Below are 86,997 nucleotides of genomic sequence, written 5' to 3'. Positions count from 1 at the left end.
CGGATCGACAGCGTTGGCGCAGCCAGTCGGCCCGCTCGCCGGACAAGGTCCGCTGCTTGCGCCCGCCGACGCGGCCTGGAGTGAGAGCGCCGGTCTCTGCAAGGCGCTTCTTCCACTTCGAAACACACGAGGGAGCGATCGCAAGTGCTGCTGCGATCGATCGTATCGTTTCTCCGGCATTCAAGCGCGCCATCGCCCGTTCGCGAAGATCTTCGGAATATGGTTGGGTCATCCCTGCCGACCGTCCTTTCCCGGTAGGAACAGAGAATCATATCTCAGCTGATTTGCGAACCTGCGATTCTGAGAAATCGAAGCGTGCTCTAGAGCAATTCCAGGTAAAGTGCGCAGCGGTTTTCCGTCAGGAATTGCGAGAAAACAAAGAGATAGAGCGGCTCTGCGATTCCGTGAAAAGCTGAACCGCTCTAGCCCGCAATGATCTCTTCGAGCGCCTTCGCTACCCCCAGCAGCCGTTCATCCCGGTTCTTCGGGGCCGACAGCAGGAAGCCAACGGGCATGCCGGCATCGCCCGTGCCGCAAGGCAGGGATACGCCGCACCAATCAAGGAAGTTGCCGATCAAGGTATTGCGCAGCGTCCTGCCATTGACCTTCGCGAACAGCTCGTCATCGGCTTCCAGCGGCGCGAGCGCGGGCGCAACATGGGCGACCGTCGGATAGGCGATGAATTCGTTCGGCCCAAGCGACGCGTCGGCCTCCCTGATCAACTGCTCGCGTACCTTGAGCGTGTCCAGGTAACCGACCAAAGTGATGTTCTCGCCCAGGCGCGTGCGCGCCACGACACGCCGATCCATCATTTCCGCCTCCGGTCCCGCCAGCCGGCAGTGATGCAAGGCGAAAGCCTCGGCTGTTGCCAGCGGCCCATTCTTAGCCATCAGGTCAAACAGCTTTTCGAAGGCAGGAAAAGCCGCCCGCCGTATCCTGACGCCGGCGGCACTCAAGCGCGCAAGCGCCGCCTCGAAAGCCGCAACGACACCATCCTCGGCATTGTCCATGACGACGTTCGTCGGCACGACGATGGAAAGCCCGGCGGGATAGGCAGGCTCGACCTCGGGCACGAAACGGCCGCGCATCGCGGCATCGACCCAGATGGCATCCTGAACGCTGCGGCACAAAGGCCCAAGCGAGTCGAGGCTGCTTGCCAGCGGAAAGACGCCGGCCATGCTGTAACGGCCGCGGCTTGCCTTGTAGCCGACAAGACCGTTGAAGGCTGAGGGTATGCGCACCGAGCCACCGGTATCGGTGCCGATCGAGACCGGCGCGAGACCCGCCGCGACGGCGACGGCGGAACCGGAAGACGAACCGCCCGGAATGCGCTCGACGTCAGAAGCCAGCGGATTGAGCGGCGTGCCGTAATGCGGATTGAGGCCGAGGCCGGAAAAGGCGAATTCGCTCATATTGACCCGGCCGACGGCAATCATGCCCGCCGCCTTCAACGCCTTGACGACATCGGCATCGTCCTGCGAAGGCTCGGCATCCCTAAGTACGACCGATCCGGCCGTCGTCGGCAGGCCAGCGATGGCGAAGAGATCCTTCCAGGCGACCGGAATGCCCTCCAGCAACCCGCGCGAACGCCCCTCGCGCAACCGTCTCGACGAAGCAGCCGCCTCCTCTTTCGCACGCCCCTCCAGCAGCCGCGTGAAGATCGCCTGATCCTTATGGGTCCGGATCGCATCAAGGCTTTCCTCGATCAGCGCGACCGGATCGAGGCTGCCGGACTGGATCAGCACCGACAATTGCGCGATCGACTTGCCGAGATGTGTCTGTGTCATTGACCCTGCTCTCCCCTGCCGCCGACAAGCTGCATCCAGCGGCGCACCAGATAATTGTGCTCATCCATTGTCGTATTCCAGACGGCAATGCAATTGGCGCGCTGCCAATAGGAGCCGCCGCTACGCGCCGAGCCGTTTCTGATCCGTGTCTGCCCATCCGGGCCGGGCAGGTCCTCGGTCGCGGCGGCGCCCTCGTACCAATAATCCCATTCCGCCTGCGTCATGAACTGACGCGAGCGTTGCGGCGTCGAAATGTAATAGCCCTGCCGCGCGACGACGGCGCCCGGCCATCCTGATATCCACCAGTTCAGATAGTCATAGGCGACATCAAGGAGGCGGCCACTTAGATGTTTCGAAAGACACAAGCCGCCATGCCAGGCTCGGTAGCCTTCCGCGGGGACGGCCTGCTCGACCGGCACACCCCTGGAATTCAGGATACCGATGCCGGGTGACCACATGCTCTGAACGCTAGTCTCGCCGGCGATCATCAGCCGCGCTGCATCCTCGGCGGTTTTCCAGAAATCTCTGAAGAAGCCGGCCTTCTTGCGTTCCTCCAGGAGATCGATCAGCTGATCGATCTCCTGAATGGACATGTTGCCGATATCGTCGAACGACATGAGACCGGCAGCCTGTGCGCCCAGCGCAGCATCGAAGATGCCGATCGCAGGCTCGTCCACCAGCGCCACTCTGCCCGCCCAGCGTTCATCGAAAAGCGCGCCCCAGGAATGCATGCCGACGCCATTCGGTGCCAGATCGGTGCGATAGGCGAAGCTGTCGAAATTATGTGTGGTCGGCAGCATGGAGATGAAGCGCGATGGCGTGTCGCCGAGGGCGAGGTTGGGCTGAACGAAGAGCTTGCGCGCCGGCACGTCGCCAAGCCCCATTCTGGGGTTGGGGCCGATATGGCCGGTCTTCGTCAGATCGTTGACCTCGTCCCAAAGCACTATGCGCTGGGTGTCCACCGGTTGGATCGCGCGCCAATGCCAGACGATATCGAGATTATGAAAGCATTGATCGTAGATATCGTAGGTTTCCGGCTCGCGCGCCGCCTTGTACTGCGTCGTCAGGAAGTCGTTGTTGTCGAATGTCACATCGATGCCGAGATCTTCCTGCGCGCGCAGGCGCAGCTCCTCCAGCAGCGAGATCGCGGTGCCGAGAACACGCAAGCGCGGACGTCCCGCCAGATGCAATGCGGGAGCGGATAGGTTTCTTGCAACGGATTGGTGCTTGTTCATATACGGACCGGTTGTCTCATTGCGCCGCGGCTGTCAAAGAGGGTGCAGCGGACGGCATGCACGCCAGTGTGAAGGCTTCGAAAGACCGTTTCAATAGAGCGCCATCGAGCCCATCCAGAATAAAGACCAGACGCGACGTACGATCTTTCGAAGGCCACCTGTCCATATGCACCGGTGTGTGAACCAGATGCTGGACGCCATGGACGGCGACCGGACGCTCTTCGCCGCTGAGATTGAGTATGCCTTTCACGCGCAGCACGCGATCGCCATGCCGATTGAGCAGCATGGTTAGCCAGAGCCCGAAAGCCGTCCAGTCGACGGGCTGGTCGACGCGGAACGAAATCGAGGAAATGGCGGCCTGATGCGGCGTGCCATCCGATAAGACGAGCTGCATCGGCTCTTCGCAGTAGAAGCCGCTGTGCGACAGACTGCCGCTTGACGAGAAACCGTCTCGGACGGCGACGAGCGGGGAGAGATCGAGATCCGGGTCGGCCGCTGTCAGGATCGGGGCGTCAGGATTGAGCGTTCGAAGGCGAGCCCGAAGGGCCTGTCCCTCGCAGCCTGCTTCAAGATCGGTCTTGGTCACAATCAAACGGTCCGCGACCGCGGCCTGCCTGTTCGATTCGATATAGGTGTCGAGCTGATGCAGCCCGTTTACCGCATCGACCGTCGTGATCACGTTGCCGGCGCAGAAGTGATGCCGGAGCACGGGATCGGCCTTGATGGTCGACAGTACCGGGAAAGGATCGGCAAGACCCGTGCTTTCTATGATGACGCGCCGGAACGGCGGCACCAGCCCACGCTCGCGACGGGAATAGAGTTCCTTGAGCGCGGCGGCAAGTTCGCCGCGCACCGTACAGCAAACGCATCCGGAGCGCAGCAACACCATCTCGCCGTCGACGCTTTCGACGAGATCGTGGTCAAGCCCGATCTCGCCGAATTCATTGATGAGCACCGCCGTATCGGCAAAGGCGGGATCCGCCAGGATGCGCTTGAGCAGCGTCGTCTTGCCGGAGCCGAGAAAGCCCGTCAAAAGGTTGATCGGCAGAAAGCCGCTCGCTTCAATCGACATGCCGTGCCTCCATCCTGGCGATGAAAGTAACGTCGAGCGGATCGCAGGACCGGCCGACGAGCCTTTCGGCCGCCGGCCAGAGATGACCGAGATCCTCGATGATCTCGCTCCTGCCCGTTCGCGTCGACAGCACGAAGGATGCACCCTGCCAGTCGGACAGGACAAGGCCGAAGCCCGAGAGCATCGCGTTGGCTGCACGCACCCGCTCGGCACGCTCGCGCCGCCGGTCGGGGCTGGCGTGGTTGCGTGTGAAGACGCCCGGTCGTGCCGCGGCATCCGTCCAGTGCTCATTGCCGCCGAGCACGCCGCACAGTGAACACATGGCAATCATCTCCTTCCGAATTGATGCTCCTCGTGCCCCAGCCTAGCCGGCTATTTCTTGCGCGGAAAGCGCGCGGCGAAATCGTCGGCGATCTCGTTCATCGTCACGAACTTCACGCCGGGATGCCTGATCATGTGCGCATAGAGCCGCTCGAGCATCATCAGCACCTGCGGGCGGCCGGCGACATCGGGATGGATGGTGATCGGGAAGACGGCATAATCCATCTCGCGATAGACCCAGTCGAACTGATCACGCCACATCTGCTCGATGTGATGCGGATTGACGAAGCCATGGCTGTTCGGGGATTTCTTGATGAACATCATCGGCGGCAGATCGTCGAGATACCAGGATGCCGGAATTTCGATCAGATCGGTCTCCTGGCCGCGCTTCAGCGGCACCATCCAGTCCGACGGCTTGCGCGAATAGTCGATCTTCGTCCAGCTGTCGCCGACACGCACATAATAGGGCGTGAAGTCATTATGCATCAGCGAGTGATCGTACTTGATGCCGCGCTCCAAAAGCAGCTCGTTGGTCACATTGGAGAATTCCCACCACGGCGCGACATAGCCGGTCGGACGCTTGCCTGAGAGCTTGGTCACCAGCTCGATGCACTTGTCGAGGATCTCGGTCTCCTGCTCGCGCGTCATGGCGATCGGATTTTCGTGGCTGTAACCGTGGATGCCGATTTCATGGCCCGCATCGGCCACGGCCTGCATCTGCTCCGGGAAGGTCTCGATCGAGTGGCCGGGAATGAACCATGTCGTCTTGATGCCGAAACGCTCGAACAGCTTCACCAGCCGCAAGCTGCCGACTTCGCCGGCAAAGAGCCCTCTCGAGATATCATCGGGCGAATCCTCGCCGCCGTAAGAGCCGAGCCAGCCGGCCACGGCATCGACGTCGACACCAAAACTGCACAAGATTTCCTTTGCCATGGAATGACCTCCTTCAATTTAAGTTTTCTGTAATCAGTGAGCCGGGATGACGGTCGCGTCGGCCGGATCCCAGCTAAGCATGACCTCGGCGCCTATCGGAAAGGCGCCGGGCCGGTATTTGTCGACATGCGCTTCAAGGGCCAGGCCTCGGCCGTCGGGCAGGCTGATGCCGATCTGCGAGATGTGGCCGACCACGTCGAAACGCTCGACACGTGCGCCGACCACATTGCCGCCAAAGGCTCCGGCGAGATTCTCGCGCACCGGTCCGCCTGCAGCGTGAACTTCGATCGCCTCCGAAGGGATGACGATATTGACCTTGCTGGAAAGGCCGCCATTGGCACGGCCCGACAACATGCCAAACGCGGTCGAGACGAATATGCTCTCGGCCTCAGTGCCGGCGACCTCGCCCTCGAAGAGGGTATTGCGGCCGATGAACTGCGCCACGAAAGGCGTATTGGGGCGCGTATAGAGCTGATGCGGCGGGCTGATCTGCTCCACCCTGCCCTGGTTCATGACGACGATGCGGTCGGACAGCGCCAGCGCCTCGGACTGGGCATGCGTAACGAACACGAAGGTCACGCCGAGCTTCTTCTGCAGCAATTTGAGCTCGTTCTGGATCGCCTTGCGCAGATTGGCGTCGAGCGCGCCCAGCGGCTCGTCCAGAAGCAGCACATCCGGCTCGACCACCAGCCCGCGGGCAAGCGCTATGCGCTGACGCTGGCCACCGGAAAGCTTGTCCGGCTTGCGCTCGGCAATGTCCTCCAGCCCAAGTGTCGCGAGGATACGATCGACCCGCGCATCCCGCTCGGCCTTCGCCATGCCCTTGACCTCAAGACCATATCCGACATTCCGCCGGACGGTCATATGTGGAAACAGCGCATAGTTCTGGAAGATCATCGATGTCGGCCGCTTCTGCGGCCGCACGTCGTTCATGCGCTCGCCCTTGATCATCATGTCGCCGGAGGAAATGCTTTCGAAGCCGGCGATCATGCGAAGCGTCGTCGTTTTACCGCAGCCCGATGGGCCAAGGAAGGCGATGAACTCGCCCTTCCTGATCGAAAGATTGAAGTCGATGACGGCGGGCGTGCCATTGTCATAGACCTTGCCGACATCGATAAGTTCCAAATCATATATCATGAGAGATCTCCGGGCGTGGACGAGGAGGCGGACATCGCCTCCCCGCGCGGCATAGGATGGCCGGCAGCAGCCATCGGATCAGGCATTGAGGAATTCATCCCATTTCTGAACGAGATGGTCGTATTCATCCGGCCACTGGTGCCAGTAGGCAACGTTCTTGGCGCGCTCCGCCAGCGAGCCGCCATCGCGCAGGTCCCCTTCCTTGATGCCGCGCTCAGAGGCGCCGACCCATGGCTTGCCCTCGTACCAGAAGGCATATTTGTCCGGCGCCATGACCTTCTGGATATTTGTCGACGGCGAATAATAGCCCTGCTCGGAAACCGTGATGCCGGGCTCGCCGGAGAGCCAGTAATCGGCATAGGCGATCACGGCTTCCTTGTTCGGCGTGCCGGCGATCATCGACGGGCCGATCGCCCAGCCGCGATAACCTTCCTTCGGCACGGCATATTTGCACGCCTTGCCCTGGGCCTTGACCGCCATGACGGCCGGCTGCCAGGCATCGCAAACGACCATTTCGCCCGATGCCATCAAGTTGACCAGTTCGCCGAAATCGCCCCACAGCGCGCGGAACTGCCCATCCTTCTTCTTGGAAACCAGGAACTTGGCCGCTTCGTCGATTTCGGCCGTGCTCGGATTGCCGGGATTCTTGACGTTCGACAGCCCCAGCGTGTTCATCGCCATGATCGCCTGGCCGAAAGCGATCAGAGGGTCGGTGTTGAGGCCGGACTTGCCCTTGAACTTGGGATCGAAAATCGCCGACCACGTATTGGCTTCCTCGGCCGACAGCACGTCCGGATTGTAGCCAATGGAATCGTAGTTATAGACGGCCGGCACCATGTTCAGCGTGGTCTTGGCATCATCGGCCCAGATCTGGCCGACGATCTGCTGCTTAGGCCCCCATTTGTCGGAGGGCGTGGTAAAGGTATCGCGGATATTGGCCCAGTTCTTCAGGGAAGCGGCCGGAACCGGCTCGACATTGTTGGTCATGACGATCGACGGCAGGCGCTCGCCGATGATCTCCCAGCAATCGTAATCCTTGGAACCGGAAAGGATCTTGGTCTGCGCGTCCGGAAAGGTCGCCGCCGTGCCGGAGGTTTGCCCGACGCCGCTCACCTTGCGGAATTCGTCGAGGATACGTTCCTGGACGGTGACCGATAGGCCGATGGTGCGCAGTTGCTCCTTGGCGAGATTGGCAGCCTGAGCGTAGACCGCCCGCGACGACAGGAAGGGCGTGCCGCCGCCGATCGCCAGCGCCATGACGCCGGCCGAACGCTTCAACAAAGAGCGTCTGTTCAATTCCATTTTGGACATCTTATGTTCTCCAGTGCTGATTGCTGTTCCCTGAGCCCTTGGTTGGGCCTGCTTCATTGCTTTATCGCCCTGTGCCCGGCCATTGCCGGCCGATGACGATCAGTACCGCCCCACAAGGAGGCCACCATCCACGACCAGAACCTGGCCGGTCATGTATCTCGCGCCGTTTGACGCGAGGAATGCGATCACGTCGGCGATGTCTTCCGGCTCACCCAGCCGGCCCATCGGAATGAATTCGGCGGCCTTTTCCGCGCCTGCGGGGCCGAGCGAATTCTCTTCCGAAAGAAGTTGGGCCGTGCGGATATAGCCCGGCGCAATGCCGTTGACCCTGATGCCATCCTTCGCCAGTTCGACGGCGAGCCCGCGCACCAGTCCGACGACACCGGATTTCGCCGCCGAATAATGGACATGCTCGTCCCAACCATAGGCGACGCCCATGATCGAGGAGAGCGCAACAATGCTTCCGGATCTGCGGGCGCGCATCCCGGGTACGGTAGCACGCACCAGCTTGAAGATGCCCTTCAGATCGACATCCATGGTCAGGTCCCACTTGTCATCGGTGAGCTTGTCGAGGGGCGTGCGATGGGCGATACCGGCATTGGCGACGATGACGTCGATCTTGCCGAAGCGCGCTTCGACATCGGCGACGAGCTGGTTCGCGGCCTCCGTCGAGCGCACGTCGTAACGGTGAAACTCTGCCGAGCCGCCGGCGGCGAGAATGTCGCGAACCGTCTGCTCGCCTTCCCTTTCGAGAATGTCGGTGACGACGACATGATCGCCGAGCGCGGCAAAAGCTTCCGCGGCCGCCTGGCCGATGCCGATGCCCGCGCCTGTGACGATGACCACCCGCTTTTCTAAACTGTCCATCTGCTTGTCTCCCTCAGAGCATCACATCGCCGGAATTCGGCCCGAGCGTCTGGCCGACGAAAAGGCTCGCGGCCGGCGACGCCAGGAACGCCACGGTCGCGGCCACCTCTTCCGGTTCGCCAAAGCGGCCAAGCGGCAATTCGCGCTTCTTGCGTTCGCGCCATTCCTCGGAAAGACCGAGCACCAGCGGCGTATTGATCGGTCCCGGCGCCACGGCATTGACGCGCACGCCGCGACTTGAGACCTCGCGGGCAAGCGCCTTGGTCATGCCGATGATCGCGGCCTTGGCGCCGGAATAATGAACCAGCTCGATGCCGCCGATCTGGCCGAGCTGGGAGGCGACGTTGACGACGACGCCCTCGCCGCGTTGAAGCATTGCCGGCATGACAGCCTTGGTCATCAGGAAGGTGCCGCGCACGTGCACGGCGAACATCCGGTCGAAATCCTCAAGCTCGAGGTTTTCGAATGCTGCCTGATGCGCAATGCCGGCATTGTTGACGAGAAGGGCGACGTCGCCGTGCGAGGCCTTGGCAGCCGCATGGATCGCCGCCACATCCTCCGGCCGCGCCACATCACCGGCGACCGCGGCCGCCGCTCGGCCCGCGTTGATAATTTCCGAGGCAACAGACTTGGCGCGCTCACCCGAGAGGTCATTGACCAGAACCGCATAGCCGTCGGCGGCAAGGCGCAGCGCAATGGCACGGCCGATACCGGAGCCGGCGCCGGTGACAATGGCGGAGATCGGGGCAGAAGTCTTCTCAGCCATCATGCGTCCTCCTGAATGCGGACGCGCTTAGCGCGCCTGACCGACAGGCCCATCAGGATCGCGTAGGTGCCGAGAAGCGCGAAGGAGAAGAGCGTGGTCAGCACCCCGAAGGCAAAGACGTTCGGATGCACCTCGACGGAGAAGGTGCCATAGATGGCCAGAGGCAGTGTCAGTTCTCGGCCGGAAGCAAACAGGGTGCGTGAGAACTCGTCATAGGAGAGCGTGAAAGCGAAGAGCATGGCCGAAAGCACGCCCGGAAAGATCAGCGGGAACGTGACCTTGCGGAAGGTACGCGCCGGCGTGACGCCGAGCGACCAGGAGGCCTCCTCCATGCTCGGATCGAACCTGTTGAAGATGGCAAGCATGACGAGGAAGGCGAAGGGGAAGGTGTAGACGACATGCAGGACGAAGGCGGTGCTCCACCAGTGCCGGTCGATGCCGAAGGCGTTGGCGACAAGCGCCATGCCGAGACCGACGAGCACGCCCGGCACCATCATGCCGAGAACGATCAGATAGAAGGCCACGCCCGAACCGCGGAACTTGCGGCGAAAGGCCTGAGCGGACATGACGCCGAGCACAGTCGAGACGATCATGGTCATCAGCGCCAGAAAGAGCGAGCGGATCAGCGCCTGGTCGATCGGCAGCGGCGCGATGCGCGACGGCGGCGTCAGGCCAAAGAGATGCCGATACCAATAGGTCGACCATTCGATGATCGGGAATTGCGGACCACCCTCCGGACCGGTCTGGAACGACAGGATCGCCAGGACCGCGAGCGGGCCGTAGAGGAAGATCAGAAAGAGGGTCGTGTACACACCCAGGCCGAGCTTGATGCCACCAGCATTCATGATCAGAGCTCCTTTCTGAGGTCGACGACCTTGAGCAGGGCTGCGACAACAGCACCCATGATGATCGTGAGCACAACGCCGGCGACCGCGGCAAAGGCCCATTTCAGCGAGCCGACCTGGGTGACGATGATATTGCCGAGCAGATTGACCTTGCGGCCGGACAGGGCAGCAGACGTTGCGAATTCACCAAGAACCATGACGGAGACGAAGATTGCGCCGACCACCACGCCCGGCATGGAAAGCGGCAGGATGATCGTGCGGAAGATGCGCCAGAAGCCCGCGCCGAGATCCTGGGCCGCCTCGATGACCGAAGCGTCGATGCGGCCCATCATGAAGGCGATCGGCCCGACCATGAAGACGCAGTAGATCTGCGTCATGCCGATGATGACGGACAGCTCGGAAAACAGCAGTACCTCGATCGGCTGCCGAATAACGCCCAGATTCATCAGGATCATGTTGATAGCGCCCTCGGTGCCGAGCATCGGCCGCCAGGCAAGCACGCGGATCAGGAAGGAGGTCCAGAACGGGATGACGCAGAGTACGAGCAACACGGTCTGCAGCGTCTTGTTCTTGATGAGCAGCCCGACGAAGAGTGCTGCCGGATAGCCGACGACAAGCGTCGATACCAGCACCAGCAACCAGATGCGGATCGTCGTCCAGAGCGCACCGAGATAGGTGGCGCTCGTCAGGAAGGTGATCCAACTCTGCAACGTCAGCGTCGGTTCGATCTTGAAGGTCGTCTGCGTCCAGAAGGAAACATAGACCATCATCAGCATCGGCAGGACGAGGAAGGCGACCATCCAGATCATGCCCGGCGCCAGAAGCCAGAATGTCTTGGCCGATCTCCGGCGCACGGCCGCGTCTTCCTGGACGGCTTCCTCGCTTGTCGCAACCATGGTCATTTCTCGCTCTCCTTGGAGGGGCCGGGGAAAGGTTTCGAAGGGCTCACATCAGCCGAATACCCCACATCAACCGAAGACAAGGGCATCCTCCTTCTTCCAGACGAGCGCATAGCGATCCTTTTCGACAAAGGCCGGCGGGCGGGCATGGCTCAGATGGGACTCGACTTCGAAGACGTGGCCGTCATCGAGCGCAAAGAAGGAATTGACTGCCGCTCCGGAATATTCGCTGGCGATGAAATCACCCTCGATGCGGACCTCGTCATTCGAGAGCGCCGCATCGCGGGTGCGGATCGAAATACGGTCGTAGCGGATCGCGTAAGCCGGCTGCGGCGCCTTCCTGCGCGACCCATTCAGGGGAAAGCGGCCTGCCTGTCCGACGAACGTATCCTCGACGACATTGCCGGCAAAGAGATTGTAGCAATTGAGAAAGCGGGCGACAGCCGCGGTGGCGGGACGATTATAGATGACATCCGAGGCGGCGGCCTGCGCGATGCGGCCGTGATCGAGCACGAGCACCAGATCTCCCATTGCCAGGGCTTCGCTCTCGCTGCCAGTGACGTGCAGGAAGGTCACGCCGCAGCGCTCGCGGATGATCTTGAGTTCGCTTCGCATGCGACCACGCAGATTGGCATCGAGCGCGCCGAGCGGCTCGTCCAGCAGCACCATCTTCGGCTCCGTCACCAGAGTGCGCGCCAGGGCGACGCGCTGCCGCTGGCCGCCCGAGATCTGCGTGACGGCACGATCGTCAAACCCCTTGAGGCCGACCAGCGACAGCATGTCCTGAACCCTCTTTGCCAAGGCACGGGCATCCGTTACGGGATCGACCTTGCGGTTGCGCAGGCCGAAGGCGACGTTTTCGGCGACGGAAAGATGTGGGAACAGAGCGAAATTCTGAAAGACGAAACCGATGCCGCGATCATGCGGCTCGACGCCGTCAAGACGCTTGCCATGAAAGAGGATCGAGCCGGTATCCGGCTCCTCGAAGCCGGCAATGACGCGCAGCAGCGTCGTCTTGCCGGAGCCGCTCGGCCCGAGCAGCGAGATATAGGCATTGTCGGGCAGAGAGAAATCTATCCTGTCCAGCGCCGCTGACGCATAGGACTTGGTGACTTGGCTGAGCTGAAGAACGGTCGACACCGATTTCCCACCAGTTTCAAGGCAAGGACCATCCTTCAGGCAAAGCGCCGCTACAGCCGAGATCGCATCGATCCGGACACCAGACGTCGGTCTGCGTTCGCGCATGATTACATGCGCGTCAAAGAGATGTTCCTTGGCGTTTCAAAGAGTTCCACCTACGGCGCTTCTGACGAGCGCCTTCATGATGAGAGCATTGCATAAATGATTTTTGTATTCAATAGGCTTTTTTTGAGAAGTCGATTTGAAAATGACAAATGATCGTGAGGCGCTTAACGATAAGATTGAGAGGGTTGGCGTGATTTCAACTCATGTGCAAATTTGACGACAGAAACCTTACCACAAGCGCACCTTCGCGGCACTCACGTTCGAAAAGCATTCCACAAAAATACGTCTCGCGGCTCTACTCGCTCGCGCACCTCGCCGTAACGACCATCAAAATCGCAGATAGAAAATATATTTTGTATTCAATAATCATTTATTTTTGCGCTATGTTGGTGCGACAAAACGCGTAAGAGTGAGGCATCGGAACGACGTGAGTCCTTTGGATCAGATGACCGAAAACCGTGCGCGCCCCAATGCGCAAAAGCGCTACGAGATCGCCGAGGATGTTCTGCGCGGCAACATCGAAGACAGCACGCTGCCGCCGGGCGTGGTGCTGCTCGAAGGTCCGATCGCGGATATCCTGCAGATTTCGCGCGCCCCGGTGCAGAGGGCGCTGCTGACGCTGGAAAGCGAAGGGCTGGTGCATCGCTTCAACGGGCGCGGCTACCTCGTCGGGCCTGCCGGACACGGCATCGAGCCGAACCGCATCGACATCAAGACGCTTGGGCTGACTATACCACGCCATGCGGACGAGGCTTTGCAGAGCCGCTCCTCCTGGGAGCGCATCTACAATACCGTCGAGGCGGATGTCGCCGGCTGTGTCGTCTTCGGCCAGTACCGTATCATCGAGATCGAGCTTGCCGACCACTTCAATGTCAGCCGCACCGTCGTGCGCGATGTGTTGACCCGCCTGCGCGAACGCGGGCTTGTGCGCAAGAACCAGTCGTCCCACTGGATTGCCGGCCCGCTGACGGCGCAGATGATCAAGGATCATTACGGCCTGCGCGGAATGCTGGAACCGCAGGCGCTGGTTGCCGGAGCAAGCCGGGTTGACCGCGAACGGTTGAACGACCTGTTTCTGCGCCTTACCAATCTCGAGCGGCACGAACCGGCCGATCACCTCGCGGCCCTGGAATCCATCCAGGCGGATTTCATCGAGATCTGCATCCTTGCGACGCCGAACGAGCGGCTGAAGGAATCCATCCGCAACAACCTGCTGCCGGTGACGGCGACGGAACGATTGCTGCGGCGCCTCGGCCTGCCCGGCGATCCCGCCATCATCACAGAGCTCCGCCTGATCGCGGAGCTGCTGCTGCGGGGTGCGGTCAAGGCGGCGGCGGCGATGATGGAGAACCATCTCGAAGCCTCCGTCGACCGAACGATCGCGCAAATGAAGATCGTCGCGATCATCCCCGGTCCCGGCGTGACGGCCGCCTACCTGACCCGCGTTCTCGAGTGAGATCCAGGCGGTTTTCGCCGTATGCCATCTCTTCCGGAAGCGAGAGAGCGAGAAGGCGACCATCCGTTTGGCCCTTTACGCCAGAGCCGCACGGAGGCGCGCAAGCAAGGCCTGCCGGTCCGCGCGCGCCGCCAGCGCCTGATCCATGCTAACCTCCACGAACTGCGTCGGCGTATGCGGCTGCAATTGCGCGATCAGATCCATGTCGGCCGAGATCACTGTTCCCAGCATGAAGTAACCGCCGCCGGAGACGGCGTCGCGATGCAGGATAATCGGCTCGGTCCCACCCGGCACCTGGATCGAACCATAGGGATAGCAGCTGTCGACGATATTGGAGGGGTCCGAGCCCGCGCCGAAAGGCTGCTTGCGCTCGACGAATTCGAGCTTTCGGCCGCCGCGGAAGCGATACCCCATGCGATCGGCCTCCCGCGCTACTTTCCACTGGTCGGCAAAGAAATTGCTCTTCGTCTCCTCGGTCAACCGATCCCAATAGAGCCCTGGCAAGACCCTGAGCTCCGCCGGCGTGCCGGGCTTGCGGCGAAGCTCTTCGGCAACGGATCGGCCCACGCTATTCAGGGAGCCGGAACCGACGGGAAGTTCGTCCCCGGCGGCGATCGGTCTGCCGTTGAAACCGCCGAGCGCACCGATCGCATAGGTCGACCGGCTGCCGAGCGCTTGCGGAACATCGATGCCCCCCGACACGGCGATGCAGATCCGCGCCCCGGATTTCAGGAAGTCGAAGCTTGCGGTCTGCCCCGCCTTGACCTTGAGGGCCGTCCAGCCCGGCTGCAGCTCACCGTCGATCCTGACGGACATGTCGGCGCCGGCAACCGCAATCAGCGCATCATCGAGAAATTCGAGCTTCGGCCCCATGAAGACGGCCTCGAGCCCGGCGGCCGCCTCATCATTGCCGACAAGAAGATTTGCCGCCCGCATGGCATAGCGATCCATGGCGCCGCCAACCGGAATGCCGAGATGGAAATAGCCGGGTCGTCCGAGGTCCTGAATTGTGGTCGAAAGGCCGTGATGAAGAACCTTAATGGCCATATAGCGCGCCCTCCAGCCTGGTGTTGTAACCGTCAATATCGGCCTGGTATTGCCTAAGATCGAATTTGACCTCGCGGATCGGCGGAGCAAAGCGTCCCTTGTCGACATCCTCGACCGCCTGGTCGTAGCCGTCGCGATCGATAGGCCGGAATTTCACGATGTCGCCGGGACGGAAGAACACCATGAAATCACGGAGATAGCTCGTCGTTTGCGTGGGGTCGAAGATCGGCATCGGCGTGATGCCGAACATCTGATAGCCGCCCGCCCCGCGCACCGAATAGATGCATCCGAAGCAGCCGCCGTGTCCCACAGTCAGCCGCGGCGTATCGGTTCGCGGGCGCAGATATTTCGGCACCTCGATCTGCCGTTGCCGCTCCACCATCTGATACATGAACGGCAGTCCGGCGACGAAGCCGACCATGGAGACGAACCATGGCGATCCGGCATGGGCCGATATGAAATCCTTCACCGCCCCGTAGCCGTTGATCCTGGCGGCATAATCGAGATCGGTGCCCGACGGCTCCTGATGCCGTTCGCGGAAGCGCATCAGCGTCTCATGGGTCCACGGGTCGTTGTAGAAGACCGGGATTTCGACGATACGGGTCGTAATGACGGGCTCTGCCCTTTCAGCCGCTCCCTCGATTGCCCTGACCTCGCGCAGGAGATCGTCCGGCTTGATCAGATCCGGATTGAACTTGATCTGGAAGGAAGCATTGGCGGGGCAGATTTCGGTGACGCCCCTGATGGCGCTCTCACGCACGCCCTTAGCCATCGACAGGCTCTTGAAGAAGGCTTCGAGGGACATCTCGTCGCTGCATTCGACAAAGAGATGCTCGTCACCTCCAAACGTAAAGCGAGCGGGCATCAGGCAACCTCCACTGATATGCCGTCAACCGCCGCAAAATCGGTCTCCAGCCAGGATTCGAGAAAACGCGTATGGAATGCGCCCTTTCGCACCGACGGGTCCCGGACGAGCGCCAGATGCAGGGGGATCGTCGTCGGCAATCCCTCGATCGTCAGATTGGAAAGGGCGCTGGCCAGCCTGTCGAGACAGGTGTTGCGATCCTCGGCCCAGACGATCAGCTTGCCTAGCAGGGAGTCATAGAAGGGCGGTACGGTGTAACCGGCACAAAGCATCGTATCGAAACGGATGCCGTCGCCTTCCGGAATGGACAGTCTCGTCACGGTGCCTGGCGCCGGCAGAAAGCCCTTGACCGGGTCCTCGGCATTGATCCGGCACTCAATGGCATGACCACGTACCCGAATATCGGACTGCGACAGCGACAGGGGAGCGCCACCCGCGACCTTGAACATCTCCTGCACCAGATCGATGCCGGTAATCATCTCGGTGACCGGATGTTCGACCTGGATGCGGGTATTCACCTCGATGAAATAGAACCGCCTGTTATCCTCATCGTAAAGATATTCGACCGTGCCCGCGCCGCGATAACCGACCTCGGCGGCAAGTGCCACGGCGCTGGCGCAGAGGCGCTGCCTGACGTCATCGGGCAGCAGGAAGGCTTGCGCTTCCTCCCACACCTTCTGGCGGCGGCGCTGCAAAGAGCATTCACGCTCGAAGCAATGCACGAAATTCTGTCCGTCACCAAAGATCTGCACCTCGATATGTCGGGCGCGGGTAATGACCTTCTCCATGTAAAGGCCGCCATCTCCAAAAGCGGCGGTCGCCTCCGCCGAGGCGAGCGGAAATTGCTCCCTAAGCTCGGCCAGCGACTGAACGATGCGAATGCCACGTCCACCGCCGCCCGCTGCTGCCTTGATCATGACAGGAAAACCAGTGCGCTCCGCGATCACCTCGGCAGCTCCGATATCGGCCACGCGGCCATCGCTTCCAGGCACCGTCGGTACGCCAGCGCGTGCCGCAATCGCCCGCGCCGCCACCTTGTCGCCCAGCAATCGGATAGCCTTGCCACTCGGTCCGATGAAGATCATGCCCGCGGCCTCGACGGCATCGGCAAAATCGCCATTTTCAGACAGAAACCCATATCCCGGATGAACCGCATCCACGCCGGCCGAACGCGCCGCCGAGACGATGGCTTCAATATTCAGGTAGGATTTCTTCGGAGCCGGCGAGCCGATATTGATCGCCTCATCGGCCAGTTTCACCGCAAGCATCTCGGAATCCGCCGCGCTATGGACCTGCACCGTGCGAATGCCAAGCGCCTTGGCAGCCTTTATGATCCTGACGGCGATCTCGCCGCGATTGGCAACCAGAACCGAACGGATGGTCATGGCTCCACCTCCGCGATGATCTGGCCGGCCATGACGGGCTCTTCATTGTCGACGAGGAAGGTGATGTTCTTGCCGTCGAGCCCGGCCGGGATCTGCTGGAAGGTCTTCATGACCTCGATGAGGCCGATCGTATCACTTGCGGCGACGGCATCGCCATCAGCCTTGAAGGGCGGCGTGTCCGGAGAGGAGGCCCTGTAGAAGGTTCCCGGAAGGGGTGATCTGATCTCAAGCTTGCTCATGGGACCTCCGCGCTGCGTCGCTGTTCAAAATCTGCGAAACGGGTGCAATTTTTATGCCCTCGGCAACCAGGGCCTCGCGCATATGGCGCACGATATCGAGCGCACCCAAAGTATCGGAATGAAAACAGATGGAATCGAAGGCGATCGGAATATCGGCGCCATTGACGGTGCGCACGACACCGTCCGTGCAGGCCCTGATCACCTTGCGCGCAATTGCCTTGGGATCGGGACGACCCGCATCCCTGGTAAAGACGATCCAGCCCGTATCGCCATAGTCGCGATCGGCGTAGAATTCGCGGACGACAGGCTGGCCGGCCTCCTCAGCGGCAAGGCAGGTCGCCGAGCCGTCCATGCAGAAGACAAACATGTTCGGCGCCGCCGTGCGCATATATTGAATGAATATCTGCGAAAGATCCGTGTTCGCTGCGAGTTCCATATAGAGGGCGCCGTGCGGCTTCACGTGCTGGACGGGCACGCCATGACGTCTGGCGAACTCCCGCAGCGCACCGACCTGATAGATCAGATCGTTGACGATCTCGCGGCTGGTGCCATTGATCTTGCGCCGCCCGAAGCCCTGGAGATCGTTGTAGCCGGGATGAGCCCCGACGCCGACCCCGTGAGCCGCCGCCATCCGCACGGTCTCATCCATCAGATTGGGATCGCCGGCGTGAAAGCCGGTGGCGATATTGGCCGAACTGACGAGCGAAATGAGCTCTTCGTCTTGCGCATCGCCGATCCGCCATCGGCCGAAGGCCTCCCCCATGTCGCAGTTGATGTCGACAGCTTCCTTCATGCATTCCCTCAGATATGTGCGCTCAATCAGGAGCGATATGAAGACGCTAGAGAGAAAGGCGTCGTTTGAAAAATACAATTTTCAAAGCATCATTATCTGATAAATTGATATTAGCGCTCAAAATGGCGTCACTAATTATATATAATTATCAATAAGATAGATATCATGCGCAAAGTTAAGTCAAAAACTCGCTCGTTTTAGATCCGCAAAATCTGATTCCATGGAGCAGTTTTCAGATAAACAGATGGGAGGCATCATGAGCCTGAGCCTGCGGCAGCTTCGCTATTTCGTTGCAACGGCCGAATACGGGCAGATCTCGCAGGCGGCCGTCAACCTGTCGATCTCACAATCCGCCGTCACCGCGGCGATCAAGGATCTCGAATTGACGGTCGGCGTATCGCTGTTCAATCGCACGCCTCAAGGGATGGAACTGACCACGGCCGGCCGGCAATTCCTGTCTCACGCCTATGAAATTCTGGCCAAGGTCGACGAGGCGACCCATCTCAATCTCGTCAGCAGCGATATCGAGGGAGAGCTTGTCGTCGCCGCGACCTATACCGTCATCGGCTATTTCCTGCCGCTTCACATCGAGCGTATCCGCCGCCTTTATCCGAAGCTGAAAATCCAGCTCTACGAGGTCAATCGCGAATCGATCGAGGAAGGCCTGCTCAGCAATCGCTACGACATTTCGGTGCTGCTGACCTCGAACATCCTCAATCCGATGCTGGCGACCGAAACGCTTTTGAGCTCGGTCAGACGCCTCTGGCTTCCAGCGGGTCACGACCTGCAGCGCCGCGACGGCATCGGCCTGCGCGAGATCGCCGAAGAGCCCTACATCATGCTGACGGTCGATGAGGCAGCCCATTCCTCCTTGCGATACTGGAGCCGAAGCTCCTATCAGCCGAAGGTTCTCTTGAGGACCAGTTCGATTGAGGCCGTCAGATCGATGGTGGCGAACGGCCTCGGCGTCGCCATCCTCTCGGATATGGTCCACCGTCCCTGGTCGCTCGAGGGGCGGCGCATCGAGACCGCGAACATCCAGGATCCGGTTCCGCCCATGGATGTCGGACTGGCCTGGCGCGCCAACGTCGAATTCAGCCCGCCGATGGTTGCCTTCCGCCGTTATTTCCAACAGGCCTACAGCCTGCCGGGTACCAATTCCTGATCATAGTGCGCTTTGGCGGCATTGGCCGGCTAGGGCTGACGCATTTCCATGCTTCTGCCGACAGAAGGCGGTCCAGCCCATAAATCGACTGCGCCGGCCGTTATTGGACGAGCACGGGCTGCATGCAGCGCGCATCCGTCACCCTTATGTCGGCCTGACCGACACCGACGCCAAGAACCCCGAGCAGATTGTAGAGGAGCTGGTCGACAGGAGCAGTGACGCCGGACAGCGTATCTGCGACGGCTCCAAGCACCGCGCTCGGCGTACCAAGGGTCAGGATGAGCACCTGAATGCTGATGTTGGCATTTTTCATGAGTGATTGGACGGCCGAGGTTAGGATAGTACTGGTTGAAACAGTCTTGACGGTGCCAGCGGAAATTTCCGAGGGCTGAAAGGTCACGCGTGTCGGGCTCATGTTGGCAATGTCGACCTGCGCGCTTGCGATTACCTTCAGAAGCAGGGAATCGATGATCGTCGCCTTAGTCACCCGTGGCTTGGAACCGAAATTCACGAAGGCCGAGGTATCGACGTCTCCAAGCGCGATCTCCGCAACGCCAGGCACGGCGTCGATCCCGACGACGGCGTTCGGCATACTGCCGCCAACGCAGCTTATCGAGGCAAGCTTGGCCTCGGCCGGAGCAATTTCGATATAGAGCGGCACCCTGATCTTCAATCCCGCAATCAGGGACAGGCCGGTGACTGAAACTTCGATTGCCGCACGGACCTGCGGCGTGCGGACGATGGTGCCCGGCGCGCCCACGGCAGCAGCCGGTGTTTGTTGCGCGATCTCTCCGATCGCCAGCGTCATCTTCGCCGTTGCAAGACCAGGCACCGTGGCCCCGAGATCGAGAGCAATCTGCTTTTGCTGGTTGGCCGCCATTGCGGTTGCGGAGATCAGGTCCATCACGCTGATCGTGGAGGTCAGGTTGGGCGCGGTTCCGACGACATCCGTGCCCAGAGGGCCGAGATTCACAATATCCTGCAGCTTGACGGTCAGCTTCGTGGTCCCGAGCGTCTTGCCCAGATTGTTGATGATGGTGACGACCGTTGGTGAAAGATTGGACGATTTGCCGAGCGCGCCGAGGATCTTGTCATAGGTGACATCGGTCGCCAGAAGCTGATTGTAGCTTACCCCCGTCAGCTTGAGATCCGTCGCCAACAGATTGAGGAAACTCAGGAGGTTTACGTTCGCACTGATGAGCGACTGATAGTCGACGAGATTGAGAGAGACCTGCGTTCCGAGAAGAGAGCCCAGGAGCTGGTTTAAAATGCCGCCATTGAGGCTCGCCAGCCGGGACCCGACGGAAAACGCCGCCAGGCGCTCGCTGGAGGCGGTACCCGTGGCGCTCAAGGTCGGCGGGTCGGCAAAAGCGGAGGCAAAGGGCATCACGGCCTTCTGCGTGAGCGTGACCCTTACGGAATCGGAGGGGGACGTCCCCGAGGTAAAGCGGTTTTCAGGTGCTACGGACGTGTCCGCCTTGTAGGACCCTAGAGCCATATTGCCCAAGGTCTCATATTGGCCTGAAGTAGCTGCCGCCGCGGTGATCTGCCCGTTGGTGGTCATATAGCTGCTGCCTGACGCCACCGCCGCCGTCGTGCCGTTGCCCTGAAGATTGGTCAGGAGCGCGCTCTGGGCATTTGCAATATCGGCGGCAGCCGTGATCGCGCTAATATCGCTCAGCTGCTGCAAGCGCCGCTGCTGCAGCGTCATCATGCCGTAATCGATACCGAGGCCAAGACAATAGAGGATCAAGGGGGAGACAAGCGCGGTCGTCACTGCGACGTTTCCCCGCCTGTCCGCTAAGGAGGCGATCCGTTCGAAAGGCCCCTTCATCAAAGGCCTCCCAGCCGGATGGTCGAATAGCGACGGATAGTGGAATCCGGCATCGCAAAAGTATAGAGGTTCCAGATCGGAAGATCGGATGCGTCGTAGGCGGCGCTCACGGTGAACTGGTTGGCATTGGCCGGGTCTGTCGCGACGGTAACCGTCAACTTGTCCTTGTTGATGAAGGCGTCGTTGACCGTCGAGCGGGTGACGAAGTCCTGAACGAGCTGGCTTCGCTCGGTGGCCGACAATCCTGCGATCGCGGTGCGTGCCGCATCGGCGGTCAGCTGCTGCAGGGAATGGGCTGCAGTGAGATAGATGCCGAAGGCAACCAATGTGAGAAGCAGTAGGAAAAAAAGCGGCGCGATTAAAGCGAATTCGACCGCTGCTGCTCCATCCCTGCCCCTGCCGAAATGAGAAACACGATACATGGTCCTGTCTCCTTCAATCGGCCGTCATCTATGCGATGACGGTCCAGGAGACCTTAGACTTTGGGTATTAATTTTATATTTCTAAATAAGATATTTTCTAATATTATTACATTTTAAAGATACGGGATACTTGATAAAATTCTCATTACTTTCTTTATAGTCGCCACAAGCCGTTCGCGAAGAATAGAGCCACCGCCATATCGCAGTTCCACAATGCTGGTCGCGTCATCCGCCGCAATTGCGATGACGGATGGACGTCATTTCTGCCGGCCTGATCGCGTCGCGAGGCCGGCGCTCCGACCGGTAAGGCGACGATCTACTTTTTCTTCGGTGCCAGTTCCCATCCGCCTTGCAAGTTTCTTACAAAGCGGCGGTTTCCTTTATAATAGGTGACGGCACCTGTGCGATCCACCTTGATCGACGTCGGCAGCGATTGCGTGACCGCCTTCAATCGCTCGACCATGTCAAACGCTTCCTGTCTTTTTCCAGCGCGGATCAGCGCCATCAGCTTGGACTCTTGTTTCATCCTCTATACTCCCGTTCATGGAGGATCAGGGGGCGGCGGAGTGTGTCGTCCGTCAGTTGCTTTTTCATATCGATCAACCCGCTCGGCGTTGCATGAGCAGCGAACGCAGTGCCACGACCACCACGCAAACGCTGGAGACAAGAAAGATTGCGCCGGACATGGCGTAAATCGTCGGCGAAGCGCCGGCATTCATCTTGCCGAACAGCACCACGGGCAACGTGTTTTGGCGACCGGCCAGATAGAAGGCGCGCGTAAACTCGTTGAGGGACAGCAGGAACGAAAAGATGAAGGCGCTGACGAGACCCGGGCGGATCAGCGGCAGGGTAATATCCAGGAATTGCCTGAAGCGGCTCGCACCAAGATCGTCCGCCGCCATCAGATAGGTCCGTTTGACGGCGGCAAAGCTTGTCAGGATGACGATGAAGGCAAACGGCATCGCCCACAGCAAATGGCCGGCAATGACAGTCAGGGCCGAAGCCTTGACGCCGGCGCGGCTGATAACGGTCGACAGCGCCAGTCCCTGGATGACCCCCGGCACGAACATCGGCAGCAGCACCGTCAGGAACCACAGGCTGCGGCCGCGGTGCAGCTCACGATATGCAAGTGCCGCGCCGAGCGACAGCAAGGTCGCGATAACAGCCGTTGCAAGCGCTATCATGATCGATTGGCCGAGCGCGGCAATGAGGGCACTTTCCGCCCCGAGCGCGAGATACCATTTCAGCGTAATGTCGGAAAAATGCGGCAAGCCCGGCTGCAGCGCCGGATTGAACGAGACGCCGAGCAGATAGAGCGGCGGCGCATAAATCACGGCCAGCCCGATAACGGTCAGCGTCCAGATGACGATACGCGGCGTCGTTCCCTCGCTGACGATCATTGGCCACGCTCCTCGAACAGCGAGGAGAGGCCGAATATGGCGTCTCCGATCAGCACCAGTCCGAAGACGATGACGAGCATGAGCGTCGAGATCGCAAAGGCGAGCGGGAAATTGGCGACGCGCATGACGTCGTTGATCATCACGGACACGATCGATGCACCGGCACCGCCGAGCATCTGCACCTCGGTCGACGAGCCTGCGACCATGACAAAGACGAACAGGAACCCGGCGAAAACGCCGGAATAGGTCAGCGGCAGCAGCACGGTGCGCGCCATCGTCCAGAAGCCGGCGCCGAGATCGCGCGATGCCGCCAGCGCGATCGGATCGACACGGCGCATCGAGAGCAGCACGGGGAAGGTGGCGAAGGGCAGATAGGAGGCGACAAGCCCGACGATGACGGCAAAATCGCTGAACAGCAGCCAGTCGAGCGGCGCGTCGATAATGCCGGCCTGTTGAAGCAGTGTATTGATGACGCCGGTGCGGCCAAGCAGCAGCCGCCAGGAAAAGGAGCGAATGAGATAGGACGTGAAAAATGGGATGGTAAGGAGAGCCGCGAGCAGAACCGATAACCTGCGCCCGGCCAGGAAATACATCGCGTAGGCGGTGGGATAGGCAATGACGAGGCAAATGCTGGCGGTCAGAAACGCCTTGCCGAGGGTCGACAGAAATACGCTCCAGCGACCCGCCTCCAGCACAGCGCTATAGGCGGCGACGCTGAACTCCGGCTTGATCCAATAGGTCGCCGAGTCCCAGGCGCAGAAGCTCCAGACCACCACCAAGACGAGCGGCGCAAGGCCGAGCGCAAGGATCGCCGCAAGCGGAGCAGCCAGCAATAGAACTGATGTCTTCATAGTCTAGTTCCGCTTCTGTCGGCGTTGATCCCGTCGGATCGGGGCCGGCCTGTCCTTGGACAGATGAGCCAGCCCCGGTCCATGGCGTTACGTCAGGCGTTGCGCAGCTTCTGCCACCACTCCTCGTAGAGTTGGAAATTGTCCGGGCGGCAATTCTGCCAGTAGACCTTTCCGGAGAACTTGGCCTTCACATGGTCGGCAAGCTTGGCGACGTCGTCGGCCTTGTATTCGTCGGGATGGGCCTTGGCATAGGCGAGATTGTTGTCGGTCGGCACGAGATAGCCGCGCGCCTTGCCCAGTTCGCAGCCATAGAGGCCGGCAAGCAATGCATCGACGAATTTGTGGGCGGCCCCCGCCTTGCCGCGCTCGGCGGCACCCTTGAGCAGCACCGTATTGTTGCCCCAGCCCTCGTAGCCTTCGACGGGAGCGGCATATTCCACCTGAAGCCCGCGTTTGCGGCCTTCATAGACGATCGGTTCCCAGCCGGTCATGGCGTCGACTTCTTCGTTCGCGACCAGCTGAACGCCCTGCTCCCAACCGTTCCAGAAGGTCCGGAACTGCCCGTCCTTCTTGTGCTTGATCAGGAATTCCATGACGAGGCCGAGCTCGGATTCGGTCAGGTTGCCCGGCTCCTTGATCGGCTTGTTTTCGGCTTCCTTGAGATAGATGGCGGTGAAGATAGCGCTGTTGATCCAGGCGTCCTCCATCGCGACACGGCCCTTGAGCTTCGGATCGAAGATGACGCCGTAGCTGTCGACCTTGCCGAGCTTGTCGGGGCGGTAGATGATGGAGTCGGCGTTGACGACGGTCGGGATGCCGTATTGCTTGCCTTCATGGGTCAAGGTCGGGATATCCTTGGCCCATTGCCAGATGCCGGCGAAATTCGGGATCTTGGAAACGTCCCAGGGCGCGATCAGCCCCTGCTTGGCAAGCTCCTTTTCGGCGCCGCCCTGAAAGCCGCCGACATCGAAAAGATCGTTGGCATTGCCGGCGGCAAGGCGTGCAACGACCGGGCCGACATCGTTGCCGTTGTCGGTGAATTCGGGTGAAACGCCGTTCTGGCGCGCAAATTCCTGCCATTTGTCGCCGATATCGAGCGTTGCCGTAGCCCAGAACGCCACCGTCGCGTCATCGGCCATGGCCCGCGTCGCTGCCAATCCACCAAAGGAGAGCGCGGCGGCACCCGCGCCCATCAGTTTGAGCATGTCACGGCGCTGCATGTTGCTCCTCAAGGCGGAGGAGGCGAAATCTCTATCTTTGTTCATCGTATCATTCCCTTCCCTCATTTTTCGCTTGTTTCAGCTATTCGGGTTCTACTCATCGCCTCCAGCCAGGGCCGGTATTCCGGAACGATCAATCAGGAGTGCAGCACCCGGCTTCAAACGCACGCGCACGCTTTCGCCCGGCAACGGTGGGGTCGCGTCCGCGCCGGTCGTCAACACCACGCGCTGGCTGTCGGCGAAAGCGAGCGTAACGTCATGGCTGAGTCCACGATAGATGCTTTCGACAACCTTAAGTTCAATTGTTTCGGCCGCTATCGCGGCAGTCAGGACAAGCTCAATCCGGTCGGGGCGGATTGCGACCAGGGCATCGGGCGGCGGCGTAGCTCCGGAAAAAGTCGCGCTCACCCGCTGGCCGGCGATCGTAGCAACGGCCTTTTCGCCGGAAATCGCAATGCTTTCAGGCTTAAGAAGCGTATCGATCCCGACAAAGCGCGCAACGAAGGCATTGGCCGGCGCCTCGAAGAAGCGGGATGGCATATCGGTTTGCTCGATGCGTCCCTTGTGCATGACTGCCATGCGATCGGAAAGGCTGAGCGCCTCGTCCTGATTGTGGGTAACGAGAATGAAAGTCGCGCCGGTACGCTTGTGGAGCCGCCCGAATTCGTCGCGCATCTGCTGGCGCAGCCGCTCGTCAAGTCCGGTCAAAGGTTCATCGAGCAGGAGGATGCCCGGCTCCATGACAAGCGCGCGGGCAAGCGCCACGCGCTGGCGCTGGCCACCCGAAAGAAGATCGACGTCGCGATCCGCAAAGCCGGAAAGCTCGACGAGGTCCAAAGCATTCTCGACCTTGGCCTTCAGCCCGGCACCGGTGAGCCCGCGCAACTTCAGCCCGTAGCCGACATTCTGCGCGACATTCATATGCGGAAAAAGCCCGAGCGACTGGAAAACCGTATTGACCGGCCGGCGATTGGCCGGAACGCCGGCCATATCCTTCCCGTCGAAAAGCACGCGGCCCGAAGTGGGCTTGTCGAAACCGCCTATCAGCTTCAAAAGCGAACTCTTGCCGCAGCCGGACGAGCCGAGCAGCGTAAAGAACTCCCCTGCCCGGATGTCGAGCGTCACGTCGTCGACGGCGCGCATCGGCCCGAAACTTCTGACGATATGGTCGAGACTGATCGCAATCGCCATATCAGACGCTTCTCCCATCGCTTTCGCGGATGAGCAGTAGCCCCTCCCTGCTCACTTCAAGATCCTGCCCGGCAACCACCAGCGACGTCGCGGTCGCCTCCTCGACGAGAAGCGGGCCGGAGATCTTCTGGGAAGCGGGCAGTTTCGTGCGTTCGTAGACGGGGCAGGACACCCAACCGACCGCGCCGCCGAAATAGACCTTGCGATGTCCCTTGAGGGCCGCGTCCAGCGAACGGCCGACAGGATCGAGCTTCGGGATGGCGATGACCGGACCGTGAAGCACCGCCTCCAGATGGATCATGGTGATCTCGACCGGCGAACCGGGCAGGCGGAAAGTATAGGCCCGCTCATGCGCTGCATGGAAACGTTCGGCAAAGCTTTCGGCGTCGTCGTCCATTTCAAACAGGGCGAAGACGCCGTGCTCCTGGCCGCGATACCGAGCCTCGACGCGGCAGACGTAGCGTATCTCGGCCGCGTCGCCCTTGGAGAAATACTTGACCGCATCCCGTTTCAGTTCGTCGAACCGGCGCTTGAGATTGCTGACGGCCTCCGAGGCGAGAGGCGCAAACCAGGTGCTGCGGAAATCGGCGCGCGGCTCGGCTGCCAGCATTCCCCAGGCCGAAAAGATGCCGGGATGCGGCGGCACTACCGTCACCTTCACCCCAAGATCGCGCCCGAGGCCGGCGGCAAGCGCAGGACCGGCACCGCCGGAAATGACGAAAGCGGCGTCGCGCGGATCGTGCCCGCGCTGAACCGTCACGAGCTTCAGCGCATTGATCATCGACGCATGGGCGATCTCGACGATGGCACGAGCCGCATCCTCGACCGACAGCCCCATCGGCTTGGCAACCGTCGCGATCGCGGCGGCCGCCTTGGATTTATCGAGCTGCATCTGCCCGCCGGCAAAGCTCGCCGGGTCGAAAATGCCGAGTGTCAGCAAGGCGTCGGAAAGGGTCGGTTTGTCCCCGCCTCTGCCATAGCAGGCAGGACCCGGCGTCGAGCCGGCGCTTTCCGGTCCGACGCAGAGCGCGCCGCGCTCGTCGATGCGGGCGATGGAGCCGCCGCCGGCGCCGATCTCGATGATGTCGACCACCGGCACCTGCACCGGATAGCCGGGCGCGATACGGGTATGCTCGAGCTTGTATTCACTGTCGAGCGTCGGCCGGCTGTCGTGAATCAGGGAGCATTTCGCCGTCGTGCCGCCGACATCGAGCGACAGCACTTCCGATTCAGCCATTACGGCACCAATGCGCGCCGCACCCGCAACGCCACCGGCCGGACCGGATTCGACCAGCGTCAGCGGGCTCATCTGCGCCTGATCGAAAGTGGAGATGCCGCCATTGGACTGCATCGCATAATAGGGGCAGGTGAGGTCGCGTTCCATCAGCGCGCTTTCGAGCCGGGCGAAATACCGCTTGATGATCGGCTGCACATAGGCGTTGAGCACGGCCGTGTTGGAGCGCTCATATTCCCGCCATTGACGCGACACCTCGTGACTGGCGCAAACAGTCACATCCGGCAGCGCCTCGGCAATCGCCTTCGCGCAGGCGATTTCGTGCTCGGGATTGACGTAGCTGTGGAGGAAGATCACGGCCACCGCCTCGACATTGCGGGCGCGGCACTCGCGGATGATCGCCTCGATATCGCCAAGCTCGATGGGCGTCAGCACCCGGCCCTTGGCATCCATACGCTCGCGCACCTCGAAGCGCAGGCTGCGTGGCACGAAGGCTTCCGGGCTTTTGAACTGGAGATTATAGAGATCGGGGCGGTTGCCGCGGCCGATTTCCAATACGTCACGAAAACCGGCGGTGGTCACCAGCGCCGTCCTGACGCCCTTGCGCTCGGTGATCGCGTTGATGACGGTCGTTCCGCCATGGGCGAAGAAGATCACGTCGCGCGTCGAAAGCCCGTCCTTCTTCTCGGCAAGTTCGATTGCCGCAAGAACGCCTTCCGATTGATCGTGAACGGTCGTCAGGCTCTTGGCGGTGAAGATCTCGCCCGTGCGTTCATCATAACCGACGAGGTCGGTAAACGTACCGCCTACATCCGTCGCCAGTCTGATCATCCCGCCATCCTCTCTACATATCCGTACTGGCTGCGTGCCTCCTCGCTGGTGATGTAGCCGTTCTCGACGTCGCGGCGGACATGCTCCGGCTCGCGGGCGTGCGGCTCGCCCCAGCCGCCTCCGCCGCCGGTGATGATGCGCAAGAGATCGCCGCGGTGCAGCTCGATATGCGGTTCGCGGCCGAAATTATGGACCTCGCCACCATCCTCTTCCACCTGCAGAAGATTGATGCTGCCGGGCTTGCCGCCCTCGATGCCCCAGGGCGGCGTGTCCGTGCGCCCGAAGCTGCAATAGGCCGACGCGCCGTCTCCAAGAATCTCATAATCGCGGATGACGCCGAAACCACCGCGACGGCGCCCGGCGCCCGATCCCCCCTCGACGTTGAGCGCATAGCGGCGCACGAGCAACGGAAAGCGCGCTTCGATGACCTCAACGGAATAATTGTAGGTATCGCCATCGGTCAGGGCGATCAGCGCATTGGCACCGTCGCCGTCCTTGCTCGCCCCCCAGCCGCCGTGTTGCGGCTCGATATGGATGAACGGCTGCCCCATCGCATCCTTGCCGGCGATATAGACGACGCAGAGGCTCGTATAGGAACCGGCGGAGAAGCGCTCGGGCATCAGCTTGGCGAGCGCCTTCCAGACGAGTTCGGAGGCATGCACCGAGCCTTCGTAATACCAGCCCGTCGGAGAAGGCTTCTCCGCGGTGAAAACCGAGCCTTTCGGCGCGATGACGGTGAGCGGCCGGAACCAGCCCTCGTTGGAAGGCGCCTCCGGCGCCACCAGCGCCTTGAAGATGGTGCGGACGGCCGACTGCAGCGCACCCGCGGCGCAATTGATCGGCCCCGCGACCGCAGGCGGGCAGCCAGTGAAATCCGCCGTTAGGCGATCACCGGCGATCGTGACCGCCACCTTGACCTTGATGGGGTCGGTGGTGACACCGTCGCCATCGACAATGTCAGTCGCTTCATAGATCCCGTCGGGCAACGCGGCGATGGCGGCGCGCGCCTGCTTCTCGCTCACGGTCAGGAGGTGATCGAAGGCGGCCCTTACGACGTCGGCCCCGTATTTACGGGCCAATTCGGCCATGCGGCGGGCGGCAACGCGAACGGTCGCCACCTGTGCGGTAAGATCGCCGATCGCGACGTCAGGCAAACGGACATTCTCGCGGATGATGCGCAGCACTTCTCCAGAGAAGCGATCACTGCGCACCACTTTCACGCCCGGCAACCGCAACCCTTCCTGAAAGACGGACGTGGCATTGGGCGCAAGGGAGCCAGGAACCGAGCCGCCGACATCGAGATAATGGGCAACATTGATGGCATAGGCCAGAATCCGTCCTTCGAAGAAGATCGGCTTGACGATGGCAAAATCGCAGGCATGCGTGCCGCCGGAATAAGGATCGTTCGTCAGCAGAATGTCGCCGTCTTCCAGATCGTCGCCATAGAGCGCGATCAATGACTTGACTTGTGTCCCAAAGGTGCCGGTGAACAGCGTGATGCCGTTCATCTGCGCCACGAGCTCGCCTTCAGGCGTCAGGAGACCGCAGGCAAAATCAAGCACCTCATAGATGACCGGGCTCATCGAGGTTCTGGCCATGACCACGCCCATCTCATCGACTGTGGCCGCCAGCTTGCCCTCGATAATCTCCTGCGTCACCGGATCGACGACGATCACGAATCTACCCCGCATTATAATATTCGCACGCGTGCAGATTAGGTGTTTTTTCGCCCATCGAAAGCCTTCCCGATGGGTGGGCGCATATGCCGAAACCTACCCGTTCGGGTGGGCTACTGATTGAGCATACCCTTTTGACGCGCTGCCGTGACGGCCGCCGTCCGCGTCGAGACGTTGAGCTTGGCGAAGATATTGCGCAGATGGAATTTGATCGTGTTGTCGGAAAGCGCCAGCATTCGGCCGATTTCCTTGTTGGAAAGCCCCGAGCTCAGCAACTCCAGCACCATGCGTTCACGGCCGGTGAAGGCGGATCCGCCGTCGGCGATGGTCGGCTCCTGCGCCGTCTCGGCCACCACGAGCAGAGACTGAAGACGTTTGCGGGTCACGTTTGCCACCGTCGGGTGATCGGCAAGCGCGCGAAGCTCTCCAAGTCCGGCCGCATGGTCGAGATGCAGCAAGGCCCGGTAATCGTCGAGCGGCATCGTCAGCACGAGATCGGAAAGGCGGTCGGCGGCGAGATCGGCACGGTCCTCGGCGACCAGAATCCCTATCTCGATGAGAGCAAGCTCGATCGCGCGTGGGACATGCAGGCGCTGGGACTGGCGCGTTCTGAACTGGTCGAAGACCTCGCGCGCCTTGGAAACTTCGCCGAGCGCCAGATAAGCGCGCGTCCAGAAAATTGCCGGCGTCGCCCCGCGCAGATGGATGGAAAGTAAATTGGCGCGATCAGCAATGATGGCCTGCATGCCGAACCCATTGGCCTCGGCGTGCCGGATCGCCTGGTCAAGATCACCCGATGCCATGAGAAGCATGGCGCGCTCGCCGTCGATCAGGCGGGTGAGCCGATCGAAGCCGCGCCGCCGCGCCGCCGCGCGAATGCGATCCATGGCGGCGTGGGCTGCCAGGAAATCCTCACGCATGCGCAAGACCCGTTGTTCGGCCATGAAGCCGGCGGCGAGAAGATCAAACCAGGTATCGTGGCGTTCGAGATGCGGCAGCGCCCATCCGAGCATGTCGGCTGCGGCATCCACCTCGCCCCGCATCGACAAAACTTCCGCTTTCAGCACCTGGCCGACCGCGTCGAGATCGCTTCCGGGTCCGATATTGGCCTGAGCTTCGCAGATCAACTCGTCGTAAGCGGCAAGCGCGCTCGCGCAATCGCCCGACAGAAAGAAGGCCTGGCCGATATGCGTGTAGAGGTGCATGGCACCGAAATCGGCACCGCCGTCGCGAAAAGCGCGAATGGCGAGATGACCGTAATGTAGCGCCCGGTCAAGCTCGCCGCGAATGAGGAAATTATAGGACAGCATGTTGAGCGCCAGTGCCCGATGGATAAGCTCCATGCCGTCCGGCTGCTGCAAATCGTCTTCCAATGCCGAAAGATCGGCCGTGCTCGCCCAATGATCCGTATAAAGCGCAAGGAGGATGCGCACGACGCGCAGATCTTTTGCGAGGATCGGGTCGCCGGCGGCGGCACGCTCGGCCGTGGCGAGGTAGTGATTGGCCGCGGCAAGCTGCGCCGCTTTGGCATGAAAAATCGAAAGCCCCAGCGTCGCGAGCGGAAAGCGGACCAGGTCGATCTCCGAGGCACGCCCACTCAAGGCCTGGAAAAGCGTGGCGCCGCCGCGCGTAGTGGCATAGACGCGCCGCCAGCCGCCAGCGGTTTCGACAATGCGCGCCGCAAGATTGGCATCGCCCGCCAAAAGCGCATGGTGGACCGCGCGGTCTATGTCGCCTCGGGCCTCGAACCAGTGTGCCGCGCGGTTCAGGGCACGGTTGGCATCGACACCCCTGCGGCTGGCGGTTCTTTTGAGAAACTCGTTGAAGACCGGATGGAACCGCATCCAGTTGCCCGGTCCGGCAAGCAACGTCACCGGAAGAGCGTACTCATTCAGCCGCTCGATCAACCCCGCGCGCCCACCACTTTCCAACACGGCATCGAGAAGCGGTTGATTGAAAGCCGGCAAGGCCGCAGTCTCAACCAGAAACAAGCGGATGTCCTCGGGCAGATGTTCAAATACCTGCTCCGAGAGATAGGCGCCCATATCCGCACCGCCGCCATCGAAGGAGGCGAGAATGGTGTCGCTTTCCTCGGATTCCGCGACCAGCAGGCTCACCATCTGCAACGCGACGGCCCAACCCTCCGTGCGGCGATTGAAAGAGCCGACCTGCTCTTCGGTCAGATGCGCGCCTTTACCCTCGAACAACTCCCGCGCTTCGGCGTCGGAAAAGCCGAGTTCGGCAACACCGAACTGCTTGAATTCGCCGCGCAGCCGCAGTGCCGACAGAGGAAAGCGCGGCGGACTGCGGCTGACCAGCACCAGTTTGACGTGCTCGAGCGAAAGATCGGCAAGGATCTTTGCCATCAGGGCTTCGGTGGCATCCGTCTGAGCGAAGTGATAGTCATCGAGGAAGATGACGAGCGGCTCTTCGATCTTGCGCAGACGCGTGCCAAGGACGGAAAGAAGCGCCGCGGCCGGCAGGTTGCCGGCGTCCGCACCGTCCTCGTTCAAAAGTGTCTGCAGGGCATCGATCAGGGCGAGCAGGAAAGCTTCCTGGCCCGTATGCTCGGCATCCAGCGACACCCAGCACAGCTTGACCCCGTCTTCCTTCAGCAGCTCGTACCACTGGACAGCGAGCGAAGTCTTGCCGTAGCCGGCGGGCGCGACAATGGTCGTTAGGCGTCGCAGCCCGGCGCGCCGGAGCTGCCGCAACAGGTCACTACGTCTGATGGTTTGCTGCCCGCTGGAGGGCGGAGCAAATCGATTCTGTCCACTCATGGGGCCGGATGATGCTGTCTTGGCAAGCAGTTTGCAACCCGCGCGAAAACGTTTGCAAAGCCGGTTGATCTCTATCGTTCAGAAGACTACGCCCACATGCAATAGTTGATTTTTCTCGCCATTGCAACGAAAAGCGCGAGATCTTCGAAGCGGGGATCGATTGAGACGAAAGCCGGCCGAAACCCTCTATCGACAAGCTTAAGAGAACAAAATTTTGACGTTTCCGCCTATAAACGGTCCGTTAGGGATTTATTGACCATAATTGGAGGCATAACGATGCCGCGGATGCGGCGCCTCTGAGTTCTGTTTCCATTAGCAAGGGCGAAAGTCGTATCCGTGCATCACGTGATCTTTTCCATCCCCGCGACAATTCTCGCCATGGCCTCCTCCTTCGTCGCCTGCCGCGTGGCGCTGATCGCGGTGCTGATGCTTGGTGCTTTTGCCGGCTCGGCTGCGGCCGAAGACCGGGCACTCAAGCTCTTCTTCACGCATACCGGGGAAAGGGCGACCATCACCTTCAAGCGCGGTGGCAAATATGATCCGAGGGGCCTTGCCCAGATCAACCGCTTTCTGCGCGACTGGCGAAAGAACGAGCCGACCCGGATCGATCCGGAACTGCTCGATCTCGTCTGGGAAGTCTATCAACGCAGCGGTGCCAGGGAAACCATACACGTCGTCTCCGCCTACCGCTCTCCCTCGACCAACGGTATGCTGCGCAACCGCTCGCGCAGCTCCGGCGTCGCAAAACACAGCCAGCACACGCTCGGCAAGGCGATGGATTTCTATATTCCCGGCGTCAAGCTCGCGAGCCTGCGCGCGATTGCCATGCAGATGCAGATCGGCGGCGTGGGCTTCTATCCCAACTCCGGCTCGCCCTTCGTGCATCTGGATGTCGGCAGGGTTCGCGCCTGGCCGAGAATGTCGCGCCAGGAACTGGCACGGCTTTTCCCGAATGGACGAACGCTGCATGTGCCGACGGATGGCAGACCGCTGCCGGGCTATGACGTAGCGGTCGCGCAATCCCGAAAGCGCCCGTCCCAGGTGAGCAGCAGGATCGCAGCCGTCGTGGACGAGGATGATGACGCCGGATCGTCGGCTGCCTCTCGTAGCGGTGCCCCCGACAGCAGCCTTATGACCAGCATGCTGCCGACGCCCAGGAGCCGAGCCGTGAACGGGCTGGAGGCTCAGCTTGGCAAGCGCGTGGCCGAAGAAAGCAAGGAGCAGCCCTTTGCCGATCTGGCCGCCTATGCCGTTCCACTGCCGGCATGGCGGCCGACCAGCAGTATTGTCGTCATCCCGACGGCCGCGCCTGAAAGACCAGCCCCTCCTGTTGTGCTGGCAAGTCTGGTGGTGGGACGCAACGACGCCGGAAAACTCGTAGTGTCAGACAACACGAAGAATACGACCGATAGCGCCATGGCAAAGATGCAGCCAATGGCGCAGTTGCCGAGCTCGGCCACGCAGGACGTATCGGCAGGCGTCGGGACCATGTCGACGGGGGCCATCGTCGCCTGGGCGCTGCAGCCGCCGGGCATGGCAGTCAACATGACGCTCCCGAGCCTCGTCGGCGCGCCAATACCGATGCATGAGGATATGACCGATATTCAGGACGGCGCCGCCTATGACGGTGACGACTTCGATGTCGAGCGGTTCGGCTTCGAAGGCTGAAGCAACCTTATAATGCGTAGTTTGTAAAGGTCAGTTCTCCCGATCCGGTGATCTCGCCGCCTGTTCCGATGCGGAAAGCGCGGCAAGTCCGCCAAGCGTAAAGCGAACCAGCCGGTCCGCCAGTTCCTCATCCTTAGTCGTATTCCGCCCAAGCGCCGGAATGATCTCCGAGACGCGTTTCTCGGCCACCAGAAGCATGAAACAGGGCGCCATCGTCGAAAGCGCAGCCTGAGCGACGAGCGGATGGTCCGGCGCGACGCCGATGATCTCGGCGATGACGCCAAACAGCAAAGCCTTCTTGGGCTCGATCTCCTGGCGGCGAAGCTTGTCGATATGAGGTGTGGGCGCGATCAGTTCGCGGACGATCACCTTGGCCGGCCATGAATCCTCATTCGCTGTCCTGACGACCCTGACCAGCAGACCGATAAACCGGCGCAGCTTCTCCTTCGGATCGATGTCCGCGGTTATCATGCGGGCAAGCACGTCGTAACTCATCAGGCGATGATGCGCCTCGGCGAGAACGTCTTCGTACAAAGCCTCGATACCGCCGAAGTGATAGTTCACCGCGGCCGCATTCGTCCCCGCGCGCAAGGCGATTTCCTTTGCGGTCGCGCGGTCGAAGCCGAATTCGGCGAAGACGGCGCCGCCGGCTTCGAGCAGACTCAAGCGCGTGGCCGCTCCGTCCTGCCGATCTCGTGATCGCGCGACTCGTCTTCTACTGCCTCTGGCCATTTCTCTGCCTTCCATTAATTCGAATATTAATTTGAAATTTGAATTTGACAAGTGTTATAATCTGCCCCGGATCGATCTCGGTCATCATTCGTTTCACTGGAGCCGACCGCTCGTTTGGAGTCCAACCAAAGCATGCAACGCGTCATCGTCATCCTGGTCCTTTTGATCGCCGGTGCGGGCGGTGCCTGGTGGTATCTCCATCGGGACGACGGCTCGAACGACCTCGTTCTCTATGGAAATATCGACTTTAGGCAACTCACCCTCGCCTTCAATGGCAGCGAACGTGTGGCCGAAGTCCTTGTCGAAGAGGGCGCGCAAGTCAAGAAAGGCCAGATCGTCGCCCGGCTGGACACGAGCCGGCTCGGACCGCAGGTCGCCCAGGCGGAAGCGCAGGCTGCCAGCCAACGCGCCAATCTCACCCGCCTCAAAAACGGCAGCCGCCCCGAGGAGATCGCCCAGTCCCGCGCCAATGTCGAATCCGCCAAGGCGGAGGCCGTCAATGCCCGCGCCCAGTTCGAACGTCAGAACGCGCTTGCTCCCAAGGCCGCGGTCAGCCAGCAGGCTCTGGACGAAGCCCGTTCGGCCGCCGCCGTCGCCGACGCCAAGCTCATCGCAAACCAGAAGGCGTTGGATCTGCTCATCGCCGGCTCGCGCATCGAGGATATCGAGGAGGCGGAAGCACAGCTGCATGCGGCGGAGGCCAACGTCGCGCTTCTCCACCAGCAGCTTGCCGACGCCGAATTGAGAGCACCCGTCGACGCGATCGTGCAATCGAGGCTGATCGAGCCCGGTGAAATGGCATCCCCCACACGAGCCGCCTTCTCGCTTGCGACCATCAGCCCGAAATGGGTACGCGCCTATGTTTCGGAAACACAGCTTGGAATGCTCCGTCCCGGCATGAAAGCCTCCGTCACCGTGGATTCGCTGCCGGGGCGGACGATCGGGGGGTGGATCGGTTTCATTTCCTCCGTTGCCGAGTTCACGCCGAAATCGGTGCAGACGGAGGAATTGCGCACAAGCCTCGTCTACGAGGTCAGGGTCTTTGTCGACGATCCGGACAACATGCTGCGGCTGGGCATGCCGGCAACCGTCCGGCCGCTTGCCGGCGAACAGGCGGTTCCGCCAACCGCGCAGCAGCAATAGAACGAGGATGCCATGAGCGCCGGCGATCTCTCGGTGATAGCAAAAAATATCCGCAAGACGTTTCGCCGGGACACCGGAGAAGCGGTGGAGGCGCTCGCCGATGTCTCGCTGGACGTGCGGAAAGGCGCGCTGACGGCGCTCGTCGGCCCGGATGGTGCCGGCAAGACAACGTTGCTGCGCCTGGCATGTGGCCTCGTCGCGCCGGATAGCGGCAGTTTGCAAGTGAACGGCTTTGATATCGCCACGGAGCCGCAGCATGTTCAGGACCGGATCGGCTATATGCCGCAGAAATTCGGCCTCTATGAAGATCTGAGCGTTCAGGAGAACCTCGATCTTTACGCCGATCTGCACGGCGTGACGCAATCGAAGCGCGACGAAACCTATCCGCGCCTCTTCGAGATGACGCAGCTCGGGCGCTTCAAGGAACGGCCGGCAGGAAAATTGTCGGGTGGTATGAAGCAGAAGCTCGGCCTTGCCTGCACGCTGGTGCGGGCGCCGGAACTGCTGCTGCTCGACGAGCCCACCGTCGGTGTCGACCCGCTGTCCCGGCGCGAACTCTGGGAAATCGTCTTCAAGCTCGTCAAGGAGGACGGGCTCTCGGTGATCGTCGCAACCTCCTACCTCGACGAGGCCGAGCGCTGCGAGCACGCCGTTCTCATGCACGCGGGAAAGATCCTCGATCAGGGACCGCCTGCCGACATAACTAGGAAGGCTGACGGCTGCTGCTTCATGGTTCCCACACCGGAAGACATGCCGGCAAGGTCCCTGCAGGCCCGTCTTTTCGCCCTGCCTGGTATCGTCGACGCCGTGCCGGAGGCCGGCCGGGTCAGGATCGTGCGCAAGGCGGATCAAAAGGACGCGCCGCTGCAAATGGACGATACCGAGCTCGACGCCGAAAGCGTGGCGCCGCGGTTCGAAGATGCCTTCATGATGCTGTTCGATGCCGTTGCCGGCGATGCCGAGCGCAAAACACAGATCAGCCAGCCATCGAACAATCACAATGGCGCCGAAACGGTTGTTGAGGTTCACGACCTCGTTCGCAAGTTCGGGGATTTCACCGCCGTCGATCATGTCAGCTTCAGCGTCCGCAAGGGCGAGGTCTATGGTTTGCTCGGCCCGAACGGAGCTGGAAAAAGCACGACATTCCGGATGCTTTGCGGTCTGCTTCCCGCAAGCGGCGGCACATTGATGGTCGCCGGCTCGGACCTGTTGAGAGCAGGCGCTAAAGCACGGCAGCGGCTGGGCTATGTCGCGCAGAAGTTTTCGCTCTACGGCCAGCTGAGTGTCGATGAGAATCTGGAATTCTTCGCAAGCGCCTATGGGCTGCGCCGCAAACACCGGAAAGACAGGATCGCCGCTTTGAAGAACCAGTTCGAGCTGGACCAGTTTTCAAAGCTGCCTAGCGGCCAGCTTCCCGGCGGCTTCAAGCAGCGGCTGGCGCTCGCCGCCGCCCTGTTGCATGAGCCGGATATTCTCTTCCTCGATGAAGCCACAAGTGGCGCCGATCCCCTGGCGCGACGGCAATTCTGGGGCCGGATCACCGCCCTGTCCGAGCAGGGCGTAACCGTCATCGTGACGACGCATTTCATGGAAGAGGCCGAATATTGCGACCGGATCATCATCCTGGATGCCGGCAAGAACCTGGCCGAGGGAACGCCGGTCGAAATCCGCGCCCATGCCGGGACACGCGGCGAAGCGGCGGCAACGATGGAGGAGGCCTTCATCGCGATCGTCGAGCAGGAACGTCATAAACAGGCGGAGAAAGCGGCATGAACGACCCCGTCGACAAACCCAGCAACGGATTGCGCGCAGCCCTGCGCCGCATCCGCGCGCTCATCCGCAAGGAGACCTGGCAGCTCCTGCGTGATCCGAGCAGCATCGCGATCGGCATCGTCATGCCGGTGGCACTGCTGATCCTGTTCGGATACGGCATCAATCTGGACGTCAACAACGTCCCCGTTGCGATCGTCATGGAAGAGAATTCGGTCGAGGCGCGCGGCCTCGCCTCGGCCTTCGAGCTCTCCAGCTATTTTTCGCCGAAGCCCGTCAAGACGATGGCCGAAGCCGAAAAGATGCTCCTGTCATCCGAGGCGCGAGCAATCCTGCGCATTCCCTCCGATTTCGCGCGCAAAATGGCCTCGGGCAATGGTGAGGTGCAGGTCGTCGTCAATGGCAGCGATGCCAACACCGCTCGCATCTCGCTGAGCTATGCCGAGGCGGCGGTCGGCGTCTGGGCCGCCAAGGAAGCGTCCCGCAAAGGCGCGACATCCGGCAGCGGCGTGACGATCCAGTCCCGGCTTTGGTTCAACGAAGCCAATGACAGCAGCTATTTCCTCGTCCCGGGCCTCCTCGTCCTCGTCATGACGTTGATCGGGGCGCTCCTGACCGCGCTCGTCATGGCGCGGGAATGGGAACGCGGGACTTTCGAGGCACTGTTCGTGACGCCGGTCCGCTCGAGCGAAATCCTGCTCGGCAAGACCGTCCCCTATTTTCTGCTGGGGCTTGCCGGGCTTGCGCTCTGCGTCGTCGGCAGCCGACTGCTCTTCGGCGTGCCGCTTCGAGGATCGCTGCTGATCCTCACGATCGTATCCATGCTCTATCTCCTGGTGGCGCTCGGCCTTGGCCTTGCCATCTCCTCCGTTACGAAGAGCCAGTTCATCGCAAGCCAGATTACCGTTCTCGCCACCTTCCTGCCGGCAATGATGCTCTCGGGCTTCATGTTCGATCCGCGGAGCATGCCCTGGGCGGTACAGATCATCACCTACATCTTTCCGGGCCGGTACTTCGTCACCCTGCTGCAAACCCTGTTTCTCGCCGGCAATATCTGGAGCGTCATCCTGCCCAATGCCGCCGTGCTGGCCGGCATGGCAACGGCGCTTCTGGCGCTTGCCGTGCGCATGACCCGCAAGAGGATCGCATAGCCATGTTGATCGCATCGCTTCTGCGCATCGCAACCCTGATCCGCAAGGAACTCCTCGTTATCCTGAAGGATCCGAGAAGCCGGGCAAGCATCGTCGTCCCGCCCATCCTCCAGTGCCTGATCTTCGGCTATGCCGCCACCTACGACCTCAATACGGTCCCCTATGCACTCGTCGACCAGGACAGGACGACGGCATCGAGAAACCTGGTCGCAAAGATCGAGGGATCCGGCATCTTCGAAAGGGTGGCGACGCTGGCGCAGACAGGTCAGGCCGTCAGGTTGCTCGATACCAAGCAGTCCGTCCTGATCATCGTCATCGAGCACGATTTCGAAAGACAATTGGAAGCCGGCTCGACCGGCACGGTGCAGGTCATCGCGGACGGCAGGAATTCCAACACGAGCGGCATTGCGCAGGGCTATGCCAACACGATCGTCCGCGACTTCACCGCCGACTGGTTGGCACAGAAGGGCAGCTCCGGCAATGCAGTGCGGGTGACGACGCGCGCCTGGTACAATCCGCAGCTGGAAACGCGCTGGAGCATGGTCCCATCGCTCATTGGCACGATCACCATGCTGATGACGATGATGCTAACGGCCATGTCCGTCGCCCGCGAGCGCGAGGAAGGAACCTTCGACCAGTTGCTCGTGGCGCCCTTCACGCCGACCGAGATCATGATCGGCAAGGCCGTCCCCTCGATGATCGTCGGCATCACCCAGGCATCGACGATCCTGCTGGTGGCCTTGGTCTGGTTCCGCATCCCGTTTGCCGGCTCGTTTCTGACGCTTTATCTCGGGCTGAGCCTTTTCCTTGCTGCGGCCATCGGCTTCGGGCTGTTCCTGTCCTCGATTGCCGCCAACATGCAGCAGGCGATGATCCTCTGCTTCGTCTTCCTGATGCCGTTCATGCTGCTGTCCGGGCTGATGTCGCCGACCGACAACATGCCGAAGGTTCTGCAATATGCGACGATGATCAACCCGCTGAAATATGCGATCAGCATCACCCGCGGCGTCTATCTCGAAGGTGCCGGGCTCGACGCGCTTCTTCCCGACATGCTGGCCCTGGTCGTGATCGCCGCCGCAACGATGCCGGTTGCCGCCTGGATGTTCCGTCACCGGTTGAACTAGCGTAATTCCGGGAAGGCCCGCCGTGTAGCGCCGATCACGTCGTGGACGAGGTCGGCCGTCATTCGACGCGCAGCCCCGCCTTCTTCAGGAGCGGCATGACCCGGTCGCAGAAGAAGGGCAATTCATAGGTGTAGTTGACGAAGGACATGGCAATCCCGCAATAGCCCTGTTCGGCGATGGCGATCATATCTTCGACGATCTTTTCCGGCGTACCGACCAGCGGATAGCCACCCGCGCCGCCTGCAAACCGCTTGCGGTAGCGATCATAGGCTTGCGCGTCGTGCGACTGGGAGAATTCTTTCTTGCCGGCCATATGCGCATCGACCGCCTCATGGTCGGCAAGCGTCACGGCATAACGTTCGTAATAGTCCTCCGCCTCCTGCTGGCTTTCGCGGCAGACGACGTGGCAGACGGTATAGGCGCCGACATCGCGGCCAAGCTTTTCCGCCCGCCCCCTGATATCCTCGACATGCTTGCCGGCCTCGGAAATCTCGGTGAAGGTGGTAAAGAGATATTCGCAATTCTTCGCCGCGAAATCCCGGCCCGGCCCGCCGAAAGCCGCGTTCATGGTGACCGGCCGCGGCGATTGCAGGCTGGCCGGCCGGCTCACCACATCCTTCAGCTTGTAATAGGTTCCGTCATAGTCGAACGGCGCGTCCGACGTATAGGCCCGCTCCATGATATCAAGCCATTCGTCCGCCTGGTCATAACCTTTCTCGACCAGCGGCACCCCGAACATGCCGAACTCCTTCGGGTTCCAGCCGCAGACGATATTGAGGCCTGCGCGGCCGCCGCTGATATGATCGACGGTCGCGAGCGCCTTGGCCGCATAGAGCGGATGCACGAGCGGCACGTGAACGGTCATGAAAAGGCCGATCCGTTCCGTGACGGAGGCAAGGCCCGCCGCCCAGGTGAAGGTCTCGAAGGACCATTCACGCACCCGATTTTTGCCGCCGAAACCCTTCCAGCGGGCGATCGGAAGGAAGAAATCCAGCCCGCCGCGATCGGCGATCTGCACGGCGTTCAGATTGTCTTTCCAGCGAGCCTGCCAGCGCTCCGGCACGTCGGTGATGGCAAGGCCCCCATCGGCATTGGCGGAAAAGACACCGAGTTTCAGCTTGCTGGGACCTTTCAGCGGATGCGGCTTGATCATGCTGTTCCTCTTTTATGGGTCTTCTGCGGGCGGAACGTATCGCCTCCACCCGTTCCCCTTGGGCCGCTACTGTCGATCCATCGATCGGAAAAAACAAGTTTAAACCTAAACTATTTTTGCGCACGGATCGAAACGGCTCGACGCGAGCGAAAGATCAATGGTTCCGCTTAAACGAGGTCAACCCGTCATATATTGGATGTTGCAGCGGCCATGGACCAGGGATTTCTGGACATGCGCGCGCACGCCGAAAACCCGTTCGATCAATTCCGGCGTCAGCACCTCATCCGGTGCACCGGCTGCGACGACCTCGCCATTTTGGAGTACCGCCAGACTGTCGCAGAACATGGCCGCCAGATTGAGATCATGCAGCGCGACGATCGACGTCACATCAAGCCTGGAGACGAGGCCGAGAATGTCGAGCTGATGCTGGATATCAAGGTGATTTGTGGGCTCGTCGAGCAGCAGTTCGCTCGGGGTCTGCGCAAGGGCTCTCGCGATATGGACACGCTGACGTTCGCCGCCGGAGAGTGTCTGCCATAGTTGCCCGGCGCGGCCTTGCATGCCGACGCGGACGAGCGCATCGGAAACCGCCGCATCGTCGTGAGCGCTCCAGGATGACAGGGGCCCCCGATGCGGCGTACGGCCGAGGCGAACGACGTCCATCACGGTGACCTGGGTATCGGTCGTCGCCTGCTGTTCGACGAGCGCGATACGGCGGGCGATGTCGCCGCGCGAAATCGAGGCGATATCGCTACCGCCGAGCCGGATGACCCCGCTCTTGACCTTCCTCAACCGGCAGATCAGCCGCAGGAGACTGGATTTGCCCGAGCCGTTCGGCCCGAGAAGGCCGAGAACCTTGCCCTTTTCCACCGCCAGGCTGATGCCGTTGACGATCAAGGTATTGCCGGCCGCGAAGGTCACCGTGTCCACAGCGATGCTCATGCCGTCCTCCGGGCGCGATAGAGAATGATGGCGAAGGCGGGAGCCCCGAACAGGGCGGTGACCACGCCGATCGGCAGGATCTGCTGGGGAATGATGACCCTGGAGATGATATCGGCGCCGACCATGAAAATGGCGCCGGCAAGGGCTGCCGCCGGCAGCAGCCGGTCATGGCTTGGCCCTACGACGAAACGGGCGGCATGCGGGATGACGAGCCCGACGAAGCCGATCGAGCCGACGATGCTGACGACGGCGGCCGTCATGAAGGCCGTAACGCCAAGCAGGACGATCTGCGCGCGTCGCACCGCGATCCCCAAAGAGGCGGCCGCATCCGTGCCGAAGATGAAGGCATCGAGCACGCGGACATGCGCCATGCAGACGGCAAAGCCGAGAATGGCGACCGGCCCCGAAAGATAGACGTCCGGCCAGCGCACGCCGCTCAGCGAACCGAGCAGCCAGAACATCACGCCCCTCGCCTGCTCGGCATTGGCCGACGTGGTGACGATATAGGAGGTCAGCGCGTTGAAAAGCTGCGAGCCGGCAACACCGCACAGGATGATCCGCTCGCTCGTGCCGCCGACACCCGTCGCGAGCAGGCCGACGAACAGGAAAGCAACGATCGCACCCAGGAACGCTCCGCCGGAAAGCCCGAGAACGCCGTAGCCGAGCCCGAGGATCATGATACAGACCGCACCGGTCGAGGCACCCGCCGAAATGCCGAGCACATAGGGTTCGGCAAGCGGATTGCGCAACAGGGCCTGCAGGATCACGCCGCTCAATGCCAGGGAGGCGCCAGCGCTGGCGGCGACGAGCGCCCGGCTCAGGCGATAGTCCCAGACGATGCCCTGGTGAATCCGGCTCAGTTCGAAGCTCGTTCCGAACAGCCGGTTCGATACCGCCTTTGCGGTTGTCGACAACGGGATGGAAATCTCGCCGATCGACACCGCAAGGCTGATCATGAAGGCCAGAATCACGATGGCAGCCAGGGCAAGCGCCGGCAGCATCCACCATGGCCGTCGTTCTGCAGCAAGACGCATCTTCACCGCGCCAGGCCGAAGGACTTAATGCCCTTGGCCAGGATTTCGATGCCGTCGATGGTCCGAACGGTCGGGTTCATCGACTGGGCATCCATCAGAACGAAATGCTTGTTCTTGACGGCATCGAGCTGGCTGGTGACCGGATCCTTCTCGAGGAAATCGACCTTGACCTTCGGATCGTCGGCGGCATAGCGGCGGCGATCCATGGTGGCGATGACGATCACGGCCGGATTGGCCTGCATAATCGTCTCCCATCCGACCAGCGGCCATTCTTCCTCGGTCGTCACGACATTCCTGGCGCCGAGCGTCTTCAGGATATAGGCCGGCGCGCTGTTCTTGCCCGCGATGAAGGCGTCGCCATTGACTTCCTTGCTGGAGAACCAGAACACGATGGGAAGATCCTTGGTCCCTGCGCCTGAAATCGAGGCGACCGCATCCACTTCGCGCTTCTTCAGGTCTGCGATCAAGGCATCGCCGCGATCCTTAACGTCGAAGATGTCCGCGAGTTCATCGATCTCCTGATAGATCAGGTCCATCGTGAACAGTTCCTTGCGCACGCCGTCGCCGCCATCGGCATTGACCTTGGCGACGCAATCGGTCGGCGCGATATAGGTATTGATGCTCAGTTCGGAAAACTGCTCGCGCTTGCCGACGGAGCCCTGCGGACCGAAATGCCACTCGAATTCGGCCATGACCAGATCCGGCTCCTTGCCGACGACCGACTCAAAGCTCGGATCATTATCGGCAAGCCGCGGGATCTTGCCGTTGGCTTCGGCATATTGCGGCAGAACAGGGCCGACCCAGACGGCCGTTCCGGCGATCTTGTCGGCAAGGCCGAGCGAGAAGAGGATCTCGGTCATGCCCTGCCCGATCGAGACGATCCTGGCCGGGGCCTTCTGGAAGGTGACCTTCTGGCCACAATTATCGATGGTGAGGGGATATTGTGTCGCGGCAAAACCGGAAGCGGCAAACCCGCTCAGGCCGAGTGCAAATGTAATGGTCGTCAAAAAATGGCGCATGAACGATCTCGATAGGAGGGAAACTGGGCGGTATCAGCGCGATCGCGCTCAAAAAGACCGCCGCCGGTTGCGAGGATCCCAATCAAGACCGATAGATGTCTGAAAGTGTCGAAGGCTCAGGTCAATCATTCTCTCTGTCCCTTCCGGGCATCCCCGCCCGGCTGATTGGATCGTGATCGACGGCAGGTCTCCTGGCTCGCGGATATCTGACGATCATCTGCCTTCCCGCAAGCATGCTTGCAGTGGCATGGCTCAATGCCCTCGGAGGGAACCAGCAGGTTGGTCACTCCGGGATGATCGGCAATCCGCTTACAGTTGCGGGGGCAGCCACGGTCTAGGTCCCTTTTGGGTCGTCCTCACCGTGTTCCCTATTAATCCCCTCGGAGTCTTCCTTGGGGAACCGTCGCGTCCAGTTATGCTGGATGGCCCCTTCCCGTCAAGGACGCATGGATGCGATAAAGTAAGTGAGCGCAATCCCACAGCCCGCATCCATATAGCTGGCTAAGCGGCCTCGGCCAATTCCACGCGATTTCGCCCGCCGGCCTTGGCGCGATAAAGCGCCTTGTCTGCAGCCTCCAGCACATGCTTGAAGTCGGCCGTCGGCTCGTGGGAGCAGGCAATACCGATGCTGACCGTGACGCGGATGCTCTCCTGCTCGAACATCAGGATTGTCGCCTCGATATCCTTGCGGATTTTCTCCGCAACGGCGGTGGCGGCCTTAACATCGGTGTTCGGCAGCAGAACGACGATCTCTTCGCCGCCATAGCGCGCAGCAATGTCGGTCCTTCGGACAGTCTGCCGGATCACGTCCGCGACCCGCGCCAGGACCGTATCGCCGAAGGAATGACCCCAGCTGTCGTTGATCTTCTTGAAGTGATCGATATCGAGCATGATGATCGAAAACGGGACGCGCCTGATGCCGGCCTCCTTGCTGCAACGGTCGCCTTCCCGCTGCAGGACACGGCGATTGGGCAGCTTCGTCAGCGGATCGAGGCTTGCCTCGCTCTCGAGCGCGCGCTGGATGCCGATGCGATATTGCTCCCGCTCCAGCAGGTCCGAGAGAAGAAAGACACCGACTATATTGACGATCGTGACCGGAAGCGTTGCCGAGAGGAGAAGCTCGCGCGCGACCGCCCACGGCAGAAAGACGAGAACCACGAGCGATGTGCAGGTCGCCAGACCGAACAGCGCCGATCGCCTCCACCCCGTGCCGATCCACTGCCGCGGCAGGAGGCTGAGGACATAGCCCGCAAGCGCGACGATCAGGATCCCGGCAACGCCGCCGACGGCACCCATGCCGCCGACCAAGAAACGGAACAGGCCCATCATAACAGCCGCGACAATGGTCCCCAGGGGGCCGCCATAGACCGGCGTCAGGACGAGCAGGATCGAGCGGCCGTCCTGGATGACGCCCGGCATCCACTGGATCGGATCAGCCATCGACAGGATGCCGACCACGCCGAACAGCAATCCGACCGCAACCGATTTCAAAACGCCGCGATCGACGATCCGGATGACCCAGGAATAGGCGTAGACGATGATGGCCACCTGCCCCAGGACGCGTACCAGCGAAGGCAAATGCATTTCAATTCCCATGGCTATCCCCAATCTGCCCGAGGAGCCCCATCAATGGTACGCACCGGCCATAGTCTAAGTCAGCGCAGGATACCACGCGATCTCTATAAAATGGTTTACCGAGTCTCTCGCTCCCTGAGCGCGACGGGACGTCGCTGGAGGCGGGACAGGGGATCGAGTGCGGACCGGGGATGATGATCATTATCGTAATTGAACTTCGAAATTGATGCGTAGCGATGCCGTGGTGTCGGATACCGCAATCCGAGGAATTGCGCACTCAGGATCTTCGGGAGGTTATAAAATATCGAGGGAGCCTGTGGATCGCTCCTGCACGGAGCATGAATAATGGGCGCTATCTGGCGCGCCGTGCGGAGTGGTCAAGTGCGGTCGGGCAATTTCCCGCTTTGCGCCGTGACGATCGATGCAAAGACAGTGGTTTCAGGCTCGACCTTCCGCACACGACCCTTGAGCAGTTCAGCTCTTCCTGGGCTTGCTCGAATGCCGATCACCCGTCATGCCAATGGTCTTTTCGGGAAGGGCCAGGCCGGAGCCATCTGTCGCAGTGACCCATGATAGTTTGCGCGAACGCTTCGATCGCAGATCGCATATCCCCAATTCACCAGCTTCTCCGATACGTCGTCGCCGAGAGCGCTCAGCCGGGTCGGTGCGCTGGAGAGAGCCGCAACCTTCTTCGGTGAGCATGGCAGTGCCCCTTCCGGCGCGAGTTTGGAGGGGTCGGTGTCGATACCCCAATAGGAGCCGAAACGGCCGTATCCTTGGGCGACGACCAGCGATGCTTCATCGCTCAGTGCCCCGGCCGCCTTGAAGCGGCCGATGAGATCGCGGCGGCGCAGCGCTCTTACCTGGTTGTCGGTGACATCCAGAATCCGGCGCAGCTGACTGACCCAATTGCGGCAAAGGCCGGAATTTCGAGCAAAGGGCGCGCCGCCATCGCTGACGAAAAGAGTTGCGAAGCGCTTTACCAGCGGCTCGATCCCATGATTGTCGTAGACGCCTCCGTCGGTGAGAATGACAGCCTTGCGAAAATCGCGGATTGCCGGGATCGGTTTGGACGGCGCCGTCGGCCAATCCTGAAAGCTGCCGTCCGAAAACTTGAGCACCAGCGGCGACAGAATGGGAGGAAAGGCCGAAGAGGCGGCCACCGCCTGCGCCAACGGAAAATCCGGACGGTCGATCCGCCCGACGATGTAGTCACCGGCATAGGCCTTGCCAAAGCGCCAGAGTACGCCGGTCTGCAGGTTCGTCGCGCAGAATATGAACTGCGGCTGCTCGGGCAGATTCTGAAGGCTGCGACCCTGAAACAGATACTTGTCGTAGGATTTCGCGACCTGGCGTACGGCGGACGTTCCGGGCAGGAGCCCGATTACCGCGTCCATGATGTCGATCCTTGCCCGGGCAAAAGCGAGCATCGGACTGACGAAGACATCGTTCATATTGGCAAAATCAGCCTTGACGAGATCGGGCCAGACGCTCGCGAGCCAGCCGGTGGTGATCGAACCGCCGGAAACGCTGGAAATGCGCTTTGCCTGTTGCAGAAGCCCAAGCTCGGCCAAGCGGATGAAGGCGCCGACATGAAAGAGCATGGCCCGAAATCCGCCGCCGGACGCGGCGATACCGATACCCGCCTCGAAGCCGTTGCCGTCCCACCGGAAATCGGAGGCCGCCACGACCTCGCTTTCGGCGGAAAGAGGTATCGCATCGATCTCATTCATGGGCATGCCTCATTGCCAGCAGCGGAGATCTCCATGCCATGGCGCGCTCCTCCTCAGTGCGAGAACAGGAGACGGTCCTTTGCCGCCTGCGAACCCGTCGCGTAGAAGCGCTGAAACCAGGCGTCCTGCCCGGCGGCTGGAGGCCGAGCGAGCGTCAGGCTGTTGGGGGCACCCGCACCCTGCATCGCCGAACGGAAATGAAGATGATCGAATATCCGGAGCGCTTCGAGGGCATAGGATGTCGCCACCCGCTGGTCTTCGATCATGACGAGATTGTCGCCATTGCCCGTTTCGCCGCTGGGCGACAGGTTGGAGGATCCGGTGAATACCTTGGCCGTCGGCAGGTTGAAATCGGTCACGACGAACTTGTCATGCTGATGAATGCCGCTGCCGCCGCTCCACTCGGTCTTGAAAGGTTCCGGCGCGTGGCTCGCAAGATAGCTGAAATCCACCAGGCCGATCGTGCCATCGGGCTTGTGGATTTCTAGGCCTCCTTCCTTATCGGAAATGCCGTAGCTGAACACATCCTTGCCCATCAGCCGATCGACCGCCTGGCGCACCGGGCCTGAGCGAATCTGATTGAGGAAGGCGATAGCATAGAAGACCGAAGACGAGGCCTGATCGATCGCCGCGCCCACGGGGCTGAGCGACAGATTACTCGATTGGTGCGGCGAGAAGCAGAAATGCGTCGCCGGTATGCCGGGCGCCTGCACCAGGCTCCATTTGCTGCTGAGGCCGTCCTGCTTGAAGGCATCCAGCCCCTGGAAGGCCAGATCGAAGGCACGGCCGAACAATCCCGCCGCATCGCTTGAATGGAACACGAGCGCATTGTTGGCCTGTATGTAAAGGCCGCGATAGCTGAAGTTGGTCGAGCCGAACAGCACCTTGAGGGGCTGGCCGCCGCGCCGGACGATGAAGACCTTGTTATGCTGCAGGGTCTTGAAATGCATGCGCTTCACGGCACCCGACCCAGCCGAGGCCGCAAGACGGGCGGCTGCCTGTGATTCCGCGCTACCAGCAGGTTTGTGCGATCCCGAATTGTCGATGATGGCGCGGACACGATTGCCGCAGCTTTCGAGCTTGCCGACGATATCGCGCTCGTTGAAATCATAGGCGAAGACATCGATGGTGAGACCGGGATCGTTCACCACCTCGTCCAAGAGGCCGAAGATGAGGTCATAGGCTTCGAAACCGAGCCACTGGTAGACATCGCCCGGCAGTTTCGTGAAGGTCAGGCCTTGGTCCGCATCGCTCGGGATGACGTCCGGATTGTTGCCGAACTTGTCGGCATAGGCCTGCGAGGAAGCAAAGTTGCGGGTAAAGCCGATATCGAGATAATCGCTGTAGGTCATGCGGCCGAGCGAGATCGGCAGGTCGGCAACCTGATCGCCGCTGCGCAAGGCGCCGGCGGCATTCACGTGCATCTTCGTCACCCGATAGAGATAGGTTCCGTCCGTCGGGTCATAGGGAAAATGCATCCAGCGAAACTTCTGGAAGGGAGCCTCGGTCGACAGGAAATTACGGAAACCGTCCACGCCCTTGCTGCCGCTGCTGTAGTCGAAATTCAAGCGGTTCCTCAATGGAACATAATCGGCCGAACTCGGGCTCTTCACCTCGATCGCGAAGCCTACGAAATCCTCCTCGGGATCGGTGACATCCATCCCGATGAGGCACATGCGTTCGCCGCGCCACAGTTTCACTGCAAGGCTGCCGGCGCTACCTGTATTGGCAAAAGTCATCTCGATCCCCTCGTTGCGTTGGATGAAGGCGATGCTTGTCTTTCATGCGGGAATGCGGAAGGCCGCGGGGGGCCATTCAAGATCGGACTAGAATGGCTCGAACACCTGCGAGACCTTCGGTCCGTCACTGAGAAAATCTGTAGCCAGAACCAGATTGAACACGGCCGGTGCCCATGGCTCGGGATAGCTTTCTTCAGGCGCGCCGAGCGCCCGCATCGGTCCGGGAATATTGCGGTGATGCCAGCAGACCAGGATCGCCTTGCCTTCGAATTCGGGCTCGGAGAGCAGCGCAACGGCCAAGGCGCTGTAGTCTTCGTCGGCATATGACGTATGCAACGCGATGCCCAATGCGTCCGCCAAAGGCTGAACGGTCTGGACAGGCCTTTCGCTGTGGTTTGACGGAGCAGCGACAAATATGAAATCCGGCGGTCCGAAGGTTTCAGGATACCAGGCGGCCAATGCTTTCGCGCGCGCTCGCCCCGCGGCGGACAGGTTGGGATCTCCCGGATCAACGGGCTTTTCAGCATGACGCATGACCAATGTCCTGACTGGCGCCATTCGTCCCTCCCTTGGCTGCCGTCTTGATCCATCACTACCTGAAATTGGATCCACGATAATCCTTCCACAACCGAGCGCAATGGCCATTTTTCGGCGTTAGAAAAATTTCATAAAGCGTCATGGCGGCTTGGTTGCCGGCGTGCCGGGAGCCGGGGGCGCGTTTTGGGGAATGACGGTCGCAGGTCCATTGGTAGCGGCGGAACCCAGCTGCGGCGACCTGGATACCGGAGAGGTTTGCGACGACCCCTGCTGGCCGGCTGCCCCGCTATTGGCCGGCGGAACTTTCGCGGTTGCCGCCGTATAGAACTGGTAACCGGCGAAGATGATGAGGACGACGACGAGCGCGCCATAGACATTGCGAACGGTCTTCCGGACGCGACCGTAGTCGGACACGCTGTTGCGGATTGGCGTTTCGCTGAACTCCTCGATCTCGGCGGCGCTCAGCACCTGGTTCAATCGCAAGGCCCATATGGCGCGGGCGCGGTCCTGACCGGCAAAATAACCGGCATTGATGAATGTCTGGACGCGAAAAGACAGGATCAGAAACACCGCCGCGCCGATGGCGAACAGCCCGGCGATCCATGTATTGGGTGTCTTTGCGGCGTCGGAGAGAATTTTGATCACGAAGGGCGTCGCGGCGACAGCCAGATCCTTCCACAACGCGCCCGTCATATCCTGGGCTCGCTGGGTCGCCTTCTGCGCCTCGTCCACAACCGTCTTGCGCAAGTCGGCAAGGGCCTTCAGCGTCTCCTTGCTGCCGGCCTTGACATAGGCCGCATAGGCGGCCTTCGCGGATTCGAGGCTGCCGTCTCCGAATTCTGCGAGGTTCCCCTGGCGATAGCTGCGCGCCCATTCCGCCGCCAGCAGGACATGACGGGTCTCCGCGTCGCGTTCGCCGCCTGCAAACACCCAAAACACACCATCATTGAGCCGCTGGAACATGACAACCAGTTCGGGAAGGGAAATACCGACCTTGCGGCTTGGCGGGCCGGAGAGCTGATAGACGATGTTCGGCGCTGCCCCGTAGACCTGATCGGAAAGTGCCGCCATCAGCCTGGGAGCCGCCAGTAAGCGCCAAGCTTCGAATGTCTGCGAAGACTGTCGCGGGTGATCCTGAAGCAGCCATGGCCGTATGTCTGCCGGCACGAGCCCTGCATTGCTGGCGTCATGGCATATGCTTCTTGGGTTGGGAAGTTCCGGCACCCGATCGAATGGAGCGGGAGGTTGCTCCGTCCAAGGCTGGAACCTGGCGCCGTAGGATGTGAATGCCTGATCCGTGGTCAGCTCGGCGACGCAGACAACAAGGCTGCCATCCAAGGCTCTTGCAAGACCGGTCAGGGATTTTCCATGGAAGAGCCGAAGAACGGCCCTCTGCGAGACCTTGTTGAGCGTAATGGCAAAAACCGTGCTCGATGGCGGCACGTCGCCGTCGTCGAGGGCGATGTCCGTGCCGTCGCGCCTGATCGTGACGGACTCGAGAAAGGCTGGAACATCGGCGCGCAATGCCAGCCATTCCGTTCGAAGGGCTGCATCATCAAGTTTTGCCCTGACGATGACCAGTTCCGCATGCTCCTCGACCGGCTTCGTCGGCTGCGTTCGTGCAATAAGATCGAGGATCTCAGTTGGGGTCATCGGTCTCAACCGCCAGCTTGTCGTGGATGATGATCATGCCGTCTTCGGTCTTTTCGATCAGCGCGCGGAATTCATTCGGCACGCGGATCTCGATGCCATTTTCGGTCTTGAAATGGAGGGTCTTCGGTCCCTTCACCTGATCGGGAACGAGCGTCATCGGCACTCCGGAGATCCGCTCTGTCGTGAGGCTGCGATTGAACTTGCTCAGCAGAACGCTGTCGTCCGCAAGCTTGTGCCCGATGACGGTCTCGAGAAAGGAGCGATGGTCCTCGCTGTCGATTTCACCGCCTCCGGACGCAGCGTCGTAAGTCCGCTTGGTGAGTTCGCGCACCACTTCGCCGTCGACGAGGTCCGGATTGTCGCCGATCACCTTGCGCGTGACATCGACCAATTTCTTCGTCAATTCGGCATCGCTCAGGGTCTGCCGCGCGCCCAGAAAAGCCTCGAAATATTGCGCGACCTTTTGCTGGTTGCGTCTGTCGAGCACCGTCAGCTCGCCGCCCTTTTCGGTCAGTTTGATAAGGGCTGCCTTTTGCAGCGCCGCCTTGTTCTGAACGAAGGTCTTCTGAAGCGCTTCGAGGCTGACCTTTTTTCGGCCACCGCCGTCATCCTTCAGGTCGTAGGCGATGACCGTTTCGTCATCATATTTCAGAAGGGCGAACGATCGCATTGCCTTCGCCTTCAGGACGAACAGCAGGATCGCCCCTTCGGCCGCGGTTCCGCCGTGATAGGCCTGGAAATCCTCGGCCAGCTTTTCGCTTTCCTCCTGGAAAACGCCGGCATTCGAGGCGATGCGGCCAAGACGCTCGCGCGTTGAAGACGCATCGGAAAAAGCATAGGGCAAGCCGCCATTCACCGACCGGATGCGATCGACGAAGAAGCTCTCGAATTCCCCAGGATCGACCTCCTCCAGCTTGATCAGACCGTTTTTCGGTCCGACAAGATGGAAGATCATCCTTTCGATCTTGAGCTCGCTCAATTCGCTGTCATCGAAAAATGCCAAGTGCCCCTCCCAACGTGCCAGTGAACACTCAGAACAAGATAGGGTTGAAATGATACAAGGCGATCTTCAAGCCTGGATGACGTTGCTGGTGCAGCCGTGTTTTGTGGTGCGCGCCGGCGCCCGAAAGCGCATCGCGATCTCTCAGTTTCGCGCCCTGTGCTTCGGATTCTTGATTTCGCGCATGATTTTATCGCAAAACCGCGCAGTTTACGCGACAGGCTTTAGATCCTGCGGCAGGAATTGCCCGGCACGAATTTCGGCGTCAGCACAAAATCCTGCGGCGGTTCGACGGCGCCTTGCGGATTGGTGATGCGGTGCATGAGACGCCTGGCAATGATGCCGCCGAGCGCGTGCGTATCCTGAACCACCATCGTGATGCGCGGCGTGATGACCGAGCTCCATTGGACGTTGTCGATCATGGCGAGCGAGATGTCTTCGGGACAGCGGAAGCCCAGTTCCTGCATGGCCTGCAGTGCCGAAAGCGCCACCGTGTTGTTGGCGCCGAGGATCGCCGTGGGACGCTCGGGTTGGATCAGCAGCCGCATCGCCGCCTCGTAGCCGGCGGTGCGGGTGAACTGCCCATCGACGACGAAATTCGGGCTCACCTCGACGCCGGCATTGGCCATGGTATCGGCAAAGCCGCGATATCGCTCCGTCGCGGTATGCATATGGCTCGGGCCGGTAATGACGGCGATGCGCCTGTGGCCGAGCTGCAGGAGATGTTCGGTCAGCATTGCGCCGGCAAGATAATTGTCGGAACCGACGAAATCGCGCTCGATGCCGACAACCTTCTGGTCGAAGCAGACGACGGGCACGTTGAGCCCGGCAATGAAGTCGAGATAATCCTGATCATAACCTGACGGCGCAAGCGCGAGGCCAGCGGTCTTGAGGCCGATTAGATGCTCGACCAGCGCCCTCTCGCGATCTGTCTTGCCGGAGGAATCGGTGACGACGACGAAGTGCTGATGATCGAGCGCATAATTTTCCAGCTCGCGCCGGATATCCCCGAAAAATGGGTTGCCGACATTGCCGACGACGAAGCCGATCATGCGGCTGCGTCCGCGCGCCAGGCTTTGCGCAAGCGGGTCGGCAACGAAGCCGACAGCGGCAATTGCCTGACGAATTTTCTCCAGCGTTTTCTGGCTGACACGCGCCGGGTTGCTGAGCGCCAGCGACACGGTCGAGACAGATACGTCAGCGAGCTTGGCGACGTCGCGAATTGTAGCCATGAATTTTTCGAACCGTTTCTATCGCCCTCTGCTTTCCGATTGAAAGTACGTCCTTCAATGAATCGCTGTCACAAATCTACCATTTGTCGGCTATGAAGCAATATGCGGAAAGAGATTTCAACAGTGCGCTTGACAGGCAGCGCGTATCGATCAATGATTAAATCGAACCGGTTCGATTAAGCTAAGTCACCTGGGAGGATGATATGAGCGACGCAGCGATCAGTAGCGGCCGTGATGTGGCCGATGGCAAGACATGGTTTGGACACGACCGTTTTGGCATGTTCATCCACTTCGGACTATATGCGCTGGGCGCGCGCCACGAATGGCTGAAGAACCGTGAGGAATTCACCACCGAAGCCTATCAGAAGTATTTCGACAACTTCGATCCCGACCTCTACGACGCCCGCGAATGGGCACGTCGCGCCCGCCAGGCCGGCATGAAATATGTCGTTCTCACCGCCAAGCATCACGAAGGCTTCTGCCTGTGGGACAGCAGGGTGACCGACTACAAGGTCACCAACACGCCCTATGGCAAGGACCTAATCAGGCCTTATGTCGAAGCGCTTCACGCCGAAGGTCTCAAGGTCGGCTTCTATTATTCGCTGCTCGACTGGCATCATCCGGATTTCCCCATCGACGGACATCATCCGCAGCGCAACCATCCCGACGCCGCCAAGCTCAACGAGGGCCGCGACGTCAAGCGCTACGCGAAATATATGCGCGACCAGGTGACAGAACTTCTAACCGATTTCGGCAAGATCGACGTGATCTGGTTCGATTTCAGCTATCCCCGCCGCGTGTATAAGGGCCTGCCCGGCAAGGGCCGCGGCGATTGGGAAAGCGAAGACCTCATCAAGCTGGTACGCCAGCTGCAGCCCGACATCATCGTCGGCGACCGCCTCGACCTGCCGCGCGATGCGGACCATATGCCCGATCTGGTTACGCCGGAACAATACACGCCGCGCGTCGCTCCGACCGTTGCCGGATTGCCGGTGCGTTGGGAAGCCTGCCATACCTTCAGCGGCTCCTGGGGCTACTATCGCGACGAGATGAGCTGGAAGGATGCCGGCCAGCTCATCAACATGCTGGTCGATACGGTGTCGCTCGGCGGCAATCTTCTGATGAATGTCGGCCCGACCGGCCGCGGCACCTTCGACGCCCGCGCCATCAAGGCACTCGACACCTATGGCGAATGGCTGCGGCTGAACGGCCGGGCGATCTACGGCGCCGGACCGTCCACCCACAAGGCGCCGAGCGGTTGCCGCTTCACTCAGAAGGGAAACCGGCTCTACCTTCATATCCAGACCTGGCCATTCCGCCACATCCACATCGAGGGGCTGGGACGCAAGGTCAAGTATGCGCAGTTTCTGCATGATGCCAGCGAGCTGCATTGGCTCGACCCGGATGCCGAGGTCGATTCCAATATCGGCGTTGCCGTCGGCGAGGGTATTCTGACGCTGGAATTGCCGGTTCTGAAGCCGGACGTCGTCACGCCGGTCATCGAACTGATCCTTAAGGATTAAAGAGAGAACGAAGCCCAATCGCCCGGTGCCATCATGAGCCGCGAAGCCGAACTCATTGCCGCGATGACCCCCTTGATTGCCGATCTGGCCGAAGACGGCAATGGCGCCGTCGCGCTCGCCGGATCGCGCGGCAAGGGCCGGTCGGATGCGCAATCGGATTTCGATTTCCGGGTCTACGCCGATGCCTATCGCGGACCGGAGGTTCGACAAACCGCGGCGTGGCGGCGTTTCGAGGCCGCTCTGCAGAGTTGGCAGGCCGAAGACATCCGCATGGATGGCGTTTGGATGCGCCGTTACGCCGGCGTACAGCGCGATCTGGACTCGTGGCTTTCCGGCATCGTCGTACCGAAGAGCTTCGAATGGACGATCTGGGGCTATCACCTGCCGACGGACCTTGCCAATCAGCAGATCATCGCCGATCCGCGGGGCCTGCTGGCCGGCTGGAAGCAGCAGCTGGCGCACTATCCGGAAGCGCTTAGGGCCTCGGTCCTCAGCCAGTACATGGATATTCTGCACTACTGGGCCAGGGATTATCACTATGAGAGCAAGGTCGTTCGCCGCGACCTCGTCTTTCTCGTCGGGCTGACGGGCAAGCTTGCCAATGCCATCCTGCAGATCGTCTTCGCCTTCAACCGGGTCTATTTTCCGGGCGATGGCTGGAACCTGCCCATGGCAGCCGAACTCGAGCGGCTGCCGCCAGATTTCCACCAGCGGATGACCGCCATTCTGCAGCCGGGACAGGATCCCGACACATGGCGGCGCCAGCGAACCGAGCTGATCGGCCTGATCGCCGATCTGGAGGCCATGATCGCGGTCTGAACGAGCCGCAGGACCAAGCCGGAGGGGAGCGTCCGGAGCGTGACGAATGTCACTGCAAACAAAGTCATTCAGGAGGAGGAACCATCATGAAATATTCATTGATCTTTGCCGCCGCCCTTGCGGCGAGTTCGCTGACCGGTATCGGCGCTCAGGCGCAGGATGCCGCCGTGACCCTGACCTGGCAGATGTGGGGCGAACCGAACGACGCGCAGCTCTGGCAGCAGCTGGCCGATCTCGTTAACAAGCAATATCCCGACATCAAGGTCAAGCTGCAGCTTTCGGGCTGGACTGACTATTGGACACGCATGCCGGTTCTGGCGGCGTCGGGACAGGTCGCCGACATCGTCTCGATGCAATCGATGCGCATGCCGAATTTCTATTCGATCCTGACGCCGCTCGATGATTACGTGAAAAAGAGCGACGTGAAGGTGGGGGATTTCGAGACATCGATCATGTCCGGGCTCTCCCAAGACGGCAAGCTCTATGCGCTGCCATACGACGTCGGCCCGTGGATGGTCTTCTACAATCGCGACAAGTTCGCCGCCGCCGGATTGAAGGAGCCCGCCAAGGATTGGACATTCGACGACTTCAAGGCCGACGCCAAGGCGCTGACGAAGGACGGAACCTACGGCTACGGCACCCAAGCCTTCGATTTCATTGCCGGCCCGGTCGCGCTGGGCGCGGAATACTTCAACTCCAATAACGAGTTCGACCTCACCAATGCCGGCTTTGTCGATGCCTTCAGCAAATATGCCGATCTCACCGCCACGGACAAACTCTCGCCGGTCTTTGCGTCCGCAGCCGATGCCTCCGCGGCAAGCGGCCGCTTCGCCTCGGGCAATGTCGCCATGTATATCGACGGTCCGTGGACGCTGATTACCGCGCAGGCCAACGTCAAGTTCAAGATCGGCATCGCGCCGCTGCCGCGCGGAAGCGGCGCGTCACGCTTCATTACCGCCGGCTCGGGCTGGGGCATTTCGGCCGGCAGCCAGCACAAGGATGCCGCCTTCAAGGCGTTGCAGGTGCTGACCGGTCCCAAAGCCGCCGAAATCCTCGGCTCGGCCGGGCGGGCGCTACCGGCGCGGCTTGCGCAGCAGACCGCCTGGTATGACGGCGCGGCCAAGAATGTCAGCGGCACCCGCGACACGCTGCAATATATGTTTGCCCACACGACGCCATTCCGCATCAACGAAAAATGGAACCAGTTCGAGAATCTGGTGATGCAATATGTGCCGCTTGCGCTGACGGGAGATTCAAAACCCGATGGCGTGCTCGCCGACATTCAGAGCCAGCTTCCCTAACCCCGGGGGTATCTGGCCTGCCTGCGGCCGGGCCTATCAACCCGACCGTAGTGCCTCTTGCCGGAAAGGAGAGGCCCATGATGCTGGGCAAACATACCGACATGATCGCAAGACCAAGGCCGCGCTCCCGCAAATGGTTCAAGGGCGAGGGATGGACGGCCTTGTTCTTTCTACTGCCGGGCCTGATCGGCATAATCCTGTTCCTCGTCCTACCGATCCTTGCCTCGATCGCGCTCAGCTTCACCAATTGGCAGTTGCTCGGCACGCCGCGTTTCGTCGGCCTATCCAACTATGTGCGCCTGTTTACGACCGACCCGCAATTCTGGACGGTCATGCGCAATACCATTTTCTTCACGGTCGAATATCTGGTGCTCAATATCGTCATCTCGCTCGGGCTGGCGACCTGGATTTCGAGCCTGAAGATCGGCCAGCGCTGGTTCCGGGTGATCTTCTTCCTTCCGACCTTTACCCCGCTCATCGCCGGCGCCATGGTCTGGATGCTGATCTTTACGAGCGGCGGTCTTTTCGACAGCCTGATGGCGGGGCTGTCGCTGCCGTTTGCAGGCGTTCTCAACGATCGCACGCTCGCCATGCAGGCTGTCGTCCTGACATCGCTGTGGGCTGGCGTCGGCTATAATACGGTCCTATTCAACGCCGCTCTCGACATGGTGCCGGCAACCTATCTCGAAGCTGCGCGGATCGATGGTGCGACGGCCTGGGATCGCTTCTGGAAAATCCGCCTGCCGCTGATCTCACCGACGCTATTCTTCGGCACTGTCATGACGGCGATCACGTCGCTGCAGGTCTTCGACCAGATTTTCGTCATGACGAAGGGCGGGCCGGGATCGTCGACCGCTACGCTCGGCTATGCCATCTACCAACGCGGCTTTCAGAACTTCCAGATGGGCTATGCCTCGACCATCGCCTGGGTGATGTTCGCGCTGATCATGGCGCTGACAGCCCTGCAATTCTGGTTCCAGCGCAAATGGGTGCATTATGACGCTTAAATCCAAAACCAGAGCACGCCGGAAGCTGGTGCTCGATATGGTCAATCACGTAGCACTTGCGCTCGTGGCGATCGCTTTCCTGTTTCCCTTCTTCTGGATGGTATCGAACGCGGTGCGCTCCAACGCCGAGGTGACGGCAATCCCGGTACGCATCCTGCCGGAGGTTTTCGAATGGGGCAATTTTGCCGCCGCCTGGACCAGGCTCCCCTTCGGCCGCTTCTTCCTCAACAGCGCCATCATCGCCATCTGCGTAACAGCGATCACCGTCGTCGTCTCCTGCCTGTCCGGCTACGCCTTTGCGCGCCTGAAGTTCAGGGCGCGCGAAGCGCTGCTGCTCGGCTATATCGGCACACTGATGGTGCCGCCGCTGATGCTCATCATTCCCCTTTTTCTGATCGTCAACAAGCTGGGCCTGGTCAACACCTTCCCCGGCGTGATCCTGCCGATCTCATTCGGCACGTTCGGCGCATTCCTGATGCGACAGTTCTTCCTCTCCATTCCCATGGAGCTTGAGGAAGCGGCAAGGATCGATGGCGCCTCGCGCCTGCGCATCCTCGTCAGCATCATCGTGCCGCTGTCGATGCCGGCGATCGGACTTCTGTCGCTCTTCACCTTCATGGGGCAGTGGAACAATTTCCTCTGGCCGCTGATCGTCATGACTGGGGCCGACAATGCCACTTTGCCCGTCGGCCTCACCATGTTCCAGACGCAGCAGGGCACGCAGTGGAACTATCTGATGGCCGGCGCCACCCTTTCCATGCTTCCAGGCATCGTCCTCGCGATCATCCTGCAGAAGCTCATCTACAACAGCATCGCCCTCAATGCGGGCATGGGCGGGCGCTGAGGCGTCGGCCGACATTTTCGGGAGAGAGATCCATGGCAAAACTGACCATTCGCAACGCCATCAAACGCTACGGTGCACTCGAAGTGCTGCATGGCGTCTCCGTCGCAGCGCAAGACGGCGAGTTCGTGGTGCTTGTGGGACCCTCGGGCTGCGGTAAATCCACGTTGCTGCGCATGATCGCCGGGCTGGAAAGCATCAGCGACGGCGAGATCGAAATCGGCGACCGCATCGTCAACGATCTCGAACCCAATGAGCGCGACATCGCCATGGTGTTCCAGTCCTACGCGCTCTATCCACATATGACCGTGCGCGACAACATGGCCTTTTCGCTGAAGCTCGCGCGCCGCAGCCGGCAGGAGATCGAGGAGAAGGTGAACGATGCCGCCGCGATCCTCGACCTCGCCGCCCTCCTCGATCGTTACCCCCGGCAATTGTCCGGCGGCCAGCGCCAGCGCGTAGCGATGGGGCGTGCCATCGTCCGCAATCCAGCGGTCTTCCTCTTCGACGAGCCGCTTTCTAATCTGGATGCTAAACTTCGTGTGCAGATGCGCACCGAAATCAAGACACTTCATCAGCGGCTCGGAACCACCATGGTCTATGTCACACACGACCAAATGGAAGCGATGACCATGGCCGACCGCATCGTCGTCATGCGTGGCGGCCACATCGAACAGATCGGCTGTCCGCTTGAAATCTACGATGCACCCGTCAACAGCTTCGTCGCCGGCTTTATCGGATCGCCATCGATGAACTTCATTGACGGCCTCGTCGTCGACCGAAACGGAGCCCTGCAATTGCAAGTTTCGGAAAATCTGCGCTGGCCGCTGCCGGAAAGCGCTCGCCGCCATCTCGGCCGATCCGTCCAGCTCGGCATCCGCCCCGAACATATCGCCATTGAAGCAGATGGCGTTCCGGCCAAGGTGGTCATCATCGAGCCGACGGGCTCGGACACGCATCTGCAATTGCAGGCCGGCGCTCAGTCGATCGTCGCAGCCGTCAGGGACCGCCCCTCGGTGTCACCCGGCCAGCCGATCCAACTCAGGATCGATCCGGCAAAGGCACATCTGTTCGATCCGTCGAACGGCCAGCGTCTGCAGTGAGCATGCTTCTCCGCTTGAAGCGGAAGGCTGCTGTGCAGCCTCCTCCTCTTAGATCCTCGATCCTCGACGAATTCAGGCCGCCGTACACGGCGTTGAAACCGGCTTGCGAATGCCGGCCTGCTTCAACAAAGGAAGCACCCGGTCACGGAAATACGGGAACTCGGCATTATAATCGACAAATGAAATAGTCGTTCCGCTAAAACCAGCCTTGTGAAGGGCAAGAATACCCTCAGCGACCTGCTCTGGCGTCCCGACGAGCGGGAAACCGCCATGTCCGGCAGCCATCCGATCCCGGATCAAGGCCAGCAAGTCATGGGGGAAGGATTGTGCGTGCGCGAATTGCAGGCGCACCAGATTGTCGACAGCCCCCCAGTCCGCATTGTCTTTTCCAAAATGCCGGAGATAGTCTCGTGCCTCCGCTTCTGTCGGTCGGCAGACGACATGGGCGAAGGTAAGGACGCCCAAATTGCGACCGGCGGCTTTGCCTTGCTGTTTCAATTCGGCAATTTCAGTCGTCGAACGGTCCAAATCTATGGCCGGCGTAAACAGAAAATCGGCATTCCGCACGGCGAAGGCGCGGCCTTGGCCGGAACCCGCGGCATTGAGGATAGGAGCATGACACCGAGGGCGGGGATCACCAAGGACATTCTTAAGATGAAAGAACTGTCCGTCATAGTCGAAGGACTGATCTCGCTCCCATAGGCTTTTGACGACATCAAACCATTCCTCCGCATAGGCATAGCGGCTTTCATGATTGGCGGGCAGATCAAGCCCCAGCGCTTTATATTCCGGCTGGTTCCAACCGGCCACTATGTTGAGGCCGATCCGGCCTTTGCTGATCTGATCGATCGTCGCCATTTGCTTGGCAACGACGACCGGATGGTTCGCAGCCGTGTGAATGGTGGCAAAGACATTGATCTTGTTCGTGCTGGCGAGCAAACCCGCTGCCCACGTCATCGTTTCCAGCACATTACCGTGGAAATTGGTGTCGCCGCCGTAGCCGATCCATCGGGCGATCGGCAACATGAAATCAATGCCCGCTTCATCGAGCTGGCGCGCCAGTTTCAGATTATTGTCCCAGGAATTGACCCAGCGTTCCGGGACCTTGGTGACGCTCATGCCGCTGGAGCAATTGCTGGCGAAAGTGCCAAGCAAAAATTGCCCTGCGGCGAACATGGAGTTCTCCGACATTTCGTTCCCTTTATTTTTTGATATAATTTACAATAGAAATTCTATTTGAAACTTCAAATTTGTCAACGTTCACTATCTTGGCGCCGCATCAACATCCCGCAAAGGAAGCATATGAGCACTGAAACCGAAGACCAGAAAAGTCATCCGCGTGGCTTAGATCGAAGCTGGCACCTGGCGCAAACGCCGCTACAAGTGGACCTGACCGAATTGGAATTCGCCCTCATGCGCGCGTTCGAAGCGTTCGGTCGCTGGCAAACCGAATGCCTGGCTTCGGTCATCGGACTGGCAGCGAGCGGCCCCGAGAACGCCATGCTCCATATAATTCGCATGCATGACAGACCCAAATCCATCAAGGATCTTGCCCGCCTGTCCAATCGGGAAGACATCCCGAACATGCAGTACAGCTTGAGAAAGCTGGTCGGCGCGAGACTGGTGGAAAGAAAGGGCAGCGGCCGTTCGGGAGTCACATATTCTGTGACCCAAAAGGGCCGAGACATCACAGACGAATACGCCGCGGTGCGCTCGGCCCTTCTGGTGAAAGCCGTACAAGGCGTACCGAACATGGGGCGCCGTTTGGAGGAAGCGTCCAGCACATTGGACCTGATGACCGGCATTTACGAGCACGTGGCCAGAAGCGCGGCGACACATCGTCGCTTTTCAGAAGACTAGGTTTCGGCTTACCGCCGGCGTTGCGGACGATATCAGGCCGGATCCATCCGGAATATTTTGGCCAAGCCCAGGTCAGGCGCCCAGCGCCGCCGCCGGGCTGGAGCGCAAGGCACTGAATGCGGGCACGATCGATATGATCGCCGCGACGGCTGCAAAGCCGCCGATAAGCCATAGATCGTCGAAGGAAAAGCCGACGGGCAGACGCACGGCGGTCGAGGCGGCAAGCCTTGCCGAGATCACCAATGCCGCGATATAGCCGAGCGCAATGCCAAGTGCGATGCCAGCGGCAAAGAGGATGAAGAGCTCGCCCCAGACGAGCACGACGATCGAGTGGATCGGCGTGCCGAGCGCCCGCAAGGCGCCGATCTGCCGGCGCCTGGAGCCGACATGCATGATGGTGACGAGCACGATTGCGGCAATGACGATCGCCTGCGTGCCGAGCGCAATCGCCAAGAGAAGGCTGCGGGCATCGCCGAGCGTTGTGTAGAGCCTGGTCAGCACCTCGGCCGGAAAGACGCCGAGCGTCGTACCAGTGCGGTATTCCTGCCGCAGGCGGTAGGCATCGGCAATGGTCTTCGGCTTGACGAGCACGGCCGGAACGCCAGGCGTCTGCGCGTCGAAATGCTCGTCCAGCGGCGCATCGGCATCGACATGGCCATGCTCATGGCCTTCTTCGTGGCCGGCGGCGTGTTCATGCGGCTCGGCGCCATGCGCATCGGCCGCGTCATCATCATGATCGTGATGGTCCTCCTCGCCATGCATGCCGTGCAATTGCCAGACGGCGCGGATCGGCACGAGGATAGCCCGATCCCAGGCAGTGCCCGTCGGCGCCATGCGGCCGGTGACCTTATAGGCAATCGCGGTATGGGTTTCGCCGCCGGTTTCGGCCGTGCCATGCATCGGCTTGATCTCCGCACCTATCGACAAGGCGACATCGGAGCCGACCACCGCTTCGCCGAGGCGCGAGAACATTGCGCCCTGCGACAAGGAAGGCGAAAGAGAGGAAATGAAGCCGCTCGTCGTGCCGACGATCGGATGTCCGTAGGCGGAATCACCGAAGCCGACGGGTGCCGCCAGCGCGACGCGCGGATCATCGGCAAGGCGGGAAAGGACAGCGCCCTCCATCAGCGGCAGCGGCGCTGGCTGCAGGAAGACGGCCGAAAGCGCCAGCTGGGTCTCGCTGCCGGCGGCGCCCACAAGCAGATCGAATTTCTCAGCGGCACGGGCGCTGCCGAGCCGGACGGCCCGCTCCTGCAGCGTCACGGTCACGCTCAAGGCGACCGATAGGGCAATCAAGACTACGACGGCGAGCGCTCCGCTCCAGAAACGGCGCAGATCGGCAAGAATGAAAGCGATCATTGCGCGGCGACCTCTTGGCTGTCTTCCTCGATGCGGCCGCTCGCCAGGTTGATGCGACGGCCAAGACGCTCGGCAAGAACAGCGTCATGCGTCACGACGACCAGCGTCGTTCCTTCTTCGGCTGAAAGCTGCAGCAGCAGTTCCGCAACCTCCTTGCCCGCCTGCCGGTCGAGGCTGGCGGTCGGCTCATCGGCGACGACGACGCCCGGGCGCGATAAAAGTGCGCGCGCAACGGCAACGCGCTGCATCTCACCGCGCGACAGGGTTTCGATCTTCTGCTGCGGGCGGGCGATACCGGTCACGGACAGCAGATGAAGCGCGCGCGCCCGCTCGCCCGGCGTGAGACGCCGCGCCAGCTTGACCGGAAGCACGACGTTTTCGAAGGCGGACAGACCGGGAAACAGATGGAAATCCTGCATTACGAGACCGATATTGCGCGCGCGAAACGCATCGCGCCGGCCGGAGGAAAGCCGGGTGATCTCGGTGCCGCTCCAGGAAATGCTGCCGCGCGTCACCTTCTCCAGGCCGGTGATGGCGTTGACGAAGGTGCTTTTGCCGGAGCCGGATGCACCGGTGATCGCAAGCCTGCCGCCGGCCGGCAGATGGAAGCGCTCAATGGCGAGCACAGGCGCGGCCAAACCCGGAAACTGCATTTCAAGACTGGAGACATCGAGGGCGAGCATAGGAATCAAACAGTCCTGAACGAGGCGTCCCGGAGACGCAATTGGCTGATGAAACCTGTTTCCGGATCCGTCCACGAGCCGAATTCCAGGACGCCGCGTGCCATGATCGGCGCATTGTACTGCACGAATGTCTGCTTGGACGAGAGATAGACCACCACGATATTATCAGGCCAATCGGCATCGGAAGAGCAGAACGGGCAAAGCGACATCGGAATTTCGGTGAGGACGAAGAAAGCCGCCTCCGCCTTCAAGGGCGGCGCCATGAAGCCGTTGATGGCGACATCCTTGCCGTTCAGCTGCGTCACCTTGTCGGAAAATTCGAGACCGAGCGGACCGAAGCTCTTGTAGAGCTCACCGAAGCCGAGCTTTTCCGCAGCATTCGCGCGCGTGACAATACCCATCAGCGGCAGCATGGCAGCGCCAGTGAGCAACGTCCGGCGGTTGATGACGACGGTCTGATCCCGAGACATGAGAACCCTCATGAAAAATGGAGGGACAGGCGACCAGAAGCCGCCTGTCCCAATTCACGGATATGAACAGATTTTACATCTTTTCAGAGCCAAGAGCGAAGGCATCGACCAGCACGTGGTAGACATCGCTCTGTTCCATATAGCCCCGGAAGCCTTCGGCACCCGGACCGGCGGCCTGCAGCACGACGTCGTCGACGGCATGGACGCCGCTGTCCTCGTCCTTCGGAATATTGCCCTGCACGAAGACGGCGCCAGGCACATCCTTGTAGGCTTCATTGGCAACATATTCCTTCTTCTCGTTCTGGATCGCCGGAACGAAAGGACCGTCGAGCTTCGGACGGAAGGTCTCGTAGTGATCCGGACCGTTATTGGCGGCCATGAACAGGCGGCGCGAAACGTCGACGCGGTCCGGATAGCCGTCGCCATCCTTATCCTCATAGTTCGGGAAGCCGGCGGCCGCATAGGTGCCGACCTTCTCGCGCATTTCGGTGCCCGGCTTGTCGTCGTCTACCGTACCGATGATCGAGACGCCATGCGTATGGTCGCCGGTGACGACGATCAGCGTATCCGGGTTCTTGGCCTGAAATTCGCGGGCAACGGCAACGGCCTTGTCGAACTCGATGGTTTCGACCAGGGTGCGATCCCAGTCGAGCGGATGGCTCATCTTGTCGATGGATGCGCCTTCGACCATCAGGAAGAAGCCTTCCGGATTCTTGGACAGCTTGTCGAGCGCGACCTTGGTCATGTCGACCAGGCCCGGCTGGTTCGGGAACTTGTCGACCGTGCCCTTCTTGAGGAATTCGCGGTCAAGCGTGACATCGAGGTTGCCGGTGTGGAAGAGGCCGAGCAGCTTGTCCTGGTTGGAGCCCGTCGCCGTCGCCAGCTCGTTCTTGTCGGTTGCAACGGCATAGCCTGCGTCCTTGAAGAGCGCGATATAGTCCTTGTCGTCCTTGCGCTTCGAGCCCGGCACGCTCTTTGCCAGGAAATAGGCCGAGCCGCCGCCGAGCAGGACATCCGGCTTGACGCCGTACATCATGCCGACGATGTCGGCCTTGTCGGCGCGCTTGCGCGTATGGGAAACCAGCGCCGCCGGCGTCGCGTCCTCGACCTCGGCCGTGGTCACGATGCCGAGCGATTTCTTGCCGGTGCGGCGAAGGGCCTCGCCGATCGTTTCGACCTTGGGGTCGTCCAGGCTGGCCGGCGTGCGGTCGGCATAGACGCCGAGCGCGTTCACGGCGGACTTGTGGCCGGTCATATAGGCCGACATGGTATTGGCGCTGTCGGTGGCGATGGCCGACGTCGAGGACGTGCCGATGAAGGCGACGGGCGGAATGTCGTCCATGGCGAGACGGCCATTGGCTTTGCCTTCGGTCATGCCCTTGGACATGATGCGGGCGCCCGTGCGATGCGCGACGGAGAGACCGTCGCCGAGCAGGAAGATGATGTTCTTCGCCTTCGGTGTGGCCGAGGTGCCGTAGACATCCCAGTTGACAGCCTTCTTCTCGTCGCCGGCCGACACCTCGACCTTATACTGGCCGGTCTTTGCAAGCTTGACGCCGCGAAGGATCAGGGCCGATCCGAGAACCTTGTCTTCAGCACCCTTTTCTTCCGCGACAAAATCGGCGGCCTTGCCGAAAGCGGCCTCATAGCTTTCCTCGTTGACCGTGACCTTGACGTCTTCCGGCTTGACGACCTTGCTGAATTCCACCTTGAAATCGAATGGCGAGCCGGCAAGTACCGTCGCCCGGTCCAACGGATAGACCGTCGCTGCGTGTGCTGCACCGGCCAATACGGTCGCAGACATCATGGAGAGAACAAGTTTACGCATTTTATACCCCCTGCGTCGTGGTTGCTTCCCTCTCCTCACTTATAAAAGCCAGATGACAATCATGTAAAAAAGAGTCGACTTTCTGCAACCGGAAATTCAAAAGGGGCACTCGCTAAGGAAGACTGATTGTATGTGCCGCATCTAAAGGACGGCGCGAACGGCCTGAATGCCGGGACCATCGCCGCAGGGGACACGTAATTCGCTACGGCTTTGCGCGATCGGGATGTGCCGCCTGAAAAGGCGGCAAATTCGTGCACCTGCCATCGATTTCGACGATGCGCTTGAGATCGGTCAGGTCCACGCCCCAGCGGCGGGCATTGTAGACCTGCGGCACAAGGCAGATATCCGCCATGGTCGGCGTGTCGCCAAAGCTGAAGCGACCATCGAACCTGCTCAACATGATCTCGAGCTTGCGAAGGCCGGCGGCAATGAAATGCCTCATCCATTCCTCGCGGGCGTCGGCTCTATCCGTGATGGTCATGACATGGGCGGCAACATACGTATTGCAAATGGGATGGATATCCATGGCGATCGCATAGGCAAGTGCGCGCACATGCTGGCGGCCGGCGCTATCCGGGGGCATCAAACGGCTCTCGGGCCGAAGCTCGGCCAGATATTCGATGATGGAAAGCGACTGCGTCAGGATTTCTCCGTCGATCATGAGCGCCGGCACGAAGCCTTGCGGATTGAGCACCAGATAATCGGCGCTATTCTGTTCGCCTTCCAGCAGGTTGATGGATACGCGCCTATAAGCGATACCGAGCATGTTGAGCGCAATGCGGACGCGGTAGCTGGCGGACGAGCGCCAGTAATCGTAGAGAACGACGTCGCTCATCGCGGCTCGGCCCCCAGGTATTTTTCGACTGATTGTTCGATCGCCCCGAAGATCGAGTGCCCGGTACGGTCCTGCATTTCGATGCGGACCTGATCGCCGAACCGCAGGAACTGTGTCTTCGGCGATCCGGTTTCGATCGTCTCGATCATGCGGAGCTCGGCAATGCAGGAGTAGCCATCGCCGCCATTCTCGACCGGCTTGCCCGGCCCGCCGTCAAGCTTGTTGGATACCGTTCCCGAGCCGATGATCGTGCCGGCCACAAGGCTGCGGGTCTTGGCCGCGTGCGCAATCAGCGCGCCGAAATCGAATGTCATGTCGACGCCGGCATTCGCCCTGCCGAAAGGCTTGCCGTTCACGGCAACCAGCAGCGGCAGATGCAGCTTACCGCCATCCCATGCCTCGCCAAGCTCAGTCGGCGTAACGGCGACCGGCGAGAACGCCGATGCCGGCTTGGATTGGAAAAAGCCGAAGCCTTTTGCCAGCTCCTGCGGGATCAGGCCGCGCAGCGACACGTCATTGACGAGCATCACCAGCCGGATGGCCTGCCGCGCCATGTCCGGACTGGCGCCCATGGGAACGTCACCGACGACGACGGCAACCTCGCCCTCCATGTCGATGCCATAGGCTTCATCGGCCGCAAGGATCGGATCGCGCGGCGCCAGAAAGCCGTCCGAGCCGCCTTGATACATCAGCGGATCGACCCAGAAGCTTGCCGGCATTTCGGCATTGCGCGCCTTGCGCACCAGTTCCACATGATTGACGTAGGCCGAGCCGTCGGCCCATTGATAGGCGCGCGGCAGCGGCGATGCGGCATCATGTTCGTGAAATCGCATGGTCGGCTGCGCACCGGTCTCGATACCCTCCGCGACCAGGGCGAGCCTGGGTGCCACATGCTCCCAATCGTCGAGGGCCGCCTGCAGGCTGCGGGCGATGTGACCGACCTCGGAACAACGGGTCAGATCACGCGAGACGACGACAAGCCGGCCGTCTCTGGTGGAGTCCTTCAAGGTCGCAAGCTTCATATCTAGGCTCCGATGTCAGAGAATAAGTCGCCAGTCTTCACTTGATGCCGGGCGTTCCGTCGAACCGGCGCTCAAGACCGTCCCAGCATTCCAGATAGTCATCCTGCAGCGTGTCCAGCTCGGCGGCATATTTCGTCAGCTGCTGCGGGAAACGGGTTTCAAACATGAAGGCCATGGTATGATCGAGCTTCACCGGCTTCAATTCGGAATTCGACGCCTTTTCGAAGCCGGATGCATCAGGCCCATGCGGCAGCATCATATTGTGCAGGCTGATACCTCCAGGCACGAAGCCCTTTTCCTTCGCATCATACTGGCCGTGGATCAGGCCCATGAACTCGCTCATGATATTGCGATGATACCAGGGTGGGCGGAAGGTATGTTCGGCCACCAGCCAGCGCGGCGGGAAGATGACGAAATCGACATTCGCGGTGCCAGCACTTTCGGTCGGGGCGGTCAGCACCGTGAAGATCGACGGATCGGGATGGTCGAAGAGGATGGCACCGACGGGGGAGAACGTCCGCAGATCGTATTTATAGGGGATGTAGTTGCCGTGCCAGGCGACGACGTCGAGGGGAGAGTGGCCGATCTCCGTGACATAGAACTTGCCGCACCATTTGACATGCACCCGGCAAGGCGTTTCCTTATCCTCGAAGGCGGCAACCGGCGTCTTGAAGTCACGCGGATTGGCAAGGCAATTGGCGCCGATCGGTCCGCGCTCCGGCAGCGTGAATTTCGCGCCGTAATTCTCACAAATATAGCCGCGCCAGACCTCTTCGTCGCCCTTGCGCGTCACCTTGAACATCATGCCGCGCGGAATGACGCATATTTCCAGGGGCGCGACATCCATGATGCCCATTTCGGTGAAGACCCTGATGGCGCCGACCTGGGGAACGACCAGCAGCTCGCCATCGGCGTCGAAGAAATAATCGTCGACCATATCCTCGTTGAAGACATAGGCATGGGCGGCCATGCCGGCCTGGGTCAGAACGTCGCCGCCGGTCGTGATCGTGCGGATCCCTTCGAGAAAGGTCAGCCTTTCGGTCGGTGTCGGCAGCGGATCCCAGCGGAGCTGGCCAAGCGGAAGGGAATGGTCATCCAGGCAGGGTGCTGATTTCCAGAACGGATAGGAGGCGTTGGAAAAGCGCCGCGTGTGGCGCACGCTCGGACGGATGCGATAGAGCCAGGATCGCTCGTTCGTGCCGCGCGGCGCCGTGAAGGGCGAACCGGAAAGCTGCTCGGCATAAAGACCATAATTGCACTTCTGCGGACTGTTCTGTCCCTGTGGCAGTGCGCCGGGAAGTGCCTCCGTTTCGAAGTCGTTGCCGAAGCCCGGCATATATTGCAGCGCTTCCGCCGCTGTTGCCTGGCGGTCGGAAGCCTTGGATATCGTCTGGTCCATCGCTCCACTCCTCCCGAGAGCTGAAGGCGGCCTCACGTTTTGGCGGGGCCGCCCGAAAGAATTATTCGGCGGCCGTGCCGATGACGCCGCGCTTGATCTGGTCGGCCTCGATCGATTCGAACAGCGCGCGGAAATTGCCTTCGCCGAAGCCTTCGTCACCCTTGCGCTGGATGAACTCGAAGAAGATCGGGCCGATGACGGTCTTGGAGAAGATCTGCAGCAGGATCTTCGTCACGCCGCCATTCACCACGCCTTCGCCGTCAATAAGGATACCATGTTTCTTCATGCGCTCGACGGGTTCTTCGTGCCCATTCACGCGCGCATAGGACATATCGTAATAGGTCGCTGGCGGGCCGGGCATGAAGCGCAGGCCGTTTTCGGCGAGCGTATCGGTCGCCTGATAGATATCATCCGTACCGACGGCGATATGCTGGATGCCTTCGCCCTTGTACTTCTTCAGGAACTCCTCGATCTGGCTGGTATCGTCCTTCGATTCATTCAGCGGAATGCGGATCTTGCCGCAGGGCGAGGTAATCGCCCGGCTCACGAGACCAGTGATGCGTCCGTCGATATCGAAGAAGTGGATCTGCTTGAAATTGAACAGGTCGCGATAGAAGTCCCACCATTTGTCCATGTTGCCGCGGAAGACATTGTGCGTCAGATGGTCGAGATAATAGAAGCCGACGCCTTCGGGGTTGGGATTGGCTTCGCCGATCCAATCGAATTCGGCATCGTAGGCTGATCCTTTCTTGCCGTAGGTCTCGACGAAATAGAGCAACGAGCCGCCAATGCCGACGATTGCCGGAACATCGAGGGCCTTGTCAGTCCCCTCATAAGCAACGGCCCCCTTGGAGACAGCGTGGTCGAAGGCGTGCTTGGCGTCGACCACGCGCCAGGCCATGGACGGCGCCGCCGGGCCATGATCGGCAATGAAGCGGGCGGCGTGGCTGCCGGGCTCTGCGTTCAGGATGTAGTTGATGTCTCCCTGGCGCCAGACGGTGATATCTGTTGTCTTGTGCTTGGCAACCGCGACATAGCCCATGCGGGTGAAGAGCTCGCGCAGTTTCTCCGGCTCGGGATGAGCGAATTCGACGAATTCGAAGCCGTCTGTGCCGGCCGGATTGTCGGCGGTGATTTCGGACGGCGGCGCATCATGCGGAAAAGGACCCATTTTCTCCTCCTCAGAGACGGTACTTTGACTATGCAAAGTATGGCCCAAAACACGCGCAAAGTGCTTGCATTCTCCATGTGAAATGAAAATATTATACACGATCCGTGAGCATTTTGAAAGTTTCGCGCAATGGATGAGCCGCTCGACAAATTGGACCTCCGTCTTCTCGAGGAGCTGCAGAAAGATGGCAGGCTGACGAACAACGAACTGGGCGAGCGCATCGCGCTTTCCCCCTCGCAATGCTCGCGGAGGCGCACGAGATTGGAGGCGGAGGGCTATATTCGCAGCTATCAGGCCAACCTCGATCGCCAGAAGCTGGGCCTGGACATGCTGGTAGTCATTTCAGTGACGCTTGCCACGCATAACCGGGACAATGCCCGCCGGTTTTCGCAACTGATCAACGGGCTGCCGGAAGTATTGGAAGCCTATGCGCTGACCGGGGAAATGGACTATCACCTGAAAGTCGCCACCCGCGGGCTTGCCGGCCTCTCCCGGTTCGTCAACGACGTGCTGTTGCCGCACGAGTCGGTGCAGCATGTGAAGACCTCGATCGTCCTCGACACGCTCAAAACCTTTGAGGGATTTCCGGTGCCTGTCTCACAGAGCTGGCACGGCGACGGCACTCGATGACGATGAACCTACCATCCCGCCCGAATGCCCAGGTTGCCATTCGGGCGTTCGTCCATAAAGCTGTGACTAGAGTGGCCTATCAAGAACTGAGGACGAGTGAAGGAGTTGCTTTCAAGGTATGCTCTCTTTTCAATCATACAAAAGACTACATCCTTAGCGAGGGCAGGCTTGCATGGTATACGTGGACGTACAGGCGCAACATCTCGAAGGTTTTGCCGAAACTCTGCTGAGGTGCAACCATCTATATCATCCAAGCAACGACTCCCTTGCCTTGCTCAATGCTGTCAAAAGCAGGCAGCAGATCGAGATATTCGACTATAGCCACTCCGCCGATGCATTCACCCGCGCTTTCGGAATGCGAAATTCTCTGAAATGCCTGCGGGCGCTCGCCAACCTTGGGCCTGCCATACACGGATATGAAAGGGTATGCGATCTCGGCTGCGGTTCCGGTGCCTTCAGCCTTGCCTTTGCCTATCTCGCCGATAATCCCAACCTCGAGCTTCACGGCTTGGATGCTTCAGAAACCCAGCTTCTGCTCGGTGAAGAGCTCATGTCGGCTGCCGGGCTTCCCGGAAGCTTCGTGTTCGAGCGACGAAACCTGCCGACACAGATCGACTACCTTCCCGACCTGACGATCTCCTCCTACTGGTTCTGCGAAAACGAACATGTGATCACCGATCCGGTATTGTTTGATCTCATGGTCGGGCGGGAGATGCTGATCGTCGACTATGAAAAGATTATCGACCGCATTGCGACCTCCCTTCCAAGAGGATTTCACGTGCTGGCGCGGCACAGCGCTCTTGTCGAAATCCCCGCCGCGCTGACCGATTTCGTCGCTCAGGAATGGGCAAGCGTCTACAGCATTCACATCAGCCGTACCGCCGATTAGACGGGCAAACGTAAGGACGCGGCAATGCGACGGTGCCGACGGATTGTCCGGCTTGAGACGCGATGCCGCATGCCTTCACAATCGTATTGCCTGGCCTTGCCAACCGCAATGCTCCTGCCATCTATGCCTCGGCGAACTTGTAAAGCCGCGCGCTCCGATTGTTGGAATTTGTCGATCTGAAGGATTTCGCTCTTATGCCTTTCCGACCCTCGTCATTGCTTGGCGTTTTTGCCCTTGGCAGCTCAGCCGCCATCGTGCTCGGCATACAGGCTGCGGCGGCGCAGGAGATGTCGCAGCCGGTTCCTCAATGGCCCGATACGCCGACCGCGCGTCTGGAAGCGCTTGCAATCCTCCAGACCTTGAATGCCGACCTCCTCAGCAATGCCAGCGCCACGCTGACGCTCGACCGCTGGTGCGCCGCTCACAGGCTCGCGCCAGCGGGCTCCAAGATCGTCGCTCAACGTGTGCTCGGGCAGGACAAGGCAGCCGATGCTCCCATTCGGGAGCTGCTTGCTGCCGGACCCGACGAACCCATCGCCTACCGCCGCGTCCGTCTGGCCTGCGGCGACCGCATCCTGTCGGAGGCAGACAACTGGTATGTGCCGTCAAGACTGACGGCCGAGATGAACAAGGCGCTCAACACGAGCGATATCGCCTTCGGCCGCGCCGTTCAGGCTCTCCACTTTACCCGCACGAACCTGTCCGCGAAATTGCTTTGGTCTCCGCTGCCGGAAGGATGGGAAACGGGAGCCGAGCTGCCTGCGTCCGGAACAGGATCTCTGGTCCCGCCGCCATTCCTCCTTGAACACCATGCCGTGCTGAAGCTGCCGGACGGGACGCCGTTCAGCGCGCTGGTCGAGAGCTACACCAGCCATGTGCTCGACTTTCCGGCTCCGCATCTGCCTTCGCAATAGGCTTCGTCCCGTCCCTCGCCAGGAAAAGACGCCATGCGGAGCGAACCGCCGATAACGCGGAGAGGTTGTTTCAACCGCGCGACACAGGGGAAAAGCCAGTTTCACGCAAGTCACTCTGGTTATCGTGCCGGCATCAGCAACGTGCGAGGAACCAATGAGCATCTTTGGTAGCATGAAAACGGCCGTTTCAGGCATGAACGCGCAGGCAAATAAGCTTAGCACCGTGTCGGACAACATCGCGAACGTCAATACAACGGCCTATAAGTCGGCGACGGCCAGCTTTTCGTCGTTGATCCTGCCCTCGGGCGGCGGCAATTACAATTCCGGTAGCGTCGAGACGAATGTCAGCTATTCGGTCTCGCAGCAGGGCGACGCCATATCCACCTCGTCGAGCAGCGACCTGTCGATCCGCGGTGCCGGTTTCTTCGTTGTGCAGGGCGCCGATGGCTCGACGGTTCTGACGCGCGCGGGCGACTTTACCCCGGATGCGAATGGCAACCTGGTGAATTCCGCCGGCTACACCTTGATGGGTTATTCCTACGCGTCGGGAGCCCCCGCCGTCGTTGTCAACGGCTTTGATGGCCTGGTGCCGATCAATGTCAATCAGAGCGGCCTTGCCAACTCACCCTCGACCTCGGGCAGCTTTACCGGCAACCTCAATTCGGGTGCTACGGTTGTTACGGCCAGCGCGACGGTGGCCTTGCCGAGCACCGGCTACACGGGGACTGGCGGTACCGGCAGTACCCCGCCCGTTACCACCAACACTCAGAAGAGCTCGGTGGTTGCCTACGACAAACTCGGCAACACCGTCATGTATGACATCTATTACACCAAAACGCAGGCTGCTGACATCACCGCAACGCCGCCGACGACGGATCAGTGGCAGGTTGCCGTCTACCGCAATGCCGACGCGGCGACGGGTACTGGTTCATCCTTCCCCTACTCGTCCGCTCCTGTTGCCACCAGCACGCTGAAGTTCGATGCATCTGGAAATATGACCTCCGGCGGCACCTTCACCATCACCGATCCAAAGACTGCCGGGTCGATCGCGATGGATCTGAGCAAGATGACCCAGAAAGCCTCGGATTTCGCTTCCACCGGCTCGACCAATGGACAGGCGGCAGCGGCGGTCACAGGCGTCACCATCGACAAGAACGGCGTCGTCTATGCGAACTACGCGAAGGGCGATCCGAAGGCGATCTACCAGATTCCGCTGGCAACCGTTGCCAGCCCCGACAAGCTGACGCTTCTGAGCGGCAACGTCTATCAGGCCAATGCCGATTCCGGCGTGACCGTCACGAGCTTTGCCAACAGCAACGGCCTTGGCTACATCCAGTCGAACTCGCTGGAAGCCTCGAACGTCGACCTGGCAGGCCAGCTTACCGACATGATCCAGGCGCAGAAGAGCTACACGGCCAACTCCAAGGTCTTCCAGACGGGCTCCGACCTGCTTGACGTCCTGGTCAATCTCCAGCGCTGATTTTTCCGCCTATGCAGTCAGAAAGGCCCTTCGGGGCCTTTTTTGATTCCATAGCCGGGCAGCGGCAGGACAAAAGCTGACGATCGTCTTTCCCGATAATCCGGAGGAACGACATTTTTGATATTTGCTTTCGAAAGGACGACAGCACGTTCTGCGGGAAATGGATATTTTCTGCTCTTTGAACGCTTGCAATTCAAGGCCGGAAAAATATTGTGCGGCATTGCAAAGTGGATGCCGATCGGTGGTGAGGCGGGACCGTCAAGCGATCCCAAGACGAGGGATCTCGTTCCGTATCTGCGTCAGATGGCCTGGAGAAAGTCGCTAGCATGATCAAGCGTTTGTCGTTGCGTTGGGCGCTATCCTTCGCCGCATTGGGAATTCTTGCAGCGAGTAGATTTGCTCACGCCGGATCGGAGCAAACATGGCAGGAGGACCCCGTCAGCCACTGCAAATTCGTCGCGCCTGCTTCGCTGACAGCCGGACCCACGTTTTGGACAGGCGCCTGTACGGATGGCAAAGCCTCCGGCAATGGTATGCTGCGACGCCGCGACGGCAACCACGCCGGCACTGCCTTCTTTGGACAAATGGAAGACGGAATTCCTCATATAGGCGTCGTCGACCTTAACGAGGGATACCGGGTCGGAACCTTCGATCGCAACGACATCGGCGGCCAGGCTGAATTGGAACCTCAGATTCGGATCGATGCTTTCCGCGCCGCTATCGAAGCTGCACGACTTGTGAGTTCCAAATACAAGGCGGAGAACAAGGATGCATCGGCACAGCTCTACGAAACGCTTGCAAAAACGTTCGAAGCGCAGCTTGACTGACCAGAATCCTTTCCGCCTGATTCTGATCTGTGCAGCTCTTTTTGCGCCTGTGTCTCTATCGGCACAGGAAGCGGACGAGGCCGTCAAAGGCCTTCTCAAGGTGCTGGATCTCGATCAGGCTGGGGAGGCGATGATCAGCTACTGCGAGACCGCCGCGCCCGCCACCGCACCTCGGCTGAAGGAGGACTGGCAACGCTGGCGCGAACGTGCCGAAGTCGAGAAGGCGATGGCGGCGATCGGCGGAGCGCAAGTGAAGCGGATTAGGGACATGACCCGCCCGACCGCCACACGGCTCGTCGACGAGATCAAGCAGCGTGGTGCCGCGGCCGAACACTGCCCCGACCTTTCGAGTTGGCTGAACCAAGGGCCGTTCGATACGCGGAAAGCCTTTCCCGCCTATCATGCCCGGCTGAAGGAAGGTGGACAATTCGCCCTTGCGCCCGCTTCCGGAACATCGCCCTCAAGCCCGAGCACCGCGGCTGGTACTGCCGATGCAGCCATGATTCGTGGCAATGTCCGGGTTCCCGGCGCGACCTTCTATACGCCCACCCAATTGCAGACGCTGTTCGAAAGCTGGTGGGGACCGTCCAGGGACTTAGATCGCGCCCGGCGCAGCATGGCAGCGGCCATGCCGCTCATCATTCAGGGCAAGCTTGTCCGCTATGGCGATGCTTTCTTCCTCGAGGACAATGACGGGATATTCCGCTCGAAGCAGCGAGTGAGCCTCAGCCTTGCCGATAGCGCGCTGGCACCCTATGAGGGCAAGATTTTTACCGTTCGGGGCCATCTGAACGAATTGCCGGGCGCATTGGTGTTTCTCTACGGGGTGCAAACCCTTGACCCGGCGGGTTTGGTTCCGTCCGATCTCCCAATCGATGGTGGCCGGGTGCGGCTCAATGCGCGCGCTGATCAGGTCATGGCCGTTGCTGGCGGCGGCATAGCTTCGGCGCAGATTCATGGCGTCCTCTACAACAGCTATCGTGATGGCGACGGTCAATTTGTGGAGGATGTGCTGCTGCTCCTCAAGGACGGCAGCTATTACCGAGGTCGCGTGGCGCCGTCTCGGCTCGATCTTGCCAAGTCGCGCCGCATGCAGCCCCAGCTCTGGGGCAAATGGCGCATGCAAGGGAGCGGCTTTCAGATCCAGCCGAGCGATGATGAGGGCCGCCCAAAGGCTTGGACCGACCAGTCCGGCTTCCTCTTGTCCGACTGGAAGCATGGGCAGTCAATTACAGGCACATTCACCAACAAGAGCTTCAACGGCAGCATCGCCTTGGGTGGCGTGTATCGCGAGACATCCTACCGCTTTACCTCTGACGGCCGGTTCGAGATTATTGGCCTCACGCGGGGCGGATCGGGATCCATGGCGGCAGCGGGCGGCTTTAGCGGCAGTGCCACCCGCTATTCGGATGGAGAAGGCAGCCGCAGCTCGGCGGGTGGGGGGAATGGGAGTGTCTTTGCCGGCAGCCGATCGAGCAGCGACGATGGCAGCGCCGATCGGGGCACTTTTGCGCTCGAGGGTTATGCGATTACCCTTCGTTTCGATGATGGCCATGTCGAAACCCTCCTTTCCGCCCCCTGGGACGAAGCGCGGAAGATACTCATCGACGGAAGCACTTATTCGCGGGACTGAGATAGCACCCGATCGGCGGCGAGAATGACGAGAGGACGTCCCGTTAGAACACGCGCAGTGGATTACGGCATGTTGGAGCTGCGTGTCGGCAAGTGTGCCGGATCTCAGTCACTTTGAGCGAAACATGCTCGTCAGATGGCGAAATCGCTGCGCCCACAACAAGGGATCGGTGATTTCGGACGAGGAAGACGCGATCAGGCGGTCAAGGCGAGGCAAGAGAAACGCAGCCCAATCGTCAAGATCGCTCTTGCCGAAATATGGCAGCCAGACGTCGGCGGGAGTATCCCATTGCGTTGGATTTGCCCGAACCAGATCGCCCAGCTTTACCAATACAGTTCCGCCATTCTCTCCGACAACTTCGATCTCCGGGTCGGGATCGGGCCTGGGAAGGCGCGCGATGATGCGTTCTTCCAAAGCCTTGCCAACTATTCGATCTGCCTCGTTCAGCCGACGAAGTATTCTTGTGTCGCCGGCAAGCTCAGAGCCCTGTGTCATGTTGAGCGTAAATTTGCCGCCCATAACGCTGTTCGAATATTGGGACACCTGTAGCCAAAAGACCCTTTTGCCGCGGCTAAAGCTGCACTTGCCGGTGCCTTGCGGTTTCCAGCCGAGCTCTTGAAATCTTGAAGCCAGCAGCGAATGCATATGCCGATGAAAGTCTCGGCTTTTCAGATAGTCGCGCATGCCCATCCTTTAGAGGCCATATCCGTTCCTGGAACATCTCATGGCATGCTCAAAGGCACAATCTCCGGCAGTGTGCAAAAACAACCTTGTTAATCGTCGAATGCGATGTGCCTGGCCTATGCCGATATTTCAAGCCGCGCGAACTCGATCGCGGCCGCTAAGCTTGGCTGCATAGAGGGCCTGATCGGCGCGCCGGTAAAGATCCGGAGCGCTGTCGGTTTCAAGACAGACAGCAATGCCGGCCGAACAGGTGTAGCCAAAATCCGGGGAGTCGGTAAGCGGCCGGGAAAACCGGATCGTCGTCAACATCCGTTCTATGAACTCGATTGCATCCTGCAGCTCCGTCCCCGGCATGACGAGCACGAACTCCTCGCCTCCGACCCGCCCGAAACAATCGGTGCGCCGTACGTGCTGATGAAGCCGATGAGCAAAATCCCGCAAAACGAGATCCCCGGCGTGATGACCGAGCCTATCGTTGATCGATTTGAAATTGTCGATATCGAACACGGCAAGGCATCCGATGCCACCATCCCGGGCGCCAATCAGCATGTCGTCTATTCGCGCCATGACGAAACGGCGGTTGGCGACGCCTGTCAGCTCGTCGGTTTGTGAAGCCTTGATGGCTTGGTCGCGATCTTGCCGGACACTCCGGTCTTCGGCACGCAACGTTGTTATGTCGCTCGCGATACACAGCATCCAGCCGTTCTTCTGCACGGTCTCGGTCATCCAAAGCCAACGGCCGTCGGCCAAATCGGTCTCGAAGGCTCGATAGCCGATCTTGCCGCGTCGTGACTGCGTCGACCGTAACCACCCGTCGAAATCGGTTGCGCGAATGACGGTGCCGCGCCCAAGTTCGAAGTTGCGCCGCATCAGATCCGGCCAAAGCGGCGTCTCATCGGCATCAATGAAATAGGCCGAGCGGAAGGCACGGTTCGCGTACCGCAACCGGTCCTCGGCGTCATAGGCTGCAATGAGTGTCGAGCTGGTCGCACAAAGCTGCAGAAGCTGTTCGCCCATTTCGTCCATATCGAATCCCGCTCATTGCGCTCCACAATACTTATTGCAGAATTCTCCCGAGAAAAGGGGCAGACGCGTGAACGGATGCTACGTCATCCCTTCCACATTCTCAATTCAATCACGGCAGCACCCGCCATCGCAAACAATTCTATATTGACTTTTGTCGCTTCGAAAAACCGGGCGATTTCAGGATTTCTAGTTGAGATTGCAGCTGGATGGTGATCCTATGCCGCCCCGCATATCTGACTTCTTTCTCGCCTTCTTGATTCCATCACGCGAGCGGCGCATGTCCATTTCAGATACGATCTACCGACCCTTCGAAAGGCTGATCCAGCCGCTCGATATCCCCTACCGGCCCCTGCCGTCGAAGGGGCCACTGGCCGTTCTTCTTCACTTCGTCCTGATGTTTCGCGGCATCCTGGTCACGCTCGCCCTCTGCACCATGGCGATCGAGGCCATGAGCCTGACCATCGTTTGGGGCCTGTCTGTCATTGTTGATGGCGTCACGCAGCAAGGTGCTGCCGCTTTCCTGCACAACGACCGGATGCTGTTGATTTTCCTTGGCCTGATGCTTTTTCCCTGCATCCCGATTGGCTCTTTCCTCGTCAATACGCTGAATTCGCACACGCTCGGCATCGGCATGCCGGCCGCTATTCAATGGCAGGGCCACAGGGCGGTGGAGCGGCAGGACCTCGCCTTCTTCCACGATCTCTATGCGGGCCAGGTCGCCTCGCGCCTGCAGCAGGTAGCGTCGGCCGTGCAGCAGCAGGTCATTTCGGCCTTCCAGTCCATCCCGCGCTTTATCATGCAGATGGTCGGCTCCGTCGTCCTTCTGAGCGCGCTCTCCTGGCAGCTTGCTCTTCCGTCCATCATTTGGATCACGCTCAACGTGCTTCTCGCCGTCAGGTTGGCGCCCGTCTTCACTGAGCGCTCACGCCGCTCCGCCAAGCGTCGCAGCCAGATTTCCGGCGCCATCACCGATCTCTACGCCAACATGCAGATGGTCAAGCAATTCGCCGCCGAAGACAGCGAGGCCGGCGCTATCAGAGGCATAATCGGCAAGGCAATCAAGGCGCAGCAGAGCGAACAGCGCATCTACCGTACCGCTGAAGTCGTCGTCGTGGTTCTCAACATGATGCACTGGCTGGCCATCCTGTCGATCGGCTTTACGGGGCTCGTCGACGGCTTCGTCACGATCGGCGAGTTCACGGCCGCCGTCTATGTTCTCAACCGCCTCTCCGGTCACACATTTACATTCCTGCAGATGGGCCAGCAGATTTTCCAGGCGATCGGCACGATCAAGGACGCCATGCCGGTCATGACAACCCCACCCACCATCACCGACCGCCCGGATGCCGCTGATCTCAAGGTCGAGACCGGCGAGATCCGTTTCGAAAATGTCCACTTCGCCTACAAGGCCGGCAAGCCTGTCATCGAAGATCTGTCGCTGACGGTCCACCCCGGCGAAAAGGTCGGCTTCGTCGGCCTTTCGGGTGCGGGCAAGACCACGCTCGCAAACCTGCTCTTGCGCTTCTACGATATCAGGGAGGGCGCGATCCTGATCGACGGGCAGGATATCCGCGCCGTCAGCCAGGCAAGCCTTCGGCGCGCCATTGGTGTCATCGCGCAGGATGTGGCGCTGCTGCATCGTTCGGTCGGTGACAATATCCGCTATGGCCGGCCGGAGGCGAGCGAACAGGAGGTCGAAGAAGTGGCGAAGATGGCAGCGGCCGACGCCTTCATCGCCGACCTTACAGATAGCGAAGGCCGCAAGGGCTTCGATGCTTTCGTCGGCGACCGCGGCATCAAGCTATCAGGCGGCCAGCGCCAACGCGTCGCAATCGCGCGCGTCCTATTGAAGGATGCGCCGATCCTGGTGCTGGACGAGGCGACCTCGGCTCTCGATAGCGAATCCGAGGCCGCCATACAGGAAAAGCTCGCCCTTGTGATGGAGGGAAAAACCGTCATCGCCATTGCGCATCGCCTTTCAACCATCGCCAGAATGGACCGGATCGTCGTGCTCGATGGCGGGCGGATTGTGGAAGAAGGCAGACCGGAGGAATTGGCGCAGCAGGAGGGCCTGTTTGCGCGGCTATGGAGACGCCAGACCGGCGGTTTCATCGCCGAGGAAATCAATTAGCCGGACGGGAAGAGAGCCATCTTGTCACACCGACCGAGTGGTGGACCTCGCATTTCGAAGCGAGGTCCGCATCGTCTCCGAGCAAACTATTTGGCAAAGCGTTCCGGCCGGAAGGCAGCCAGAAGCGGATGCCGTTTGCCGGTGGCGATCTCGTCGGCAAGCAGCTCGCCCGCGATCAGGCCGAGAGTGGCGCCGCTGTGGCTGAAAGCAACGAAATAGCCTGGTATCGCCTGCAATTCGCCGAAAACAGGCTCACCATCGCCTGGAATTGGTTTGGGGCCGACGCCATAGTCGCCGATTTCGAGTTTCGGGTTCCCTTCCAGAACCTTTGAGGCCTCCAACAACAAGCCTTCAAGGGTCGATGGCTTGATCTGATAGCTGCCATCGGTATTCACGACGACCTCTTCTTCCGACCAGGCCGAATCCAGGGCAAAGGCACCGTCTGGGGTCGGACGAATGGCGACGCGCGGCGTGTTCAGCACAGCCTTCAGCGGATGCTTGACCGGCTTCGTCCGGACGAGAAGTGCGATCGGCGTATCATCGCCGATATACTGGCCGGCCTCGGCAACGATCGCGGGCACTTCGCCGCCGGCAGCCAGCAGCACCGCATCGGCCGGCCAATGGGCGCCGTTTGCGGTCATGACGCCGCGGGCGCGGCCATCCCGCACGTCGATCGTCGCCCGGCCGGCATCGGTGACGATTTCACCACCCACCGCGCGGAATTCCTCGGCAAGAACGCCGATCAAAGATGGCAGATCGACCCAGCCCTCGCCCGGATTGAAGATCGCTCCTTGTCTGGTCACAGAGCGAGCATCGACGCCGGGTGTAATCTTGGCAATCCGATCCGGCGCCAGCAATTGCGCATGATAGCCAAGATCACGCTCGTAGTCGAAAACGGCGGCAATCTCGTTGCCGGCATCGTCCGCATCCCAGGTCAGGCCGCCGTCGAAGCGCAACCAAGGCGCACCCGGATATTTGGCTGATAGCGTGCGATAGCGGTCGATGCCGGCCATGCGCGTCCGATGATACGCATCCGAGCGACGCCGGGCCGAATTGAGCCAGGCGAGCGAGCGACCCGATGCGCCGTTCGCCAGCGCGCCATCGTTGATAAGAGTTGTTTGAATGCCGAGCCGCGCCAGATGAACGGCAGTGGAGACCCCGAAGATACCGCCGCCGACGACAATAACTTTCGAAGGACGAGTGGGAGCATGCATGTTGGAAAACCTTGTCACTAGTGGATGTTGTGATCAGGAAGCCGCCGGAATTCGCCGCCGGCCCTATGTGTCAGAGAACCTCGGCAAGGAACCGTTTCAGCCGTTCGCTTTGCGGATCGTCGAAGATCTGCTCCGGCGGGCCTGCCTCAACGATGCGGCCCTCATCCATGAACACGACCTGGTCGGCCACCTTGCGGGCAAATCCCATCTCGTGCGTGACGACTGCCATAGTCATGCCCTGACGCCCGAGATTGGCCATCAGGTCGAGCACGCCTTTCACCAGTTCCGGATCGAGCGCGCTGGTGACCTCGTCGAAAAGGACGATTTCCGGGTCCATGGCAAGGGCACGGGCAATGGCGACGCGCTGCTGCTGGCCGCCGGAAAGGCCGGCGGGGCGATGGTCCTTGCGCCCGGCGAGCCCCACTTCCGCAAGGCGGGCCTCGGCAATCCGGCGGGCCTCGCCCTTCGGCATCTTCTTGATCTTCGTCAGTGACAGCATGACGTTTTCAAGCGCGGTGTGATCGGGAAAGAGATTGAAATGCTGGAATACCATGCCGACGCGCCGGCGCAGGCTTTCGGGCTTCATCGCCAGAATGCTTTCGCCATCGAGCTCGATGGCGCCGCGCTTCGGTTCCACCAGCCGGTTGAGGCACCTGAGCAGCGTCGACTTGCCCGAGCCGGATGGCCCGATGACGCAGGTCACGGTGCCCCGGGCAATATCGAGATCGATACCTTTCAGCACTTCGAGATCGCCATAGGACATGCTGAGATCGCGAATCCTGACGGCGCCACCCTTGAAACGCGGAGCACCGGCATCGCGGGGTGCCGGGGTGCCCGACGCGGCTTCCAGTTCGCCAACCTCGACAAGACCGCTCGTGGCGCCGGAGCCGCGACCCTGACGTCCAAGACGCAGATGTGTGTCGATATAGTTGACGAGATGCGTCAACGGAACGGTGATGACCAGGTAGAAGACGCCGGCCAGCAGCAGGGGCGAGAGATTGCCCGTGACGACGGCCTGGTCCTGGCCGACGCGGAAGATCTCGCGCTCGGACGCCAGCAGCCCCAGAAAATAGACGAGGCTCGAATCCTTGACGTTGCCGATGAACTGGTTGACGAGGGCCGGCAGGACGCGCCGCACGCCTTGCGGAATGACGATCAGCCGCATCCCCTGCCCATAGCTCATGCTGAGCGCGCGGCAGGCCTCCATCTGACCGCGCTCGACGCTTTGAATGCCCGATCGGAAGATCTCGCCGATATAGGCGCCTGCAATCAGGCTGAGCGCGATGATCCCGAGCGGAAACGGCGATGGTCCGAAGAGTTCGCGGCCGATGCGGGCAAAGCCCTGGCCTATGATCAGGATCGTCACGATCGCCGGCAGGCCACGAAATATATCGGTATAGATGCGCGCCGGCAGGCGCAGCCAGCGGGATTGCGAGATACCCATCACGGCCAGGATCATGCCGATGATAACGCCAAGCACGGTGGATGCCGCCGCAAGGATCAGGGTGTTCTTCAGTCCGACCGTGATCATGCTCGGCAGGACTTCTGCCATCGCATCCCAGTCAAGGAAGCTGCGACGGAGGTTTTCAAGCCAATCCATTCAATTCCCCATGAAATTCTTGAGGTAGGCAAATGCCGCCGTCCGGCTCGTGCCGGGCGGCGGCGCGGCCTTACTTCTTGGGAAGATATTGATCGGGCATCGGCGAGCCGGGGAACCACTTTTCATAAAGCGTCTTCCAGGTGCCGTCCTGCATCGCTTCGTGCAGCGCCTTGTTGAGCGCCAGGCGGAAGGCGTCGTTGCCCTTGTGGACGACGAAGCCCGCCGGTGCGTCGAAAGACGGAATGTTCACCGCAATCTTCAACGCGGGATAGCGCTCGCCATATTGCTTGGCCGCCTCGTAATCGAGGAAATGCGCATCGACGGTGCCATTGTTCAGCGCCGCCACGGCCGAATTATTGTCGGGGAATTTGACGAGATCCGTGCCGGTGAAGTTCTTCGTGGCGTAGACCTCCTGCAGCGTGCCCTGCACCACGCCGAGGCGTTTGCCCTTGAGGCCGCTTGCATCCGTGATCGAGGCATCCGATGTCAGAACCGAGAGATAGCCGGCGAGATAGCCGTCCGAGAAATCGACTGTCTTCTTGCGTGCGTCGGTGGTTCCGATTGCCGCCACGGCGACATCGAAGCGCTGGTTGGCCACGGACGGCAGCAGGGCCGAGAACTCCTGGCCGGTAAACGTCACCTTGTCTTTGGGAAAGCCCATGCGTGAGACGACGTTCAAAAAGAGTTCGATGTCGAAGCCGGTGAATTGTCCATCGGCCGTTGTGAAAGTGTAGGGCTTGGAATCTCCCATCGTGCCGACGCTGATGACGCCCGGATCGATCAGATGGTAGGGATTGTCGGCGGCGACAGCCGGGCCGACGCTTGCTGCGACGAGATAGGCCAGCACACCGGCGCGCAGAGGCGCGGCAATGGCCGAGAATATACTGGATATGTTCATGTTCGTTCTCCGCTCTGAAAGGATGCTCTTATCGGCATTCATGCATGCGCGTCCGCGTCCCTGCCCACAGATCAGCAAGGGATTATCTGGACAAGAGACCGGTCTCACATACAAAGAGACCGGTCTCAATCGATATTTGTTAACTTGAGATTGACCGTCCGTCAACAACTCTTGTAGTCGTCATCGAATGGAAGAGCCCCTTACCTCAAAACGCTCCGTGACCGTCGCCGACGTTGCCAGGGCAGCGAATGTCTCGAAGGCCACCGCCGCGCGCGTGCTCGGCGGCTATGGCGTCGTCAGCGACAAGGTTCGCGAGCAAGTGCTTGCCGCTGCCGCAGCACTCGAATACCGGCCGAACGAACTGGCCCGCAGCATGACCACGGGCAAATCGGGCATCATCGGCGTTGTGGTCGGCGATATCGAGAATGCCTTCTTCAGCCTGGCGGTCAGGGGCATCAGCGACGTCGCGCGCATGGCCGGCTTCAATGTGATCATCGCCAATTCCGGTGAGGAACTCGAGGCTGAGAAATCGGCGGTGGACCTGCTCATCGGCAAGCGCGTCGATGGGCTGATCGTGACCCCGGCGCGCTGCGACCGAATGGAGCATCTTCAGGACATACATCGCGTCGGCGTGCCCCTCGTTCTCTTTGACCGAAGCATTCCGGAACTCGGCGTCGATGCTGTGACGGGCGATGATTTCGGCGCAGCCGCGACGGCAACCCGCCATCTTCTCGACATGGGGCATCGCCGGATCGCCTATATATCCGCCATGGATGCCGAGAGCGAATTCCTTGGCGATAGCCGCGGCATTTCCAATTCGGCGGTGCGCGAACGCGTGGAAGGCGTGCTCAAGGAACAAGCCGACGCCGGCATAGAGACGGCGCGCTATTACGTGCGGCTCGGCGCAACCGACCAGCCAAGGACGGATGGCGTCGTCAAGAACCTGCTACAGGATGCGGCACCGCCAACCGCCCTCATCGCTTCGGACAGCCTCGTCGGCCTTAGGGTTTTCAAGTCTCTGCAGACCCTGGGGCTGTCCATACCGCGCGACATCTCGATGATTTCCTTTCTGGATGCCGACTGGACGACCGTTACGACGCCACCGATCACCGTCATCGACCAGCCGGTCTACGAGATGGGCAAGAAGGCGGCCGAACGGTTGATTTCACGGTTGAACGGCAAGGGCGTTCCCGTGGAGCGCACCGCCATAAAAACAAGCCTCATCCGGCGCGGATCGGTCGCCTCGCTGTCTCTCAGCGACCAGTAACGCGTTATATTGTGAGTGGTTGGGAATGCCTGAAAATCAACTCTTCCTTTATCGTTAGGCGGATGTGGCGAACCTGCATCTGCTCGCCATGACAGGCCCCGCCGCCATCGACGAAGGTGATCGGGCGCAGCCACGACAAACCACAACAACAGATACCGCTCCGATTTCAAACCGCGTTCTGCCTGCCATCATCCAAGCCCGGCAAACTTTGGCGGCGGAGACGATGAAACAAATTGATTTCAGACATGTTTGACTCCGATAGGAAAGGAGATCGACATGACAGAGCCCCGTAAACCAAATCCATCATCCCGCGAGGAAGACTATCGCGACTATGAAGACCGGGACTTGCGTGAGGGGTGGCCGTATTCGGATGCCGACGGCGATCCGATAAAGCCCAGGCCCGACAACACGGGCTATGGCGACACGCCGGCTAATTTCGACGAAGATCCGAGCTCCGGGTTTACAAAGGATACCGCCGATGCGTCGGGACGCGAGGACAGGATCGATACAACCAACCCTTTGCCCGCGAATAGAATAGACGACGATCAACTGGAAGCGCAGATCACGGATC

Annotated in this window: 79 protein-coding genes and 1 riboswitch (1 of these 80 running past the window's edge); of the genes, 24 read left to right on the top strand and 55 right to left on the bottom strand. The window is 60.6% G+C overall.

Annotated elements, in window-relative coordinates; genetic code table 11:
* The 13 genes from HGP12_RS09390 to HGP12_RS09330 form a co-directional block, all read right to left on the bottom strand.
* Positions 1–232, bottom strand: a 232-nt coding sequence (locus HGP12_RS09390) for a helix-turn-helix domain-containing protein (RefSeq protein ID WP_246703295.1), incomplete at its 3' end; no start/stop codon positions are given.
* A gap of 190 nt (positions 233–422) precedes the next feature.
* Positions 423–1,787: an amidase gene (locus tag HGP12_RS09385; RefSeq protein ID WP_168839188.1), complete on the bottom strand. Its 1,365-nt coding sequence runs from the start codon at positions 1,785–1,787 to the stop codon at positions 423–425.
* Positions 1,784–3,022, bottom strand: coding sequence for a PotD/PotF family extracellular solute-binding protein (locus HGP12_RS09380; protein WP_168839189.1), 1,239 nt, complete (start codon positions 3,020–3,022; stop codon positions 1,784–1,786). Before HGP12_RS09380 ends, HGP12_RS09385 begins: the two co-directional genes overlap by 4 nt.
* Before the next feature lie 16 nt (positions 3,023–3,038).
* Positions 3,039–4,094 carry a GTP-binding protein gene (locus tag HGP12_RS09375; protein WP_168839190.1) on the bottom strand — a complete coding sequence of 352 codons (1,056 nt, stop codon included), beginning with the start codon at positions 4,092–4,094 and terminating at the stop codon, positions 3,039–3,041.
* Positions 4,084–4,416, bottom strand: a complete 333-nt coding sequence (locus HGP12_RS09370) for a hypothetical protein (protein ID WP_168839191.1) — start codon at positions 4,414–4,416, stop codon at positions 4,084–4,086. The genes HGP12_RS09375 and HGP12_RS09370 overlap by 11 nt, the downstream gene beginning before the upstream one ends.
* A 50-nt stretch (positions 4,417–4,466) precedes the next feature.
* Positions 4,467–5,348 (bottom strand): polysaccharide deacetylase family protein, encoded by an 882-nt coding sequence (locus HGP12_RS09365; RefSeq protein WP_168839192.1) that lies wholly within the window; start codon positions 5,346–5,348, stop codon positions 4,467–4,469.
* Positions 5,349–5,381: 33 nt separating this feature from the next.
* Positions 5,382–6,485, bottom strand: a complete 1,104-nt coding sequence (locus tag HGP12_RS09360) for an ABC transporter ATP-binding protein (protein WP_168839193.1) — start codon at positions 6,483–6,485, stop codon at positions 5,382–5,384.
* A gap of 78 nt (positions 6,486–6,563) precedes the next feature.
* Positions 6,564–7,796: a PotD/PotF family extracellular solute-binding protein gene (locus HGP12_RS09355; RefSeq protein WP_168839194.1), complete on the bottom strand. Its 1,233-nt coding sequence runs from the start codon at positions 7,794–7,796 to the stop codon at positions 6,564–6,566.
* A gap of 99 nt (positions 7,797–7,895) precedes the next feature.
* Positions 7,896–8,663 carry an SDR family NAD(P)-dependent oxidoreductase gene (locus HGP12_RS09350; protein WP_168839195.1) on the bottom strand — a complete coding sequence of 256 codons (768 nt, stop codon included), beginning with the start codon at positions 8,661–8,663 and terminating at the stop codon, positions 7,896–7,898.
* Positions 8,664–8,676: 13 nt separating this feature from the next.
* Complete coding sequence (locus HGP12_RS09345) at positions 8,677–9,429, bottom strand: SDR family NAD(P)-dependent oxidoreductase (protein WP_168839196.1); 753 nt, start codon at positions 9,427–9,429, stop codon at positions 8,677–8,679.
* Positions 9,429–10,274: an ABC transporter permease gene (locus tag HGP12_RS09340; protein WP_113350768.1), complete on the bottom strand. Its 846-nt coding sequence runs from the start codon at positions 10,272–10,274 to the stop codon at positions 9,429–9,431. The genes HGP12_RS09345 and HGP12_RS09340 overlap by 1 nt, the downstream gene beginning before the upstream one ends.
* 2 nt (positions 10,275–10,276) lie before the next feature.
* Complete coding sequence (locus HGP12_RS09335; RefSeq protein WP_168839197.1) at positions 10,277–11,176, bottom strand: ABC transporter permease; 900 nt, start codon at positions 11,174–11,176, stop codon at positions 10,277–10,279.
* Between the two features lie 66 nt (positions 11,177–11,242).
* Positions 11,243–12,313: an ABC transporter ATP-binding protein gene (locus HGP12_RS09330; RefSeq protein ID WP_168839636.1), complete on the bottom strand. Its 1,071-nt coding sequence runs from the start codon at positions 12,311–12,313 to the stop codon at positions 11,243–11,245.
* A gap of 550 nt (positions 12,314–12,863) precedes the next feature.
* Between HGP12_RS09330 and HGP12_RS09325 the strand changes: the two genes are divergently transcribed.
* A complete protein-coding gene (locus HGP12_RS09325; protein WP_168839198.1) occupies positions 12,864–13,874 on the top strand; it encodes a GntR family transcriptional regulator in 1,011 nt (336 codons plus the stop codon).
* A gap of 75 nt (positions 13,875–13,949) precedes the next feature.
* Here the strand turns inward: HGP12_RS09325 and HGP12_RS09320 are convergent, their stop codons facing one another.
* Genes HGP12_RS09320 through HGP12_RS09300 form a run of 5 tightly spaced genes read right to left on the bottom strand, consistent with a single transcriptional unit; the run spans position 13,950 to position 18,203 of the window.
* Positions 13,950–14,921 (bottom strand): biotin-dependent carboxyltransferase family protein, encoded by a 972-nt coding sequence (locus HGP12_RS09320; protein WP_168839199.1) that lies wholly within the window; start codon positions 14,919–14,921, stop codon positions 13,950–13,952.
* Positions 14,911–15,786 (bottom strand): 5-oxoprolinase subunit B family protein, encoded by an 876-nt coding sequence (locus HGP12_RS09315; RefSeq protein WP_168839200.1) that lies wholly within the window; start codon positions 15,784–15,786, stop codon positions 14,911–14,913. Before HGP12_RS09315 ends, HGP12_RS09320 begins: the two co-directional genes overlap by 11 nt.
* On the bottom strand, positions 15,786–17,171 hold the full coding sequence (locus HGP12_RS09310; RefSeq protein ID WP_168839201.1) for an acetyl-CoA carboxylase biotin carboxylase subunit: 1,386 nt from the start codon (positions 17,169–17,171) through the stop codon (positions 15,786–15,788). The genes HGP12_RS09315 and HGP12_RS09310 overlap by 1 nt, the downstream gene beginning before the upstream one ends.
* Complete coding sequence (locus HGP12_RS09305; RefSeq protein ID WP_168839202.1) at positions 17,168–17,410, bottom strand: acetyl-CoA carboxylase; 243 nt, start codon at positions 17,408–17,410, stop codon at positions 17,168–17,170. The genes HGP12_RS09310 and HGP12_RS09305 overlap by 4 nt, the downstream gene beginning before the upstream one ends.
* Positions 17,397–18,203: a 5-oxoprolinase subunit PxpA gene (locus tag HGP12_RS09300; protein ID WP_168839203.1), complete on the bottom strand. Its 807-nt coding sequence runs from the start codon at positions 18,201–18,203 to the stop codon at positions 17,397–17,399. Before HGP12_RS09300 ends, HGP12_RS09305 begins: the two co-directional genes overlap by 14 nt.
* 256 nt (positions 18,204–18,459) lie before the next feature.
* On the opposite strand from HGP12_RS09300, the gene HGP12_RS09295 reads away from it, so the two are divergent.
* Positions 18,460–19,368, top strand: coding sequence for a LysR family transcriptional regulator (locus HGP12_RS09295; protein WP_168839204.1), 909 nt, complete (start codon positions 18,460–18,462; stop codon positions 19,366–19,368).
* Positions 19,369–19,468: 100 nt separating this feature from the next.
* Here HGP12_RS09295 and HGP12_RS09290 read toward each other — a convergent pair whose 3' ends face one another.
* From HGP12_RS09290 to HGP12_RS09245, 10 genes are all read right to left on the bottom strand, one after another.
* The gene (locus HGP12_RS09290) at positions 19,469–21,202 is read right to left on the bottom strand and encodes a pilus assembly protein TadG-related protein (RefSeq protein ID WP_168839205.1); all 1,734 of its coding nucleotides are present in this window, start codon (positions 21,200–21,202) and stop codon (positions 19,469–19,471) included.
* The gene (locus HGP12_RS09285; protein ID WP_168839206.1) at positions 21,202–21,624 is read right to left on the bottom strand and encodes a TadE/TadG family type IV pilus assembly protein; all 423 of its coding nucleotides are present in this window, start codon (positions 21,622–21,624) and stop codon (positions 21,202–21,204) included. Before HGP12_RS09285 ends, HGP12_RS09290 begins: the two co-directional genes overlap by 1 nt.
* Before the next feature lie 316 nt (positions 21,625–21,940).
* Positions 21,941–22,150, bottom strand: a complete 210-nt coding sequence (locus HGP12_RS09280; RefSeq protein WP_112344522.1) for a hypothetical protein — start codon at positions 22,148–22,150, stop codon at positions 21,941–21,943.
* A gap of 73 nt (positions 22,151–22,223) precedes the next feature.
* The gene (locus HGP12_RS09275) at positions 22,224–23,024 is read right to left on the bottom strand and encodes an ABC transporter permease (RefSeq protein WP_168839207.1); all 801 of its coding nucleotides are present in this window, start codon (positions 23,022–23,024) and stop codon (positions 22,224–22,226) included.
* Positions 23,021–23,875 (bottom strand): ABC transporter permease, encoded by an 855-nt coding sequence (locus HGP12_RS09270; RefSeq protein ID WP_168839208.1) that lies wholly within the window; start codon positions 23,873–23,875, stop codon positions 23,021–23,023. The genes HGP12_RS09275 and HGP12_RS09270 overlap by 4 nt, the downstream gene beginning before the upstream one ends.
* A 92-nt stretch (positions 23,876–23,967) precedes the next feature.
* On the bottom strand, positions 23,968–25,140 hold the full coding sequence (locus HGP12_RS09265) for a PotD/PotF family extracellular solute-binding protein (protein ID WP_168839209.1): 1,173 nt from the start codon (positions 25,138–25,140) through the stop codon (positions 23,968–23,970).
* Positions 25,141–25,188: 48 nt separating this feature from the next.
* Positions 25,189–26,286 carry an ABC transporter ATP-binding protein gene (locus HGP12_RS09260; RefSeq protein WP_168839210.1) on the bottom strand — a complete coding sequence of 366 codons (1,098 nt, stop codon included), beginning with the start codon at positions 26,284–26,286 and terminating at the stop codon, positions 25,189–25,191.
* Position 26,287: 1 nt separating this feature from the next.
* Positions 26,288–28,351 carry a hydantoinase/oxoprolinase family protein gene (locus HGP12_RS09255; protein ID WP_168839211.1) on the bottom strand — a complete coding sequence of 688 codons (2,064 nt, stop codon included), beginning with the start codon at positions 28,349–28,351 and terminating at the stop codon, positions 26,288–26,290.
* Entirely contained in the window at positions 28,348–30,042 is a 1,695-nt protein-coding gene (locus HGP12_RS09250; protein WP_168839212.1) for a hydantoinase B/oxoprolinase family protein, read from the bottom strand. Before HGP12_RS09250 ends, HGP12_RS09255 begins: the two co-directional genes overlap by 4 nt.
* Positions 30,043–30,140: 98 nt before the next feature.
* Complete coding sequence (locus HGP12_RS09245; protein ID WP_168839213.1) at positions 30,141–32,807, bottom strand: LuxR C-terminal-related transcriptional regulator; 2,667 nt, start codon at positions 32,805–32,807, stop codon at positions 30,141–30,143.
* A gap of 378 nt (positions 32,808–33,185) precedes the next feature.
* On the opposite strand from HGP12_RS09245, the gene HGP12_RS09240 reads away from it, so the two are divergent.
* On the top strand, positions 33,186–34,475 hold the full coding sequence (locus tag HGP12_RS09240) for a DUF882 domain-containing protein (protein ID WP_168839637.1): 1,290 nt from the start codon (positions 33,186–33,188) through the stop codon (positions 34,473–34,475).
* Between the two features lie 30 nt (positions 34,476–34,505).
* Here HGP12_RS09240 and HGP12_RS09235 read toward each other — a convergent pair whose 3' ends face one another.
* Positions 34,506–35,141 carry a CerR family C-terminal domain-containing protein gene (locus HGP12_RS09235; RefSeq protein ID WP_168839214.1) on the bottom strand — a complete coding sequence of 212 codons (636 nt, stop codon included), beginning with the start codon at positions 35,139–35,141 and terminating at the stop codon, positions 34,506–34,508.
* 198 nt (positions 35,142–35,339) lie between these two features.
* On the opposite strand from HGP12_RS09235, the gene HGP12_RS09230 reads away from it, so the two are divergent.
* The 4 genes from HGP12_RS09230 to HGP12_RS09215 are packed head-to-tail and all read left to right on the top strand — an operon-like array spanning position 35,340 to position 40,395.
* Positions 35,340–36,350, top strand: coding sequence for an efflux RND transporter periplasmic adaptor subunit (locus HGP12_RS09230; protein ID WP_168839215.1), 1,011 nt, complete (start codon positions 35,340–35,342; stop codon positions 36,348–36,350).
* A 12-nt stretch (positions 36,351–36,362) separates the two neighbouring features.
* On the top strand, positions 36,363–38,123 hold the full coding sequence (locus HGP12_RS09225; RefSeq protein ID WP_168839216.1) for an ATP-binding cassette domain-containing protein: 1,761 nt from the start codon (positions 36,363–36,365) through the stop codon (positions 38,121–38,123).
* On the top strand, positions 38,120–39,271 hold the full coding sequence (locus HGP12_RS09220) for an ABC transporter permease (protein ID WP_168839217.1): 1,152 nt from the start codon (positions 38,120–38,122) through the stop codon (positions 39,269–39,271). Before HGP12_RS09225 ends, HGP12_RS09220 begins: the two co-directional genes overlap by 4 nt.
* Before the next feature lie 2 nt (positions 39,272–39,273).
* Positions 39,274–40,395, top strand: coding sequence for an ABC transporter permease (locus HGP12_RS09215; protein WP_205926381.1), 1,122 nt, complete (start codon positions 39,274–39,276; stop codon positions 40,393–40,395).
* A gap of 58 nt (positions 40,396–40,453) precedes the next feature.
* Here the strand turns inward: HGP12_RS09215 and HGP12_RS09210 are convergent, their stop codons facing one another.
* From HGP12_RS09210 to HGP12_RS09160, 11 genes are all read right to left on the bottom strand, one after another.
* The gene (locus HGP12_RS09210) at positions 40,454–41,548 is read right to left on the bottom strand and encodes an LLM class flavin-dependent oxidoreductase (protein ID WP_168839218.1); all 1,095 of its coding nucleotides are present in this window, start codon (positions 41,546–41,548) and stop codon (positions 40,454–40,456) included.
* Between the two features lie 177 nt (positions 41,549–41,725).
* A complete protein-coding gene (locus HGP12_RS09205; protein WP_168839219.1) occupies positions 41,726–42,490 on the bottom strand; it encodes an ABC transporter ATP-binding protein in 765 nt (254 codons plus the stop codon).
* Positions 42,487–43,524, bottom strand: coding sequence for a FecCD family ABC transporter permease (locus tag HGP12_RS09200; RefSeq protein WP_168839220.1), 1,038 nt, complete (start codon positions 43,522–43,524; stop codon positions 42,487–42,489). The genes HGP12_RS09205 and HGP12_RS09200 overlap by 4 nt, the downstream gene beginning before the upstream one ends.
* A 2-nt stretch (positions 43,525–43,526) precedes the next feature.
* The gene (locus HGP12_RS09195; protein ID WP_168839221.1) at positions 43,527–44,543 is read right to left on the bottom strand and encodes an ABC transporter substrate-binding protein; all 1,017 of its coding nucleotides are present in this window, start codon (positions 44,541–44,543) and stop codon (positions 43,527–43,529) included.
* A 163-nt stretch (positions 44,544–44,706) separates the two neighbouring features.
* Positions 44,707–44,963, bottom strand: a riboswitch (cobalamin riboswitch).
* 81 nt (positions 44,964–45,044) lie between these two features.
* Entirely contained in the window at positions 45,045–46,139 is a 1,095-nt protein-coding gene (locus tag HGP12_RS09190; RefSeq protein WP_168839222.1) for a GGDEF domain-containing protein, read from the bottom strand.
* A gap of 491 nt (positions 46,140–46,630) precedes the next feature.
* Entirely contained in the window at positions 46,631–47,851 is a 1,221-nt protein-coding gene (locus tag HGP12_RS09185; protein ID WP_168839223.1) for a patatin-like phospholipase family protein, read from the bottom strand.
* Between the two features lie 53 nt (positions 47,852–47,904).
* A complete protein-coding gene (locus tag HGP12_RS09180; RefSeq protein ID WP_168839224.1) occupies positions 47,905–49,590 on the bottom strand; it encodes a phospholipase D-like domain-containing protein in 1,686 nt (561 codons plus the stop codon).
* A gap of 87 nt (positions 49,591–49,677) precedes the next feature.
* Positions 49,678–50,148: a histidine phosphatase family protein gene (locus tag HGP12_RS09175; RefSeq protein WP_168839225.1), complete on the bottom strand. Its 471-nt coding sequence runs from the start codon at positions 50,146–50,148 to the stop codon at positions 49,678–49,680.
* A 117-nt stretch (positions 50,149–50,265) separates the two neighbouring features.
* On the bottom strand, positions 50,266–51,780 hold the full coding sequence (locus HGP12_RS09170) for a hypothetical protein (RefSeq protein ID WP_168839226.1): 1,515 nt from the start codon (positions 51,778–51,780) through the stop codon (positions 50,266–50,268).
* A complete protein-coding gene (locus HGP12_RS09165) occupies positions 51,767–52,783 on the bottom strand; it encodes a nucleoid-associated protein (RefSeq protein WP_168839227.1) in 1,017 nt (338 codons plus the stop codon). Before HGP12_RS09165 ends, HGP12_RS09170 begins: the two co-directional genes overlap by 14 nt.
* A gap of 221 nt (positions 52,784–53,004) precedes the next feature.
* A complete protein-coding gene (locus HGP12_RS09160; RefSeq protein ID WP_168839228.1) occupies positions 53,005–54,012 on the bottom strand; it encodes a LacI family DNA-binding transcriptional regulator in 1,008 nt (335 codons plus the stop codon).
* A 203-nt stretch (positions 54,013–54,215) separates the two neighbouring features.
* Here HGP12_RS09160 and HGP12_RS09155 point away from each other — a divergent pair, with 203 nt between their 5' ends.
* The 6 genes from HGP12_RS09155 (at position 54,216) to HGP12_RS09130 (ending at position 60,606) form a co-directional block, all read left to right on the top strand.
* Positions 54,216–55,535 (top strand): alpha-L-fucosidase, encoded by a 1,320-nt coding sequence (locus HGP12_RS09155; RefSeq protein WP_168839229.1) that lies wholly within the window; start codon positions 54,216–54,218, stop codon positions 55,533–55,535.
* Positions 55,536–55,568: 33 nt separating this feature from the next.
* Positions 55,569–56,354 carry a DUF4037 domain-containing protein gene (locus HGP12_RS09150; RefSeq protein WP_168839230.1) on the top strand — a complete coding sequence of 262 codons (786 nt, stop codon included), beginning with the start codon at positions 55,569–55,571 and terminating at the stop codon, positions 56,352–56,354.
* Between the two features lie 86 nt (positions 56,355–56,440).
* Positions 56,441–57,655 carry an ABC transporter substrate-binding protein gene (locus tag HGP12_RS09145; protein ID WP_168839231.1) on the top strand — a complete coding sequence of 405 codons (1,215 nt, stop codon included), beginning with the start codon at positions 56,441–56,443 and terminating at the stop codon, positions 57,653–57,655.
* Between the two features lie 80 nt (positions 57,656–57,735).
* Entirely contained in the window at positions 57,736–58,662 is a 927-nt protein-coding gene (locus HGP12_RS09140; RefSeq protein WP_168839639.1) for a carbohydrate ABC transporter permease, read from the top strand.
* Entirely contained in the window at positions 58,652–59,506 is an 855-nt protein-coding gene (locus tag HGP12_RS09135) for a carbohydrate ABC transporter permease (protein WP_168839232.1), read from the top strand. The genes HGP12_RS09140 and HGP12_RS09135 overlap by 11 nt, the downstream gene beginning before the upstream one ends.
* Before the next feature lie 32 nt (positions 59,507–59,538).
* Positions 59,539–60,606 (top strand): ABC transporter ATP-binding protein, encoded by a 1,068-nt coding sequence (locus tag HGP12_RS09130; protein ID WP_168839233.1) that lies wholly within the window; start codon positions 59,539–59,541, stop codon positions 60,604–60,606.
* 72 nt (positions 60,607–60,678) lie between these two features.
* Here the strand turns inward: HGP12_RS09130 and HGP12_RS09125 are convergent, their stop codons facing one another.
* Positions 60,679–61,725: an LLM class flavin-dependent oxidoreductase gene (locus HGP12_RS09125; RefSeq protein WP_246703308.1), complete on the bottom strand. Its 1,047-nt coding sequence runs from the start codon at positions 61,723–61,725 to the stop codon at positions 60,679–60,681.
* Positions 61,726–61,908: 183 nt separating this feature from the next.
* Here HGP12_RS09125 and HGP12_RS09120 point away from each other — a divergent pair, with 183 nt between their 5' ends.
* Positions 61,909–62,466: a winged helix DNA-binding protein gene (locus HGP12_RS09120; RefSeq protein ID WP_168839235.1), complete on the top strand. Its 558-nt coding sequence runs from the start codon at positions 61,909–61,911 to the stop codon at positions 62,464–62,466.
* 72 nt (positions 62,467–62,538) lie between these two features.
* On the opposite strand, the gene HGP12_RS09115 is transcribed toward HGP12_RS09120, so the two are convergent.
* The 8 genes from HGP12_RS09115 to hppD form a co-directional block, all read right to left on the bottom strand.
* Positions 62,539–63,825: an ABC transporter permease gene (locus tag HGP12_RS09115; protein ID WP_168839236.1), complete on the bottom strand. Its 1,287-nt coding sequence runs from the start codon at positions 63,823–63,825 to the stop codon at positions 62,539–62,541.
* The gene (locus HGP12_RS09110) at positions 63,822–64,508 is read right to left on the bottom strand and encodes an ABC transporter ATP-binding protein (protein WP_168839237.1); all 687 of its coding nucleotides are present in this window, start codon (positions 64,506–64,508) and stop codon (positions 63,822–63,824) included. The genes HGP12_RS09115 and HGP12_RS09110 overlap by 4 nt, the downstream gene beginning before the upstream one ends.
* Before the next feature lie 5 nt (positions 64,509–64,513).
* Positions 64,514–64,978 (bottom strand): hypothetical protein, encoded by a 465-nt coding sequence (locus HGP12_RS09105; protein WP_168839238.1) that lies wholly within the window; start codon positions 64,976–64,978, stop codon positions 64,514–64,516.
* A gap of 73 nt (positions 64,979–65,051) precedes the next feature.
* Positions 65,052–66,806: an alkaline phosphatase gene (locus HGP12_RS09100; protein WP_168839239.1), complete on the bottom strand. Its 1,755-nt coding sequence runs from the start codon at positions 66,804–66,806 to the stop codon at positions 65,052–65,054.
* A 202-nt stretch (positions 66,807–67,008) separates the two neighbouring features.
* On the bottom strand, positions 67,009–67,641 hold the full coding sequence (gene maiA, locus HGP12_RS09095) for a maleylacetoacetate isomerase (RefSeq protein WP_168839240.1): 633 nt from the start codon (positions 67,639–67,641) through the stop codon (positions 67,009–67,011).
* Positions 67,638–68,663: a fumarylacetoacetate hydrolase family protein gene (locus tag HGP12_RS09090; RefSeq protein ID WP_168839241.1), complete on the bottom strand. Its 1,026-nt coding sequence runs from the start codon at positions 68,661–68,663 to the stop codon at positions 67,638–67,640. The genes maiA and HGP12_RS09090 overlap by 4 nt, the downstream gene beginning before the upstream one ends.
* Positions 68,664–68,700: 37 nt before the next feature.
* Positions 68,701–70,062, bottom strand: a complete 1,362-nt coding sequence (hmgA, locus tag HGP12_RS09085; RefSeq protein ID WP_168839242.1) for a homogentisate 1,2-dioxygenase — start codon at positions 70,060–70,062, stop codon at positions 68,701–68,703.
* A 61-nt stretch (positions 70,063–70,123) separates the two neighbouring features.
* On the bottom strand, positions 70,124–71,233 hold the full coding sequence (gene hppD / locus HGP12_RS09080; protein ID WP_168839243.1) for a 4-hydroxyphenylpyruvate dioxygenase: 1,110 nt from the start codon (positions 71,231–71,233) through the stop codon (positions 70,124–70,126).
* 129 nt (positions 71,234–71,362) lie between these two features.
* Between hppD and HGP12_RS09075 the strand changes: the two genes are divergently transcribed.
* From HGP12_RS09075 to HGP12_RS09060, 4 genes are all read left to right on the top strand, one after another.
* Positions 71,363–71,863 carry an Lrp/AsnC family transcriptional regulator gene (locus HGP12_RS09075; RefSeq protein WP_168839244.1) on the top strand — a complete coding sequence of 167 codons (501 nt, stop codon included), beginning with the start codon at positions 71,363–71,365 and terminating at the stop codon, positions 71,861–71,863.
* Positions 71,864–72,035: 172 nt separating this feature from the next.
* A complete protein-coding gene (locus HGP12_RS09070; protein ID WP_168839245.1) occupies positions 72,036–72,752 on the top strand; it encodes a methyltransferase domain-containing protein in 717 nt (238 codons plus the stop codon).
* A gap of 194 nt (positions 72,753–72,946) precedes the next feature.
* Positions 72,947–73,666 (top strand): hypothetical protein, encoded by a 720-nt coding sequence (locus HGP12_RS09065; protein ID WP_168839246.1) that lies wholly within the window; start codon positions 72,947–72,949, stop codon positions 73,664–73,666.
* A gap of 154 nt (positions 73,667–73,820) precedes the next feature.
* Positions 73,821–75,146 carry a flagellar hook protein FlgE gene (locus HGP12_RS09060; protein WP_168839247.1) on the top strand — a complete coding sequence of 442 codons (1,326 nt, stop codon included), beginning with the start codon at positions 73,821–73,823 and terminating at the stop codon, positions 75,144–75,146.
* A gap of 17 nt (positions 75,147–75,163) precedes the next feature.
* Here HGP12_RS09060 and HGP12_RS09055 read toward each other — a convergent pair whose 3' ends face one another.
* Positions 75,164–75,418: a hypothetical protein gene (locus tag HGP12_RS09055; RefSeq protein ID WP_168839248.1), complete on the bottom strand. Its 255-nt coding sequence runs from the start codon at positions 75,416–75,418 to the stop codon at positions 75,164–75,166.
* A gap of 54 nt (positions 75,419–75,472) precedes the next feature.
* Here HGP12_RS09055 and HGP12_RS09050 point away from each other — a divergent pair, with 54 nt between their 5' ends.
* Positions 75,473–75,973 carry a hypothetical protein gene (locus tag HGP12_RS09050; protein WP_168839249.1) on the top strand — a complete coding sequence of 167 codons (501 nt, stop codon included), beginning with the start codon at positions 75,473–75,475 and terminating at the stop codon, positions 75,971–75,973.
* A complete protein-coding gene (locus HGP12_RS09045) occupies positions 75,966–77,606 on the top strand; it encodes a hypothetical protein (protein ID WP_168839250.1) in 1,641 nt (546 codons plus the stop codon). The genes HGP12_RS09050 and HGP12_RS09045 overlap by 8 nt, the downstream gene beginning before the upstream one ends.
* A gap of 108 nt (positions 77,607–77,714) precedes the next feature.
* Here the strand turns inward: HGP12_RS09045 and HGP12_RS09040 are convergent, their stop codons facing one another.
* Positions 77,715–78,290 (bottom strand): hypothetical protein, encoded by a 576-nt coding sequence (locus HGP12_RS09040; protein WP_168839251.1) that lies wholly within the window; start codon positions 78,288–78,290, stop codon positions 77,715–77,717.
* A gap of 129 nt (positions 78,291–78,419) precedes the next feature.
* Entirely contained in the window at positions 78,420–79,316 is an 897-nt protein-coding gene (locus HGP12_RS09035; RefSeq protein ID WP_168839252.1) for a GGDEF domain-containing protein, read from the bottom strand.
* A 277-nt stretch (positions 79,317–79,593) separates the two neighbouring features.
* On the opposite strand from HGP12_RS09035, the gene HGP12_RS09030 reads away from it, so the two are divergent.
* Complete coding sequence (locus tag HGP12_RS09030) at positions 79,594–81,447, top strand: ABC transporter ATP-binding protein (protein WP_168839253.1); 1,854 nt, start codon at positions 79,594–79,596, stop codon at positions 81,445–81,447.
* An 86-nt stretch (positions 81,448–81,533) separates the two neighbouring features.
* Here the strand turns inward: HGP12_RS09030 and HGP12_RS09025 are convergent, their stop codons facing one another.
* The 3 genes from HGP12_RS09025 to HGP12_RS09015 all read right to left on the bottom strand — a co-directional run bounded on the left by HGP12_RS09025 (position 81,534) and on the right by HGP12_RS09015 (position 85,159).
* A complete protein-coding gene (locus HGP12_RS09025) occupies positions 81,534–82,661 on the bottom strand; it encodes an FAD-binding oxidoreductase (RefSeq protein ID WP_168839254.1) in 1,128 nt (375 codons plus the stop codon).
* A gap of 70 nt (positions 82,662–82,731) precedes the next feature.
* Positions 82,732–84,261 (bottom strand): amino acid ABC transporter permease/ATP-binding protein, encoded by a 1,530-nt coding sequence (locus HGP12_RS34430; protein WP_168839255.1) that lies wholly within the window; start codon positions 84,259–84,261, stop codon positions 82,732–82,734.
* Between the two features lie 70 nt (positions 84,262–84,331).
* Entirely contained in the window at positions 84,332–85,159 is an 828-nt protein-coding gene (locus HGP12_RS09015; RefSeq protein WP_168839256.1) for an ABC transporter substrate-binding protein, read from the bottom strand.
* Positions 85,160–85,346: 187 nt separating this feature from the next.
* Here HGP12_RS09015 and HGP12_RS09010 point away from each other — a divergent pair, with 187 nt between their 5' ends.
* The 3 genes from HGP12_RS09010 to HGP12_RS09000 all read left to right on the top strand — a co-directional run.
* Positions 85,347–86,426, top strand: a complete 1,080-nt coding sequence (locus HGP12_RS09010) for a LacI family DNA-binding transcriptional regulator (protein ID WP_168839257.1) — start codon at positions 85,347–85,349, stop codon at positions 86,424–86,426.
* A 64-nt stretch (positions 86,427–86,490) separates the two neighbouring features.
* Positions 86,491–86,679, top strand: coding sequence for a hypothetical protein (locus HGP12_RS09005; RefSeq protein ID WP_168839258.1), 189 nt, complete (start codon positions 86,491–86,493; stop codon positions 86,677–86,679).
* Positions 86,680–86,702: 23 nt separating this feature from the next.
* Positions 86,703–86,997, top strand: the 5' portion of a protein-coding gene (locus HGP12_RS09000; protein WP_168839259.1) for a BON domain-containing protein. 203 nt of this gene lie beyond the right edge of the window; only the first 295 of its 498 coding nucleotides appear in the window; its start codon is at positions 86,703–86,705; its stop codon lies off the right edge, out of view.

The organism is Rhizobium sp. P28RR-XV (assembly GCF_012641385.1).
Taxonomy (GTDB): Bacteria; Pseudomonadota; Alphaproteobacteria; order Rhizobiales; family Rhizobiaceae; genus Rhizobium.
This window is presented reverse-complemented; position numbering and strand designations above follow the sequence as displayed.

What these genes read in the sequence shown, in the direction of transcription:
- hmgA (WP_168839242.1), bottom strand. Translation starts at nt 70,062, where the DNA reads ATGGACCAGACGATATCCAAGGCTTCCGACCGCCAGGCAACAGCGGCG.
- HGP12_RS09115 (WP_168839236.1), bottom strand. Translation starts at nt 63,825, where the DNA reads ATGATCGCTTTCATTCTTGCCGATCTGCGCCGTTTCTGGAGCGGAGCG.
- HGP12_RS09190 (WP_168839222.1), bottom strand. Translation starts at nt 46,139, where the DNA reads ATGGGAATTGAAATGCATTTGCCTTCGCTGGTACGCGTCCTGGGGCAG.
- HGP12_RS09100 (WP_168839239.1), bottom strand. Translation starts at nt 66,806, where the DNA reads ATGCGTAAACTTGTTCTCTCCATGATGTCTGCGACCGTATTGGCCGGT.
- HGP12_RS09380 (WP_168839189.1), bottom strand. Translation starts at nt 3,022, where the DNA reads ATGAACAAGCACCAATCCGTTGCAAGAAACCTATCCGCTCCCGCATTG.
- HGP12_RS09300 (WP_168839203.1), bottom strand. Translation starts at nt 18,203, where the DNA reads ATGAAGGAAGCTGTCGACATCAACTGCGACATGGGGGAGGCCTTCGGC.
- HGP12_RS09145 (WP_168839231.1), top strand. Translation starts at nt 56,441, where the DNA reads ATGAAATATTCATTGATCTTTGCCGCCGCCCTTGCGGCGAGTTCGCTG.
- HGP12_RS09090 (WP_168839241.1), bottom strand. Translation starts at nt 68,663, where the DNA reads ATGAAGCTTGCGACCTTGAAGGACTCCACCAGAGACGGCCGGCTTGTC.
- HGP12_RS09035 (WP_168839252.1), bottom strand. Translation starts at nt 79,316, where the DNA reads ATGGACGAAATGGGCGAACAGCTTCTGCAGCTTTGTGCGACCAGCTCG.
- HGP12_RS09305 (WP_168839202.1), bottom strand. Translation starts at nt 17,410, where the DNA reads ATGAGCAAGCTTGAGATCAGATCACCCCTTCCGGGAACCTTCTACAGG.
- HGP12_RS09255 (WP_168839211.1), bottom strand. Translation starts at nt 28,351, where the DNA reads ATGATCAGACTGGCGACGGATGTAGGCGGTACGTTTACCGACCTCGTC.
- HGP12_RS09200 (WP_168839220.1), bottom strand. Translation starts at nt 43,524, where the DNA reads ATGCGTCTTGCTGCAGAACGACGGCCATGGTGGATGCTGCCGGCGCTT.
- HGP12_RS09290 (WP_168839205.1), bottom strand. Translation starts at nt 21,202, where the DNA reads ATGAAGGGGCCTTTCGAACGGATCGCCTCCTTAGCGGACAGGCGGGGA.
- HGP12_RS34430 (WP_168839255.1), bottom strand. Translation starts at nt 84,261, where the DNA reads ATGGATTGGCTTGAAAACCTCCGTCGCAGCTTCCTTGACTGGGATGCG.
- HGP12_RS09245 (WP_168839213.1), bottom strand. Translation starts at nt 32,807, where the DNA reads ATGAGTGGACAGAATCGATTTGCTCCGCCCTCCAGCGGGCAGCAAACC.
- HGP12_RS09205 (WP_168839219.1), bottom strand. Translation starts at nt 42,490, where the DNA reads ATGAGCATCGCTGTGGACACGGTGACCTTCGCGGCCGGCAATACCTTG.
- HGP12_RS09315 (WP_168839200.1), bottom strand. Translation starts at nt 15,786, where the DNA reads ATGCCCGCTCGCTTTACGTTTGGAGGTGACGAGCATCTCTTTGTCGAA.
- HGP12_RS09180 (WP_168839224.1), bottom strand. Translation starts at nt 49,590, where the DNA reads ATGACTTTTGCCAATACAGGTAGCGCCGGCAGCCTTGCAGTGAAACTG.
- HGP12_RS09310 (WP_168839201.1), bottom strand. Translation starts at nt 17,171, where the DNA reads ATGACCATCCGTTCGGTTCTGGTTGCCAATCGCGGCGAGATCGCCGTC.
- HGP12_RS09070 (WP_168839245.1), top strand. Translation starts at nt 72,036, where the DNA reads ATGGTATACGTGGACGTACAGGCGCAACATCTCGAAGGTTTTGCCGAA.
- HGP12_RS09195 (WP_168839221.1), bottom strand. Translation starts at nt 44,543, where the DNA reads ATGCGCCATTTTTTGACGACCATTACATTTGCACTCGGCCTGAGCGGG.
- HGP12_RS09170 (WP_168839226.1), bottom strand. Translation starts at nt 51,780, where the DNA reads ATGACCCCAACTGAGATCCTCGATCTTATTGCACGAACGCAGCCGACG.
- HGP12_RS09185 (WP_168839223.1), bottom strand. Translation starts at nt 47,851, where the DNA reads ATGAATGAGATCGATGCGATACCTCTTTCCGCCGAAAGCGAGGTCGTG.
- HGP12_RS09355 (WP_168839194.1), bottom strand. Translation starts at nt 7,796, where the DNA reads ATGTCCAAAATGGAATTGAACAGACGCTCTTTGTTGAAGCGTTCGGCC.
- HGP12_RS09060 (WP_168839247.1), top strand. Translation starts at nt 73,821, where the DNA reads ATGAGCATCTTTGGTAGCATGAAAACGGCCGTTTCAGGCATGAACGCG.
- HGP12_RS09150 (WP_168839230.1), top strand. Translation starts at nt 55,569, where the DNA reads ATGAGCCGCGAAGCCGAACTCATTGCCGCGATGACCCCCTTGATTGCC.
- HGP12_RS09220 (WP_168839217.1), top strand. Translation starts at nt 38,120, where the DNA reads ATGAACGACCCCGTCGACAAACCCAGCAACGGATTGCGCGCAGCCCTG.
- HGP12_RS09160 (WP_168839228.1), bottom strand. Translation starts at nt 54,012, where the DNA reads ATGGCTACAATTCGCGACGTCGCCAAGCTCGCTGACGTATCTGTCTCG.
- HGP12_RS09025 (WP_168839254.1), bottom strand. Translation starts at nt 82,661, where the DNA reads ATGCATGCTCCCACTCGTCCTTCGAAAGTTATTGTCGTCGGCGGCGGT.
- HGP12_RS09210 (WP_168839218.1), bottom strand. Translation starts at nt 41,548, where the DNA reads ATGATCAAGCCGCATCCGCTGAAAGGTCCCAGCAAGCTGAAACTCGGT.
- HGP12_RS09345 (WP_168839196.1), bottom strand. Translation starts at nt 9,429, where the DNA reads ATGGCTGAGAAGACTTCTGCCCCGATCTCCGCCATTGTCACCGGCGCC.
- HGP12_RS09325 (WP_168839198.1), top strand. Translation starts at nt 12,864, where the DNA reads ATGACCGAAAACCGTGCGCGCCCCAATGCGCAAAAGCGCTACGAGATC.
- HGP12_RS09360 (WP_168839193.1), bottom strand. Translation starts at nt 6,485, where the DNA reads ATGATATATGATTTGGAACTTATCGATGTCGGCAAGGTCTATGACAAT.
- HGP12_RS09050 (WP_168839249.1), top strand. Translation starts at nt 75,473, where the DNA reads ATGATCAAGCGTTTGTCGTTGCGTTGGGCGCTATCCTTCGCCGCATTG.
- HGP12_RS09365 (WP_168839192.1), bottom strand. Translation starts at nt 5,348, where the DNA reads ATGGCAAAGGAAATCTTGTGCAGTTTTGGTGTCGACGTCGATGCCGTG.
- HGP12_RS09275 (WP_168839207.1), bottom strand. Translation starts at nt 23,024, where the DNA reads ATGATCGTCAGCGAGGGAACGACGCCGCGTATCGTCATCTGGACGCTG.
- HGP12_RS09135 (WP_168839232.1), top strand. Translation starts at nt 58,652, where the DNA reads ATGACGCTTAAATCCAAAACCAGAGCACGCCGGAAGCTGGTGCTCGAT.
- HGP12_RS09225 (WP_168839216.1), top strand. Translation starts at nt 36,363, where the DNA reads ATGAGCGCCGGCGATCTCTCGGTGATAGCAAAAAATATCCGCAAGACG.
- HGP12_RS09130 (WP_168839233.1), top strand. Translation starts at nt 59,539, where the DNA reads ATGGCAAAACTGACCATTCGCAACGCCATCAAACGCTACGGTGCACTC.
- HGP12_RS09335 (WP_168839197.1), bottom strand. Translation starts at nt 11,176, where the DNA reads ATGACCATGGTTGCGACAAGCGAGGAAGCCGTCCAGGAAGACGCGGCC.
- HGP12_RS09265 (WP_168839209.1), bottom strand. Translation starts at nt 25,140, where the DNA reads ATGAACAAAGATAGAGATTTCGCCTCCTCCGCCTTGAGGAGCAACATG.
- hppD (WP_168839243.1), bottom strand. Translation starts at nt 71,233, where the DNA reads ATGGGTCCTTTTCCGCATGATGCGCCGCCGTCCGAAATCACCGCCGAC.
- HGP12_RS09015 (WP_168839256.1), bottom strand. Translation starts at nt 85,159, where the DNA reads ATGAACATATCCAGTATATTCTCGGCCATTGCCGCGCCTCTGCGCGCC.
- HGP12_RS09260 (WP_168839210.1), bottom strand. Translation starts at nt 26,286, where the DNA reads ATGGCGATTGCGATCAGTCTCGACCATATCGTCAGAAGTTTCGGGCCG.
- HGP12_RS09340 (WP_113350768.1), bottom strand. Translation starts at nt 10,274, where the DNA reads ATGAATGCTGGTGGCATCAAGCTCGGCCTGGGTGTGTACACGACCCTC.
- HGP12_RS09155 (WP_168839229.1), top strand. Translation starts at nt 54,216, where the DNA reads ATGAGCGACGCAGCGATCAGTAGCGGCCGTGATGTGGCCGATGGCAAG.
- HGP12_RS09040 (WP_168839251.1), bottom strand. Translation starts at nt 78,290, where the DNA reads ATGCGCGACTATCTGAAAAGCCGAGACTTTCATCGGCATATGCATTCG.
- HGP12_RS09320 (WP_168839199.1), bottom strand. Translation starts at nt 14,921, where the DNA reads ATGGCCATTAAGGTTCTTCATCACGGCCTTTCGACCACAATTCAGGAC.
- HGP12_RS09250 (WP_168839212.1), bottom strand. Translation starts at nt 30,042, where the DNA reads ATGCGGGGTAGATTCGTGATCGTCGTCGATCCGGTGACGCAGGAGATT.
- HGP12_RS09175 (WP_168839225.1), bottom strand. Translation starts at nt 50,148, where the DNA reads ATGGCGCCAGTCAGGACATTGGTCATGCGTCATGCTGAAAAGCCCGTT.
- HGP12_RS09280 (WP_112344522.1), bottom strand. Translation starts at nt 22,150, where the DNA reads ATGAAACAAGAGTCCAAGCTGATGGCGCTGATCCGCGCTGGAAAAAGA.
- HGP12_RS09030 (WP_168839253.1), top strand. Translation starts at nt 79,594, where the DNA reads ATGTCCATTTCAGATACGATCTACCGACCCTTCGAAAGGCTGATCCAG.
- HGP12_RS09375 (WP_168839190.1), bottom strand. Translation starts at nt 4,094, where the DNA reads ATGTCGATTGAAGCGAGCGGCTTTCTGCCGATCAACCTTTTGACGGGC.
- HGP12_RS09010 (WP_168839257.1), top strand. Translation starts at nt 85,347, where the DNA reads ATGGAAGAGCCCCTTACCTCAAAACGCTCCGTGACCGTCGCCGACGTT.
- HGP12_RS09075 (WP_168839244.1), top strand. Translation starts at nt 71,363, where the DNA reads ATGGATGAGCCGCTCGACAAATTGGACCTCCGTCTTCTCGAGGAGCTG.
- HGP12_RS09105 (WP_168839238.1), bottom strand. Translation starts at nt 64,978, where the DNA reads ATGTCTCGGGATCAGACCGTCGTCATCAACCGCCGGACGTTGCTCACT.
- HGP12_RS09350 (WP_168839195.1), bottom strand. Translation starts at nt 8,663, where the DNA reads ATGGACAGTTTAGAAAAGCGGGTGGTCATCGTCACAGGCGCGGGCATC.
- HGP12_RS09140 (WP_168839639.1), top strand. Translation starts at nt 57,736, where the DNA reads ATGCTGGGCAAACATACCGACATGATCGCAAGACCAAGGCCGCGCTCC.
- HGP12_RS09295 (WP_168839204.1), top strand. Translation starts at nt 18,460, where the DNA reads ATGAGCCTGAGCCTGCGGCAGCTTCGCTATTTCGTTGCAACGGCCGAA.
- HGP12_RS09240 (WP_168839637.1), top strand. Translation starts at nt 33,186, where the DNA reads ATGGCCTCCTCCTTCGTCGCCTGCCGCGTGGCGCTGATCGCGGTGCTG.
- maiA (WP_168839240.1), bottom strand. Translation starts at nt 67,641, where the DNA reads ATGAGCGACGTCGTTCTCTACGATTACTGGCGCTCGTCCGCCAGCTAC.
- HGP12_RS09110 (WP_168839237.1), bottom strand. Translation starts at nt 64,508, where the DNA reads ATGCTCGCCCTCGATGTCTCCAGTCTTGAAATGCAGTTTCCGGGTTTG.
- HGP12_RS09125 (WP_246703308.1), bottom strand. Translation starts at nt 61,725, where the DNA reads ATGAGCGTCACCAAGGTCCCGGAACGCTGGGTCAATTCCTGGGACAAT.
- HGP12_RS09065 (WP_168839246.1), top strand. Translation starts at nt 72,947, where the DNA reads ATGCCTTTCCGACCCTCGTCATTGCTTGGCGTTTTTGCCCTTGGCAGC.
- HGP12_RS09285 (WP_168839206.1), bottom strand. Translation starts at nt 21,624, where the DNA reads ATGTATCGTGTTTCTCATTTCGGCAGGGGCAGGGATGGAGCAGCAGCG.
- HGP12_RS09270 (WP_168839208.1), bottom strand. Translation starts at nt 23,875, where the DNA reads ATGAAGACATCAGTTCTATTGCTGGCTGCTCCGCTTGCGGCGATCCTT.
- HGP12_RS09385 (WP_168839188.1), bottom strand. Translation starts at nt 1,787, where the DNA reads ATGACACAGACACATCTCGGCAAGTCGATCGCGCAATTGTCGGTGCTG.
- HGP12_RS09230 (WP_168839215.1), top strand. Translation starts at nt 35,340, where the DNA reads ATGCAACGCGTCATCGTCATCCTGGTCCTTTTGATCGCCGGTGCGGGC.
- HGP12_RS09215 (WP_205926381.1), top strand. Translation starts at nt 39,274, where the DNA reads ATGTTGATCGCATCGCTTCTGCGCATCGCAACCCTGATCCGCAAGGAA.
- HGP12_RS09120 (WP_168839235.1), top strand. Translation starts at nt 61,909, where the DNA reads ATGAGCACTGAAACCGAAGACCAGAAAAGTCATCCGCGTGGCTTAGAT.
- HGP12_RS09370 (WP_168839191.1), bottom strand. Translation starts at nt 4,416, where the DNA reads ATGTGTTCACTGTGCGGCGTGCTCGGCGGCAATGAGCACTGGACGGAT.